Source organism: Rodentibacter heidelbergensis (assembly GCF_002000125.1).
GTDB lineage: Bacteria > Pseudomonadota > Gammaproteobacteria > Enterobacterales > Pasteurellaceae > Rodentibacter > Rodentibacter heidelbergensis.
In genome coordinates, this window is sequence record NZ_MLHH01000012.1 from 1 (window position 1) to 115,343 (window position 115,343).

Here is a 115,343-nt window from a genome sequence, read left to right on the forward strand (position 1 = left end):
GGGAAATTGCTTGGATAATGGTGCGATAGAGAGCTTTTTTGCTCGATTAAAAACGGAATGTTATTACGGCAAGCAATTTGAAACGTTTGAGCAACTTGAAAAAGCCATCCATGAATATATTCATTACTATAATCATGAACGGATTCAAGTTAAATTAAAAGGACTAAGCCCTGTGGAATACAGAACTCAGTCCTTGAATTAAATGAGTCTAACTTTTTGGGGTCAGATCAAAATTCCTGCTTTTCTCATTTTTAATGAGCGGATTATAAAGCTTCTATGGCTTTATACTGCTCACGGATTTTTTCTAATCCCGATTGGTATTCAGCCATTTTCTCACGTTCTTTGGCGATTACTGCTTCCGGTGCTTTGGCAACAAAGGCTTCGTTGCTAAGTTTACCTTCGATACGTTTGACTTCCTGTTGATATTTTTCCATCTCTTTGGTCAAACGGGCAAGCTCGGTTTCTTTGTTGATAAAACCCGCCATTGGCACAAGAAGTTCCGTATTGCCTACCAATTTAGCCACGGCAAGCGGGGCATTTTCCCCTTCCGTTAACACGCGTGCCTCACCCAATTTTGCCATTGCACATAAAAGTGCGGTCTGTTTTTCAAGAATTTTTTGTTCTGTCGCATCAATGTTACGGAACAATAAATCTAATCCTTTACTTGGGGCGATATTACATTCTGCCCGAATGTTACGCACAGCCACAATCACTTCTTTTAACCAATTAATTTCACGCTCGGCTTCATCATCAAAGGCAGTTTCATCCACCGTTGGGAACGGTTGCAACATAATGCTATCCGCTTCAATGCCGACAAAGCCTTTTACTTTTTGCCAAATTTCTTCCGTGATAAACGGAATTAACGGGTGTGCTAAACGCAATAATTGTTCTAACACACGCACAAGAGTTTGGCTTGCCGCACGAATTTGCGCCGGTGTACCCATTGCAAATACTGGTTTGGTTAACTCCAAATACCAGTCGCAGAATTGGTTCCAGGTAAATTCGTAAATCGCATTAGCTGCTAAGTCAAAACGATATTGGCTTAATGCTTCACGGAAATCCCCCACAGTGCGGTTAAAACAAGATTCAATCCAACGATCTGCCACGGAAAATTCAATTTCCCCTTCGCTTAAATCCAATTTTTCATTGGTTAACACAAAACGGCTGGCATTCCACAGTTTATTACAGAAATTGCGATACCCTTCAAGGCGTTTCATATCCCAGTTAATATCACGCCCATTGCTGGCAAGGGCTGCCAAGGTAAAACGTAACGCATCCGTACCATGTGCGCTAATGCCTTCGGCAAACTCTTTACGGGTTGCTTTGGCAATTTTTTCCGCAAGTTGTGGTTGCATCATATTACCGGTGCGTTTTTCCAGTAAATCTTCAAGGCTGATACCGTCAATCATATCAATCGGGTCAAGCACATTGCCTTTCGATTTGGACATTTTCTGTCCTTGCTCATCACGGATCAAGCCCGTAACGTAAACCGTTTTAAACGGTACTTGCGGTTTACCATTTTCATCTTTGATGAAGTGCATGGTGAACATAATCATCCGAGCCACCCAGAAGAAAATGATGTCAAATCCGGTGATTAATACATCTGTCGGGTGGAACATTTTGAGTTCTTTGGTTTGTTCCGGCCAACCCAGTGTAGAGAACGTCCACAAGCCGGATGAGAACCAAGTGTCTAACACATCTTCATCTTGTTTTAAGGCTAAATCCGCAGGCAAATTGTATTTTGTGCGAACCTCTTGCTCGTTGCGTGCAACGTAGATATTGCCCTCAGCATCATACCATGCCGGAATACGGTGTCCCCACCAAAGTTGGCGTGAAATACACCAATCTTGAATGTCCCGCATCCAAGAGAAATACAGGTTTTCATACTGTTTCGGTACAAATTGGATTTCACCGTCTTCTACCGCTTTCGTTGCCACTTCAGCGAGCGGTTTAACGCTCACATACCATTGATCTGTAAGCATTGGCTCAATCGGCACACCGCCACGGTCGCCATAAGGCACTTTGAGATCGTGCGGTTTAATCTCTTCCAACAGCCCCATTGCCTCAAAATCCGCAACGATTTTCTTACGGGCTACAAAACGCTCTAAGCCACGGTAATCTTCAGGAATAAGTGCGGTGTAATTTTCCAAAGGTTTATTGTTGTAGCCGATGACTTCCGCTTCGTCACGAATATCCGCATTGAGCGTCAACACATTCACCAACGGTAAATTATGGCGTTTCCCCACTTCATAGTCGTTAAAATCGTGAGCAGGGGTGATTTTTACCACACCGGTACCAAATTCACGATCCACATACTCATCCGCCACAATCGGAATTTCACGATTAGCGAGTGGGAGCATCACGGTTTTACCAATTAATGATTGGTAACGTTCATCTTCCGGATGAACTGCCACCGCCGTATCACCCAACATGGTTTCAGGACGGGTGGTCGCCACCACCAAATAATCTTTGCCATCTGCTGTTTTTACGCCATTGGCGAGTGGATAACGGAAATGCCAAAGCGATCCTTTGCTTTCTTTGTTTTCCACTTCCAGATCAGAAATCGCTGTATGCAATTTAGGATCCCAATTCACCAAGCGTTTACCACGATAAATCAAGCCTTCTTCGTGCAGACGAACGAACACTTCTTTTACTGCATTGGATAGCCCCTCGTCCATGGTGAAACGTTCACGTTCCCAGTCGATTGAGTTCCCCAAACGGCGCATTTGTTGGCTAATTGTGCCACCTGAATAAGCTTTCCAATCCCAAATTTTGTTGATAAAGGCTTCACGCCCATAATCGTGACGGTTTTTGCCCTCTTCCGCCGCAATTTTACGTTCCACCACCATTTGGGTGGCGATGCCTGCGTGATCGGTGCCCGCTTGCCATAGGGTGTTATGCCCTTCCATACGATGAAAACGAATCAGCGTATCCATCAGGGTTTGCTGGAACGCATGCCCCATATGCAAACTCCCCGTCACATTCGGTGGCGGAATGGCAATACAATAACTCGGTACATTCGGATTTTCACTCGGTTTAAAATACCCTTTCTCTTCCCAGTGTTGATAAAGGGCTTGTTCTACCGCAGACGGATTAAAACGGTCTGCCATTTGGAGGTTTTGTGTCATTGTTAATCTCTTTTTGTATAACGTGGACTTTCTTAGTCCACTATAATTACTTAATGATGAAGCTAGTTTTTCTCTACTCCATATAGGAATATCATTTAGATTTATAAAAGAAAAACACTCCTGTTAAAAGAATTAATAAGGCAAAAATTAAGGGACCAAACAATACTGCCTGTTCGCCACCTAACTGAAACAGAAATTTAGCTGTAAAAGTTAAAGAATCAAAATTCATTTCTCCGTCAGTATTTTGAACCTTGCTATAATCAAATATTCCTAGGAAAGCTATTAGAGGAAAGGCTAAAAAACAAATCTTAGCTTGTTTAGCATATTTTTCTTTTTTATCTTGATTTTTCATAAGATCCCCAGTCAATTTTTAGTAAATGCAATTAAATAGAACAACTCTTCATTCGGATAAATCTCTCTAATCACTTTTTTCAACTCAGCCAACGTCATATTTTCTTGCTCAGCATGTTGTTCCGTTAATTCATCTAAGGTAATAGGCGAAACACTTAATACTTCAATCGTGCAGAAATATTGATTATCCTCGAAGCGCCCAACACGCAAAACATCACCCGCTTTAAAATGACTTTCGGATTTATCCCGAATGGTGATGGTTTTCAGCCCTGCGAGAATATCGGCTTCAAAGCGTTGGTAGAAAGTAATATCGTTTGGTGGCATTTTGTTCCTTAAAAGAGCGGTTAAATTTTAGGGATTTTTTGTAACCCGTGAGTTAACCAATTTTTCTAAAACATTAGAAAACAGCTTTATTTCGCATAACCTACAATTTTTTCTTTTCCATCAGGATAATGTTCAACAATAGTCCCATTCCGCTTTTGAAAGGTCACGACTTCGTGTTTCATTTTCTCTTTCATCCATACTGAGAAAAGAAGTTTAAGCTGTCTCTGTTGCGCTAAAATTTCTTCTTTAGTCATCTGACTATTCCTTATTGATTAACCCGAATCTCCCCTTTCACACGTTTAATTTCGGATAATAAACGGCGTTCTTCTTGGCGGCAAAAACTATTCTCACCTAATTTAGCCGCCTCTGCAGTGCAACGGATCTGTTGATATTGGGATTCAAGCACTTTCAATAAGGCTTTTTGTTCTTTTAAGTAGCGATTTGTGGCCGTTTTACGCACTTTTTCTGAATGACGTACCACTTTTTTTTCTGCCATGTCATCTTTCTTACCATCAGAATCAGCGGTGGTTCCCATTTCTTCAACAGTTTTTCCCACAGCTTCAACCTTATCAGTCTTTTCCACCGCTTCACCTTTCGCTGCTGGGGATGGGATTTCCTCTTTAACAGCTTCTGACGTTACCGATACCGCTTCTGTTTTATTTTCAGAAAGTGCGGTCATTTTTTCAGGTGTTTTTGCCTCTTGGTTATCACAAGCCGCTAAAGTTAAAACACTGCTACCTATTAAAAGAGAGAAAGCAAATTTCATTGTCAATTTCATATTAGTTAGCTCCATAAGGTTTATCTTAAATTAGGTATTTTCCGTGGAAAGTTGCCAGCCTTGCATACGAAGTTGTTTATAACGTTCTCGTGCTTGCGCTTTAGGCGTTTCTTCCACCGGTACAAAATCAATCAGCTGAGTAAAACTATGGCTAAATTCCGGTACGGTTTGTTGCAAGTTAATCAGCAAATCCCGTTGTTGGGCATTGCGTTTTCCTTTCCATGAAATTTCAATCGGAGTGGGATATTGGGTCGCTTCACCAGATAAATTATGGGGTACAAATTCATCGGGTTCCCGTTGCCAAAGTGCTTCATCAATATCGAGGGCTTGCTGCTCTGTTTCACAAGCAATCAGCACTCGCTTACCCAAGCGCCAAGCGGAAGCCGCCAAGTTACACGCAAGCTGTTCAACACTCAGCGGGGTTTGTTCCGTTAAAATGTAAAACTGCGCATTTTTTACCATTTTCATCTCAATTTTACCAAGCTGTAAACTGGCGAATTTTACCGAAAAATCAGGGAAAAATAAATGGTTAAATCATGCTTTGAGCCAATAGAAAAAACGCTCATTAAACCGACCGCACTTTTTTATGATCTAAATCACAAAACTGATTTTTCGCTTTTTTGTTACATTCCATTCATACCTCTGAAGTGTTAAAATCAGGTCGTTTTTTCGTTTCATCTTATTGAATAGGAGTATCATAATGGCATTTCGCATTGAAAAAGACACCATGGGTGAAGTTCAAGTTCCTGCCGATAAATATTGGGCTGCACAAACTGAACGCTCACGCAATAATTTTAAAATTGGGCCTGAAGCCTCCATGCCGGCTGAAATTATTGAAGCCTTTGGTTATTTGAAAAAAGCCGCTGCCTTTGCCAACCATGATTTAGGTGTGTTGGCCGCTGAAAAACGTGATTTAATCGCCCAAGCCTGCGATGAAATTTTAGCGAATAAATTAGATGATCAGTTCCCGCTTGTGATTTGGCAAACCGGCTCCGGCACGCAATCTAATATGAATGTGAATGAAGTGGTGGCAAATCGTGCTCATGTGTTAAATGGCGGAAAATTAGGTGAAAAATCCATTATTCACCCAAACGATGATGTTAATAAATCCCAGTCTTCTAATGATACTTTCCCAACGGCAATGCACATTGCTGCCTATAAAAAAGTGGTGGAACACACTATTCCTTGTGTTGAACGCTTACAAAAAACCTTTGCCGCAAAATCTGAAGCGTTCAAAGATGTGGTGAAAATTGGTCGTACCCATTTAATGGATGCAACCCCCCTCACCTTAGGTCAAGAATTTTCAGCCTATGCCACACAATTGGATTTCGGCTTGCGTGCATTAAAAAATACCCTTCCTCATTTGAGCCAATTAGCCCTTGGCGGTACAGCAGTCGGAACAGGATTAAACACACCAAAAGGCTATGATGTGAAGGTAGCCGATTACATTGCCAAATTTACCGGACTTCCATTTGTTACCGCTGATAATAAATTTGAAGCATTAGCGGCGCATGATGCCATTGTGGAAACTCACGGTGCATTACGCCAACTTGCAATGAGTTTGTTCAAAATCGCAAACGACATTCGCTTATTAGCCTCCGGCCCTCGTTCCGGTATCGGTGAAATTTTAATTCCTGAAAATGAACCGGGTTCTTCCATTATGCCGGGTAAAGTGAACCCAACTCAATGTGAAGCCATGACAATGGTTTGTGCACAAGTGTTCGGTAACGATACCACCATTGCCTTTGTCGGCTCACAAGGTCATTTTCAATTAAATGTATTTAATCCGGTGATGATTGCCAATTTCCTCCAATCGGCACAATTATTAGGTGATGCTTGTGTTTCCTTTGATGAACATTGTGCGGTAGGCATTGAGCCGAATTACCCACGCATTAAACAACAGCTTGAAAATTCATTAATGTTAGTCACCGCACTGAATACGCATATCGGTTATGAAAATGCGGCGAAAATTGCCAAAACCGCCCATAAAAACGGCACAACCTTGCGTGAAGAGGCCATTAATCTTGGCTTAGTATCAGCGGAAGATTTTGACAAATGGGTGCGCCCTGAAGATATGGTGGGTAGTTTAAAATAAACTTAGCCATAAAATAACGGTCAAAGGCGGGGATACTCTCGCCTTTTTTTATCGTGAATTAAACGGGCAACGCGCTACATAGAGGATAAACCGTACAGCAAGATAGCTAACACCATATCATTGAAATTTTAATTCGCTCTATTTGAGATTTTAAAGAGGCTTTTGTTATAATCTGCGCCTTACTGAACCGTGAAAGAACAATATGAAAATGAAATCCCTTTTCGTGACAATTTTAGCTTTTTTTTCAACCGCACTTTCTGCCCATTGGCAACAGGTCGGTCATGCTGAATATACTTGGGGGCCTTTCCATGTATATAGTGTCGGACTTTTTTCCGAAAACGGTTCATACCAAGAAAATCAATCTCCATTGATGTTCTCTATCAAATATGAAAAACCTATTGAAGGCAAAAACTTTGCGATCACCCTCATCAAAGAAATGGAAGCCCAGCAACTCAGTGCCGATGACACCAATGCTTGGTTGAAAAAAATGCAGGAAATTTTTCCTGATTTTTCACCCAATGACATTTTAAATTTCGTGGCATTAGAAAATAAAGGCTATTTTATTGCCAACGATACCGTGCTAAATCATGAATTTGATGCCAAATTTACTCAAGCCTTTATTGATATTTGGCTTTCTCCAAAAAGCAGCTTTGTGAAATTACAGCCTCAATTATTGGGTAAAGAAAAGGGCGAGCAAAATCCTCAAGAATTTCAATATCAGCCGGCAAGCGAACCTTTTGATGAAGAAAATACCATGCCGGAGTTACCACCAAACTACGATCCACAAAATAATTTAAACGGATAAAACCAAAAGGCGAACAGATTGTCTGTTCGCCTTTCTCTTATGATTGCACCATTTTTTCCAAATAGAGCATGATCTGCAATGCAATATCCACTCCACTGGTTTTCTCGATCATTTCCAATCCCGGACTGGCATTAACTTCCAACACCAATAAACCGTCCTTAGAGCGAATAAGATCCACGCCCGAAACCACAAGCCCCAAGGCTTTTGTGGCGCTAACCGCCAACTGTTTTTCTTCCTCCGTTAAAAGAACAGGTTGTGCACTGCCACCACGATGAAAATTCGCCCTAAACTCCCCTGCTTGCCCGATACGCTGCATACTGGAGATAACCTTATCCCCCACCACAAAACACCGAATATCTTCGCCTGCGGCTTCTGCCACAAAATCTTGTAGCAATACCGACACATTCGCTTGTTTTAGCGTTTCCAAAATACTAACGGCACTTTGTGACTTTTCCGCCAACATCACGCCAATCCCCTGAGATCCCTTTAAGGTTTTGATAATTAAAGGACAATCCATCGCTTCCACCACGGCTTTAGACTCACTTTCGATGCCTGACAATCGGCTATTCGGTACGGCAATGCCATGACTTCGCAAAACTTGTAAACTTTCCCATTTATCCCGCGCCATTAAAAATGCCTTTTCCTTATTCAAGCAATAGACCCCTTTGGCTTGAAAGTGGCGTAACACCGCACAGCCCATTTTGGTGCTTGCTGTGCCGAAACGGGGTAATACGGCATCATAATCAGGCAAAAGATAAACCTCTCCTTCCTTTGGTTGATAATAAATCTCAAAGTGCGGTGTATTTTCTGTGAGTTTTAGAATACAACGATTTGGATCTAAAATATCCATTTCATGCCCACATTGTGTTGCAGCTTCTTTTAAACGTTGACAACTGTATAAACGAGGCTCACGGCAAAGCATCAATAATTTCATCGAAAATTTCCAATCAAAAACGGCAATGCATTATACCAATCATAGCAATCCTGAAAAACGGTTTATGGTCTATCAAAAAAAGAGTAGAATGGCGAAAATTTAACATAGAGGAGAAAATGATGTTTGTTGAGATTTTTGGCCGCTCCGGTTGCCCTTTTTGTATCCGTGCAAAAAACCTTGCTGAAAAATTAAAAGATGAATTGGCTGATTTTGATTATCGCTATGTGGATATCAATGAAGAAGGTATGACCAAAGACGATTTATCCAAACTAGTCGGAAAAGAGGTGAAAACCGTCCCACAAATTTTCATTGATAAAAAACCGATTGGCGGTTGCACAGATTTTGAAGCCTTAATGAAAGCACAATTCGGTATCACTTCTTAATTCCCAACCTAATTTAAACTGCCGTAAAGTGCGGTCAATTTTTGAAAAGTTTACAAAATTTAAAGGCTAAGCCCTGTACTCACAGTACTTGGCCTTTTTATTTTCACTTGAAGACGCAACATCACAACCGTTCTCTTTCGTTTAAAAACGCATTTCCATGAAATCGACCTTTCATCTTCGAAATCCTATTCAACCCTAAATTGTTTTTTCCTTATTATATTTTTGTAAAGATATTGTTATTTGTTGTGTATAAAGATTATACTAGCTCCCAGTTGAGGAAAATTTTTCTCAACCCATCCCTAACTCAAATCTGTGAGGTGAAACTATGCAACACAAAGTAGCAACAGCTAACGGTCAAGCAATTACACTCAATCACGATGGCTCCCTCAATGTCCCAAACAATCCTGTTATTCCCTTTATCGAAGGTGATGGTATCGGCGTAGATGTGACACCCGCAATGCGTTTGGTTATTGATGCTGCCGTATCGAAAGCCTATGGTACGACACGAAAAATTGATTGGTTAGAAATTTATGCCGGTGAAAAAGCCAATCAAATTTACGGTGAAAACACCTGGTTGCCGGCAGAAACATTAAAGGCAATCAAACAATATCATATTGCAATTAAAGGCCCATTGATGACACCGGTGGGCGGCGGCATTCGTTCATTAAATGTCACCATGCGACAAGAATTGGATTTGTATAACTGTTTACGTCCTATCCGTTATTATGATGGCACACCAAGCCCGGTCAAACACCCTGAATTCGTTGATATGGTTATTTTCCGTGAAAACTCGGAAGATATTTATGCCGGCGTGGAATGGCAAGCAGGATCAGCAGAAGCCGATAAAGTGATGGCATTTTTACGCCATGAAATGGGAGTGAAAAAAATTCGTTTCACCGAGCAATGCGGTATTGGCATTAAACCGGTCTCAAAAGAGGGGACACAACGCCTCGTACGTTCTGCATTGCAATATGTAATTGATAATGATCGCCGCTCACTCACTTTGGTACATAAAGGCAATATTATGAAATTTACCGAGGGGGCATTTAAAGAATGGGGTTATCAAGTTGCACAAGAATTGGGTGCTGAAATCATTGATAACGGCCCATGGCACAAATTGAAAAATCCCAAAACCGGACGGGAAATTATCATAAAAGACTGCATTGCTGATGCATTTTTACAAGAGGTACTGCTCCACCCTAAAGATTACGATGTGATTGCGACCTTAAATCTGAACGGTGACTACATCTCCGATGCCTTAGCAGCCCAAGTTGGCGGTATCGGTATTGCACCCGGTGCGAATATTGGGGTAGAAAGCGCTATTTTTGAAGCCACTCACGGCACCGCACCTAACATTGCAGGGCAAAATAAAGCCAATCCAAGCTCCATTATTTTGAGCGGTGAAATGATGCTACGTCATTTGGGCTGGACGGAAGCGGCCGATTTAGTGGTAAAAGGGGTGGCAAAAACCATTGCCAATAAAACCGTCACCTTGGATTTAGCCGAAACACTGGAGAATGCTAAATTGCGTTCTACTATGGAATTTGCCCAAGACATTGTGAGTAATATGTAAATCATTAACTTTTATCGCTGTATTCGTTTTCCATGATAAATTCACTGAGGCTTTACTCACGACTTTCTATCCTTTTTCATTCAGACGGAGATCGCCTATGTCATTTTTTACTGAATACCAAACCCATGTTAACCAACGGGCTGCTCAAGGTGTCGCCCCTCTTCCACTCAATGCCCAGCAAGTGGCAGAATTAGTCGAATTGCTAAAAAACCCACCACCTGAAAATCAAAATCTATTCGTTGAATTATTTGAAAGCCGCATTCCCACAGGCGTTGATGAAGCCGCCTATGTGAAAGCGGCTTTTTTAGCAGATTTAATTAAGGGAAACACACAATCACCCTTGATTTCACCACAAAAAGCCGTGCAATTATTAGGTACAATGCAAGGGGGGTACAATATCGCTCCTCTCATTGATACATTGGATATTGACGAGCTTGCACCATTAGCCGTGAAAGCTTTATCGCATACCTTATTAATGTTTGATAACTTTTATGATGTTGCGCAAAAAGCCAAACAAGGCAACGCCTATGCCCGGCAAGTTCTACAATCTTGGGCAGATGCCGAATGGTTTTTATCCCGCCCTCAATTAGCTGAAAAATTAACCTATACCGTTTTTAAAGTTTCCGGTGAAACCAATACAGATGATCTATCACCGGCACAAGATGCTTGGTCACGTCCTGATATCCCTTTACATGCATTAGCCATGTTAAAAAACCCGAGAGAAGGGATTGAACCGGACGAAGCCGGTGTCATTGGGCCGATGAAACAAATTGAAGCACTAAAACAAAAAGGTTTTCCATTAGTCTATGTGGGCGATGTTGTAGGAACAGGATCCTCACGCAAATCTGCCACGAATTCCGTGTTATGGCTAATGGGTGAAGATATGCCTTATATTCCCAACAAACGGACAGGTGGTGTGGTACTTGGTGGCAAAATTGCACCGATTTTCTTTAACACTATGGAAGATGCCGGCGCCCTCCCTATTGAGCTGGATGTCAGTCAATTCAATATGGGCGATGTCATTGATATTTACCTTTATGCAGGTAAAGTGTGTAAACATAATACCGATGAAGTTCTATCAACCTTTAAACTGAAAACAGATGTATTACTTGATGAAGTGAGAGCCGGTGGTCGTATTCCCTTGATCATCGGCCGAGGCTTAACGCACAAAGCACGAGTAGCACTAGGCCTACCGGAAAGCGATGTGTTTGCCAAACCGCAAATCGCCAATGAAAAGAATAAGGGCTTTACACTTGCTCAAAAAATCGTAGGGCGGGCCTGCGGAGTCACCGGAATTCGAGCTGGACAGTATTGCGAACCACGAATGACCAGTGTTGGCTCACAAGATACCACAGGGCCAATGACCCGTGATGAATTAAAAGATTTAGCCTGCTTGGGTTTCTCTGCTGACTTAGTGATGCAATCATTCTGCCATACCGCAGCCTATCCCAAACCGGTCGATGTCATCACTCACCATTCCTTACCGGATTTTATTATGAATCGAGGCGGCGTTTCATTACGTCCCGGCGATGGTGTTATCCATTCTTGGTTAAACCGTATGTTATTACCGGATACGGTCGGCACCGGCGGTGATTCCCACACTCGCTTTCCAATTGGTATCTCCTTTCCTGCCGGTTCCGGACTTGTGGCCTTTGCTGCCGCAACCGGCGTTATGCCGTTGGATATGCCTGAATCTGTCTTAATTCGCTTTAGCGGAGAAATGCAACCCGGCATTACACTACGGGATTTAGTCCATGCCATCCCTTATTATGCGATTCAACAAGGTCTTCTCACGGTAGAAAAAGCAGGCAAAAAGAATATTTTTTCCGGCAAAATCCTTGAGATTGAGGGGTTGGAACACCTAAAAGTAGAGCAAGCTTTTGAGATTTCCGATGCCTCGGCTGAACGTTCGGCGGCGGCTTGCAGCATTAAACTCAATAAAGAACCGATCATCGAATACCTTAATTCTAATATTGTGCTACTCAAGTGGATGATCGCTGAAGGTTATGGCGATAAAACCACACTTGAACGCCGCATTCAGGCTATGCAAGATTGGCTTGCCAATCCACAATTATTGGAGGCGGATAAGGATGCTGAATATGCGGCGGTTATTGATATTAATCTCAACGACATCAAAGAGCCTATTGTCTGTGCCCCAAATGATCCCGATGATGCCCGCCTATTATCGGAAGTACAAGGTGATAAAGTCGATGAAGTTTTTATTGGTTCTTGTATGACCAATATCGGCCATTTCCGTGCCGCCGGCAAATTACTCAACCAACATCAAGGCATGCTCCCAACCCGTCTGTGGATTGTGCCACCCACTAAAATGGATGCCCATCTCTTAAGTGATGAGGGATATTATAGTATTTACGGCAAGAGCGGAGCACGAATTGAAGTGCCGGGTTGTTCCCTTTGTATGGGCAATCAGGCACGAGTAGCAGATGGTGCGACCGTTGTTTCCACCTCAACCCGTAACTTCCCAAATCGAATGGGTAAAGGCGCTTTCGTTTATCTCGCCTCCGCAGAGCTTTCCGCTGTCTGTGCCTTACTAGGCCGTATTCCAACACCGGAAGAATATTTGCAATATGTGCAAAGTCTTGAAACAGACAAAGAGGATACCTATCGCTATATGAATTTCGACCAAATCAACAGCTATCTCAACAAAGCTGAGGGTTTGATTTTTCAAACAGCAGTATAACGAAAACACAAAAGGAGACTTAATATGCCAAACTTACATCCAACTTTAACTGCAGAACTTCATTTAAGTGATGGTCGTAAAATCGCCTTACCAGTTTACCAAGGTTCTTTAGGCTATGATGCAATTGGTGTAGAAAGCTTGCAAAAACAAGGTTTATTCACCTACGATCAGGGACTAACCTCCACCGCACTTTGTGAATCCAGTATTACTTACATTGACGGTGATCAAGGCACTTTATTACATCGAGGTTATCCCATCGACGAATTAGCCTTTAATAAAACCTATCTTGATACGGCATATTTATTGTTAGAGGGAGAAATACCGACAGAACAACAACTCTCTGATTTCAAAAAAGAAATTTGTTCACATTATATGGTAAACGATCAATTTACCCGCCTATTCCAAGGGTTTCGGCGAGATTCCCACCCTATGGCGGTGATGTGTGCGGCAAGTAGTGCGTTGGCCGCATTCTACAATGATGATTTCCAAGCAGACAAAGATATTGATCGCACAGCCATCCGCTTATTAGCCAAAATGCCAACCTTGGCAGCAATGTGCTACAAATATAGCATTGGCCGCCCATTTATGTATCCACAGTATCACCTCTCCTATGCGGGTAACTTCTTATATATGATGTTCGCCACCCCTTGTGAGCCTTATGTGGTAAATCCCGTGTTAGAACGAGCAATGGATAGAATTTTTACCCTGCATGCCGATCACGAACAAAATGCCTCTACCTCATCCGTGCGTAGTGTTGCCTCCTCAGGTTCAAATCCCTTTGCCTGTATTGCAGCAGGCATTGCCTCTTTATGGGGTGCTGCTCATGGCGGTGCAAACGAGGCTTGCATACGAATGTTAGAAGAAATCGGTACGGTGGACCGTATTGCGGAATTTATCGCCAAAGCGAAAGATAAAAACGATCCGTTCCGCTTAATGGGGTTCGGACACCGAGTGTATAAAAACTACGATCCTCGTGCCAAAGTGATGCGTGAAACCTGCCATGAAGTGTTACAAGAGCTGGGTATCACCACCCCATTATTAGAAGTTGCGATGGAGCTTGAACGCATTGCGCTAAGCGATCCTTATTTTATTGAACGAAAACTCTATCCAAATGTGGATTTCTATTCCGGTATTATTTTAAAAGCTATCGGTATTCCAGTGTCAATGTTCACCGTCATCTTTGCCCTAGGCAGAACTGTCGGTTGGATTGCGAACTGGAAAGAAATGAACGAAGAACACCTAAAAATTGTCCGTCCAAGACAAATTTATACCGGTCATCAAGCGCGCCATTTAAAATAGGCAAGAAATCTTGACTCATTCAAAGTGCGGTTAAAATCAACCGCACTTTTTTCCATTAAGCCTTCCTTAGCACGGTGAAAACTGCATTGCCCAATCCCACTGAGTTTCATTTAAACGGTATTTTTCTTTCAAACTTGGCCCACAAGAATTTGAGCCGATACCACTCATTTTATAGTCCACACATAATATGGTGCTGCCACTTTCTTCCAATTCATCATGATGTTTTTTCGATCCCAATTCTTCTTGCGTATAAGGGGAAAGATTAAAACTGAAAGGAGTATCACAATGGATGGAAAAACCTTCTTGTTCCCCTTTAATCTCAAAATATTGACACCCCATATGGCTGCCGTTCTCTTGCGGTTTTAAATAGGGAACATGATTGGCTTTTGGGGTGGTTTGATAGCAACCCAATTGCGTTGCCTGATGTTTATCAAGATAACTTTCCGTTTCCCCATAACCGATATATTTCGCTTGTTGAAAGGCTTCTTTTAAGAAAAAACGAACGCCAAAACGTGGTAAAAACGGCAAGTGCGGTGTTTTTTTAGCATGAACTTTTATGGATAAATTGCCTTGAGTATCCATTCGATAAATCACATCAAGGGTTAAAATACGTTCACGGGAAACGGCACTGATACCACATTGAGTTCGAATTTCCAGTGCATTTTCTTGCTTAATAATGGCAAAATCATAGGCTCGGGTGATGGCTTGATTGAAACCGGCTGCCAACCAATGAGTTTTTATTAAATTGTCATTATCCAGTGGCGCCCGCCAAATATTAAAATCCAAAGGGGCATTGAGCCAAGGGCGTCCCTCGCAAGAAATTTGAGTAATAATGCCTCGGTGTTTATCCCATTCGTAAGCCATTTTCCCTACGGAAACTAAAATTTGATGATCCTTTTCCTCCACAGCAATTGGCTTTTCCATTTTTTTCATTTGAGGAACAGACAACATTTTTTGGGAAGAAAAACAAAGCTTATCAAAACCTAAACAATGGTTTTTCGCCACTAAGCCACGAGCCACTTTTTGATAATAAGTCAGTGTGATATGCCAAACCCCTTTATCCGCTTTCGGTAAATCAACGGGGAAAAGTGCGGTCGTTTTTGGGGGAATTTTTATTCCATCCACATCACCTTCACTGATCACCTGCAAATTTTCGGTGATTTGATAGTGAATGGCGATCAATTCTTCCGTATCAGTGAAATCCAAATTATTTTTTAGCCACACTTTACCTTTATCTAAAAAAGCCCGAAGCGGACGTTGTACATTTTTTAGCTCCAGCAAATTGCTTTGCACTTGGCGATCAGCCGTTACTAAACCGTCTGCACAAAAATTGCCGTCATTGGGCGTATCACCAAAATCCCCGCCATAGCCCATCCGCTTGGAATGTGGCAAATAAGGGGAATGGTTACACCATTCCCACACAAAACCGCCTGCTGCCCCCGGGTAACCTTCCATGGCTTGGAAATAATCTTCTGCATCACCGCAAGAATTTCCCATTGCATGGAGGTATTCGCAAAATAAATAAGGCTTCGTATGATTCGCATTGGAAAAATAAGCCGCCAAATCTTCGGTACTGGTGTACATTTCACTGTGGAAATCAAGGTGGGTTAAATCATTTTGATGAGCGGAATGTTGAAAGATCGCATTTTCATAATGTACTAATCGGCTGGGATCACGGGCCTTCACCCAAGCGGCGGCTTGTTCAAAGTTCTCACCATAACCACTTTCATTACCAAGCGACCACACGACCACTGAAGTGCGATTTTTATCCCGCTCAATATTGGCATAAGTGCGGTCTAAAATGGCGGCATTAAATTCGGGGCTACGCGCCATATAGCAATAATTATCAATGGTTTGCTGGCGTATTGCCTCATAATTAACCTCTGTTTTCACCCCTAACAAGATACTGGTTTCCGGTGATTTCACATACACCGTATTCGTACCGTGGGATTCAATATCGCTTTCCGCCATCACATAAAAGCCATATTCATCACAAAGCTCGGTGAACCAAGGCGCATTAGGATAATGAGCGGTGCGAATGGCATTGAAATTATGTTCTTTCATTAACCGTAAATCTTGTAAGGCTTGCTCACAGCTGACGACATAACCGGTTTTCGGGTCACTATCATGACGGTTCACCCCTTTAAATTTAATTGCTTCTCCGTTAAACCGCATTACCCCATTTTTGACTTCAATCTTACGCAAACCGATTTTTTGGCAAATTACCTCGCTTCCATAACGAAAGAGCAATGTGTAAAGTTGAGGATTTTCCGCATTCCATAAAGTAATTTCATTTAGGGTGATATGAAACCCCTTTTCTGTCACTGCAGAAAGCAAAATTTCACCTTGCGGATCAGTCAGTTGCCACGCAATTTCACGACACTTTGCCGGTTTCCCCTTTTCTACAAAAGAAACGTCCACAGAAATGACCGCACTTTTGAGATCATCGGTAAGTTCCGTGCGAATAAAAAAATCCTGCAAATAATGGTTTTCCCGTTCCAGCAAATATAGATCACGAAAAATCCCCGACATACGGAATTTATCCTGATCTTCCAAATAGCTACCGTCACACCATTTTAATACCACAATATGAAGATGATTTTCGCCCTCTTTGAGGTAATCAGTCACGTCAAATTCACTGGTGCAATGACTAATTTGACTGTACCCCACAAACTGACGGTTCACATACACAAATAAGCAGCTGTCCACCCCTTCAAAATTCAGCAAATAACGTTTTTGGGCATTTGGAAATAACGTAAAAATACGATGATATAACCCACAGGGATTATCAATGGGAACATAGGGCGGATCAAAAGGAAAAGGATAATTCACATTCGTATAATGGTGATGATCATAACCGTGGTTTTGCCAGTTAGCGGGAACCGGGATTTTTTCTGAAAAAGAAAAATGAAGAAAATCTTCCGGCAAATCCACATAACGATCAAAATAGGCAAAATCCCATTCTCCATTCAGCAACGTGAAAAAGGCAGAAAATTCTCGTTGATTTTTGACCGCACTTTCCACGGAATCAAAAGGAATGAAATAAGCATGATGGGGTGTGGTATTAATATGAAGAATTTGGGGATCTTGGAAATAATTCGGTAATGGCATAACAACTCCGAAAAAGAAAAGATGCCTTTACTATAACTGAATTTGACTTTCCATTCAGAAAGGATATTGGATTTTGTGAGAGTGATCACAATATCCAATATCCTTTATGCTATTCGCTCATTAAGGCAGTTTGGCGATAACGGCATAGCCTTCTAATAATCCTTCAACTTCATAAGAAGAACCGGAGGTGATAAAGGCCGATTCGCCTTGTTTAAGGGAAAGTACGATGGTTTCCGAACGTAAATTAATTTGCCCTTTCATTACCATTAGAATACCTGCACTTTGGATTTTAAGGCGATGGGTTTCACCACATTCATATTGAATATTTTGTAAAGCGAAATCTTTTGCCGGCGTGGAATAAGTGAAGACACGCATATCATGAGGGGCAACAGGGATAATCTGTGGTTCAACCTCACGACAATCCACCACTTTCAATAATTCCGGAATATCCACATATTTTGGCGTCAAACCACCACGGATAACGTTATCGGAACAGGCCATCAATTCAATATTTTGCCCACGCAAATAAGCGTGTGGAATACCTGCTTCTTGATAAATGCCTTCGCCTTTTTTCAGATGAACAATATTGAAAAGATAAAAACAGACTAGCCCCGCATCTAATTTTTCCGGTGAAATCGCCATGGCTTCCATCGTATAAAGCAGCCAATAATCGGGATTATTCGGTGTAAGTTCATTTGCGTGATAGGCTTTACGATTTTGCTCAATAATCGGGACAAGCCATTGAGATAATTGGGTTTGATCCGCTTGCATCACTTCCGCATAAAAGGCATGGCTATCTTGTGTGTGTAATTTTTCGGCCAATGGTGCAAGAGAAGGACGTATAGCCAATGTTGCGAGGATTTTTTCTTTCTTTTTAAAACCATGCAACAACCAAAAATCAGATAAAGCAATCATCATTTCCGGTTTATGATTATCATCTTTATAAGTGCGTTTTGGATCTTTTAAATCAATGCCTTTGTCATTTTCTGCGGCATAGCCGATTTCCGCTTGTTGTTTGGTGGGGTGCAATTGGATAGAAAGCGGCTTTGCCACATCAAGAATCTTCAATAAATAAGGCAATGCCTCACCAAAGATTTCCCGACTTTTCTCACCCAGTGCCGTTGGATTTTGCTGTAAAAATGCTGTCAGCGGTAAATCTTTACCCTCAATCTCAATGATCGCAGGAGCAGAAGGATGCGCACCAAGCCACCATTCGGCATAATGTTGGTTTTCTTCTGCTTCAAAATTTAACAGTTGCGGAAGATAATGTGCTCCCCCCCAAACATAATGCTGCAAAGCACCGGTTAATTTATAAATCATTTTTCCCTCCAAATAAAAAATCCGCACAACGGCGGACTTTTCATCTTATATAAAATTATTTTTTAAGGCTTAGCACCACAGATTCGCCCGCAACGACTTCACCTGCTTTTTTCTCAATACTTGAGATTTCATCCATATTCGAAATCACCACCGGTGTTAATACAGATTTAGCTTTCGCTTCAAGCAACTCGAGATCGAATTCAATCACGGTATCACCCCGTTTTACCGATTGTCCTTCTTGTGCAATGCGGGTAAAACCTTCACCTTTTAATTCGACAGTATCAATACCGAAGTGAACGAATAATTCCACGCCTTCGTTTGATTCCATTGAAAATGCGTGATTAGTTTCAAAAATTTTACCAATAACGCCATCAACCGGGGCAACAATTTTATTTCCTGTCGGACGAATGGCGACACCATCCCCAACAATTTTCTCAGAAAATACCACATCAGGAACATCTTCAATATTTACAATTTCACCGGAAAGCGGTGCATAAATCTCAACGTTCACTGATTTGTTTTCTTTAGAGCCGAAGAGTTTGTCAAATAAGCCCATTTTAATCTCCTATCCATTAAAGATAACTGATATTTTAGCTTAAAATGCTAATTTTGTATCTAATTTAGTGATTTTTCCACCAAAAATTCTTCAATTAATTGTTCAATTTCCGCTGCGGTTGGTTTCTGCAATGCCTGGTCTGCAAGCCCTTTAACCTCTTGGAAACTCACACTACGAATCAGTTTTTTAATACGAGGTACAGAAATTGCACTCATACTAAATTCATCTAATCCCATTCCTAATAAGAGCAAGGTTGCACGCTCATCACCGGCCAATTCTCCGCACATCCCCGTCCATTTTCCTTCTGCATGGGAAGCATCAATAACCTGTTTAATTAAACCAAGTACCGAAGGTTGCATTGGATTGTAAAGATGGGAAATTAATTCATTACCACGATCCACCGCTAATGTATATTGTGTTAAATCATTCGTACCGATACTGAAGAAATCCACTTCTTTCGCTAAGAATTTCGCATTGACGGCCGCAGATGGGGTTTCCACCATCACACCAATTTGAATATTCTCATCAAAGGCTTTTCCTTCTGCTCGTAATTCAGCTTTCAGGGTTTCAATCACGGCTTTTAATTCACGAATTTCTTCCACCGAAATAATCATTGGGAACATAACGGCTAATTTACCAAAAGCAGAAGCACGCAACACGGCACGCAACTGGGCATGAAGAATTTCACGACGATCTAAAGCAATACGAATCGCACGCCAGCCTAAGAACGGGTTCATTTCTTTTGGAAGATCTAAATAGGGTAAATCTTTATCACCACCAATATCCATCGTACGAAGCACAACCAAACGCCCTGCCATGGCCTCGACCACTTCTTTATAAGCAATAAATTGTTCTTCTTCTGTTGGAAGCTGATCACGATCCATAAAGAGGAATTCGGTACGATATAAGCCCACACCTTCTGCACCATTACGGTTTGCTCCCTCGCAATCACGAATCGTCCCGATGTTGGCGACCACTTCCACTTTATGCCCATCTAATGTGACTGCCGGGAGATCTTTTAATTTCGCCAATTCCGCTTTTTCTTCCGCCAATTTGGCTTCTAAGGCTTTTAATTCATCAATTTGGGCTTGAGTTGGATTAACATAAACCTTGTTATTGACCGCATCAAGAATCAGGAAATCACCGGTATTGACTTGTTCTGTTACATTATTCGTGCCCACAATTGCCGGTAATTCCAAAGAACGGGCCATAATAGAGGTATGGGAAGTACGTCCGCCAATATCCGTAATAAAACCAAGAACTTTATCAAGATTTAACTGTGCGGTTTCCGATGGGGTTAAATCATAAGCAACAAGAATAGATTCTTCGTTAATATCACCTAAATCAACAATCGGCATACCAAGAATATTTTTAACTAAACGATTACCGATATCACGAATATCACCTGCACGCTCTTTCAAATATTCATCATCAATTTCGGACAACATCGCCACTTGTTGATCAATGATTTTGCTTGCAGCCACACCGGCATTCACTTTATGTGAACGTAAATAATTAATAATTTCTTCTTCAAGTTCTTCATCTTCAAGAATCATTAAATGACCTTCAAAGATGGCGGCTTTTTCTTCACCCAATGAAGCAAAAGCACGATCTCTAATAGAATTTAACTGCTCAACTGCCGCACTACGGCCTTCATAAAAACGTGCAATTTCAGCGTCAATTTGCTCATCGGTAATTTTTGTTGTATCCAGTACGATCTTTTCTTCTTTAAGCACTAATGCCTTACCAAAAACAATACCGGGGGATGCAGGGATACCTGAAATCATGTTTACCTTCCGAAATTTTAATAGGAGTTAAACAAAAAATAGCCACAAAACCCTGCATTTACCTAAGTAAATTTAAAACGGATTTTATGGCTATGCTCAAAATTATTCTAACGTTGGAATTAACGCCACTAAATGCTCAACAGCTTGTTGTTCGTCTTCTCCTTCCGCTGAGATAGTAATGACAGTTCCTTGTGTTAAACCTAAAGTTTGTAATTTAAACAAGCTTTTCGCACTCGCACTTTTCCCTGCAGATGTCACAGTAATATCAGAAGCGAAAGCTTTCGCCTCTTTGACAAATTGTGCTGCCGGACGAGTGTGTAAACCATTAGGGGCGGTGATTTCTACGTCTTTTGAAAACATAATGTTACCTCTATTTTCGTAATTGTTTAATTTAAAACCTGTCTTTCAAGCGGGGATAGTATCCTTGTTAAAGGCTAAATAATCAAGGAAAAAGGCAAAAAAACTTGAGTTACATCATAAAAAAATCACGGATTTTTTCATTTTAATTTAAACGGTTGAAAAATGCCGTTGGGATTTGGTTTCTTCTAAACTTGCAATCAATTTATGATAGTTTTCATAACGAACCGAAGAAATTAGACCACGATCAACCGCTTCCCGCAACGCACAACCGGGATCCTGTAAATGTTGGCAATCACGGAATTTACAGGTTCCTAACACATATTGAAACTCTCGGTATCCTTTGGTTATCTGATCTTTATCTAAATGCCATAAGCCAAATTCCCGAATCCCCGGTGAATCAATTAAGCTCCCACCTTGAGGCAAGTGATAAAGACGTGAGGATGTGGTCGTATGCTGACCTAATCCCGAAGTTTCACTCACCTCCCCTACTTGTGCCTTCACTGTTGGGAAAATATGATTAATCAGGCTTGATTTCCCCACACCGGATTGCCCAACAAAAATGGATGTTCCTTCACGGAAAAGTGCAGTCAATTTTTCCATATTTTTTCCATTTTGAGCGGAAACCATAAGGGTTTGATAGCCAATATCACGATAAATTTTTAACTGTTCCTCAACCTCTTTTTCTTGTGCCGAGGTCAAGAGATCTGCTTTATTCACCACAATAACAGGGTCAATCCCTGCGTTTTCACACACCACAAGATAGCGATCAATAATGTTGAGAGAAAGGGCGGGTAAAACAGCGGAAACGATAATAATGCGATCAATGTTTGCTGCAATGGGTTTCAAACCATCATAATAATCCGGCCGGCTCAGTTCATTTTTTCTTGGTTGAATGGCTTCAATTACCCCACTGACACCTTGTAATTGCTCGTTGCCTTTTCGCCAAATCACGCGATCGCCCACCACCAAACTTGAAAGAGTACGGCGTAAATTACAACGGCAAATTTCCCCTTGTGTATTCTCCACATCCGCATGCACGGAATAACGGGTCACCACAATCCCTTCTTGCGACTCCCCTAACATGTCATCTTGCCATTCAATGTCTTTTTTATGATGACGATGCAAAGTGCGGGCATGGTTGGATTCAATTCGGCGGGCTTGGTTTCGGGTCAGTTTTCGTTTAGCCATAAAAGTGCGGTCGTTTTTTATTGTGATTTTGATAGAATGGAAAAAATTTTTACATAGGATACCTTATATTATGCCATTAGATAAACAAAATCTGATTTGGATTGATCTGGAAATGACAGGGCTTGATCCAGAAAAAGAACGCATTATTGAAATCGCCACCATTGTCACCGATAAAAACTTAAATATTCTGGCTGAAGGCCCTGTGCTTGCCATTCATCAAAGCGATGAATTATTAGGAAAAATGTCAGAATGGTGTGTCAAAACCCACACAGAAAACGGTTTAGTGGATCGGGTAAAAGGCAGCAAACTCACCGAACGGGCCGCCGAATTACAAACTTTGGATTTTTTAAAACGCTGGGTGCCCAAAGGGGCATCGCCGATTTGTGGTAACAGTATCGCTCAGGACAAACGCTTTCTTTATCAATATATGCCGGAATTGGCTGATTATTTCCATTACCGTCATTTAGATGTCAGCACCTTAAAAGAGCTGGCAGCACGATGGAAACCTGAAATTTTAGAAGGTTTCAAAAAAGCAAATACCCATTTAGCACTAGATGATATTCGTGAATCCATCAAAGAACTTGCCTATTATCGAGATCATTTCATTCAATTAGATTGATGAAAACTTAATCAGGCAACGCATTTTGATCAATTTGCCCTTGCAAGGGATCAAAATATTCGTATAATGCCTCCCCATTCACTTAAGTGAACTGCGGGAATAGCTCAGTTGGTAGAGCACGACCTTGCCAAGGTCGGGGTCGCGAGTTCGAGCCTCGTTTCCCGCTCCAATCCTACATTCTCTGCGGGAATAGCTCAGTTGGTAGAGCACAACCTTGCCAAGGTTGGGGTCGCGAGTTCGAGCCTCGTTTCCCGCTCCAAATTCCAATCCATTGCCGAAAGGCGATGGATTTTTTGTTGAGAAAACGCTGAACATTTTTTATCAAATAAGCACTAATAGCAGGAAAATCCCCTTAGCGAAAAACACAAAAGTGCGGTAGAATTTCAGCCTGTTTTTGACTTCGATAATCATCAATCCATGAATGCGTTAACCCAGTATATTCCTGATGAAGCCACAATGTTGCGTTTTGGCAAAAAATTGGCCGAAACCATTTTAGGCTGTCATGCCAAACGTGCCGTTATATTATATTTAAACGGTGATTTAGGTGCGGGCAAAACCACACTCACACGAGGTATGGTGCAAGGTTTAGGTTTTCAAGGTAAGGTAAAAAGCCCTACTTACACCCTTGTGGAAGAATACAATATTACCGGGAAAATGATTTATCATTTTGATTTGTATCGTCTTGCCGACCCGGAAGAATTGGAATTTATGGGCATTCGGGATTATTTTGCCAAAGAGGCGATTTGCCTGATTGAGTGGGCTGAAAAAGGGGCGGGTATTCTTCCGCCGGCTGATTTATTGGTCAATATTGATTATTATGATGATGCAAGAAACATCACATTAATCGCCCAAAATGATTTAGGTGAGCAAATTCTTCAACAACGTTAATTTTTTATCTGTTTTACCATGAAAACAAAATTTTTATTTTTTTTAGGAATAATACTCTCCGTTTTTTCATCTCCCCTTTTGGCGGCACCATGGACCATCGCTATTGATCCCGGTCATGGCGGGAAAGACCCCGGTGCTATCGGGCGTAATCTTGGTATTTACGAAAAAAATGTCACCCTTTCTATTGCCCGTGAACTCAAAGCCTTATTAGATAAAGATCCTAATTTCCGTGGCGTTCTCACCCGCAACGGGGATTATTATATTTCCGTGCCGGAACGTTCGGAAATCGCCCGTAAATTTAAAGCCAATTATTTGGTTTCCATTCATGCCGACTCATCACTCAACCCAAGCCAACGGGGGGCATCGGTTTGGGTGCTTTCAAACCGCCGGGCCAATGATGAAATGGGGCAATGGTTGGAAGATGATGAAAAACGCTCTGAATTATTAGGCGGGGCGGGAAAGGTTCTCTCTCACAATAACGACAAATATTTAGATCAAACGGTGCTTGATCTGCAATTTGGCCATAGCCAACGTACCGGTTATGAAATCGGCAGAAATATTTTGCGCCGCTTTTCTAAAATTACGACATTAAGTCGCAACACGCCACAACATGCCAGCCTCGGTGTGTTGCGTTCACCGGATATTCCTTCTGTTTTAGTGGAAACGGGTTTTCTTTCCAATGCCGAAGAAGAACAAAAACTCAATTCCCCAGCCTATCGACGCCGTATCGCTTATATGATTTATGAGGGCCTTGTGGCTTATCGTAACGGTAATTTGAAATCTATTGTGGCGTTTGAAGAGAACGATAAAGAAAACAGCAACAAAACCAACCGCACTTTATCCTCAAAAGGGGAAATTAAAGACAGCTTAATTCGCCATAAAGTAAAAAATGGCGAAAGTTTAGGTAGTCTTGCCAATAAATATGACGTGAAAGTCACCGATATTGTGGCACTCAATAATTTGAAACGAAAAGAACTCTGGGTGGGTGAAACCATTAAAATTCCGGATAATGGGAAACAGAAAAAATCGGAAGAAACCGCCTCTAGCGATAAAAAAGCACAAGAAAAAAATACGGAAAAAACCGACCGCACTTTATCCCCGAAAGGGGAAATTAAAGACAGCGGTATTCGTCATAAAGTGAAAAATGGCGAAAGTATTGGCAGCCTTGCCAATAAATACGAGGTCAAAGTAGCGGATATTATTGCCCTTAATAAATTAAAACGTAAAGAACTCTGGATAGGTGAAACGATTAAAATTCCGGATAACGGTAAAAATCAAAAAATAGCGGAAGCCCCAAAAACGGAAAAAACAACAAAATCAGCAGAGAAAAAAGACAATAAAAAAACCGATAAAAAAGCGGAGAAGAAAAACAGTAAAACGGATGGAAAAAAAGCGGATATTCCTCGCTATCACACTATCCAAAAGGATCAGACAATTTATGCGGTTTCACGGGAGTATAATATTCCGGTAAACCAAATTTTAAAACTCAACCCGACATTAAAAAACGGTAAAGTCGTGACCGGTCAAAAAATTAAATTAAAGGAAAAATAATGGCGATTAAAATTCTTTCCCCCCAACTTGCCAACCAAATTGCCGCCGGTGAAGTGGTGGAACGGCCTGCTTCGGTGGTGAAAGAATTGGTTGAAAATAGCTTGGATGCCGGTGCGAATAAAATCCAAGTGGATATTGAAAATGGCGGTGCAACGCTTATCCGTATCCGTGACAATGGCAGCGGTATCCCGAAAGCAGAATTAAGCCTCGCTCTTGCCCGTCATGCCACCAGTAAAATTGCCGATTTAGAAGATCTCGAAACGATTTTAAGTTTAGGCTTTCGTGGCGAAGCTTTGGCGAGTATCAGTTCCGTTTCCCGTTTAACCCTCACCTCACGCACGGCTGAACAAAACGAAGCATGGCAAGTGTATGCCCAAGGGCGTGATATGGAAACGACCATCACGCCGGCCTCTCACCCGGTTGGCACCACAGTGGAAGTGGCAAATTTGTTTTTCAACACCCCGGCCCGCCGTAAATTTTTGCGAACCGATAAAACCGAATTTGCCCATATTGATGAAGTCATTCGCCGCATTGCACTGGCAAAATTTAATATCGCGTTCACCCTCACCCACAATGGCAAAGTGGTTCGTCAATATCGTCCGGCTGTCGAGCTTTCCCAACAACTCAAACGGGTGGCGGCCATTTGCGGGGAAGAATTTGTCAAACATGCACTGCGTATTGATTGGAAACACAATGATCTCCACCTTTCCGGCTGGATTGCTACCCCCAACTTTAGCCGCACACAAAATGATCTGAGTTATTGCTATATCAATGGACGAATGGTGCGTGATAAAGTCATTACTCATGCCATTCGCCAAGCCTATGCAGCGCATTTACCTAACGAAAACTACCCGGCTTTTGTGCTGTTTATTGATCTCAATCCTCATGAGGTGGATGTGAACGTACACCCCACCAAACACGAGGTACGTTTTCATCAACAACGCCTTATTCATGATTTCATTTATGAAGGGGTAAGCCACGCATTGGAGAGCCAACAGGCGATTCCACTTGTCTACCCGAAAGAAAGAGCGGTTGAAAATCGCTCAGAAAATGCGGTGCGTGAGCCTGCTGCGACTTATCACAAGGATTACTCTCCTAAGCCCAATCGTGCAGCAGCCGGGCAAAATATGTTCGCAGCGAATTTTTCCATGGAAAAAGATGCGCCAAAATCGGTACAAAATCTACCGCACTTTTCTGCCCACAATATCCCTTCATCACACCCAGGATATCGTGATTATCGGGGAAATTATCGTGCCGAACAGCCGAGCAAAACCGAGCAGAAACTCTATGGCGAACTATTGGGTGCGCCACAACATGATGAAAAAACGACAAAACCTACCCCGCCATCAATCATTGTGCCAACAGAGATGAGCGACAATCCGTCACATTTGCGTGCCTTATCGCTCATAGAAAACCGTGCATTGTTGCTCCAACAAAACCAAGATTATTTTTTACTTTCTTTGGAAAAATTACAACATTTGCAATGGAAACTGGCTTTACAGCAATCCCAAATTGAACAACAACCTTTGTTGATCCCTATCGTATTTCGTCTAACGGAAAAGCAATTTAACGAATGGGAAAAAAAAGCAGAAGATTTTGCACAAGTTGGTTTTGAATTTATCGGCAACAAAGCGCAACTACGCCTAACCCTCAATCGAGTACCGCTCATATTACGCACACAAAACTTACAAAAATGCGTGATGGGATTACTCAACGAAACTGAAAATTCAACCCCATTTTTGACCGCACTTTGCACACAATTAGAAAGTAAAATCTTCACCGTATTTGCCGATGCGGTTAAATTATTAAGCGATGTGGAACGCTTGCTCAATAACGACAATCGGGATGAATTTAACCCATTACTCAAGCCGATAAATTGGCAACCTTTATTAGACGAACTCTAAATGAAACCAACTGCAATTTTTTTAATGGGGCCCACCGCCTCCGGTAAAACAGATTTAGCCATTCAACTGCGTCAACAGTTGCCGGTGGAAGTCATTAGCGTGGATTCCGCCTTAATTTATAAAGGAATGGACATTGGCACGGCAAAACCCTCTAAAGAAGAATTGGCTTTAGCTCCCCACCGCCTCATTGATATTTTAGATCCGGCGGAAAGCTATTCCGCCATGAATTTTCGTGAAGATGCCTTACAGGAAATGGCAGACATTACCTCAAAGGGCAAAATCCCTCTGCTTGTGGGTGGCACTATGCTCTACTACAAAGCCCTACTTGAAGGGTTATCCCCTTTACCCTCAGCAGATGAAGCAATCCGTGCCGAGATTGAACAAAAAGCTTCACAGCAAGGTTGGGTGATGTTGCACCATGAACTGGCAAAAATTGATCCGATTGCTGCACAACGCATCAATCCTAATGATAGTCAACGCATCAATCGAGCCTTAGAAGTTTTCTATATTACGGGAAAATCCCTCACTGAGTTGACTGAACAAAAGGGCGAAACTCTACCCTATGAGATCATGCAATTTGCCATTGCCCCTGAAGATCGCCATATATTACATCACCGTATCGAACAACGTTTTCATAAAATGATTGAATTGGGTTTTCAACAAGAAGTGGAAAAACTCTATGCACGAGGTGATCTCACAGCAGATTTACCTTCCATCCGTTGCGTGGGCTATCGCCAAATGTGGGACTATTTGCAAGGCAAATATAACCACGATGAAATGGTATTTCGTGGTATTTGCGCCACCCGCCAACTCGCCAAACGCCAAATCACTTGGTTACGGGGCTGGAAAACACCGGTTCAATGGTTAGATAGTCTCAATCCTACCCAAGCCAAAGAAACGGTGTTACGCCAAATCGAAGCACAGATAAAGAGTTAGCAAAAATGACCGCACTTTCCTCGCTTATAGAACAAAAACTTACCGCACTTGGTTCGATTTTGTGCCAATCTTTTCCTGAAACGGATATCCATGTCATCACCCAACAAATTCAGCAATATCAACAAGAAAAAAGCCACCCAATTGGGCGATTAGGCTATGCTGTGGCGATGTCGGAGTTTGTAGAAAAAGTGCTGCAAAAACAACCGCACTTATTGGCACAATGGTGGGAAAAAAGCCCGACTTTTGCAGAGTGCGAACAATATTCGGCACGTTTAAACAATCAACTGGCGAATATTTCCGATGAAGCGGCGTTTTATAAGACCTTACGCATTTTCCGCAATATGGAAATGGCAAAACTCAGTTTTTGCCAAAGCCTCAACCTTGCCACGGTTGAAGAGATTTTTATCCGTCTTTCACAGTTGGCTGAAAACCTTATTATTGCTGCTCGGGATTGGCTTTATCGCCAAGCCTGTGAGGAAATGGGCACACCGTTGGACGAACAAGGCAAAGCCCAACCACTTTATATTTTAGGTATGGGAAAACTCGGCGGGTTTGAGCTTAATTTTTCTTCCGATATTGATTTAATCTTTACTTATCCCACTCAAGGAGAAACGAATATCGAAGGAAGCCGGGCTAGAAAACCGGTAGATAACGCCAAATTTTTCACTCGCCTAGGGCAACGCTTAATCAGTGCCTTAGATGATTTCACCGTAGATGGTTTTGTTTATCGTGTGGATATGCGCCTACGCCCTTTTGGTGAAAACGGGGCGTTAGCCCTAAGTTTTGCCGCCATGGAGCAATACTATCAAGACCAAGGACGGGATTGGGAACGCTATGCCATGATTAAAGGGCGTATTTTGGGCGCGCAAAGTGATGACCCGAATATCGCCTATTTGGAAAAAATGCTCCGCCCTTTTGTTTACCGCCGTTATATTGATTTCAGCGTAATTCAATCATTACGGGAGATGAAAGGAAAAATTGAACGGGAAGTTCGCCGCCGTGGGTTGAAAGAAAATATCAAACTGGGCGCAGGCGGGATCCGTGAAGTCGAATTTATCGCCCAAGTTTTTCAATTAATTCGTGGGGGACGGGAAATTGCCTTGCAACAGCAGGGGTTGCTTCATATTCTGCCTAAAATTACCCAATTGGGGCTTATTACCCCAACGCAATATCAGCATTTGCGGGAAAGTTATCTTTTCTTACGCCGGGTCGAAAATATTCTACAAGCTATCAATGATCAACAAACCCAAACCCTGCCCTCCCATGAAATAGACCAATGGCGATTAATTGAGGCCTGTCGGCATTTCATTTGCTTAGATGAGCAAAATCAGCAGATTGAACGCCACTATATAATAAAAAACTGGCAAGATTTTCACCGCACTTTACAACAGATGCAGGAAAAAGTGCGGGCGGTGTTCAATCAACTTATTGGTGAAGAAACTGAGGAAAACAGGGAAAAAGAAAACCAATGGCTGGATTTTTTAGAAGCGGATTTTGATGATATAGCGCAAATGCTACAAGAAAGCGACATTCTGCCCGAAGATATTGATGAAATATTAAACAAACTCGGGCAATTTAAGGAAAATTTACATCGCCGAGTGATTGGAAACCGTGGTCGGGAAGTGCTGGCACAATTAATGCCAACGGTGTTTTCACTGATTTTTAAACAAGAAAACTACCGCACATTATTACCACGAATTTTGCATCTCATTGAGAAAATTTCCAGCCGAACCACCTATTTAGAGCTGTTACTTGAAAATCCTCAGGCCTTACGTCAAGTGATCGAACTGAGTGCCCAATCTCAGCTGATTGCCGATCAACTTGCACAGCATCCGATTTTGCTTGATGAGCTTCTTAACACGGAAAGTTTGCGTCATCCCCTCCCCTTCACCCAATATGCTGATGAACTTCAACAATATTTATTGCGCTTACCCCAAGATGATGAAGAGCAATTTATCAATGCCCTACGCCAATTTAAACAAGCCACGTTGTTGAGGGTGGCGGCTGCGGATATTTTAGGCGCATTGCCGGTGATGAAAGTCAGTGATCATCTCACCTATTTGGCAGAAGCCATCATTCAATCCGTGGTGAATTTGGCGTGGAAACAGGTTTCTGCCCGCTTTGGTGTGCCTCAACATTTACAACATGGTGAAAAAAACTTCTTGGTGGTGGGCTATGGAAAGCTCGGAGGGATCGAATTGGGTTACAAATCCGATCTCGATTTGGTTTTTCTTTATGAGGCAGTGGAAGGTCAAACGGCAGGCGGAAGAAAAATCATCGATAATAATCAGTTTTACCTCAAACTTGCCCAAAAAATTGTGAGCATTTTTAGCTTAAATACCAGTGCGGGGGTACTTTATGACATTGATATGCGATTACGCCCCTCCGGTGAAGCCGGTTTACTGGGTTGTTCCCTCTCCGCCTTTGAAAATTATCAATTAAATGAAGCTTGGACTTGGGAAAAGCAAGCGTTAGTGCGGGCCCGCCCAGTTTTTGGTGAAACCTCCTTGCGGGAAAAATTTGAAATCATTCGTCAACGGGTTCTTTCCACCCCAAGAGACGGTGCTACGCTAAAACAAGAAGTGTCAGCCATGCGTGAGAAAATGTTTACCCACTTATCCCATTCTCAAGACAATGAATTTAACATTAAAACCGATCGTGGCGGCATCACGGATATTGAATTTATTGCCCAATATTTAATGTTGGCTTATGCCCCACAAAACCCTACATTAACCAAATGGTCGGACAATGTGAGAATTTTTGAATCTATGGCAAAAGCGGGCATTATTCATCAATCGGATGCCACCCAACTCAAACAGTGCTATGTGGATTTACGCAATAAAATTCATCACCTCAATTTGCTCGGTAAAAATGCCGTGGTGTCCAATGATGAATTAATACCTGAAAGGATATTTATCAAGCAATTTTGGGATAAACTGTTTCACTAACGCTGACCGTTATTTACCAATCCCATACTGCTTTAATTTATTGGCAATGGCGGTATGGGAAAGACCCAAACGTTGTGCCAGTTTTCTTGTGCTGGGGAACGCTTTATAAAAGGTACGCAGTACTTTTTCTTCGTATTGTCCGATAATCTCTTCGAGGGTTTGATGTTCAAATTCATTGATAGAAATGACCGCACTTTGTGGCATTGTCAAATCTAAACTGGCAATCGTTAAATGATTTTTTTCTGATAATGAACAGGCTCGATAGAGCGTATTATAGAGTTCTCGGACATTGCCCTGCCAATCATATTGGGCTAAATAAGTGAGAAAATCAGGCTCAAAGGTTGGCAATGGAATATTGAGTTGATCGCTAATTTCTTGCAAAAAACCTTGTACAAGAGAAGGAATATCCTCAAGCCGTTTACGCAATGGCGGCACATTAATTGTCAATACATTGAGGCGATGAAATAAATCCGCTCTCACCTTGCCCTGCTCAACCAACCGATTAAGTGGCACTTGTGAGGTACAAATCACCCGTACATTGGCATAATGCTCTTTCTCTTCGCCCACTCGGCGAAACGAACCATCTGTTAAAAAACGCAGCAATTTTGCTTGAAGATTAAGTGATAATTCAGCAATACCATCCAACAATACCGTGCCTTCATTAGCATATTCAAAAAAACCGATGGTTTCACTTTCCCCCACTTTTCGCCCAAACATTTCGCTTTCGGCATCTTCATCAGGCAAGCCAGCACAATTGACCGCAATAAATTTTTTATCTCGGCGTAAACTTTGAAAATGGCAGGCTTTTGCCAATAAATCTTTTCCCGTTCCTGTTTCACCTTGGATCAATAAAGGCACATCAAACATGGCAAAACGCTGTGCATTTTCTACCGCACTTTTCATGGTTTCGCTTTGGCTGACAAAGCAACTAAAAGGATGTTGAGGATCAAATTTGAAAGTCATCGAGCGTGGCTAAAATGAATTGAAAGTATCGCTATAATAAGGGGTTTACAAAAAGGTGTAAAGATTGTTTTACAGAAAAGCCAAAAGTGCGGTGAAAATCAACCGCACTTTGAGCTGAATTATAGTTTTAACATCCGTATCGCTTCTTTTGAGCTGATGAGGAATTGTTTGCGCTCTGCTGTTGCCATGCCGCTGCTACTTCCCGGTAATTTCACAGTAAGCGGATTAACCGCTCTGCCATTAATATGGAATTCATAATGTAAATGTGGCCCGGTGGAAATACCGGTATTACCGGAAAGGGCGATGCGTTCACCTTTTTTCACCGTTTGCCCTGCCCGCACCAATGGACGGCTTAAATGCATATAAACGGTTTGATATTCACGACCATGGCGTAACACCACATAACGCCCTGCCCCTCCGGCTTGGTAAGCCACTTTTTCAACCAATCCGTCTGCCGGTGCAATGATCGGTGTACCTGTTGGAACAGAGAAATCGACCCCTTTATGCGGACGAACCCGACCGGTCACCGGGTGGCGGCGACCTGGATTAAACGGCGAGGAAATTCGGGCCTGACGTTGCAATGGATAACGAGCAAAACCTTTGCCTAAGGTTTCACCTTGTTGGTTATAATAACGGCCATTTGAGGCTTGAATAGCATAATAACTTTTCCCCTCAGCAATAATGTGAATACCTTCCACATTGCCTTGACCGGTTAATTTATCCCCTAAATATTCCCGTGAAACCAACACGGCAAACTGCGTGCCTTTTTTGAGTTTTTGTAAGCTCACTTGCCACTGTAAGGCAGAGCTTAGTTGTGAGATCTGACGGGAGTCTAACCCCAATGCCCGTAAACTCGTTGCAAATGAACCCTTGACCTGACCTTTCAAGACTTCTTTTTTCCAAACACTTTGTTTTTCTAGAATTTGGCGTTTAAATTTGCCCTCTGCAATACGTTCATAGATTCGTTCCTCTTTTTCGGAAACGAGCCAATTTAAGTATTCTAGTTGATCGTTTTTATCTAAAATCCAGTAGAATTGTTGCCCTGCCCGCAGATTTTTTAATTCCGGATAAGCCGCAATGAGTGATTTTGCCGTTTCATCATCCAAACCTGAAAGCCCTAAGACATCACTTAATTTATCACCACGCACAACAGTATGGCTAAATTGATCGGTAATCCGCAACGCTTCGTCCGCTGCATCCAGTAAACTGGTTAGGGCATCTTGTGCATTTTGAGGAAGGGCATCTAGCTCATCGAACTCCGGTTTCACTTCCTCAACTTCATCATCTTGGGCTTGTAATTCGTCATCATAAGAGGTGGCGTCTTCCTCTGTGTGTTGAGGTGAAGTGGTATGATTGACCGTTTCTTCCGGTATGAGGGATTGATATTGCACATCATCAACCATTTCAGGTTCAAGATCACTTTGGACAGAAGGCGCCAATTCTGCGTTATCTTTTAACCCCAACATAATACCGCTAAAAATTAACGCCAATGAAACAAAAAAAATCACCGCTTTGATACGGGATTTTCTTTTTCTTCTATCTCGGGCTAATTTAACGTGTTGCAAAATGGGCTACCTAATGAAAACAATATCGCTTTTCAGACTACAAATTATAAAAGAGGTTCATTCTACCTTAAAACCCATAAAAAGAATGGCTAAATATTCAGCATAAAAACGGAATATCTTGAGAAAGCAATGAAAATAAGATAAGGTTAGCCACCAAATTTGGCACTGACAGGCATTAAACTGGGGCTATGCAAATCCACTCCATTCAACGTGATCCACGCTCTCCCTTAATCGAACTCAAAAATATCAATGTGGTGTTTGAACAAAAAACGGCGTTAAATAATATTAATTTAACTCTTTATCCAAACGCCATTATTACTATTGTCGGACCTAACGGTGGCGGAAAATCAACCCTATTAAAAACCTTGCTTAAATTACAACAGCCTACTTCAGGTGAGGTGATTTACGGTAAGGATGTGCGCATTGGTTATGTGCCACAAAAAATTCATTTAGACCACAGTTTACCGCTCACCGTAGAACGTTTTCTTGCCTTAAAAAAAGGGGTAAAAACACAAGAAATTTCCACCGCACTTGAGCAACTTTCCATTACGCATTTACGCCAAAATACCATGCAAAAACTCTCTGGCGGAGAGATGCAGCGGGTGCTTCTAGCCCGAGCGATATTAAACCGCCCAAATTTATTGGTATTAGATGAGCCAACCCAAGGGGTGGATATCACCGGTCAAGCGGAGCTATATCAACTTATCCGCCAAACACAACAAAAACTCAATTGTGCGGTGTTGATGGTTTCCCATGATTTACATATTGTGATGGCAGACAGCCACGAGGTGCTTTGTATTAACCAACACATTTGTTGTGCCGGTACGCCGGAAACGCTCTCAAACGATCCGGCTTTTATTCGTTTATGGGGTAATCAGCTTTCTCAAAATGTGGGATTTTATACACATCATCACAACCATCACCATAACTTACACGGCGATGTGTGCGACTGTAATGGCTCGTCAACCCATTGTCAAAATTAAGGATAATGAATGTTTGAAATTCTTTTTCCGGCGTTGTTAACCGGTGTCTTATTATCGCTTATCACTGCCCCACTTGGGGTTTTTGTGGTGTGGCGTAAAATGGCCTATTTTGGCGATACCCTTTCCCATTCCGCCTTACTTGGTGTGGCTTTAGGTCTTTTTCTCCAAATCAATCCCTACTTGGCGATTATTGTGCTGACTTTAATTATCGCGCTCTTAATGGTTTGGTTAGAAAACCACACCCCTTTTTCCATTGATACGCTATTAGGCATTATTGCACACAGTTGTTTATCTCTCGGTGTCGTCACCGTTGGATTGCTCAAAAATGTGCGGGTGGATTTAATGAACTATCTGTTTGGCGATTTATTGGCGATTAATTACTCAGATTTAGTGTATATCGGTATCGGTGTCATGATTGTCATATCAACCTTATTCTATTTCTGGAAAGACCTGCTTTCCACCACCGTTTCACCGGAACTTGCCCAAGTGGAAGGCATCAACATCAAAAAAATGCGTTTTATTGTGATGATTTTAACCGCATTAACCATTGCATTGAGCATGAAATTTGTCGGCGCATTAATCATCACCTCGCTTTTAATTATTCCTGCCGCCACCGCCCGCCGTTTTGCCAAAACACCGGAAGCGATGGTCGGCTTTTCGGTTATCATCAGTATTCTTTCGGTGGTAGGCGGCTTAATGCTTTCCGCATTTTACGATACTGCTGTCGGCCCTTCTGTTGTCATTTGCTCGACATTTTTATTTGCCTTATCGTTACTTAAAAGAACGAGTTTGTAGCCTCCCCCAACCAGTGAAAACTATTTGCGCCGCCTGTTAATTCTTGATAAAGTGCGGTAGATTTTTACGGTGTTTTTAGGATAAGAAAATGACCCAAGAATATTTAGATTTTGAATTACCTATTGCAGAGTTGGAAGCAAAAATCGAAGCATTACGCACCGCCTCTGACGATAAAGTCGATTTAACCGATGAAATTACCCGCTTACAAAAGAAAAGTGATGAATTAACCAAAAAAACCTTTGCCAATCTTGATGCATGGCAAGTTTCACGAATGGCTCGTCACCCAAACCGTCCTTATACCCTTGATTATATTGAACATATTTTTACTGAATTTGAAGAGCTTGCCGGCGATCGTGCCTTTGCCGATGATAAAGCCATTGTCGGCGGATTAGCCCGTTTGGACGGACGTCCAGTCATGGTGATTGGCCATCAAAAAGGCCGTACGGTGAAAGACAAAGTGAAACGTAACTTTGGTATGCCTGCACCGGAAGGGTATCGTAAAGCGCTACGTTTAATGGAAATGGCAGAGCGTTTTAAACTCCCGATTATCACCTTTATCGATACCCCCGGCGCTTACCCGGGCATTGGGGCAGAAGAACGGGGACAAGCAGAAGCCATTGCCCGCAATTTGCGTGAAATGTCGCAATTATCCGTGCCAGTCATCTGTACGGTTATCGGTGAGGGCGGCTCAGGCGGCGCCTTGGCAATTGGCGTAGGCGATAAAGTGAATATGTTGCAATACTCCACCTATTCTGTGATTTCTCCGGAAGGTTGTGCTTCTATCTTGTGGAAAAGTGCAGACAAAGCCTCAACGGCTGCTGAAGTGATGGGATTGACCGCTGCACGTTTAAAAGAACTCAATTTAATTGATAATATCGTGCCGGAACCGCTTGGTGGTGCACACCGCAATTATACGTTAATGGCAGAGAATTTGAAAAAGCGCTTAACTGAAGATTTAGCCGAACTTGACGGATTAAACCAAGAAGAATTATTAAACCGCCGTTATGAGCGTTTAATGTCTTATGGTTATTGCTAGCATAGATAAAAAGAGCGGAAAATGACCGCTCTTTTTCAATTTTACGACATGGTAGTGTAGGCGGAGAAAACCTTTTAAAACACCCTATTTTTAAACCATAACCCCATAGGGCGCACATAAACTCTCATACCAAATCCGCAATACAAAACAGAAAAAATGGCCTAATGGATTTATTTTCAACCTTTGAACAATCACTTAAACAAACTAACGCTCAACACTATCTTATCGCATTGAGCGGTGGTTTGGACTCTACCGTTCTGCTTGCCTTATTGGCAAAACACCGCCAAATTCAACCGCACTTTCATCTCCGTGCAATTCATATTCACCATGGTCTAAGCCCCAATGCCGATAATTGGGCTGAACATTGTCAGTCTTTGTGCAACCGATATGCCATTCCGTTTATCCTTGAAAAGGTAAAAATTGACCGCAAAAATGGCATCGAAGCCGGTGCGCGTGAGGCACGTTATCAGGCCATTTTACGACATATTCAACCTCATGAAACTCTCGTTACCGCCCACCATTTAAACGATCAAACGGAAACCTTTTTTCTCGCCCTAAAACGGGGAAGTGGTTTACAAGGTTTGGGGGCGATGCAACCTCAAAGCGAATTATGGGGTATGAAAATTTTTCGCCCCCTGCTTTCTTTTACCCGAGAGCAATTAGCCCGGTATGCACAAAGTGAAAATTTGACTTGGGTTGAGGATGAAAGTAACCAAGATAGCCGTTACGATCGCAACTTTTTACGCAATGAAATCCTGCCAACACTTCGTGAACGTTGGGCTTCTTTTGATCGCACGGTTCAACGCACGGCACAACATTGTTTTGAACAGCAACAGCTGATTCATGCACTTTTACAAGATACCTTTCTTGAGCATTGCCAAATACCAACGGAATTTCAACTTCACCATTTCAGTCAATATTCATCGGCAAAGCAGAGGGCCTTGTTGAGAATGTGGTTTTCCCACAATCAATGGGCAATACCGACCAAACGCCAATTGGAACAGCTCCTCAATGATGTGGTTTTCGCTAAAAAAGACGCCAATCCACAGTTTCATTTAGGAAAACAGATTGTCCGCCGTTATCAATCCTGTTTGTATCTCACCTCCGATTTTGCGGATTTAACGAATGTTTGCCTTGAGATGCGGGATACCTCGATTTTACTTCCTGATAATTTGGGTGAACTGGCGTTAAAACGAACCCTACAACAGTTTATTTTTTCTTGGCAACAGCATACTTCCACCTTGCCACCTACTGACTTGCCCATTCAAATCCGCTTCGGTTATTCGGGAAAAATCCAACATCATCCAAAACGTCCAAGAGAGGAAATCAAGAAAATTTGGCAAGAATTAGGTGTGCCGCCTTGGCAACGAGGGCGCATCCCACTGATTTTTTATGGCAATCAATTACAAAGTGCGGTCGGTTTCTTCAAAGTTTTTGACGATGCCGAAAAATAGCCAAAACTTACCGCACTTTATACGTTTAATCTGATAGAATAATTTCGAATTCTATTTTTTAACATAAAGGGAAATGCATGTTTGATTCTTTGGTTGTTCAGTTTGTTGTACTTTGGGCTGTCATTGATCCTATTGGTTCAATTCCTGTTTATCTCTCTAAAACCATTGGTTTTTCCCTTGAGGAACGCCGAAAAATTGCGCGTAATGCGGTGATTATTTCTGCCGGCATCCTCCTTTTCTTTTTAATCGGCGGACAAATTCTCTTTGAAGCCATGCAAGTGCCTCTCCCTGCGTTCCAAATTGCCGGGGGATTGGTGTTGTTCCTCTTTGCGTTAACCATGATCTTTGGTGAAAGTAAACCGGAACAAGAAATCAAAATGAGAGCCAATATGACCGAAATTGCCGTTTACCCTCTCGCTGTACCTTCAATTGCCTCACCGGGGGCAATGATGGCTATTGTGCTTTTAACCGATAACCACCGTTTTAATTTCACCGAACAATTTATCACTGCAGGAATTATGTTGGCGGTATTATTCATTACCTACATTTTATTGCTTGCTGCTAACCGAATTCAGCATTTTATCGGGAACTCAGGTGCGGCAATTATCAGCCGTGTAATGGGATTAATTTTGGCAACGGTCGCGGTGAATAATGTGTTAATCGGGCTGAAAGACTTTTTTACTCAGGTGGCGTAAAGGATTAAGGCTAAGTTTCTGTTATAGTAGAAATGTCTTATTTTCTCTCTTTCCCCTATTGAATCTCCCCCTATTTCTCTATTAAATCTCCCCCCTGCCCCCCTCTTTATAAAAGAGGGGGGGATCATGGCGTAAGTTGATATGTCATTGATATTGTTAGATTTAACAGGACAAATAATCACCATTGCCCGCAATATAAATTAGCCACCTAAAAAATCTTTCAATATTCCCGCCGTAAACTCTTTTCGCAAATAAAAACCTAAGGGTAAGGTGTCCACCACTTCGCCATGTTTTCCAATGCCTTTCGTGATGGCTTTACTGTTTGCGCCTTTGGGGCGTAATTGCATCACTTCCCCGATACGGGCGGTAATTTCATTTAGGCGACCTAGAGTGATATAGTCCATTAACTCTTCCCAATCCTGCTTTAATTGGCGTTCTTGCTCCGGGCTGGGCTGCCATAAAATCGGTGAACCAATATGGCGATCACGCAAAGCAATATGTCGGCTTCCTTCAATGGGTATCCAAAGCACACAAGATAATTTATGGCGAACGTGGGAATTCTCCCATTGCACACCGGAATTTTGTATCAAAGGTGCAAGGCTAACAAAGGTGGTTTCCAACGGGAAACCTTGTTCATTAATCGGTAAGGTTTTAAGCTCCACGCCTAAATGGGCAAAATCTTGCTCCGCTTTACTGCCCGCATTCGCACCTAATGCCCGTTCTAAAAGCATCCCTACCCAGCCTTTATCACGTTTCAAATCTGGGGGAACCGGTATCCCCAAAGTATCGGCAAGCTCACCAAAGGTTAAACCGGCGATAGATTGTGCCTGCTCAAGAAGTTGCGTTAAAGTTTGTGGGATCATTGACGATATTTCTTGAAAAAACGGGGTTTCGTGTCTTCCGTTCCTTTATCAATATAAGGAATTTTTTCTAATTGAAGTAAAAAGCATTTTGCGGCAAGTCCGCCACCAAAACCGGTTAAGGTTTTATCTTTGCCTAAAATACGGTGGCATGGAATGATAATACTAATCGGGTTACTTCCCACGGCCCCACCTGCGGCTCGCACCGCTTTCGGGTTACCTATCATTTTGGCTAATTCGCCATAGCTTGAGGTTTCTCCGTAGCCAATTTGTCGTAATGCCTGCCAAATGGCTTGCTGAAATGCCGTTCCCTCTGTTTTCAGAGGAATGTCCACAAATGTTTCCGCCTCACCGTTAAAATAACGATCAAATGCCAACCGCACTTTTTGAAAAACAGGCAGATGATCTTCTTCCCGCCATTTTGGGTTTGGCTCAAACTGCTCTTTTTCAAAATCAATGTGCGTGATCTGTTCACCATCAGATAGGATCAACAGTTTTCCCACCGGGGAAGAATAATAAGTGTAATAAAGTGCGGTCATTTTTAGCCTCATTTTCTATAAAAAAAGCGTACCGAAGTACGCTTTATTATGCAGAATTTTCTGCTGATTAGAAACTATAATTTAAATTTAAACCGTAGAGGTTTGCCGTGGCTTCAGAGGTGTAATCTGCTTTGATTGTTGCAATTCCACGCACATCTTGTGTTTCACTAAAGCGTAATTTTTTACCCCGTAAATGGGCAAAACCAGCATCAATTGAGAAATTTGGGGTGACTTTATAGGTTACCCCCACACTGTACCAAGTACGATCCGTATCAGGAATTGACGCACTGGCATAAATCCGTTCTGCTGCCGCCTCATCATAAGCAATACCGGCTCGAACCGTGAGTTTATCATTCACATCATAAGTTGCACCCAACGCAATACGGGAATTACTCCGGTAATTCTCATCTTTGTGGAAAGCCACTTCACCTGTGTTATAGGTGGCATGTAATGATTTCAATCGGCTCCAACGGGTATATTTATAGCTATAATGCATCGCAAAACGATCGGTCAATTGGTGGAAACCTGAAAATTCTAAATAATCCGGTAAATGTAATGTTAAGCCACCTTCTCCGGCTTCTTCACCCCTAATTGCTCGGGTTGCACTCACCGCATTACGATCTTTAAAATCAATATCGATTTTAGAATGGTAGGCTAAACCAATGCGGTTGCGTTCATTAAATTCATATAACAAACCCGCATTCCACCCAAAGCCCCAAGCACTTCTATCTTGCAAATGGGTCAATACGGTTTCTTTCTCTAGTCCTTGAAGTCGCCCTAATGATGCAGCAGCGGTTGGTGAAATACGCCCAGCAGCAACTAACCCCGGAACTAACGGTGCGGCATTTTGCACTGCCGTGCTTAAAATACCGGCACGACGCTGAATTTCAGCTTTTGCATAAACCGCATTTACCCCAAAACCGGCACTCAACCCCTGGCTAACACGATAAGATCCGCTTAAATTAAGATTAATCGCCGTCAAATCTGTTTTACCACCGAACACACCGGCATCATAGTCATTGCTGTATTCACTTTTTAAACCAAAATTGACATTCATTCCCCCACCCACAGCAAACTTATCGTTAATCGGTGAAACAAAGTACATATTTGGAATAAGCGAACCGGGTACAACACTTTTTTGAGAAGCAGAACCTTGTGCGATCGTACGCCCAAAAGCTGTCACGGTGACAGGGCCGCTCATGTTGATTTTAGAATCCACATAAACGCCACCAATGGAAAACTGATTGCTTTTAAACATACTCATCAATGCCGGGTTCGTTGCCACGACTGAGGCATTATCTGCTATCGCAGCTTCCCCCGCATAAGCACGACCTAAACCGGAAGTGGATACTTCTGCAAGTTGAAATGCTGCACCATGTGCACTGCTGACTCCAAACAACATAACAGTTGCTAATAAAGATAGATTAAATTTTTTCATTGAAAAACCTTTAGTTATTTATGGTTATTATTTGTGATTTATTCAAATAAATCACGGAATTCTAGAACTACATTTAATCTACTGCAAATCGATTTTATTTTCTCACATTGAGGTCAGACCAGTGGAGCCATCTTATTTGAAATGCTAAAATACGGTCAATTTTATTTCAAAATAAGGATGAATTATGAGCGTAAAATGCAAAGCAGAAGAATCATTAACTTGTAGCTGTGTCGATGTGGGCGCTATTATTGACGGCTCAGACCGCACTGTTAATGTTGAGCAAATTTATGCCACCCAAACAGAAGCAGAACAAGCTCTCGCCCGTTTAACGGAAAAGGCACGCAAAACAGAAAGTGACCCTTGTGAAATTGTGAGCGAAATATCACCTGTTGAAGGTGGGGCTCAATTAAAGGCAAGCTTTACCTTTAGTTGCCAAGCTGAAGCGATGATCTTTGAATTAGCCAATCGTTAAAAAACCTCTACTATCAGACCGCACTTTTACTTTTATAAAGTGCGGTCTTTTTTTCCTATAAAATCTATCGCAAACGTTTGCCTAACCTGATACAATCCACGCCGATTTTTCATTTAATTACTATGGGAAAAACATTGTGAGCAAACCATCATTAAGCTACAAAGATGCCGGCGTTGATATTAATGCAGGCAATGAACTTGTCGAACAAATCAAACCTCACGTTAAACGCACGACCCGTCCGGAAGTGATTGGGGGCTTGGGCGGCTTCGGTGCATTATGTGCTATTCCAAGCAAATATAAAGAGCCTATTTTGGTTTCGGGTACTGACGGTGTTGGAACAAAATTACGCTTAGCTATTGATTTGAAAAAACACGACACCATTGGCATCGATTTAGTGGCAATGTGCGTCAATGACTTAGTCGTACAAGGTGCCGAACCCTTGTTTTTCCTAGATTATTATGCCACCGGAAAATTAGAAGTCGATGTGGCAGCCGATGTGGTGAAAGGCATTGCAGAAGGTTGTGTACAATCAGGCTGTGCCTTGGTCGGCGGTGAAACAGCCGAAATGCCGGGAATGTATCACGAAGGCGATTATGATTTAGCCGGTTTTTGTGTCGGTGTCGTCGAGAAAGCCGACATCATTGACGGCAGCCAAGTGCGTAGCGGTGATGCGTTAATTGCGCTAGGCTCAAGTGGTCCTCATTCAAATGGTTATTCTTTAATCCGTAAAGTGATTGAGGTGTCAGGTGTGAATCCGGCAACCGAACAATTAGCCGGCAAACCGCTAAGCGAACAAGTGCTTGCACCCACTAAAATTTATGTGAAATCCGTTTTATCTCTGATTAAACAAACGGATGTGCACGCCATTGCTCACCTTACCGGTGGCGGTTTTTGGGAAAATATTCCACGAGTATTGCCGAAAAATACCAAAGCGGTAATTGATGAAAAAAGTTGGCAATGGCAGCCTATTTTCAAATGGTTACAGGAACAAGGTAATATTTCCACTTATGAAATGTATCGCACCTTTAACTGTGGTGTAGGTATGGTCATTGCTCTTCCTCAAAATCAGGTGGAAACCGCATTAGCCCTTTTAAAACAAGCCGGTGAAAATGCGTGGCTTATCGGGCATATTGAACAAGCGACTGATGGCGAAGCGCAGGTTGTCATTCAATAATTTCTGTTCAGGCGAATGAAAATTCGCCTTTCTTTTCTCTCTTTTTAGGATCTTTATGAAAAAAATTGCTGTTCTGATTTCAGGGCAAGGAAATAATCTCCAAGCGATCATCGATGCCTGCGAAAAAGGGTTTATCCCAGCCCAAATAGCCTGTGTCGTCAGTAATAAAGCAGAGGCTTTTGGGCTTGAACGGGCGAAAAGTGCGGTCATTCCTACGGGTGTTTTTTTACGTCAAAATTTCATGAGCAATCAAGAAATGGATCACCACATTGGGGATTATTTAGAAAGTGCGGGGGTTGATCTGATCGTGCTTGCCGGCTATATGAAAATTTTAACCTCAGATTTCGTCCAACGTTTTAATGGGAAAATTATTAATATTCATCCGTCCTTATTACCTAAATACCCGGGGCTAAACACTTATCAGCGTGCATTCGATGCAGGTGACCGAGAACATGGTACAACGGTGCATTTTGTCAATGAAGAAGTGGATGGCGGTGCGATTATTTTACAAGCCAAAGTGCCGATTTTCCCTGATGACAATGTAGAAGACATTGAATTACGCACGAGAGAGCAAGAATATCGTATTTACCCGATGGTCATTAAATGGTTTGTAGAAGATCGTTTAACCCTCAAAGAAGGTATTGCCTATTTAGATGAAAAGCCTCTACCCAAACAAGGTTATGCTTGTGAGTAAAAGAAAGGCGATGATATTATCATCGCCTTTTTGCTAAACAGAGGAAGATTCGTTATTAGAAACGATACGCAATACCTGCGAAGAACACAAATGGATCCAATTTAAGTTTCACTTCGTGTTCGTAACCTGCTGGTAAGTTAGCCAATGACTCTACAGCCGGCACTTTAAATTTCGCGGTGGTTTTAATGCGGGTGTACCACATTGCAGTGTTCAAATAAACATTATCAGTTAATTTAATATCAATACCCGCATTCACAACCGGTGCAAAAGAATGTTTTTTCACATTCACATCAGTAATTAACGGATTTGTTGATTTGGCATTAAAGAAACGTGTGTAGTTTAAACCCACACCAAGATATGGACGAGAACCTGCATCTTTATCCAAGAAATAATATTGTAAATAGAGGCTTGGAGGTAACTGTTTAACTTTTACTACATCACCTAAATTATCACCAACAGCACCACCTGTTAAAGTGTTTAATCCTGGTACATTTGCTTTCACTTTATGTGAGAATGGGGTTGCCGCTAATAATTCTAAACCGATATTATCAGTGAACATATAAGTACCGGTTAAACCTAATTGCGCATTATCACTCACTTCTAAATTAACTGGCACTGCTGTTTTTGTTGTTGATTCAGAATTTGCTGATACAAACACTCCACCGGCACGCAAAATCACATCGCCTGCTTGGTGAGCATTGGCCATACCTGTGAATAACGCAGCAGTTAAACCTAACGCAAGTGCTGTTTTTTTCATATTGAACTCCTTAAGTCTGATATTTGAATGATAACCATAAAAAGACTATGGCTATTTGCGATTCGTAATATACTCCATATTAAGTAGTAATTCTGTGATCTAGTTCAAGTTTTTACAAAATAATAGAATTATTTATCCACAATGACCGCACTTTTCTTTGAGAACCTAAAATCGCCAAATTTGTCTTATATCAAAAAACAGAATTTTTAGATAAGATAAATGGCACTGGCCTATAAACAAGGTATAATTGCGCCATTTTTAACAAGAGAAAATCGAATGAAAATTAACTTTACACAAGTTTTACAAGATAGTTGGAATTTTTTCCGTAATCAAAAAAAAATCATGTTTCAATTTGTCGCCATTCTCTTTATGGTACAAGTTTTTAGTGTGTTATTAAGCCCTTCAATCGTTTCAACAGAGGGCGGAGTGAGTGCCGATACCCTTCCCCAATTTATGGAAGAAAATGCCTCAAGCATTACCTTTTCTTTTTTAATCACGCAATTAGTGACCACCTTTATTGCCTCTTGGGGATTAATGACGATCTCTCAAATCAGCCAACAAAATCACCGCACTTTAGCCCAAAGTTTTCAAGCCACCCTGCCACGATTTTTTGGGGTGGTTATTTTAGATTTAATTGCGATTACGCCGATATTACTGGGTTTATTTGAAATCCTTGCAGCGGTGTTAACGAAAACCTCCCCCTCAATCATCTCACTGGCGGCAATTATCCTCGGGATAGGATTTTTTATCCGTTTAAATTTATCCACCACCCACTATTTAACGACGCAAGATAACATCGGGCAAAGCCTGAGAAAAATTTGGTTACAAGGAAAACATCAAAAAACCGCCTTATTGATTTATGCTTTACTTGTTTACTTTGTGACCCCTATTTTAATTTTTCAGCTCTCCGCTATTTTCAATCACCTCATTTTTAGTGTGTTAGTGAGTATTTTCGCCGCCGCATTAAATATCTTCATGCAGGTGGTCACTTATCGTTTTTACAGCTTGTTTATGAAAGAGGCATAAATGAAACAATTACTTGAATTCATTCCGCTGATCCTATTTTTCATCACCTACAAACTCAGCGGTGTGCGTGATGCCGCCATCGTTTTAGTGCTAGCAACCCTTGTGCAAATGCTCCTTCTGAAATGGAAATATGGCGGTATCGAAAAACAACAAAAAATCATGGCGGGCGCAGTGGTTTTTTTCGGCCTTTTAACCGCCTATTTCAATGAATTGCGTTATTTACAATGGAAAGTCACCATTGTGAATGCGCTTTTTGCCATGATATTGCTTGTGGCCCAATTTCAGTTCAAAACACCTTTAATCAAAAAATTATTGGGTAAAGAAATTAAACTGCCTGAAAAGGCTTGGAATCGCCTCAACCTCGGTTGGGCTATCTTCTTTATTATTTGTATGTTGGTGAATATTTATATTAGCCACAATATGTCGGAAGAAGCCTGGGTGGATTTTAAATCCTTCGGTTTAATTGGTATGACACTCATTGCCACCCTTATTTCCGGGGTTTATATTTATCAATATTTGCCCAAAGATGAACAAAACAACCATAAAGACAAGGGGAACTCATGACCTCAAATTTTATTGATAAAAACGGACGCCAATCAAAAGGCGTACTTTTGCTCCGCACGCTTGCTATGCCGTCGGACACCAATGCAAATGGCGATATTTTTGGTGGTTGGATTATGTCGCAAATGGATATGGGGGGGGCGATTTTAGCCAAAGAAATTGCCCATGGACGGGTGGTAACCGTAGCGGTAGAAAGCATGAATTTCATCAAACCCATTTCCGTGGGTGATGTGGTATGTTGCTACGGTCAGTGCTTAAAAATCGGCCGTTCATCCATTCAGATTAAAGTCGAAGTCTGGGTGAAAAAAGTCGCCAGTGAGCCTATTGGCGAACGCTATTGTGTAACCGATGCGGTATTCACCTTTGTTGCGGTGGATAACCAAGGCAAATCCCGTGCTATCCCACGAGAAAACAATGAGGAGCTGGAAAAAGCCCTCGCCTCTATTCAAGAATATGAAAACCAACAAACTCACAATATTTAAAGGAGAAAACCATGTATTACGTTATTTTTGCCCAAGATATTCCCGGCACCCTTGAAAAACGCCTTGCGGTGCGTGAACAGCATTTGGCCCGTTTAAAACAGTTACAAGCAGAAGATCGCTTACTGACCGCCGGTCCTAACCCTGCAGTTGATGATGAAAACCCGGGAGAGGCCGGCTTTACCGGTTCAACCGTCATTGCCCAATTTGACAGCCTCGCTGCCGCTAAAGATTGGGCTGCACAAGATCCCTATGTCGAAGCGGGGGTTTATGGTGAGGTCATCGTAAAACCCTTTAAAAAAGTCTTCTAAGGGAACTTATCGACAAAAAAGCGAATCTAAGGGTTCGCTTTTTTGTTAACTTATTGCCAATCGCCCCTAGCCCCTCTTTTCTAAAAAAGGGGATTATATTGTGAATGGACTTGATTAACTTTGTTATAAATAAACGTTATTTAAGGTTAAGATTAGTCCCCCTCTTTAGCAAAGAGGGGCGAGGGGAGATTTGATAAAAAATAAAGCATAAATTAGGAACAATAATGAAAAAACGCACTGTCATTTCTTTCATCATTCTCACCGCACTTTCTCTTCCGATCAACGCAAATACTAATAGGAATAATCCCCAAAATAGACCAACCATTAATCTTGTAGAAGAACAGTTGAAATGGCAAGCAAACCAACATGCAAAAGAATTAAAACACCTTGAACAGCGGGCAACCTTTTTGCAATTTGAGGCTTTAGTGAAAAGTGCGGTAAAAAATCAGCGTGTTTTTGAAAACCGTTCTGTCTTTTTATCATTACTGCATGCTTTGGCGGGTTATCCATTACAAACGGATGCTTGGTTTACCTATTTTGACAGCCAAATCAACTCGGTGACACAAAACACACCATTAACAGAAGTGATGGCATTAAAAAAAGAGATTGAGGATTATATTGCCCAACATCCTCGACATTTTTTCCGCTCCCGTTTAGAACAGCATATTCTGACGCTACTGAATAACAGTGGCGCCGAACAATTGGTGGACTATGCCAAAAAACTCCCCCCCGCAAGCTTAGAAATGCAACTGGCAGTATTAAATCGGGAATATCAGATTGTTCAACAATCCTCATCATCTCCCTCCCAAGAAGCGGAAATTTTGAACCGTTTTGAAGCCCTTTGGCTTAATCATGGTGAAGTTGCCCAACAGTCCGAGCTATGGCAAAAATGGTATGCGAAAGGAGGGCGAACCACAGATAAAATTTATCAAAAAGCAGAAAAGTTATTCAGTCAAAATGATGCCAAAGGCTTGGCTTTGCTGGCAGGCGAACTGGATCATCTCGATAATGTAAAAGAAGATCCGAGCATTTTAGCCAATTTACAACGCTACATAGATTTACTCAACAATCCGGCTAATTTCAATGCCTTTGCAGAAGCCTTGCCTGATAGGGATGAAGAGAAAATCCAACATCAATTTGCGATCATACAAGGCTTTTCCCGTTATTTACGCACCCTACCCGAAAATAAAGAAAATCCGGATTTTACCCCTTATCTACAATGGGCAAAAAATTGGCAACTGAATGAGGCTCAACTTCGTGATTGGAAAATCGCTTTTCTCAACCGTTTTTTCGATAACCCATCTTCCCAGTTTCAACAATGGCGTGATGCTGAACTCTTAACGTTAAAGGCCGATAATCTAATTGAGCGCCGTTTGAGAATGGCAATTTGGCAAAAAACCGATCTCATGCCTTGGCTCAATGCCCTTTCACCAGAGGGAAAAGCAAAACAAGAATGGCGTTATTGGCGGGCCAAAAGCGATCAACAAAAAACACAAGAAATATTAACCGCACTTTCCAAAGAACGTGGGTTTTATCCGATGTTAGCTCAAGCTATGCTCAATCCTCAACATCGTGGTGCGGATTATCGTGTTGAACGCAATCCCTCACTCATCAATGAAAGCCTTATTAAGTCCTATCAGCATGAGCTAGCGGAAATCGCCGAACTTCGCCAATTGGAGCGTTTTGGGGCGGCCAAACAACGTTGGCGTTTTTTACTCGACAATCTTCCTGATACAGAAAAACAAGCACAGCAAATTGCACTCAGCGAATATGCCAATCAACAAGGCTGGTTTGATTTAGGGGTGGACGGCTCGATTATGGCAAAAGCATGGGATCACATCGCCCTACGCTTACCTAATGCTTATCAAGATTATTTTGATATGGCATTAATGCCCTCTTCCATAAAAAGGGAACATGCCATAACCAAAACCTTTGCTATGGCAATTGCCCGTCAAGAAAGCGCTTGGAATCCAATGGCACAATCTTCTGCGAACGCACGAGGATTAATGCAACTTTTACCGAGCACAGCCAAAGCCACCGCCGATAACAATCAATTGCCTTATCAAACGGAAAGGGATTTGTTCAAACCATTGAATAATATTTTGCTTGGTACGGCACATTTGAATGAGCTTAATGAGAAATATCCGAATAATCGGATCCTTATTGCAGCAGCTTACAATGCCGGGGCAAGTCGGGTGGAAAAATGGTTGGCAAGAGCGGGGGGAAAATTGACGATGGATGAATTTATCGCCTCCATCCCTTTTTTTGAAACCCGTGGTTATGTACAAAATGTGTTGGCTTATGATTTTTATTACCAGCTCTTGCAACACAAAGAAAATCCACAAACCTTTAGCCAGGAAGAATTCGATCGGCTATACTAAGCGCACTAGTTTAATAGTATAGGATAATACTCATGTATATCAGTCGCAATTTAGATCAATGGCAGGCTTTCCTTGCCATGTTACAAACCGCTTTTGAACAAGGCAAAGCACAGGATTTATTAACCTTACTTCTCACCGCAGACGAACGTGATGCCGTGGGACTACGGTTACAAATTGTCTCCCAGCTATTAGACAAAAATTTATCTCAGCGTGAAATCCAACAAAATCTGAATACCAGTGCTGCCACCATTACGCGTGGCTCGAATATGATCAAAACCATGGATCCGAATTTTATGGAATGGGTAAAAGCACAACTTGATCGCCTTGAAAAAAACTAAGCAAATTTTAACCGCACTTTTACGGTTACTCAGCCTAAAATGGTGGAAGAAAAATTGGCAACCCATTGCACTGCGATTTTTCTTCGCCATTTTTGCCTTTATCCTTTTTTTCCGCTTTGTACCCGTGCCTTTTTCCTCTTATATGGTTCAGCAACAAGTGGGACATTGGCTTCAAGGCGATTTCCATTATCGGGCAAAATCCACTTGGGTCAGCCTTGAAAAAATTTCCCCCAATATGCAACTTGCGGTGATTAGCGCAGAAGATCAAAAATTCCCCTCTCACTTTGGTTTTGATTTCACGGCTATCCAAAAAGCCTTTAAATATAACGAAAAATCAACACGCCAAATTCGGGGCGGCTCGACCATTTCTCAGCAAACGGCTAAAAATTTAATGCTATGGCATGGACAAAGTTGGCTCCGTAAAGGATTAGAAGTGCCTGCCACGCTGTTATTGGAACTCGGCTGGTCTAAAAAGCGAATTTTAGAAGTCTATCTCAATATTGCGGAATTTGGCGAAGGGATTTTTGGTGTGGAAGCGGCAAGCCGTTTTTACTTTAATAAATCTGCAAAAAATTTAACTCAATCCGAAGCCGCATTGCTGGCCGCCGTTTTACCCAACCCCATCATTTACCAAGTCAACAAGCCCAGTGCCTGGGTACGCAAAAAACAGCAATGGATTATCAGACAAATGAGAAACCTAGGGATAAATTATTTAAAACGATTAGATTAAAAAAAGTGCGGTTCATCTTGATCTGACCGCACTTTTTATTAGAAATTAAGCTTTTAGGTTCGCACGTTTTACCATCACAAAAGATAGGCTAAATGCCACAATAAAAGAAATAGCCATACCAATGCTATACATTGCAAGACTATCCGGTTTGATTGATGGCACACCTAAAAAACCTGCCGCCCCTAAGGCAATGGCTTTAACATTAAAGAATGCGATGAACGCACTTGCCAAACCTGAACCAATCATTGCCGCAAAGAACGCTTGGCGATAACGTAGGTTCACACCAAACATGGCAGGCTCGGTAATCCCTAACAACGCAGAAATCCCGGAAGGCACGGCCAAACCACGCACTTTTGGATCTTTCAATGCTAATGCCACGCCTAAACAAGCGGCCCCTTGTGCAATGTTCGACATCGCCGCAATTGGGAAAATAAAGGTTCCGCCGGTGTGTGCCACATCCGCTAATAATTGGGTTTCTACCGCAATAAAGGTTTGGTGCATACCGGTGATCACAATCGGCGCATAGAATGTCCCGAAAATCGCGCCGCCTACAAAACCAAGGGTGTCATACAACCAAGTTAAACCGGCTGAAATGAGTGAACCTGCCTCACGACCGAACGGCCCGATCACGGTAAATGCCAAGAAACCGGCAATAAAGAGCGAACATAACGGCGTGATAAGATTATCTAAATAAGAAGGCACAAATTTACGGAAGTTTTTTTCTAATGTGGCTAACACCCAAGCAGAAATAATGGTTGGGATCACCGTTCCTTGATACCCGACTTTCTCAATTTCAAGCCCGAATACATTCCAATATTGAATATTGCCTTCCATTAAGGTTTTCGCATAGTTCCAGCCATCAGCCAAAGCAGGGTGAACTAAAAGCATCCCCAAAGCCGCCCCTAAGAATGGGTTTCCTCCAAATTTACGGGTTGCGGAAAATCCGAGCAAGACGGGTAAAAAGACAAAAGGTGCATTGGCAATCGTATTGATGAAATCCACTAAATCGGACACTTCAGGGTATTTACTAACAACAGAATGACCTTCCCAAAAGAAGCCAACCGAAGTGAGCATGGAATGAATACCCATCAACAAACCGCCTGCTACAATCGCCGGAATAATCGGTACGAAAATATCCGCCAAGCCTTTTACCAAGCGTTGTAATAAACCTTGGTTACCGGCAGCAGCCTCCGCCACCTCGGCTTTGCTTACATCCCCAATTCCCAGTTGCTTGGTTAATTGTTCGTGAACTTTATTCACCGTACCGGAACCGAAGATAATTTGATATTGACCGGCAACAGAAAACTGTCCTTTCACGCCCTCAATATTATCAATTCCCTCTTTATCCACTTTGCTTTCATCGTTTAAAACGATACGCAAACGTGTTGCACAATGTGCCGCTGTGGCAATATTACTTTTACCGCCCAGTTTTTCGATCACTTGTTCAGCAATTTTGGGAAAGTTCATTGATTTCTCCTGCTATAAATGGTTAAAAAATAAAACGGGGTGGATTGTACCCAAATACCTCAATAATCACTAGTCTAAAGAACAAAAAAACCCGCTTTAGAGCAGGTTTTATAAGCAATATATTCCATGTAGCATATTATGTTATGCATGAAAAGATGATGAAATGTTCTTAGAGAAAGAAGCCCCTTTTTTGTTGATACTCAGGCCGGCTAAAATGCAAATGTCCTTGATTGCTTAAAAACTCAGGACGAATTTCCACATCGCTTTTTTCTTTCAACATCTTCTGCGTTTGTTTCAGATAATCTTGAAAATGGGGCTGTTTCTCGATGATGTTGATAGGCCTACAATCCATGATCTAATATTTCCCCTAAATGACTATGGTGATGAGATTCCGAGGAGGGCAACAATTGAACCATTTCGGCATACCGTTTAATCGGTTTTTTATAGGGTTCGTTATACATATCCTACGTCATAGAAACCTGTTGCCAAATTACATTTAAGTATTTTTGGCGTAAATCGGTACAAGTAATTCTGACACAGGAAAGGCGTTATCCAGCCATCACTATCAACTTTTGACATTGAAAGATTTTGATTTTCTAAATTTGAAATAACCTCAAGGGAATCCTGTTTTTTCCCTTTTAATCTATTGAAAATTGATGAAAACATAAATCAATATCCCGTTACATTTTTTTAAAAAGAGTATTGATTTACGTGGTAATCTCAATGAATAAATCACTTTAAATTGAAGAGAAATATTAATCTGTTTTAAGACTTTTAGATAAAATTTTTTAGCTTTTCACAACAATCTTTTTGAGAAAAGCGACTCAATCCTCTTGTCATTATCCTTCTTTAATAAAAGTGATTTCTTGTAAATAGATTTCATATTGCTGAAGAATATCTGCAATAAGTTCATCCTGTTCCAAAGTTTGGATGCTATAGGGGATTTCCGTATTAGTATGCGACGCCATTAGTGTATGTTGCATTTTGTCAGTTTCTGAGTCTAATTGTTCTTTTATTTCAATTTGATAATAAAAATCCTCTGATAAATGGTTACCAATGGTAAAAATTAATTTTTTATGATCTTCTTTAAATTGTTGCTGTAATGTGACAGTTAAATCATAAGTGCCAATTAATAATTGACGCAATTCACGCATGGCTAAAAGTGCGGTCGTTTTTAGCTGTAAAATGGCTTCTTTTTGTTTGGGTTGTTTGAGCAATGATTTTAAACGGGCACGCCAATTTTCACCGGTCCATAGTTCAGAAGATTCTGTTCCATAATACAGCTGATCTAACCGTAATCCTTTTAATAAACTCCATGCCATAATAAACATTAATAAGGCAAAAGGTAGGGAGAAAAAAAGCATACTGGATTGTAGCACTTCAATGCCACCAAAAAGATAAAGCACAAGCGTGACAATCGACATTAAGCCCCCCCAGAAAATTGATTGCCAACGAGGGGAAATTTGACTTTTATCTTTAATAGCGATGTTGTTTAGCGTATAAATCCCAAAATTAATCGTGACAATAAAAAACAACGAAATAATAAAAAGTGCTAATGATTTGGTAAATATGGAATAAGGTAAATAATTCAAAAAATCAAATAATAATGAGCCGATATCATTGATAGATTCTCCTAGTGAACCTTGAGCCTGATGTTGGTTTACCCAAATCGCCCCATTCCCAAAAACGGTGAACCATAAAACAAAAAATAAACTGGGGACGCTTAATACACCGAAGATAAATTCCCGCAATGTTCTGCCACGAGAAATACGGGCAATAAAAATACCGAAACCCGGGGCCCAAGAAAACCACCATGCCCAGTAAAAAATGGTCCAATTGACAAACCAATCTAAATTCTCTGTATCGTAAGCATAGGTTTTAAAACCAGCACTGATTAATCCACTGAGATAAGTGCCAATATTTTCGGTGAAGGCGGAGATCAAATAAACGGTCGGTCCAAGTAATAACACCAATAACATAAAGGATAACGTCACACCAAGGTTCACTTCACTCATAATACGAAGTCCATTAGCAATTCCTTGTCGTGAAATCAAAATGGCAATAATAAACACCCCCAATAAAATTAATGGAACAGCATAAGGTGAGTCGCCCATTAGGTGCATAGAATGAAAGGCAGAGGCTAAACGAATCGCACTGTACCCAAGCGTTGCAACCACGCCAAATAAGGTCGCACAAATGCCGAGTATATCAATGAGATCGCCGGCTTTCCCATTGATTTTTTCTTTCAAGAAAGGATAAAAACAAGCTCGTAAAGACAAAGGCAATTTATATCGAAAGCCAAAATAAGCTATCGCTAATGCAATTAAACCATAAATGGCCCAAGCATTAAGACTCCAGTGGAAAATACTAAAAAATAAAGCGGAATGCACCTCTTCATATTCGCCAATCGGCGATAGAAAATGTGAAAGTGGCTCTGCAACACCAAGGAAAACAATACCTATTCCAATGCCTGATGTGAACAACAAAGCAAACCATGAAGGCAAACTAAACTCTGCTTCTTCTTCATTTGCCCCTAATTTGATATCACCATATCGCCCGAGTGCTAAAAAAAGCAAGAAAAAGAGAAAAAATGCACTCAGTAAAATATAAAACCAACTAAATTGACGAAAAATAAAATCTTTTGCGGCATTTAAATGTTCAATGGCTTGCTGCGTGTCAAACAAAATGGCGGCTATGATGGCAAGGCTCAATAATAAACTTCCGCCAATCACATTCGGGTTAAAGGTGCTTTTTATTTTCATCGTAGTATTTTCAATTCAAAAAAGTGCGGCCAAAAAAAACGATATTTTTGACCGCACTGACAAAAGTGAAAAATTATTCTGCCAATTCTGTTTGTTCGTGTGCCATTAACTCCTGACCTACGTCATCAAGTAGGCTTAAATAGCGTTCATATTGTTTCAACATATCGGCGATCAATTCGTCTTGATCCATATATTGCACATCGTAACCAACACGCCCGTCAAAGAAATAGGTGTAAGGCTCGTAAGTAGTGCTATGCTGAATATGCGGTAGATTTTCATCATTGATGAGCTGTTCAGACACTTCACGCCCCACTGATTTAATCCCATACATAAAATCACGCATCGATTCTTTTTGAATCACTAACTCTACAGCAGGTTCTTCTTGATCAAACAAGGTGATAACTTGCACGCTGAGATTATATTTGCCGATAAGCTCTTGACGTAATTCACGCATTGCCGGTAGTGCAGTGTGTTTTAAGAATCGTAAAATATCTTTTTCCTGTGTTTGGTTCATCATTTGTTCCAAACGTTCTTTCCATTTATCACCCGTCCAGAAAATACTGGTTGGATTTACTTTCGTATCAAAGTATTTTTTATCAGCATTTAATCCTTTCCATAGGCTAAAACACATAATTAACATCAGCACGGCAAAGGGTAAGGCGACCATTAATGTCATTGTCTGCAAATTGGCTAAACCGCCCGATTGCATTAATACTATCGCAACTATCGACATTAATAGCCCCCACATCACCGTCTGCCAGTTAGGTGAGGTAAGGCTTTTATCACGAGAGGCGATATTGTTTAGAACATAAATTCCCGAATCTGCCGAAGTGATAAAAAATAAGGAAATAATAATCAAGCTCACCAAACCACTCACAGTAGATAGAGGTAAATAATCCAAAAATTTAAACAATAGGGTTTCTGGTGATGAAATCATTTGTCCGAGTGCGCCGGCCGCTTTCCCTTCATTTAACCAAATCGCCGTGTTACCAAATACGGTAAACCAAAGGATGCCAAATACACTTGGAATAACCAATACACCAAAAATAAATTCACGGATAGTACGGCCTTTGGAAATACGGGCAATAAACAATCCAACAAAGGGCGCCCATGAACACCACCATGCCCAGTAAAGCACCGTCCAACTACTAAACCAAGTTGTGTGTTCTTGCTCATAGACATAGGTTTTGAAACTCAGTTGAACCAAATTACTAAGGTAAGTACCAATGTTGTCGCTAAATGCAGAAAGCAAATAAAGCGTAGGGCCAACACTCAATACGAAGAGAAGCAATAAAAATGCAAGACCTAAATTTAATTCACTGAGTATTTTTACCCCTTTACCCACACCTGAAATGGCGGAGAAGACCGCCAAGCTCATCACCACAGTAATGACGATCACTTGTAAGCCAAAACTATTTTCACTCACCCAGCCCATTTGGTGTAAACCCGCTCCTAACTGAGAAGCCCCAAAACCGAGCGTGGTGATAATACCGAATAAGGTCGCAAGTAATGCCATAATATCAATGGCATCCCCCATTTTTCCATTGATACGATCTTTTAATAATGGATAAAAACAAGAGCGTAGTGCTAGCGGTAATTTATAACGAAAACCAAAATAAGCGAGAGCTAAGGCAATGGTGCCATAGACCGCCCAAGCATGAATTCCCCAATGGAATAAGGTATGTAACAATGCCTCTTGTTGTCGATGTTCGGTAGATCCACTTGTTATCTCTGAAAGATAATGGGTTAGAGGTTCTGCCACGCCAAAGAACATTAATCCCACCCCCATACCGGCAGCAAACAGCATGGAAAGCCAAGAAAGAAAACCAAATTCCGGTTCTTCCTCATCATTACCCAGTTTGATATTACCCAAGCTACTCACTGATAAAATCAGTAAAAAGCCTAAAAAAATTGAAAATGCTAAGATATAAAACCAGCTAAAATTGGCAAAAATGCCAGCTTTCGCTTGATTTAATAATGCTTGAGTCTGCTCCGGTGCGATTAAAATCATCGCTACCAACAATAAAACAAAAAATAGCGTCAATCCAATCACAAAAGGATTAAATGATGTTCGCTTTTCCATAAATTGAGATAAAGGCAAACTTTTCCCCTTAGACATAACGTCAATAAAATAAAAAAACCTGATTTATTAAAATATTGCCATAAGGCAAAAAAGAACTCTTGGAACCATTCTGTAGAGAGCACATAAAAGTAGGATTTTGACGGAAACATTCAATAAAAATTAAAGTCTGTTTCCCCAAAAAAGAAAGTGGATTCTATCAAAAAATGAACAATGCCTCAAATTAACAGCCTTATATAAACAACGTCTTACGAGTGTCTTTTTGTGCTTGTAATAGGTGAACATATATTGTATCTAGGGGGAAAATAAGGGGGAGAGAGTTAAAACTCCCTCACATTGAAATCTTAATGTGAGGAAACTTTTACCAGTGGGTTTAATCTATCCTGTTTGAAAATCCTTTTTGAGAAAGTCAACCAACAATTCAACTAAAACAGGATAAAACCTTGTTTTTAGCTGTGGTTTTCTTGTTTTTTCTGCAAACTGAGGAAGCCAACTTAATAATACGTTTTGTGCAAACTGTTGTTGATCTTGGTAAGAGCGACTTTCAATCAATTTGATTAAAATGCTTATAAGAATACTGATATGATCGCTTGGTTCATTATAATGCGACCGATTAACTGTTAAACGGTAATGCTCCATCCAGTCATCGACTTCTTTCAAGGCATTCTCTAATGCTTTCCCTTCCAAATAAGCGGATAAATAAGGAATCGCACTTAATGCCCCTTCCAATAAAAAACAATGAGCAAAATCTGCCGCCAGTTCTAGCCTCAAATGAGGTTGTGGACGAAGTGCGGTTTTCATTTCATCAATTTGCCGATGAAAGCCTAATTCCGCTAAAAACTGAAAAAGACTGTCAAAATCTCCCGCTTGGTAATGGGCGATTTGTTCATCGGTCAGCTCACTACTGAGTAGTGAGCCGAACCATTGATAAATAAATTGTCTTTCTTCCTTGCTTAAATCAAGCACTTTCAATTGCTCCGGTGAAGCCATTCGGTTTTGGCGCCTCTCCATGGAATTTTTCGACATTCACTAAGCAAGTATTGGCTGAAACCGCTTGAGCCAGCATTGAACTACCAATATCCAATGTCATGGTATTTGGGTCACCATAAGTATCTATCGCTCCAATTTCTGCACTTTCCGGTGAATACCATGCACCTTCTTGCAAACGAACTACACCACTTGGGAAGTTTTCAGATAAGCAAGCCCCCACTAAAGCCTGACCACGATCATTGAAAACGCGAACCAAATCCCCATGTTGAATACCGAGTCTTTGTGCATCCAGTGGATTCATAAAGAGTGGCTCACGTCCTTGAATACTGTAGGTTTCACGCAAATCTTTCGATTCGCAAAGCTGTGAATGTAAACGTTTATCCGGGTGAGCAGACTGTAACCAAAATGCAAACTGATTTGATTTTGGCCCACCGTGTGAACGCTCTGCTTTTTCAAACCACATTGGATGCCCTTTACAATCTTCATAACCAAAAGAGGCAATTTTATTACTGTAAATTTCGATAAAGCCGGATGGTGTGCCCAGTGCATGAAGTTCCGGATCTTCCCTAAAATCAGCATGACGAACCCAAGGTTTACCTTCTGGGAAAAGCACATAACCTTTTTTCCAAAACTCATCAAATGCCGGCATATCAAATTTACCTTGATTCTCTTTCCGGCAATCTTCATAGAGGCTACGAACCCATTCCATTTCATCCATATTGCGACAATATTCTTTTTCTTTGCCAAAACGGCGACAAAGTTCTTTGAAAATTTCAAAATCAGGACGAGATTGATAAAGGGGATCCACTAATTTCTGCATCGCAATCACCCCTCGATTGCTGTATGAGCCGTAAGCATCGATATCATTCCGCTCAAATGGGGTACAAGCCGGTAATACAATATCTGAGAAACGACAGGTTGCTGTCCAACTATAGTTGATAGATACGATCGTTTCTAATTCACGGAAAGCTTTTTTCATTTTGTTGCGATCGGAGTGTCGATGCCAGTGGTTACAACCGGTGAAAATAGCCATTTTATAGGGGGCGTACACTACTTTATTACCATTATAATTAATGGTTTCACCCGGTTGTAATAAAGAATCCGTCACACGAGCACAAGGTAACACTGAGCTATACCCTTTGTAATCAGTATTATCATATTTCGGTTTTTGATCTTCATCTAAATTTAATGGGAACGCCCCAGGCATGGCCGCCCCTGATTCAGGTACACCGATTGAGCTATAATGGTGAGCATAACTGATCCCCCCACCCGGTAAACCGATTTGCCCGAGCATCGAGGCAAGCACGGCGCCCATCCAGTAAGGTTGTTCGCCATGTTGCTGACGTTGAATAGCCCAACCAAAGATGAGCTGTGTACGCTTACCAGCGAGCATTTTAGCAAATTCACGAATACGCGCTGCACTAACGCCACAAATTTCTGCCGCCCATTCAGGCGTTTTCGCCACTTTATCTTCCGTTTCTCCTAAAAGGTAAGGGAGAAATTTTTCAAAGCCAATCGTGTAAGTATCAATAAATTTTTTATCGTATAAGTTTTGTGTGTAAAGCTCATACGCCAATGCCAACATAAACGGCACATCGGTTTGAGGGTTAATATATTGGCTTTCGCAATTTAAATAATTTTGCGTTTTACTTTTAACCGGATCAATGCTGATAACATTGATTTGCTTATTCGCCACTTTTTCCTTAAGCTGTTCCAAATAGGCGTAGGCTTCGTGGGTTTCACAGTTCCAACCCACTTGTAGGTTTTTCACCGGATCACTTGCCCAAAAGATGATATTTTCACTTTCTTTTAAGATGATTTCCCAAGACGTACCTTGAGAATACACTTCAGTAGAGCCTAACACATAAGGCAAAATAGTTTGCCCTGCTCCGGTTGAATAATCACCTGCGGTACTGACACTATTCCCATGCATACTTACAGCACGAATCATGTGATTTCCACAACTATGGAATTGCCCCGTGGAACGCCAACCGACATTCCCCGTGTGCAATGCCCACGGCCCATAGTTTTGTTGAATACGCTCAAGTTCTTCATAGAAGAAATCCAACGCTTCATCCCATGTAACACGAACAAAACGATTATCACCTCGAGAAGTGCGGTCACTTTTTTCTCGGTTTTTCAGCCAATCTAAGCGCACCATTGGATAGCGGATACGGGCTTCACTGTAAATTAACCCTTTGATACCTTTGATCATTTCAGTAGGGTATTTATCTAATTCAAAAGGCTTAACATCCACTACTCGACCATTTTCCACTTTGGCACGAATCGCCCCCCAGTGAGAGCCGGTGATTTTCCATTGAGTGATATCTTCATTTTCTGCTGTTTTCGCCACAAGCCAGTTTGGCATGGCACAGACTGCACCCATAAGCGACATATTTTTTAAAAATTGACGACGAGTTTGCATACTAAAATCTCCTATTTCGCATCGTGGTGTTGGGTGTCAAAATCTGAAGAATGCAATTGTAAATAACGCAATACTTCTTTACCGGTTTGCTCATCAATATTAGTAAATCCTACCATTCCTTTAAACAAACCAATCCAGGTATTCGAATCAAAATGTGAAACTTGAGGCTGTCTATGACAAGTACTACATTGTGTTTTATAGGTATTCTCAGCACTTTCCCAAACCGCATTAATATTGCTAATTAACTGATTTGGCGCAATCCACACCGCCAATTTCACTTTTTGCCATTCTAAGCCTGTAAGCGGATCTTCTTTCGTTTCTAACACCTCAAAGTGCGGTTCGGATTGCATAAATTCTTTAGTTAACACGGCATCAGTAATATTTTTCGCAAATTGGTTATACCAAATACGGCCAAAACCTTTATTTTTACGCCACATAGCCAATTCGACTTGATCGCCTTTTGCAGTGGATTTTAGTACATTCACCGGGACAGCCGTTTCAAGATAACCAATTTCTTGGCTTAATGCTTCATCACTAAATAACGGAACATTGCCTTTCGCATAATAGGTTTGTGCCGGCGTCAGTTTATTAATAACTAGGGAATCAAATTTCGAGCTTTTCTCTCCGCTTTCTTTTTTCGCTGGAAGATGATGAGCGATCCCTTTGTGACAATCTAAACAGCTTTGATTACGCTCTGCTGCTGGTCTCATGGCTTTTTGAGCGGCTTTCGACATTTTATCGAAATCCATCTTTTCATAACTATGGCAAGCTTTACATTCCTTAGAACCATTTGCTGCAAAGCGTGCCCATTCACGCTCAGCCATTTCTAAACGGTGTTGTTCAAATGCCCCTTCATCTTTGTATTTGCCGGTTAGCTCAGCAAAGACTTCTCGACTTGCTTGCATTTTTCGTGCAAATTTGTCCGTTTTATCATGGGGAAGGTGGCAATCAGAGCAAGTAGCTTTCACACCACTATTGTTTTTCCAATGGACGGTTTGCTTTAATTCTTCAAGAGGTGCCTGCATAGAATGACAACTTACACAAAATTCCTCTGTGCTTGTGGCATCCATCACATTATTAAACTGTTGCCAACTGATGGCACCGGCGATAAATCCGAGCGTTACCAATACGCCCATCCCAATACGATTAGCCGGCTTTAGAAAAAAAGCCTTGAGTTTATTCTTCATTATTTTCTCTCCAAATAAAATTAAAACTTACACCCCAGGTAAACCGATAACAAACATTTGTAGAAGCCAGACTACAAAGCCATAAGCCCCAATAAAAATTGTCATCCCCAAAGGTAAAATAACAAAAAGTAACAAAAGTAATTTTCCGATTTCTGAAGAGAGGGAAGTCGTGTTTAGATGTTCCATAAAACCCCACATGCATAAAAAATAAACCGTGTAATAATAAATGAAATTAACTATTCATGCTTAGATATAGATCAATTTATATGTAATTTATGTTTATAACATATTAATGATCATGAAAAAATTCACCAGATAGAATAATATTTTCAAGAGCTTCCCTCCCCTCAATGAAGCTATACAGGCGCCTCCCTTTATTTATATAACATTCCACTATTCCTAAATTTACATATTGTTTAAAACCTTTTAGAAAAAGCCTTTTGGCCTTTTCAGATAAGACCTTTCCCTTGGGAAAGGTTACCTTTATAGCATTACCCTTAATCCCGTTAGGGATTCCCTTAACCTTTTGGCTTTCTGGGTGTGTCATTTAGAAAAATGATCATAACCTATAAAAAGTATTGAATGAGCAACTATCTACATTAATCGATCTAATAATTAAAAACGAGCTGCAAAGAACTCCAGCACATGAATTTATTGTTGAACTAGGAAATACGCCAGATTCATTGATTCAATTTGCTAGATTTCCAGAACTTCAACTTGCTATTGTCAATTAAAACACAAGAATCGGGTCAATTTAGTCAATAAAAATTTCTATACTCCGATAACATTGTTTTTAATAGACTCATAACTCTTATGATTAAAGAACAACAATATCAACGAATTCAAATAGCTATTGAATATTTATATGATGATGCTAAACAACAACCGAACTTAGAATAGGTTGCTCGTCAAGCACATCTTAGCCCTGAGTATTTTCAAAAAATATTTACACAATATACAGGGTTAAGTCCAAAACAAATGCTTTCATACTTAAATGTGGAGCTAGCCAAAAAACACTTATTTAATCAAAAAAATCTTCAACAAACAGCACTGGAAACCGGTTTAAGCGGTACGGGACGATTACATGATTTATTTATAAAAATCGAAGGGATGACACCTTTTGAATACAAAAACGGTGGAGAAAACCTAACAATTTATTATTCATTTTTTGATAGTCCTTTGGGTGAGTTTTTAGTCGCAAATACAGAAAAAGGAGTTTGTTCAATGAGTTTTGTCGACGAACGAGAAAAAAGTCTTGGTGAATTAAAAGCCATTTATCCTAATGCTCGATTTGTGGCACAAATTCATCCATTACAACAAAAAGCAATGGTATTTTTCTCTGATACACCTCAAGGTCTTAAATTACACATTAAAGGTTCACCATTTCAGTTGAAGGTATGGCAAGCATTATTACGTATTCCTGTTGGAGAATTTAGTTCTTATCGTCATATTGCCGAACAAATCCAACATAATAACGCTCAACGTGCGGTAGGAAGTGCAGTCGGGAAAAATCCCATTGCAGTGCTGATCCCATCTCATCGAGTCATTCGTGAAAACGGTATAATTGGAGAGTATCGTTGGGGGCGAGGAAGAAAAATAATGTTATTAGCCAAAGAACAAACAGATCAAGAGGGATATCATGAATAATTTGAATCTATTTGAACTTGAACCCAATGCCAACTTACTACCTTATGACGGTATCGTCAATAATTACGGCATTATTTTTGAGCGCAAAACTGCCGAAATCTATTATCAAAAATTGCTACATAACATTGAATGGAGGAATGATGTCGCTATTATTTTTAGAAAAAAATAACCACAGCAAGACAAATGGCTTTTAGGAAGAAAATTTATATGGATTTGGCCACATTACAAGCTGATTTGGATGAATGGTTTTGCACCATAACCATCACCGAACTCATCAAGGAAAAATGTGCTGTGGAAGAACGCCAAGCCGTTGTCAATTTTCTTGATTTACTCAGTGCAAGTTATCAAAAACAACAAGGCAAATAACCAAAAGTGCGGTCAAAAAAAGCAACTTTTTTGAACCTTAGGTTTGCTCCCCCTAAGAGGTAAACAAATCTGCAAGTGAATTTGCAAACAGTTTTGCCCTTTTCTTACCCTGCCTTGTTGGCTTGATGTGGCGCATTATACCGATTAGATTTGAATTGATTAGTCGGCAAATCGCAAATTGAGTATTAGGAAAAACCAAATAATCGCGGCATTAAAAAGAGATAAGCGAAAGAAAGTTGAAATCTAAAAACATTGGCAATGTTTTGGGATTGGCATACCCATTATTTGGGTCGTCATGGGATTGCCCACTGTTTTTAATCCCATGTTTAATGAAGAAAAAATCATGACTTTTGCGCTGAACAAAAGAAAGAGATAAGTTTTTTAAAAAAGAAGACAAGTCCATAATCCCCCCTAACGATAAAAGTTAAAACGCTAAGGAGTATTAGTATTAGGCTTTTGTTACCGGATTGAGATTAAAATGAGAGTGATGGTGGGTCGTGAAGGATTCGAACCTTCGACCAACGGATTAAAAGTCCGCTGCTCTACCGACTGAGCTAACGACCCAAATATAGGATTTTTAAAGGAGTTTTTATAAAATTAAGATTTTATAAAATGGTGCCCGAAGCCAGACTTGAACTGGCACGCCTCGAAAGGCGAGGGATTTTAAATCCCTTGTGTCTACCGATTCCACCACTCGGGCAAAACACTAACTGACAACGTATTATGGAGGCGTGTCCCGGAGTCGAACCGAGCTACATGGATTTGCAATCCAGTGCATAACCGCTTTGCTAACACGCCGTGAATTGGAGCGGGAAACGAGGCTCGAACTCGCGACCCCGACCTTGGCAAGGTCGTGCTCTACCAACTGAGCTATTCCCGCATTCGTTGTTAGTGGTGCGCATTTTATATAAATTTGAAAATCTGTCAATTGCCGATTTAAAAAAAAATCTCAAGCGTTTAAAAAAAATGCATTTCCTTTAAATTCTTCGTCTCAAAATAATGAGAATAAAAAGTGAATTTAGGGGTTATTTTTCAATTTCTTCTTTTATCACTTTAGGCTTTGTGCCAAAATGCTTTGGTGATTTTTTAAGAAAAAGTGCGGTCACTTTTTTCATTATTTTCGAGGATATTATGACAACACCACAATATGCAATTGATACCCTACTCGCTCAAGCGGGAAATCGCAGTGACGAGCGCACGGGTGCGGTTTCCACCCCAATTTTTCTTTCCACAGCCTATGGTCACCATGGTATTGGTGAAAGCACCGGTTTTGATTATACCCGCACCAAAAACCCTACTCGTAGCGTATTAGAAGAAACGATCGCACAATTAGAAAACGGCGATCAGGGCTTTGCATTTTCATCCGGTATGGCGGCGATTCAAGTATTAATGACACTTTTCAGCGCACCGGATGAGTGGATTGTTTCCAGTGATGTCTATGGTGGAACCTATCGTCTTTTAGATTTTGCTTATAAAAACAATAACAGTGTTAAACCGGTTTATGTTAACACCGCTTCAATAAAAGAAATCGAAGCAGCCATTACCCCTCATACTAAAGCTATTTTTATTGAAACCCCCTCTAACCCACTTATGGAAGAATGTGATGTGGCGGAAATTGCCAAACTCGCCAAAAAACATCAGCTAATGTTGATTGTGGATAACACCTTTTTAACACCGGTGCTCTCACGTCCATTAGATTTAGGGGCTGATATTGTGATCCACAGTGGAACAAAATACATTGCAGGCCATAATGATGCCTTGGTGGGATTGATTGTGGCAAAAGGACAAGCGCTTTGTGAACGTATTGCTTATATTCAAAACGGTGCCGGTGCGGTGCTTTCTCCTTTTGATTCGTGGCTAACGATTCGTGGAATGAAAACCCTTTCTCTGCGAATGAAACGTCATCAAGACAATGCAAAAGCGATTGCGGAATTTTTACAAGCTCAGCCACAAGTGGACTCAGTGCTTTATCCAAACAAAGGAGGAATGCTCTCTTTCCGCCTGAAGGATGAAACGTGGGTTAACACCTTTTTGAAATCTATTAAACTCATCACCTTTGCCGAAAGTTTGGGCGGAACCGAAAGTTTTATCACTTATCCGGCAACACAAACCCATATGGATATTCCGGAAACCGAACGTATTGCACGCGGTATTACCAATACCTTACTTCGTTTTTCTGTGGGGATTGAAGATGTGGAAGATATCAAAGCAGACTTGCTCCAAGCCTTTGCCCATTTAAAATAATTCTCGGAGAAAATATGAAAATTGCCGTTTACAGCACAAAAAGTTATGACCGTAAGTACTTTGAATTAATTAATGCCAAATACGGTTTTGACCTTGAATTTTTTGATTTTATGCTAAATGAGAGTACTGCACGGTTAGCCGAACATTGTGAGGCTGTTTGTATTTTCGTCAATGATGACGGCAGCCGAAAAGTCTTAGAAAAATTAGCGGCTCTCGGGGTGAAAATTGTCGCTTTACGCTGTGCCGGTTTCAATAATGTTGATTTAAAAGCCGCACAATCCCTGGGTATTCAAGTGGTTCGTGTACCCGCTTATTCACCAGAGGCGGTGGCTGAACATACAGTGGGCTTAATGATGACGCTTAATCGCCGTATTCATCGTGCTTATCAACGTACTCGTGAGGCCAATTTTTCCTTAGAAGGCTTAATCGGCTTTAATATGCATGGCCGTACGGTGGGTGTGGTTGGAACAGGAAAAATCGGCCTTGCTACGATGCGTATTTTAAAAGGATTTGGTATGAATATTCTTGCCTATGATCCTTTTAAAACCCCTGTTGCTGAGGAACTTGGAGCGAAATATGTAGAGCTTGATGAGCTTTACGCCAAAAGCCATGTTATCACGCTCCATTGCCCGGCGACCCCGGAAAACTATCACTTACTCAACCGAGAAGCCTTTGCGAAGATGAAAGATGGCGTGATGATCATCAACACAAGCCGAGGATCTCTCATTGATACGCTGGCCGCCATTGATGCGCTCAAACAACGTAAAATTGGCGCATTGGGTATGGATGTTTATGAAAATGAACGAGATTTATTTTTCGAAGACAAATCAAATGAAGTGATTTTAGACGATGTATTCCGCCGTCTTTCTTCGTGCCATAATGTACTCCTTACCGGGCATCAAGCCTTTTTAACCGAGGAAGCATTAACCAATATTGCCGATATCACTCTTGCCAATGTGTACCATCTACAATCCGGTAAGCCTTGTGCCAATTTGGTTTTGCCCTCTTAGCTTTTGATAATTAAATTAATAACTGTAATTTAAAAAAACTCGTGCTATTCTGACCGCACTTGTAATTTAACAAAATGCCCTCACATAAGGGCATTATTCACACACAAAGGAAATAAAAAATGAGCCAAGTATTACACACAACCGACGCAACATTTGAAGCAGATGTACTCCGTTCTGATATCCCTGTCTTAGTGGATTTTTGGGCACCTTGGTGCGGTCCTTGCAAAATGATTGCACCGGTATTGGATGAACTTGCACCGGAATTTGCAGGCAAAGCCAAAATTGTCAAAATTAATGTGGATGACAATCAACTTGTTGCCGGTCAATTCGGTGTACGCAGTATCCCTACCCTACTTTTAGTAAAAAATGGTGAAGTGGTGGCCACCCAAGTGGGGGCATTGCCAAAAGGTCAATTAGCTAACTTCATTAATCAATATCTTTAATCTTCATCAAATCCTCTTATTTACGCCAAATAAGAGGATTTTTCTTTCCTCCGCTTTCTCATTTTCTTCTCTGTTTTGTGATATGACTCACAAATCCAAAAAAATCTCGTTTACTTTTTACACAAATAGACTTACCTTCCTTAACAATCTCGTAACAAAAAAGAGGTGGTTAATGTCTATTTCACTTTCAAAAACCTATAGCCCAAAACGCCGAGCAATTACTAAACACACACGCCTTGATGAAAAAACTGCCGTTGACCGATTAATGGCAACCCTTGATTTCACCGCAGAGCAAGAAAAACGTATTACCGACAATGCCACCACACTCATCAATAAGCTGCGTCATATCAAACAAAAACAATATGGCGCCGATGCGTTAATGGAAGAATTTTCTTTAAGCTCTGAAGAAGGCGTTGCCTTGATGTGTTTGGCTGAAGCCCTGTTACGAATTCCTGATGCGAAAACCCGTGATGAGCTGATTTACGAAAAATTAAAAGACGGCAATTGGCAATCTCATCTTGGCAATGCCAAATCCTTCTTTATCAATGCGGCCAGTTATGGTTTGCTGTTTGGTAAAAAAATCAGTGAAAACCTCACTGAAGAACAACTCACCCATCGTTTAAATCATTTATTCTCCCGTTTTGCAGCCCCGGTTATACGCCAAGTGATGGTGAAATCCATGCAAGTGATGGGCAAACAATTCGTTGCCGGCGTGAATATGCCGGAAGCCCTGAAACATACCCAACCCCGCTATAACAAAGGCTTTACCTTTTCCTTTGATATGCTCGGTGAAGCCGCAATGACTGCCTCTGATGCCGAGCGTTATTTCAACGATTATCTCCATGCAATTGAAGAAGTGGGCAAAAATGCCAAGGGTCGTACAATCTATAACGGCAACAGTGTTTCAGTGAAACTTTCCGCTATTCACCCCAAATATCATCGTGCCAAATATGACCGCACAATGAATGAGCTTTATCCACGCATCAAACAGCTTTTTTTACTCGCTCAAAAATACAATATCAGTGTGAATATTGATGCGGAGGAATCCAATCGCTTAGAACTCTCCTTAGATTTGGTGGAAAAATTATTGGATGAACCTGAACTCAAAGGCTACAAAGGGATTGGTTTTGTGGTACAAGCCTATTCCAAGCGTTGCCCTTATGTGCTGGATTATTTAATCGATCTCGCCCGTGAAAAACAGGGGTATTTAATGATCCGCTTAGTCAAAGGGGCTTATTGGGACAGTGAAATCAAATGGGCACAAACCGACGGTTTAGCCGATTTCCCGCTTTATACCCGTAAAAATCATACCGACATTGCCTATGTGGCTTGTGCGAAAAAATTATTAGCCGCACAGGATGTGATCTATCCTCAATTTGCCACGCATAATGTGCTGACAATGTGTACCATTTATGAAATGGGACAAGGCAAGGAATTTGAATTCCAATGCTTACATGGTATGGGTGAAAGCCTTTACGATAATATTATCGGTAAAGACAATTTCGACCGCCAAGTGCGTGTCTATGCCCCAGTCGGTACTCACGAAACCTTGTTGGCTTACCTTGTTCGCCGCCTACTTGAAAACGGCGCAAATTCTTCCTTTGTGCACCAATTAGTGGATGAAAATATCCCTGTTTCTGAATTGGTTCAGTTACCTTGGAAACGGTATTTGCAATCTAATGGCGAACCCAATAAATTAATACGCAATCCGCTTGCGCTTTTTCACGATCGCCGTAATTCTGCCGGCTTTGATTTAACCAATGAATTGGAATTAGAAAAACTGGAGCAGGCATTAAATGAAGCGCAAATAGAAAATGCGACTTCATTGACCGCATTACCTCATCTTGCCCAACAAATGCCTCATCAAGTACACAATCCTGCAAAATTAAATGAAGTGGTGGCAGAGGTTCAATTCTTAGATATAACGCAGTCACAAGAAGTGTTTAATGTGGCAAGCAATCAACATTGGCATAGCCAAAGTGCGGTCAAAAAAGCCGATATTTTACGCCGTGCCGCCGATCTTTATGAAGAAAACCATGGATTATTAATGAAACTGGCGATGATGGAGGCAGGAAAAACCTTGCCAAATGCCATTGCAGAACTCCGTGAAGCCGTTGATTTTCTCCGCTATTATGCCAACCAACTCGAACATCTCGCTGCGCATCATCAACTTGGCGAAGCTCGTGGTAAGATACTTTGTATTTCCCCTTGGAATTTCCCACTGGCTATTTTCACCGGACAAATTGCCGCCTCTTTGGCAGCTGGCAATGCGGTGATTGCCAAACCTGCCGAACAAACCTCGCTTATCGCTTATGCTGCAATAAAGCTTATGCACCAAGCAGGTGTGCCGAAAGATACCTTACAGCTTGTCTTGGGCGCAGGCGATCTGGGGGCAGCGCTCGTCCAACAGCCTTTTGATGGGGTGGTCTTTACCGGTTCGACGGAAGTAGCGAAATTGATTGAAAAACGCTTAGCCCTTGCGGATAACGATCCGATTTTAATTGCAGAAACAGGCGGACAAAATGTGTTAGTGGTGGATACCTCCGCCCTTCCGGAACAAGTGGCAGCCGATGTTTTAAGTTCAGCCTTTGACTCTGCCGGTCAGCGTTGCTCCGCCCTTCGTATTTTACTCTTACAAGAGGAAATCGCAGATCAATACTACCGAATGATTACTGAGGCAATGAAAGAATTAACCGTGGGCGATCCTCGACTACTGGAAACCGATATTGGCCCTGTTATTGATGAAGAGGCTAAACAAAATTTACGCTATCACCAAGCCAATATGCGTAAAATTGCACGCGCCTATACTGAATTGAGCATACCGGAAAACGGACATTTCGTCGCCCCGTCTGTTTATCTGTTGGATAACCTTGAACAAATCCAACGGGAAGTTTTCGGCCCAATTCTTCATATTATTCGCTATCGCAAAGAGGATTTAGTGGAAACCTTAAACCATATCAATGAAAAAGGTTATGCACTGACCGGGGGTTGCCATACCCGTATTCGCAAACAAATGAACTTGGTTGAAAAACACCTTAACTGCGGTAACTTCTACATTAACCGCAATATTGTCGGTGCAGTGGTAGGGGTTCAACCATTTGGAGGGCATGGCTTATCCGGTACCGGGCCAAAAGCCGGCGGTGAATTCTATCTCCAACGTTTAACCCGCACACCTCGCTATTACAGCCAATTCGGTGATGAACACAGCCTGGCACAAACCAAACCGGTATTAGAAAGTATTACCGGAGAGCATAACAGCCTCGCTTATCTACCTTGTGAAGTGGCGATTCTCAATGGGGATTTCAGCTCCGCTCAAGCGGCGGCAGATAAATTATTAGCGGCCGGTTTCAGCGTTTTAGTTGAACCAAGCCACCCACTGGCGAAAGCGCAAAAACCAGGTCTTCGTGTTGATAGCAAACTAGGACATTGCCAAAAAGGCATCTATTTGGCGGCCCTTGAGCCCGCCCGTCGCCTGTGGCTTGCCGAAAATAGCCAAGGGATTTTTAAATGTTTTGACTGGCGTACAGAACAGGATATCTTAATGCTCTATAATGAGTTTTCTCGTAGTTATAACACCACAGCTGCGGGAGGCAATACCTCATTAATGGCTTCAGAAGAACATTAAAAATAAAAAGATAGGAAGGCTGAGGAAATCTTCGCCTCAGCTTCCGACCTATAAACATACACAACACAGACAAACCCTTTTTATTCATTCTAAAAAAACAAGGAGGCAATCTTCTTATTCTTGCATGAGGAAATTCATTCCTATATGCAACATTTTTCAATTTAGCAAGCCTTCCCACCGTCAATGATGCGGGAAAAGAAGGCTGAATATTTAAGGAGTAAAGTTATGCAAATTTACATTACGTTTGGCTTATATTTATTGATTATTTTGGGCATTGGGCTATATGCCTATCGTTCCACCCAAAATTTTGACGACTATATTCTCGGTGGTCGTAAAATGGGCAGTTTTGTCACGGCCATGTCTGCGGGGGCTTCCGATATGTCGGGCTGGCTTTTAATGGGCTTACCCGGGGCGATTTTCCTTTCCGGTCTTTCTGAAGCTTGGATCGCCGTAGGATTGACTGTCGGCGCTTTTCTGAACTATAAAATCGTGGCAGGTCGTTTGCGCATTTTCACGGAAAAATACAGTAATGCCCTTACCTTACCTGAATTTTTTGCCCAACGCTTTCCTCGCCAGAAAAAAGCCTTAAAAATTATCTCGTCCTCAATTATTTTATTCTTCTTCACCATTTACTGTGCTTCAGGTGTCGTGGCTGGGGCAAAACTCTTCCAAAGTTTATTAGGGCTAGATTATTCCACATCTCTTTGGCTGGGAGCATTAGCCACCATCGCCTACACCTTTATCGGTGGCTATTTGGCGGTGTCTTGGAGTGATACCATTCAGGCGACCTTAATGATTTTTGCTCTCCTCCTTGCACCGGTCATGGTATTAGTCAATATCAGTTGGGAAGAGATCAATATGGCATTAGCCATAAAATCGGAAACCACCCATATTCCTTATAACAACTGGCTCCATAATGTTTCAGGCATTGGTGTCATTTCTGCCCTCGCCTGGGGATTAGGCTACTTCGGGCAACCTCATATCTTAGCCCGTTTCATGGCGGCAGATTCGGTTCAAGCACTCAATAAAGCCCGCACTATCGGGATCAGCTGGATGCTACTTTGTTTAGGTGGCGCAGTCGCTGTAGGTTATTTCGGTTTAGCCTATTTTACCCACCAAGCAATGCCGCTTGACAATGCAGAAGCAGTCTTTATTGAGCTTTCAAAAGTGATGTTCAATCCATGGATTGTGGGCATTGTGTTATCGGCAATTTTAGCCGCAGTGATGAGTACCCTTTCTGCTCAATTATTAATGTGTTCTGCTGCGATCACCGAAGATTTCTATAAAGGCTTCTTCCGTAAAAATGCCTCCAGTAAAGAGCTTGTCTGGGTTGGACGTTTAATGGTATTGGTGATTTCCGTTGTCGCTATTGTGATCGCCCAAGATCCTAACTCAAAAGTGATGGGGTTAGTTTCCTATGCTTGGGCAGGTTTTGGTGCGGCATTCGGGCCGGTTGTCATTCTCTCACTTTTTAACCGAAATATCAGTTCTAAAGCCGCTTTGTGGGGAATGTTATCCGGAGCGATTACAGTCGTCATCTGGAGCCCATTAATGACATTCTTAGGTTGGGAAGATTTATCTAAACTCTATGAGATTATCCCCGGTTTCTTAGTCTGTTCATTTATTACGCTCACCTCGTCAATCTTTGCCCCGGTTCACCCTCTGGTGGCAGAGCAATTTGATGAAGCACTGGCGGAGTTTGAAGCAAGAAAATAGCTCAAGAAAAAAGTGCGGTGAGTTTTGACCGCACTTTTCCCTTTCTACTTCTTCAAAGGTCTGCGGTTTTCTTCTGTTTCCGGTTCAAGATCAAGTTTTGCCATAAGGCGTTGATCACCATCTTCTTCAGGATTATCCGTGACCAATAATTTGTCACCATAAAAAATAGAATTGGCGCCTGCCATAAAGCACAGGGCTTGCATTTCTTCGCTCATTCCTTGGCGACCTGCCGACAAACGCACATAACTTTTTGGCATGGTAATACGGGCAACGGCAATCGTACGCACAAATTCCGTCCAATCAAGATCAAGAGCCTGTTCAAGCGGTGTGCCTTCCACTTTCACCAATTGGTTTATCGGCACCGATTCAGGTTGAGGATCTAAATTTGCAAGGCTTGCAATTAATCCCGCCCGTTCTTTGCGTGTTTCATTCATACCGACAATGCCACCACAACACACTTTTAACCCCGACTTTCGCACTTTTCCTAGGGTGCTTAATCGATCATCAAAACGGCGTGTTCCAATGACCTGTTGGTAATGTTCCGGAGCCGTATCAAGATTATGATTGTAATAATCTAATCCTGCTTCTTTAAGCGCTTCTGCCATGCCCTCTTGCAATAGTCCAAAAGTACCGCAAGTTTCCAGCCCCAGTGCTTTCACCGCTTTAATGATAGCTGTCACTTTTTCCATATCTTTCGGTTTCGGCCCCCGCCATGCTGCCCCCATACAAAAACGAGCCGCACCGCGGGATTTTGCAATTTTGGCTTTTTCAACAATTTCCTCAATCTCTAATAATTGTTGGTTTTGCACACCGGTTTGATAGCGGGCTGATTGTGGACAATAACCACAATCCTCCGGACACCCGCCGGTTTTTATCGACATTAATGTCGAAAGTTGAATGGCTTGCGGATTAAAATGCTCACGATGAACTTGTGCTGCCCGGTAAATTAAGTCCAAAAATGGCATGTCAAATAATGCCTCAACCCGACAAACCGACCAATATTCCACACTAGGATGTGGGGTGGGCTGATTTAATTGAATGAATTGCGTGTTTGTCATACTTTTTCCTATATATTTCTTCCTTGGTGAACTCTGATAGTGCGATCAATATGCCCCTCTAACTCTTGGGGTTGATGGGTAACAAGTAGCATGGTTAGCTGCTTTTCATCACATAATCTGTCAATCAACTTCAACATTTCCATGCGTAATTGCGGATCAAGGGCGGAGAAAGGTTCATCTAATAATAAAATGGGTTTATCACGCAATAAACAACGTGCCAATGCCACACGCTGTTTTTGCCCGCCGGAAAGTGCGGTGGGTTTTCTTGCCAAAAAATCCTGTAAATTCACAGCAATCGCTACTTGCTCTACACGGGATTTTTCCTCAGCCGATAAAGATAAATTCGGTTTTAATCCCAATGCAAGATTTTCTTCTACTGTCAAATGGGTAAATAAATTATTTTCTTGAAATAACATCGAAACCGGTCGCTTATCAGGGGCGCTATGGGTATGATTTTTACCATTTAAATAAATTTCACCACCATTGGCATAATCAAAGCCAGCAATAAGATTTAATAATGTGCTTTTACCTGCACCACTTTCGCCGACAATGGCAATTTTTTCCTGCGCATGAATATGTAAATCAAACCTCATGGGCATGGATTGATAATTAAATATAACCTGTTTTAATTTAATCATCTTTCACCTTATTACGTTCAATCAATAAGAAAAGTCCAATGCATAAACTCAGTAAAATCAATGCGGTAACAGCCGCCTCTTGGCTTCGATATTGTCCGATTTGTTGATAAAGCAAATGCGGTAAAGAAGTAAAATCAGGCCGCCCAAATAATGCAATCGCGGTAAAATCCCCAAGGGAAAGTGTCGTTGCTAAAGCAAAAGCATATTTTAGCGGGGCTTTAAGCAAAGGATATTCGATGAGTTTAAAACGTTGCCAACCTTTTATTCCAAGGGATAAACATAATTTCTCATAATATTGCAGTGTGTGTGTCATAGGGATATTTAAAATACGCATCACAAAGGGCATTGCACTCAGTGCATTACATAACACGACCATCCCAAATAAATGTAGCGGTGTCAAATCCGTATTTTGTAAAAATAAAAATAACCCTACGGTGAGAATTAAGGTCGGAATGGCGAGTATCATCATTCCTCCGGTTTGAATGAGTGTGGCAAGCATAGGAAAATGAAGCCACTGGAGTTGGCGGGAAAGCAAAAGTAAGAAGAAAGAAAAAACGATGGCAAATACTCCGGAGGTGGGTGCCATAGAAAGGGAATAAACCAACGCTTTCCATAATTGCGGATCTTGCCAAACACTTAGCCATTCAGAGGCGGTTAGCCCCTCCACCACAATATGAATTAAGGGCATAAAAATAAATAAACAAACGAAAATCAAAATAAAAATATGGAAAATTTTGACCGCACTTGAGGGTGGCGTAAACCAGATCGTTTGTTGGGTAACCAAGGTTTCTGGTGTTTTAGCGAAAAATTGAGAAAGAGCAAATAAGACAAAACAGCATACAAATTGAATTAAAGCAAATAACGCCGCTTTGGGTAAATCAAACTCAAAGAAAATCGCTTGGTAAATAGCCACTTCCAACGTGCTATTTTGTGGCCCGCCCCCAAGAGCAAGCACAATAGCGAAACTGGTGAAACACAACATAAAAATTAACACCAAGGCAGGCAATAGTTGGCTTTTCAAATAAGGGAGTTCAATTAAGCGAAAAAATTGCCAACCCCGAATATTTAATTGTGCCGCAAGACGATGTTGTTCTGAGGGGATAGCCTGTAATCCTTGCTGCGTCATTCTTGCGGCAAGAGGGATATTAAAAAAGAGATGCGCAATAAGGATACCTGTTAAACCATAAATGGTAGGGTTCCAATCTATTCCCAACCAATGAATAAAACGACTGAACCAACCTGCCGTGCCATAAATCCCGAGTAAGCCAAAAATAACAAGTAATGAGGGTAATACAAAGGTTAGAGAAAATAAACGTTGAATAAAAGCTTTCCCGGGAAAGCGTTGATAAAAAAAGGCTCGCCCAAATAACAAGCCGATAAAAAGGGAAAGCACTGCTGATAAAAAAGCCTGCCCGAAACTAAAGGCAATAACCTGATGTAAATAGTCGTCTTGTTTGAAATCTTCCCATGAATACTCACTGCCGACCGAAAAAATTTCATAAAGAGAGGTGGCATAAAGTAAAACAATAAAAAAAATGACCGCACTTCCGCCCAAAGCATGATGAAGACGAAAATGCGGATGAGAAAATAGCGACATCATTTCAAAAACTATTTAGCCAGTGCCTTTTGCCACTGGTTGATCCAAAGTTTTAGTTGAGCACTACTCACTGCGGAGGTATCCAACACAACCGTATTCAAGGTATGTTGTTTTAAGGCATCAATATGCGTTTCAACCGGGCTATTAATTACCGGCAACATCACATTATTTTTGGCGATATTCGCTTGTGCTTCAGGTGAAAGTAAATAATCTAAGAAAAGATCCGCACAAGCATGATGACGATTGGCCACTTTCGCAGCCACTTCCACTTGTAGTACCCCACCTTCGGTGAAATCCGTTGCCATGTAATGATCTTTTTGTTCGGAAAGTAGATGATAAATTGGCGAGGTATTGGTACTTAACACGAGATCCCCCTCTCCTTTCAAAAATGCGCCATAGGCTTCCGTCCAACCTTTCGTCACTGTGACGGTATGCTCAGAGAGCGTTTGCCAAGCGTTGGCTATTTCAGCCTGTGGGTAAACCGCATTCATCCAAAGTAATAAACCTCGTCCGATACTGCTGGTGCGAGGGTCTTGATAAAGGATTTTTAGCTCTTTACGCGCCACTAACTCTTTAAGGCTTTTTGGAGGATGCGTTAACTTATTTTTATCATAAATAAAGGCATATTGGGCGAAATCGAAAGGCAAGAAAGTGCGGTCATCCCATTGGATAGGTAATGCTAATTTATTAAGATCCACTTGGTGGGGTTCAAATATTGCCAACTTTTTGGCTTCATCAATTTGATGTTGATCTAAGCCTAATACAATGTCTGCTTTAATTTTTTTCCCATCTAAGCGAACACGGTTAAATAATGTCCCGTTATTATCAAAGGCCACATAATTGAGTTGGCATTGGGGAAATTGTTTTTCAAAACCCGCTTTTACTTTTGGCCCTGCGCTCCAATCGGCACTGAAAGAGTCATAAGTATAAACCGTTAAGGGTGGTTGGGTTTGAGCGGAAACATTCGAGGCAATAAAAAGTGCGGTTGAAATGAGGAAAGTTTTTTTCATTGTGCTGTCCTTATAAAAAATGCGAAACAGCCTAATGAAAAAGAATTAGTTTCCTACGCCAGCATTATCTGTTTCAGGTTCACGGGTATCTCTCAGCCAATGATAGGCACCCCGACTAATGGGCGAAAGTCTATATAAACTTGTGATAATGTACAAGCACTTTAAATCAAAAATGCCAATCTGATCACAAAATTTAGACAAAATAAAACCCGCACAAGCGGGTTTTAACAAATGGGATTAAGCTTGATGTTTTGCGGCGACTTCACTTAATAAGGTTTGTAACTCACCAGATTGATACATTTCTAGCATAATATCGCATCCACCGATAAGTTCTCCTTCAACCCATAATTGTGGGAAAGTCGGCCAATTTGCATAAGCCGGTAATTCAGCACGGATATCCGGATGTTGAAGGATATCCACATAACCAAAAGGCACTTTACAGTTGATTAATGCCTCTGCGGCACGCGCAGAAAAACCACAAGAAGGCAGTTTAGGCGAACCTTTCATATAAATTAAAATTGGGTTCTCGCTAATTTGTTTTTTGATTTTATCTAAGGTTTCCATAATGTTCCCCATAACAATAGAAAGGCACATTCTAGCATAAGTTCTCAGTATCACCAATGAGAAGCTGAGTTATTATGTCGGATTTACCAGCTCCCGCCAGCACCACCGCCACCAAATCCGCCACCGCCAAAACCGCCACCCGATGAGCCATCACCGAATCCCCCGCCAAATCCTCCACCAAAACCGGAGCCGCCTCTACGACGACGGGATAATGTCGATTGACGCACAATGCGATTTAATTGATCACGCTGATTTGGGCTAATGTAAATTTCATCTTTGTGGAATTGATATTCACCAAACACGACAAAGGCGATAAAGACCAATGCCATAAGGAAAGGAATATATTGGTCAAATTCACTTTCTTCCGTTTGATAAGCGCCATATTCCCCTTGGCTTGCAGCAATAATATCATTTAACCCATCGTTAATCCCTTGTGCATACTGACCCTGTTTAAATTGCGGTAAAATGGCATGACGGATAACTTGGGATAAAAAAGCATCAGGTAAGACCCCTTCTAATCCCTGCCCGGTGGCAATAAATACCTTACGATCATTTTTGGCAATCAGCATTAATACGCCATTATTCAATTGCTTACGTCCAATTCCCCATTTATCGCCTAAAGCAAAGGTGTAATCTGCAATTTCATATTCAGCCGTAGTAGGAATAATAACAACAGCGATTTGTGAGCTGGTTGCTTTACCATAAGCCACCAATTTATTTTCAAGAACTTGCTGCTGTTGTGGCGAGAGCGTATTGGTGTAATCATTCACATAACGAAAAGGATTGGGTGTCGGTGGGAACTGTGCGGCAAAAACCAACGATCCCCAAAAAACGAGCCCAAAAACAACCGCACTTTTCAAGTGTTGCAACAGTTTAGCCATGAATGATCACCTCATTAGGTAATTCATTTTTATCATTGGGTTGAATCGGAAAATGGATTCTCAACGTATCGGTAATTCGCTCAATAGCCTCTACAATCCCTTTTGTATAGGCTTTTTCTTTGAATTGCTCAATCATAAGATCACATTGCTTCTGCCAATAAGCTTCATCAACAAATTGATGTATACCTTTATCACCGATGACCGCACAAAGATGATCTTTATATCCAATATAAATCAGCACTGCGTTTTGTGCAGAAGTTTTATCCATTTCAAGTTCGTTAAACACCTGTAAAGCACGTTCTATAGCAGACATCCCTGCCGAAGATTTCGGCAGTTTTCGTTCAATATAAACTCGCAACTCTGCCGAACTTTCATTTTCAAGGCGGCTAATCGCCGCCTCTATTTGTTTTTTATCCACAGGAATTCTTGAAAAGAATCTCATCATGGCGACCTTAATTAAAATTCACAGTAGGGGCATTTTCAGCACCGGATGCCGATTTAAAGTAAGGTTTTTCTTTAAACCCGAAGATTAATGCGGCAAATTTTGTCGGGAATTGGCGCACTTTTTGGTTATAAATACGAGCCGCATCGTTAAACTTATTACGAGCAACGTTGATACGGTTTTCAGTTCCCTCTAATTGTGCTTGTAAATTCATAAAGCCTTCATGCGCTTTTAATTGAGGATATTGTTCAACGGTAACAAGCAATCTAGATAATGCCGATCCCACTTGGTTTTGATCCTGTTGAAATTGTGCAAGCTGTTCTTCCGTCATATTGGCGGGATCAATTTTGGTTTGGGTTGCTTTTGCACGGGCTTCGATCACATTGGTTAAGGTCTGTTGTTCAAAGTTTGCCTGACCTTTCACCGTATTCACTAAGTTAGGGATAAGATCAGCACGGCGTTGATAAGAAGATTCCACATTTGCCCATACTGAATCAATTTCTTCTTCCGCTTTAACCAATCCGTTATAACTCGACATTAAAGTAAACCCTGCTACAACAGCAACAAGGATGATAACAAGCCATTTTTTCATAATAATGTTCCTACTAATTTAAAAATGAGAGAGCCTTCTCTATTTAGATAAAAGAAAAGACCTAAACCGAGGCTTAGGTCTTTCCATTTAATCCGCTAATGGATAACTAAATAAGATTATTTAGTACCGTTAACTGCGATTTCAACACGACGGTCTGGTGCTAAACAAGCGATAAGCGCTTTACGACCTTTAACCGCATCACAGGTTGCACCTGTAACTGGGTTTGCTTCACCGTAACCAGTCGCAGTGATATCTTGTGCACCAACACCTTTAGACACTAAGTAGTTAGCTACTGAGTCTGCACGACGTTGTGATAATTTTAAGTTTGCTGCATCTTTACCGATACGGTCTGTGTAACCAGCAACCGCAACTTTCGCACTATTTACTTGTGCGATTTCACCGTAGATACCATCTAAGGTTGCTTTTGCTTCAGGTTTTAAGTTTGCTTTACCGAAAGCGAAAGTTACATCAGAGTTTAAGTTGAAAGTTTTGCTTACAACTTCAGGTGCAACAACCGGTGCGCCTTGACCGAAACGGTAAGATAAACCAGCGTTGATAGAACCGATCCATGGTGTGTAGTCTGCATTTTCTGCTAATTTGTTGTCTTTACCTACAGAAGTTAACCATTGGTATTCAAGACGGAATGCTAACTCAGGTAATGAAGGTAATGCATACTCGAAACCTGCAGCAAACATTGGAGACACTTTTAAGCTGTGTGCACCTTTAGCATGATTACGGTTACCGTTGTTGTAGAATTTGTAGTCAGAACGAACTAATGCAGCACCTGCACGACCATAGAAGTCTAAGCCTTCTAAAGCAGACACTAAACCGCCTAAACCATAGCTACCTTTAAGGCTTAAGTGAGCACCATGGTTAGTGTGTTTAACAGTAGTTTGAGCATCAGTACGGAATTTAGCACGACCGAAATCATCGTAACCTAATTCAACCGCTAAACCTAAGTTGTCACGGTTTAAGATTTGGTAACCACCAAATACACCATAGGTGAAAGAGTTACGTTTGTAGCCATCACCGTAACGGTCAGCTTTATTGTGGTCAGAGTTTGCTCTTAAACCATCGTGGAAAGATGCTTGACCTGCTTTAACACCCACATAGAAAGTGTTTTCTTGTGGCGCTGCTTGAGCGACAGAAGCTGCTGCAAAACCAGCTACAACTAATGCAATTGCAGTTTTTTTCATTTTGATGTCCTCTATTTAGTCATCGTTAATAATAAAAGTTTCCTTACTTGAAAATTATTTGAACTTTTTATTCAAACCGTTTTCCAAGGATTGCTTAACTAGGGTTTTGAATTTGCCCCAACTTTACCAACTTTTGACAAATTCAATTCCTTTGTGTCGCCAAAGGAACGTTCAAAAGTTCGCCTATTATCCTATAAAAAAATCAAATATCAAATATTTTTTACGGTTTTTGGTCAATAAATAAACAATCAAGCACCATAATGAACACTCATTCATAGTTGTTAATTTTCATTCTCATTTCAACAAACTCAATCACAAGTTATTAAGTTTCATTGCTTAAAAATCGACATTTTTATCCGCATCATATATCATCTTTCCATTCTTTTTACCCTTTAATATAAAGACGAAACTATGCTACCCCGCCTTTCTCGAGTACCGCAAGTTGATGAAATTGTTCAACACTATCTCACCGAGCTTCAAAAACAACATTTCGAAGGTGATATCGCCACCAATTATGCTGATCGCTTAAGCCTTGCTACAGACAACAGTGTCTATCAGCAACTGCCTCAGGCGATTTTATTCCCAAAAAGCGTGGCAGATGTTGTAAGGCTTACGAAACTGGCAAATCAGCCTACATATCAATCTCTCACATTTACTCCTCGTGGTGGTGGCACCGGAACAAACGGCCAATCTCTTAATCACAATATTATTGTAGATATGTCCCGCCATATGACAGCCATTTTAGAACTGAATGTTGAAGAACGCTGGGTTCGGGTACAAGCGGGAGTTGTAAAAGATCAACTCAATCAATTTTTAAAGCCTCATGGGTTATTCTTTGCCCCTGAGCTTTCCACCAGCAATCGTGCCACGTTAGGCGGGATGATTAACACTGATGCCTCAGGGCAAGGCTCACTGCAATACGGTAAAACCTCCAACCATGTGCTTGCATTACGCAGTGTGTTGATAAATGGGGAAATATTGGATACCAATGCAGTCAACTCTCAAACTATTTTCGATAATATTGATTCCCTTGGGTTGAGCGAAACCGCTAAAATCCTACATCAAACCATTGCACAACGTTGTAAAGAAAAACGTGAAAGTATTATTAACGATTTACCACAACTCAATCGTTTTTTAACCGGTTATGATTTAAAAAATGTGTTCAATGAAGATGAAAGTGAATTTAATCTCACCCGTTTGCTCACCGGTTCTGAAGGCTCTCTTGCCTTTATTTGCGAAGCCAAGCTCAATCTCTTGCCTATTCCGCAATACCGCACCCTCATTAATATAAAGTATCGTTCTTTTGATGCGGCACTACGCAATGCCCCTTTTATGGTGAAAGCCAACGCCCTTTCAGTGGAAACCATTGATTCCAAAGTTTTAGACCTCGCAAAACAAGATATTATCTGGCATTCGGTTAGCGAACTGCTAACCGAGGAAGAACACAACCCAATTTTGGGCTTAAATATTGTGGAATATGCCGGCCATCATCAAGAAAAAATCCATCGCCAAGTGACCGCACTTTGTCAGGCATTGGATGAAAAAATCGCCCAACAGCAGGATCAGATCATTGGCTATCAAATCTGCCATGATCTTCCTTCTATCGAACGCATTTATGCCATGCGTAAAAAAGCCGTCGGGTTACTCGGCAATGCCAAAGGACCGGCCAAACCCCTTCCTTTTGTGGAAGATACCTGCGTGCCACCGGAACATCTTGCCGATTACATCAGCGAATTTCGTGCGTTATTAGATCGCCACCATTTACAATATGGTATGTTCGGGCATGTGGATGCCGGTGTGCTACACGTTCGTCCTGCGTTGGATTTGTGTGATAAAGAACAAGTTAAACTTTTCCAACAGATTTCCGATGAAGTCGCTGAACTGACAGTGAAATACGGTGGTTTACTATGGGGGGAACATGGCAAAGGCGTGCGTTCTCATTACGGCGAAAAATTCTTCACACCGGAATTATGGAACGAACTCCGTTACATCAAATTCTTATTTGATCCTCACAATCGCCTAAACCCGGGGAAAATCTGCACGCCGTTAGGTTCTGAAGATGAGCTGTATTCCATTTTATCGCCAATGCGGGCCGACTATGATCGCCAAATTCCGGTTCAAATACGGGATGAATTTAAAGGTGCAATGAATTGCAACGGCAATGGGCTTTGTTTTAATTTTGATGAACACAGCATTATGTGCCCATCAATGAAAGTGAGTAAAAACCGTGTATTTTCCCCGAAAGGGCGTGCCGCAATGGTGAGAGAATGGCTGCGTTTATTAGCTAATGAAAACATCTCGCCGGAACAACTTGATTTTCAAAAAAATGACGTAAAATTGACCGCACTTGTCGCCAAAATCCGTCATAGCCTGCAAAAATGGCGGGGAGAATATGATTTTTCCCACGAAGTCAAAGCCGCAATGGAAACCTGTCTTGCCTGCAAAGCCTGTGCCAGTCAGTGTCCGATCAAAATTGATGTGCCAAGTTTCCGAGCAAAATTTTTCCATTTTTACCACCGCCGTTATTTGCGTCCGGTAAAAGATCATATTGTGGCGAATTTAGAACTGGCCGCCCCTTATATGGCGAAACAAGCCAAATTTTTTAATTATTTTACTCGGTTACAAGCCACCCAAAAGCTAGTAGAAAAAACCATTGGCATGACAGATTTACCGCTCCTTTCCACCCCGAATTTACAACAACAACTTGTGGAAATTGGCTATCAGGGCAAACCGTTGGAAGCCTTAGAACAGTTAAACACCGTGGAAAAAGCGAAAATGTTATTGATCGTCCAAGATCCTTACACTTCTTATTACGATGCAAAAGTGGTGCGGGATTTCGTGGCACTCACACAAAAACTGGGCTTTAACCCAATTCTTCTTCCTTTCAAACCCAACGGCAAAGCCATGCATGTCAAAGGGTTCTTGAAACGTTTTGCGAAAACCGCAAAAAACCAAGCGGAATTGCTTAATCGGGTTGCCCAATTGGGTGTGCCGTTGGTGGGGGTCGATCCCGCCATTGTGCTTTCCTATCGTGATGAATATAAAGAGGTATTACAAGCACAACGGGGCGATTTCCATGTTCTGACCGCCCATGAATGGCTCAAAAACCAGCTTGATTTAGGCACATTAGAAAACATGCCAAAAGCTGACTGCACTTTTGATTGGCATCTCTTTCCACATTGTACGGAATCCACCTTTATGCCAAACAGCCCAAAAGAATGGCAACAAATTTTTGCAAAATTCGGGCAAAAATTAACCGTTGAAAAAGTGGGCTGTTGCGGCATGGCGGGCGTATTTGGCCACGAAGTACAAAACCAAACCATGAGCCGTGACATTTACGCTATTTCATGGGGTAAAAAGCTTCACGGAAAAGATCCGAACTTTTGTTTAGCCACCGGTTATTCCTGCCGTAGCCAAGTGAAGCGTTATGAACAAAGGTCGCTAAAACATCCTCTTCAAGCGTTGTTGGAAGTGTTAGAGTAAGAAAAAATTAACCTGTACAACCCAAACATCATTTACATATTTCCCTAAGGACATAGTTTACATTTTGCTGGGTTGTTGGTGCCACTGTGTGGCGGGTTTTATTTTCTTTTCTCGTTCGTCCATTTGACCGAGAAAATGAAAACGGTAAAAAATGTTCCAAATGCCATCGGCATAAGGCACAAACGCCACGGGCTCTTTGGCAAGTACTTGGCTGAGGTAATAATTTTGACCTTGCCATTTGATTTCGCCGTTTTGTCGAACCCGGCGAATTTCCGCCTGTCCGCTGTATTCATACGGCGCTATTTTGCCCGTATAAGTCCGAAGAGAAGGCGTATAACATTCGGCTGGTGTTTTTCGTTCAATGCCTTCGTGTGAACGCTCGTGATTATATTCATCACGAAACGCATCCAGCACGACTTGTTGGGCATTGAAGTCATATTCCAGCTTACTTAAACGGGCATTTAAGCTCGCTTTTAAACTGCGATGCATCCGCTCGTGTCGCCCATTTTGTTCCGGGTGTCCAGGCTGAATACGTTCAGGGCGAATGCCTAAGTCAATCCACCATTTGGAGAGTCGACTAAGCCGCCCAATGCGATTGAGGCAAAAGGTGAACCGTTATCGGAACGAATGGTGCAAGGTAAACCGAACTCGTTAAACAGCTGTTCAAACAAGCGGATAACCGCATCAGCTTTGGTGTTAGGTAAGCCTTCGCACAACAATAAATAGCGACTGAAATTATCGCTCACCGTCAGCGGATAACATAGCTGTTTATTGGCAAGCGGAAACTGTCCTTTGAAATCAACACACCAAGTCGTATTCGGTGCATCACAGGTTTCAAAAGGCAATGTGTCGGCTGCTGTATAACGACGACGTTTTCTCGGTTTCACCAAGCCCGCTCGTTGAAGGATTAAATCACCAGTGCTATCCGCCGGACGTGGTGCATCGGGATAACAGCGAGCAAACATATCGAGTAGCTTTTTAGCTCCCCAATCGGGACGCTTAATCCGCTCGGTAATCAACCAATCACAAATCCATTGCGGTGTCGCATTGGGGCTGTGATGTGGCTTGCGAGAAAGCGCTTTCAAGCCATTAAATCCCACCTGTTCGTGGCGTTTAATCCACTTATCAGCCGTTGGACGACTAATGCCAAACTGCTGACACAGGTCGGTTTTTGTATAATGTCGGGACAACCAGGCTTTAATAAATAACACTCTTTGTTCCATTGTATTCGTTTCTTTCCAGGGCATCTTACTTCTCCACGAGAATTTTGATGCAAGTTTACAAGATTGGAATGTAAACGATGTCTTTGGGTTATGATGTAAAGGATGTTATCAGGTTGTACCACCTTGCCTTCCCCTGCTAGCGGGGGAAGGTGCCCGAAGGGCGGAAGGGGGAAAATGAGAAATCCAAACAAACTCAAAGAAAGAAGAACGATATGGAAGAAAAAATGATGATTTGGAAAAAAAACTTTACCCTCACACAGCTCAATGAAATGGGAAAAAACTGTGCTGTGGGTCATCTTGGCATTGAAATTTCTGCTTTTGGTGAAAATTGGCTTGAGGCGACAATGCCGGTGGATCATCGCACCACACAGCCTTTCGGGTTATTACACGGTGGGGTTTCGGTGGCATTGGCAGAAACAGTAGGCTCTCTTGCCGGCTTTCTTTGTGTTGAAGAAGGAAAAACCGTGGTAGGGTTAGATATTAATGCCAATCATCTTCGCCCGGTACGAGAAGGGAAAGTAACGGCGAAGGCGACACCTATTAATTTAAGTCGAAATACCCATGTTTGGCAAATTGACATCCGCAATGAGCAAGATAAACTTTGCTGCGTTTCACGATTAACACTTTCTATTATCGATTTATGACAATGACAAAAAAAATTGGGGTTATTTTAGCCAATTTAGGCACCCCTGATGCCCCAACACCTACCGCCGTTTCTCGTTATTTATGGCCATTTTTAACCGACCCTCGTGTTGTTGATGTGCCCCGCTGGAAGTGGTGGCCTTTACTTAAGTTTCTCATTCTTCCTCCTCGTTCTAAACGAGTAGCTAAAAATTATCAGGCAATTTGGACAGAACAAGGCTCGCCATTACTTGCCATCACTATACAACAACAAAAAGCTTTACAAGCCTATTTATCTGCTCAAAATATTAATGCGCAGGTTGAAATTGCGATGACATACGGCAATCCTTCAATGCAAAGTGCAGTGGACACACTCGTGGAAAATCAGGTGGATAAAATCATCGTCTTACCCCTTTATCCACAATATTCCAGCACCACAACCGGTGCATTGTTTGATGTTTTTGCCAATGCCCTGAAACACAGTCGAAATATCCCGCCTTTTGAATTTATCCATTCCTATCATTTGGATAAACACTATATTGATGCCCTCACGCAATCTATCAAAGTGCGGTTAAAACCCGATGAGTTTTTACTTTTCTCTTATCACGGTATTCCATTGCGCTATGAAAACCAAGGGGATTATTATCGCCAACATTGCAAAGAAACCACCATTGCCGTTGTCGATAAGCTCGGGTTAACCGAAAATCAGTGGGGAATGACCTTTCAATCCCGCTTTGGCCGTGAAGAATGGTTGCAACCTTACACCGATGAATTTTTAATTTCTGCAAGTGAACAAGGTATCCGTAAAATCGCCGTGGTTTGCCCCGGTTTTTCGGTGGATTGTTTGGAAACCATTGAAGAAATTGATGAAGAAAACCGTGAGAATTTTCTCCATAACGGGGGAGAAACTTATCAATATATCCCTGCACTGAATGCCGAGCCAACACATATTGAAATGATGGGAAATTTAATTCTACAAAAACTGGCATAAAAAAAGCGTGGATTTTATCCACGCTTATTTCTAATCAAGCACCTCAACAAAAATGCCCTTTTCTTTATCCCTTGCTTTCAGTACGCCGATTTCATAAACATCAACGCCTGCAGCTTGAGCGATCGCCAAGAGTTCCGCCTCGCTTTTCGGTTCAACCGCCACCAACAACCCACCTGAAGTTTGTGGATCACATAACACCGCTTTTTGATAATCGGTCAATATGCCCACTTTATGTCCGTAACTGTCGTAATTGCGTGTTGTTCCTCCCGGTACGCAACCTTCCGAGATATAGTCCGATACGCCCTCAAGGGTTGGGATTTGCTCAAAATACAGCTCAGCATTGAGATTTGATCCTTCACAGATTTCAAGTAAATGACCAAGCAAACCAAAGCCTGTCACATCCGTCATGGCGCTCACCCCTTCGACTTCTGAAAATTGGCTGCCAATCTTATTTAATTGACACATTGCCGCCGTGGCCAGTCCTTGATGTTCCGGTTTTAATTTGCCTTTTTTCTCCGCTGTAGTCAGCACGCCAATGCCCAAAGGTTTGGTTAAATAGAGTTTACTACCTACCTTAGCTGAAGCATTTCGTTTTACTTTTTCAGTATTTATCACCCCGGTGACGGCCAAACCAAAGATCGGTTCCGGTGCATCAATAGAATGACCACCGGCGAGAGAAATCCCTGCTTGATGACAGGCAAATCGTCCGCCATCCACAATTTTTTGTGCCACCTCTGCCGGTAATTTATTGATTGGAAAACCTAAAATCGCGATCGCCATAATGGGCTTCCCCCCCATGGCAAAAATATCGCTAATCGCATTCGTAGCGGCAATACGTCCAAAATCAAAAGGATCATCCACAATAGGCATGAAAAAATCCGTGGTACTGATAATGGCAGTTCCATTTCCTAAATCATACACCGCCGCATCATCTGCAGTATCGTTGCCCACCAACAAATGAGGATCGACAAAATTTTCAAGCTGTGTTTGTAAAATTGTCCCTAACACCTTAGGCGAAATTTTACAGCCTCAACCCGCACCATGGCTGTATTGTGTTAAACGAATGTCATCCACCATACGCTATCCCCTGTCATAAATTTGAGCCAAATTATACCTTTTTTCAACGAAAAGTGCGGTCAAAAAATCAAATGTTTTTGTTATACTGCCAACACGCATGATTTAATTTGAATTTCAATGAAACATAAACGCCCCACCTTGCAGGACATCGCCAATCACCTCGGTATCACCAAAATGACAGTAAGTCGCTATTTGCGTAATCCGAATTCCGTTGCCCAAGAAACGCAAATCCGCATTGCGGCAGCCATTGAGCAATTTGGCTATATTCCTAACCGTGCGCCGGAAATTCTTTCCAATGCCAAGAGTAAAGCCATTGGTGTACTGCTCCCCTCATTAACCAATCATGTTTTTGCCGATGTGTTAAAAGGCATTGAGCTTATTCTTGACAACGCCGGCTACCAAACCATGCTGGCGCACTACGGTTATAGTGTTAAAAAGGAAGAAGAACGAATTGAAAGTTTACTTTCTTATCATGTGGACGGGCTGATTTTATCGGAAAATTACCATTCCCTACGCACCCTTAAAATGATCGAAGTGGCGAATATTCCTGTGATTGAAATTATGGAAAGTACACAAACGGGCATTCAACAAGCCATCGGTTTCGATAACGTGGCGGCCGCTCAAACCATGGTGGAAACCATGATCGCCCGAGGATACAAAAATATTGTGTATTTCACCGCCCGAATGGACAGGCGAACCCAACTGAAAATGCAAGGCTATGAACAAGCCATGAAAAAATATGGGTTTGAACCCTATAGTTTGATCACCGAAGAACCCTCTTCCTTTACCCTAGGCGGAAAGCAGCTTCGTGAAATTCTAAAAAAACGCCCCAAAACTGACGGTATTTTCTGCACCAATGACGACTTGGCCATTGGTGCACTCTTTGAATGTCAACGTTTGGGAATTGATGTACCTAAACAAATCGCCATTGCAGGATTTCATGGGCATGATGTGGGCTTTTCTGTCAATCCTCAATTGGCAACCGTCATCACACCACGGTTAGAAATCGGTAAAGTAGCGGCTCAAGCGCTCTTAGCACGACTAAATGGCGATCCGCTCAGAGAAAAAACCATTGATCTCGGATTTAAAATCCATCTAGGGGAAAGCCTGTAAAAATGCGGTTGAAAATAACCGCACTTTTATCATTAGAGCAAGGGTTTTAAAGCCTGAATACAACGCTCGACCACAGTTTCAAAGCTTCCGTCAATATCAATATGAATGACATCAGGCTCATCCTCTTGTGGCACTTCAAGGGTATCAAATTGGCTTTTTAACATATCCGTTTTCATATAATGCCCTTTGCGTTGCTTCATCCGCTCAAGTACCAAATCAAAAGAGCCCTCTAAGAAAAGAAATTTTACATTGTCATTGCCTGCCCGAATGATATCACGGTATTGCTTCTTCAATGCCGAACAAACAATGATCCCCACTTCGCTTTTACGTTCAAGGCTAAAAGCAGCATCACGAATACGCTCAAGCCAAGGCGCTCTATCTTCATCATTTAACGGTTGCCCTTCTCCCATTTTGATAATATTGGCTCGGGGATGAAGATCATCACCGTCAATTAATTTAATGCCTAAGCGCTGTGCAACAGCTGTCCCCACCGAGGTTTTTCCTGTGCTGGAAACCCCCATCAGAATAAAACTTTTTCCTTTACTCATTATTTTTTACCTCACAAAACTTTTTTTCATCATATAAGAATTTTTATCAATTGTTACTGGTAACATTCATTTTTGTGATCAAGATCACGAAATAAATTAAGAAGAAAAAAGGAAATCCGCCTTTTAACAAAAAAATAATGTGAGAACGATCACAATTTTAAATAGTGATCATTTACTAAACGTAGAATACTCGGTATGTTACGGGTAACAATCCATTTGGAGGAAAACTATGCTTATTGTGATTATGGTTGCTGCAATTTTATTGCTGCTTTTGCTTATTATAAAATTCAAAGTCCACGCATTCGTGGCATTAATTATTGTGAGTTTACTGACTGCACTGGCTTCCGGTATTCCGGTAGAAAAAATTTTGCCAACTTTGCTTACCGGATTTGGTAATACCTTAGCCTCTGTGGCACTGCTTGTCGGATTAGGCGCAATGATCGGCCGCCTATTAGAAATCACCGGCGGGGCGAAGGTGCTGGCAGATACATTAATTAATCAATTTGGTGAGAAAAAAGCGCCCTTTGCATTAGGGGTGGCTTCACTGTTATTCGGTTTCCCGATTTTCTTCGATGCCGGTTTAGTGGTAATGTTGCCTATCGTGTTTAGCGTGGCAAAACGTTTTGGCGGTTCTGTATTACGCTATGCCTTTCCGGCAGCCGGTGCATTTGCAGTGATGCATGCTTTCCTTCCTCCTCACCCGGGTCCGGTGGCCTCCGGTGATTTACTGGGTGTTAACATTGGATTACTCGTCATCGTTGGGTTAGTTTGCGCTATTCCAACTTGGTATATCGGAACATATTTATTTAGTATGTTTATCAGCAAAAAAATCCATGTAGATTTACCTAAAGCCTTCCTCAATGCTGCCGCAATTAGCGATACTTCCGTGCAAAATCCACCGAGTTTTGCCCGCGTGATGACGGTTTTATTACTCCCAATTATTCTTATTTTGTTTGATACCGGGTTAAACACATTAAGTGTAGCAAAAGTGATTGATGGATCACAAACTTGGGTACAATCGCTACGATTAATCGGTAAAACCCCTATTGCATTATTAATCACGTTGATCGTGGCAATCCTATTGCTGAAAGATCAACGTAGTTATGAACAAATCGAAAAAATCTGCGACAACGCACTCGGCCCTATCTGCTCAATTGTTTTAGTAACCGGTGCAGGCGGTATGTTTGGTGGTGTACTCCGTGCCAGTGGAATTGGCGATGTCCTATCCGCTATGCTATCGGATACAGGAATGCCGATCATCGTTGCCGCTTTCGTTATCGCCATGGTGATGCGTGTCGCACAAGGCTCTGCCACGGTGGCCTTAACCACTGCAGCAGCACTGATTTCACCGACAGTGGCGGCCGCAACCGATTTAAGCCAATTCGATCTCTGCTTTATCGTAATTGCCATTGCTTCCGGGGCAACCGTTCTCTCTCATGTCAATGACTCCGGTTTCTGGCTGATGAGCCGTTTCTTGGAAATGGATACCAAAACTACCTTAAAAACTTGGACCTTACTTGAAACTTCCATTGGGGTAGTCGGCTTTGTTATCGCCCTTATCGGTAGCATTATTCTCTAATCTTAAAGTGCGGTCGATTTGTAAAACATTTCTAAAATTGACCGCACTTTGTTAAAATCAGCCATTATTTTTTCCGAACAAGGATAAACAATGGCTGATTTTCCGTTTATTGTTGAGGTGAATGAACAAAATCTCACCGAACTTCTTCAGCAATCTCTTGAAAAACCGCTAGTGGTAAACTTTTATGCACCAAGCCATAAAGAATCGGCGGATTTTTTAACGTTATTGGAGAGGCTTGCAGAACAATATCAAGGGCAATTTATATTGGCAAAAGTGAATTGTGAAACAGAGCAAATGATTGCCGCACAATTTCGTATTCAAGCTTTGCCAACCACTTATTTGTTCAAAGAAGCACAAGCATTGGATGCTTTTCCCGGTGCATTGGATCAAGCCTCACTTTTACAACGTTTAAGTGTGATTTTGCCCAAAGAGGAAGAGCTTAAATTTCATCAAGCCTTGGATTTTTTACAAGTAGAAAATTATGATGCCGCATTACCGCTATTAAAAGAGGCATGGGAACTTTCTGATAAGAAAAACAGCGATATCGCCCTACTCTATGCGGAAACCTATATTGCGATGAAAAAAACCGAACTGGCACAAGCCATTTTAGATCAAATTCCATTGCAAGATCGGGATAGTCGCTGGCAAGGTTTACAAGCCCAGATTGAATTATTCATTCAAGCGGCTGATACGCCGGAAATTCAACAATTAAGTGCTGATTATGCAAAAAATCCTACCCCTGAAATTGCCATTAAACTTGCCGTGCAATTACATCAGGCGGGGAGAAATGAAGAAGCGCTCAGCCTGCTTTTTGATATTTTAAAAACAGATTTAAACGCCCATAATGGGGAAATTAAACAGCAATTTTTATCGATATTAAGTGCAATGGGTAATGCGGATCCGCTCACCAATAAATTCCGCCGATTGCTTTACTCTTTGCTCTATTAAATAGGGTATTATATCGCCGTTACCAACCCTTAATTTTAGGTTGACTTATCGGGACACATTGCCTGTACCCGTTATAAAATCACAGTATTTCAATATGTTAAGAAGGATACTTTATGTCTGATGTGAAACAAGCCAAACTGTTAATTTTAGGTTCTGGCCCTGCCGGTTATACTGCGGCAATTTACGCTGCTCGTGCCAATTTAAACCCGGTGTTAGTGACCGGTTTACAGCAAGGCGGACAGCTCACCACCACGGATGAGATCGAAAACTGGCCGGGGGATTTTGGTGAAACCACAGGCTCAGGTCTTATGCAACGAATGTTACAACACGCCGAAAAGTTCAATACAGAAATTGTATTCGATCATATCAACCGTGTGGATTTATCCTCTCGTCCATTTAAACTCTATGGTGATGTGCAACATTTCACCTGCGATGCTTTAATCATTGCCACAGGGGCATCAGCCCGCTATTTAGGTCTGCCTTCTGAAGAACATTACAAAGGCCGTGGTGTTTCTGCTTGTGCCACTTGTGATGGTTTTTTCTACCGTAATAAACCTGTTGCGGTGATTGGGGGCGGCAATACCGCTGTGGAAGAAGCACTCTACTTGGCGAATATTTCAAGTTGCGTGCATTTAATCCACCGCCGTCAGAGTTTCCGTGCAGAAAAAATCTTAATCGACCGCTTATATAAAAAAGTGGAAGAAGGAAAGATTGTCCTTCATACCGACCGCACTTTGGACGAAGTGTTAGGGGATAATATGGGGGTAACCGGATTACGCTTACAAAATACCAAAGACGGTACAAAAGAAGATCTCAATATTGATGGTTTATTTGTAGCAATCGGCCATTCACCGAACACCGAAATCTTCCAAGGTCAGCTTGAATTGAACAATGGCTACATTGTGGTGAAATCCGGCCTTGAAGGGAATGCAACGGCAACCTCGGTAGAAGGGGTATTTGCTGCCGGTGATGTGATGGATCATAACTATCGCCAAGCCATCACCTCTGCCGGCACCGGTTGTATGGCTGCATTGGATGCCGAACGCTACCTCGATGCACAAAAATAAAATACCAGACGTGCCAACTCTCCTTGGCACGCCAATCTTTTATCATCGTGCGTGGCTTGCTCAATGCCACGCACGCCAGCCCTCCCCAATTTGGGAAGAATGAAAATTTATGAATAAACTCCGCCAAAAATATCTACAAAAATGGCTACAAACCCAACAAGCACCTATCAAGAAATTGATGTGGGCCAATATTGCCCTTGCAACGGTTTCATCGCTTATTTTAGTAATACAAACTTATTGTCTTGCTCTCCTACTTGATAAACTCATTATGCAAAATGTGCCGTCAGGCGAGCTTATTCCTTATTTTATTGGCTTAGTTCTCTGCTTTATGCTACGGGCAATCATTTTATGGGCGAGGGAAAAAGTCGGTTTTGAAAGTGGCCGCCAATTACGTCGTCATATTCGTCAAAAAATTCTGGATAAAATCCACCTTGTAGGCCCGGCCACCATTAATCAAAAACCGGCTGGCAGTTGGGCAAGTATCATGTTGGAACAAGTGGAAAATTTACACAATTTCTACGCCCGTTTTCTTCCTCAAGAGCGGCTTTCTGTCATTGTGCCTATTGTCATTTTAATTGCAGTCTTCCCGTTAAACTGGGCGGCAGGGTTAATTTTAATGCTCACCGCACCGCTTGTTCCTCTATTTATGATTTTGGTGGGGATCGCCGCAGCAGACAGCAACCAAAAAAATATGGCGACTCTTTCCCGATTAAGCGCACAATTTTTAGATCGCCTACGAGGGCTTGAAACCTTACGCCTTTTTAACCGCACTTTAGAACAAACCCAGCACATCAAAAAAACCACGGAAGATTTTCGTGAAACGACCATGGATGTGCTTAAAATCGCCTTTCTTTCCTCCGCCGTATTGGAATTTTTTACCTCTATCTCTATTGCACTGATGGCGGTTTATTTTGGTTTTAGTTATCTCGGGCAAATTGAATTTGGCACTTATCATACCTCGCTCACTCTCTTTACCGGTTTTTTCTGTTTAATTCTTGCGCCAGAGTTTTATCAACCCCTTCGTGATCTCGGCACCTATTATCACGACCGGGCTGCCGGTATTGGGGCAGCTGATGCCATTGTGGATTTTTTAGAAACAGACTACCTCACCACGCATCAACAGGATAAATCTATTCCTACTGAAAGTGCGGTGGAAATTAGGGCTAAAAATCTCGTGGTACTTTCAACGCAAGGCATCCCGTTAACGAAACCACTTAGCTTTCATATTCCGGCAAATCATAATGTCGCCTTAGTCGGTCAAAGCGGAGCTGGCAAAACCTCTTTAATGAATGTACTCCTTGGTTTCCTCCCTTATGAAGGTTCATTGAAAATCAACGGGCAAGAACTTCGTGAAAGCAATTTAACACAATGGCGTAAAAACATTGCTTGGGTGGGGCAAAACCCCTTGTTACTACAAGGAACAATCAAAGAAAATCTGTTGCTTGGCAATATTCAAGCCAATGATGAAGAAATTGACCATGCTTTGCAGCTAGCACAAGCCAAAACCTTCACGGACAAACTCGGGTTAAACTACGAAATCAAAGACGGGGGGTTAGGCATTTCAGTGGGGCAAGCACAACGCCTTGCCATTACTCGAGCATTATTACGCAAAGGCAAATTGCTTCTCCTTGATGAACCCACTGCAAGCCTTGATGCCCAATCGGAAAATTTAGTTTTACAGGCATTAAACGATATCAGTTGCTATCAAACCACATTGATGATCACCCATCGTATTGAAGATCTTAAACAATGCGATCAAATTTTTGTCATGCAAAAAGGGGAAATTCTTCAGCAAGGCGAGTTTTCACAACTCAAAAACCATGGCTTTTTTGCCGAATTACTCGCTCAACGACAAGAGGATATTCAATAATGCGTGCATTGCTACCTTTTATCCGTTTATTTAGCTTCTCCAAATGGCCCTTAATTTTAGGCTTAATTCTGATGATTTTAGGGCTAGCCTCCAGTATGGGATTACTCACGCTGTCCGGCTGGTTTTTAGCGGCAACCGCCATTGCAGGACTCGGCTCATTATTTAACTTTTTCTACCCTTCCGCCAGCGTGCGGGGATTAGCCATTGGACGCACCGTTGCCCGTTATTTTGAAAAATGGGTAACCCACGATGCCACTTTCCGGGTGTTGGCGAATTTACGGGTGAAAGTCTTTGAAAAAATGATCCCTTTAAGTCCTGCGGTGCTAAACCGTTACCGCAATAGCGAATTATTAAATCGCTTAGTATCGGATGTAGACACCTTAGATAGCCTTTATTTACGCCTACTTGCTCCGTTTTTCAGTGCGATATTGGTGATTATTGCCATGACGATTGGCCTGAGCTTTATTCATGCCCCTCTCGCATTCGGGCTTGGTATGGTTTTGCTCGTATTATTAGTGATTATTCCGACCATTTTCTATCGCTTAGGTCAACAATTTGGCAAACCTTTAGTGCAAGCCCGTGCCACCTACCGCACACAATTTTTAGAATTTATTCAAGCCCAAGCAGAGCTTTTACTGTTTAACGCCGAAAATCAACTTAAGGCGAAAATGGAAAATACAGAAAAGCATTGGCAAGCCACCCAAGAAAAAGAAGCAAAATTAGGCGGATTTTCCACTGCATTGGCACTCTTTATCAATGGCTTACTTATTGTCGCCATGCTCTGGTTTAGCAGCCAAGCCGATTTTGGTAACGATGAATATCGTGCCGCCTTTATTGCCCTCTTTACCTTTGCTGCCCTTGCCGCCTTTGAAATTATCATGCCTTTAGGTACAGCCTTTTTGCATATCGGACAGGTGATAGCAGCCGCTGAGCGGGTAACGGAAATTATTGAACAAAAACCGCTTGTTGAATTTCACGATGAGGCTCAATTTGAACCACAAGTGCGGTTAATTTCCGCCCAGAATTTAAGCTTTCACTATCCGGAAAGCGAAAATCTTGCCTTAGATAATCTCACACTGGATTTCGAACAAGGGCAAAAAATTGCCATTCTTGGCAAAACCGGCAGTGGTAAATCCACACTACTCCAATTATTGGTGCGCAACTATGATCCCGACCAAGGGGAACTCTTACTGGCAAACAAACCGATTTCCAGTTACGCCGAGCAAACCCTGCGTAAGCAATTTTGTTTTCTCACCCAACGGGTACATGTCTTCAGCGATACTTTGCGACAAAATTTACAATTTGCCAGCTCGGAAAAAATCGCTGATGAGAAAATGATCGATGTCCTCAACCAAGTGGGGTTAGGCAAATTATTAACTCAACCTGAAGGGTTGAACCTTTGGTTAGGCGATGGGGGACGCCCCCTTTCCGGTGGAGAACAACGCCGTTTAGGTATTGCCCGTATTTTATTAAATGACGCCCCGATTTTATTGCTCGATGAACCGACAGAAGGGCTTGATCGTGAAACCGAACGCCAAGTTCTACGCTTAATTTTACAGCATACGAAACAGAAAACCCTGATTATGGTGACCCACCGTTTAACCGCCCTCGAGCAATTTGACCGCATTTGTGTGATTGATGAAGGAAAACTCATTGAACAGGGAAATTACGAGACCTTAATCAAAAAAGAACAGGGATTTTTTAAGCGATTAATCGAACGTGTTTAGAAAGGATTAAAAAGAAGTTGGGCGGAAACCTTCCCAGCTGCTTCTCGGCACACAGCACTTCCGACTTTGGCTGCTTTCTTCCGAACCTGACCGGGTAAACCGGACACCGTTGCGAGAGACCGAAAAGGTTTCCATTGACATCGCAATGCGATAGGGCGCTATTATGCAAGAATTAAAAGCCCATTGCAAAGATTAATTACACCGAATAATAAATTTAACAAGAATTTCAACCGCACTTTTCAGGAATTAACAAAATGAACTATTTACAATATTACCCCGTTGATGTGGTGAATGGTGAAGGGACACGTTGTACTCTTTTTGTGAGCGGTTGTACCCATGGTTGCAAAGGTTGTTATAACCAAAAAAGCTGGTCATTTAGTGCCGGCAGACGCTTTGATGAAGCGATGGAACAACAAATTATCAATGATTTAAAAGATACCCGTATCAAACGCCAAGGGCTCACGTTATCCGGTGGCGACCCGCTCCACCCCCTTAATGTAGCAACCCTTTTGCCCTTTATCCAACGGGTAAAACAGGAATGCCCCGATAAAGATATTTGGGTATGGACCGGTTATAAATTAGCGGAACTTGATGAAACCCAGCGTGCCATGCTCCCTTATATTGATGTTCTCATTGACGGAAAATTTGAACAAGAAAAAGCCGATCCAAGCCTACTCTGGCGGGGATCGGCAAATCAGATTATTCATCGTTTTAAGAATTTATAATTTCACCTCAAAAGACAACCATTTTTTCATTAATTCTAATACTTCATCAGTGAAATAATGGCGGATTTCTGCTTTCAATTCCGGTGAATACTTTAAATATTGATAACGATAAGCTATGCTAAAGTTAATCGCTCTAATTCTTTCTAAATTGATAAACATCCGTTTGGTTTTGTTATTGATATCTTTAATATCACTTTGGCGTTGTTGGTAAAGTTTTATTAGGTATTTATCAAGTTCAAATAAATGAACCAACTTTGATATATCATTTTTTGTGGTGGTGAGGCTGTTTGCTCTTAAACGATAGTGATAAAAGACTCGTCCCACTTCAATTACGGTAACGCCTGGGAGAGAAAGAATTTCTGTAATAAATAGTACATCTTCCCCAACCTTTAAGGCTTCATTAAGCCAAAGATTGTTTTTGCGTAAAAAATCAGTTCTAAAAAAACCAAAACAGCAACTTGGATGCCAATCCCATTTGAGCATATCATTCAGATGTTGATAACTACTCATGACCTCATATTGATTTGATTTTATTCGAGGGGACTCAAACCTGCGTGAACAAGGTCCCCCAAATGAATCACATTCATAACTATTTTCTATGGTACCTTTTATCACATCAGCTTGATGTCTATCGGCAATCTCAACCATAGTATCGAGTTGAGTTTCAACAAGCCAATCATCGGGATCGACAAAATAGATATAACGCCCTTTTGCTTGCCTTAGCCCGGCATTACGAGCGGAAGCAACCCCTTGATTATGCTGATTAATGAGAGTGATAAAAGGATAACGTGAGAAATACTGTTCCGCCACAGCTAGACTACCATCCGTTGAACCATCATTAACAATGATGATTTCTTTATTAACAGATTGGGAGATAAGACTATCTAAACACTGAGCGAGATATTTTTCAACATTATAAACAGGAACAACAAAAGTGAGACTGACTGACAAATTGTACCTCCTCTTTGGAATTTATTATCCAAAGACTCCTACGATTTTTATCTACTATGCCCTAATTATTAACAAACCGGCTAATCTAATAAAACGAGGGTAAAAACACAAAATTTTCCACCGCACTTTTTCTTTATTTCTCACTGAACGGGGAAAAATAGGCTTAAAGGTCTTTGTTTTATAATCTCCCCGACTTCACGCCAAATGGCCCACCAGCTATCAATTTCTGTATTTAATGAACGTAATGCAACCCAAAGGGTTAAGGAAAAGCTGACGATCAAATTCACCAAACCAATCAATAAAACGAAACAGAGGCATTGTAACACCAAGGCAGCCGTAAAATGCCCACTCACTGCAATATAGCCTACATTGGCCGAAGAAAAGGCAACATGGCGAATATCAAGCGGTAAACCGGTTAAATAGCCCACCACGCCGGTTAACCCCAACAATAATCCAAAGCAAAGATTTCCCATAATAGAACCATAGTTGTCGTGCAAATAATCGGCTAATTTTGCTCGATATTGGGAAGGCAGCACTTTTTTCAAACAAGGGTGCTGACGCAAACGCATTCTTAAATTCAAATAATGACTTCGGTTATCGAAATAGCCTGAAATGATCCCTGAAAAAAACAACCATACCCCGGCAATTGCGGCAAACCATAATGTGCCGGCGAAAGGATCAATACTGTGTAGCTGATAATCAATCTGCCCTTGATTGAGCAAAGCCTCACCACTTTGCTGCTGATAGATAAATGCAATCAACGCCGCTAAACTCATTGCCACAAGCACATTCCCCACCACCGCAATACTTTGTGAACGAAATACATCCACGAGCAATTGAGCGAGTTTCATATTCAAGGCTTTTCCGTTAGGATGACGCTCCACTGCCTCAGCAAAACGGGCTGCCGTCATGGCCGGTTGCTTCGTTGCCACCGTAAAATGCAACATAAAAATGAGGGTGAACCCTAAGCCATAGTTAAGCCCTTCAGCAATGCCTTTCCAAACTTTATCATCAATGACACTTCCCAAATACATTTTAAACAGTGCCATCAGCGCAATTAACACCCCACCTCCGGCTGCGGAATAAAACATCAAGAAGTACTCTTTTTTATCCCTTGTAATGTAATGTTCACCATGATCGCCTGAATTTTGTGTGATACTCCGTGCAATGAGCTTTGAACTCTGTTTCCATAAACGGGAAATACTGTGTTGTTCCGCCGCAGCGCGAGCAAAACAACCGGTTAACAATAAAATACGACGAGGTAAGTAACGATTTGATACAAAAATCGCCATCAGTTTTTCCAATCGTTCTAAGGTTTGTGAAAGTCGTTCTAGAAGATAAGCCACATTAAGGGATGAACCGACCTGTGCACCTCTTTTTTGTAGGCGTTCAATAAGCCGATTACATTGTTCAAACATCACTTGAAAGTGACTATCATCAAACATATTCCCTTGACGACGAGCCTCTAACCAATCAATCACTTCACGGTGTAATGCAACAAAAGGCGAATCGGCATTCAATAATGAAGGTTCCATACGCATCAGTTCCGGCTCCATTTCTTCTGCAGCAATCCAAATCGACAGCATCTCTATGGCAAATAACCCTTCATGTTGAAAGTGAGCATGCAAACGCTCTCGATCTTTTTCTTCCGTTTGACGGGCTAAAACGCCTAAAAGCCCCCGCCATTCTTTTAACGGAATAGCATCGATCCAACGCACATCATTTTTATCATTAAATAACAGATAAAAAATATCACGCAGATCGTTGATATCTTTAAAAGCAGGATTAAAACGCTCATAAAGGCGACTTTTCATTTCACGCCCAAACCCCTCACGAGCCAAAATACCACTGCTAATCAATAGGGGATAAAGACGTAAACTACACACCCAGTCACACAATAGCTCAGCAACCGAACTAGCCAATTCTTTATCTTGTTTCAAAATACGCCGGATTAAACGAATATGAGGCACAATTTGATAAACACGACTTTCCCGAAAAAGCTGACACCACCCTTCCACCAAGCCAAAAGCATCATTTTCAGCCACTTTTTGACGAATAAACTGCGGTAATGTTTCAGGTTTAACCATGATTGATTTCAAATTATCCTCCGTTTGCTTATAAAAACGGCACATTATACCGATTCGTGAGGAAAGGGGAAGTAGGCGGAATAATCTAATCAATAGGAGGCATTCATTACAAAAGTGCGATTAAAATTTCCCATTTTTTCGACATTATGTAGAAAATGCACAAAACAGAAATTTTAACCAAAACGCAGTGTGTCCCTACAAGATAACAAAAAACAACGTTGCGCAACTGCTACATAATACCGCATTTTTTAACATAACGCTTTATTCTTTCTTCAAGAGAAAAATGCCTTGTTCTGAGAGGTTAACGTAGGCTTGTTTGAGATCGGCATTAAAATCTTCCGGTTTGCAATTCACGAGGAGATCTTTACCCTGCCAGCTTGCCACCACTTCCCAATGGTTGCCCATATAGACAGCACTTTTTATTTCGCAACGTTGTGCATCAATACCTTCCGGCGACAGATAAATAGCCTCTGGGCGGATGCCCACTAAACATTCACCATCTGGCAAGCCAAATTGTTCACTGTGAGAAAGGGTCATTTGATAACCATTAATTTCCACTCGGTCTTTTTGCAATATCCCCTCGAAAATACTGGATTCCCCCATAAAGTTCGCTAAAAATAAGGAATTTGGACGACGATAAAGTTCTTTTGCCGGGGCTTTTTGCATAATTTTACCTTTATGCATCACAATCACTTCATCCGATACGGCAAAGGCTTCGGTTTGATCATGGGTAACATATAAAGAAGTAATGCCTAAGCGTTGTTGCAATTCACGAATTTTTTCACGCATAGAACGGCGCAGGTTCGCATCTAAGTTACTTAAGGGTTCATCAAATAATAAGACTTTAGGTTTTAGCACTAAGGCTCGTGCTAAGGCCACACGTTGCTGTTGTCCACCGGAAATTTGATCCACATAGCGGTCTTCAAATCCACTTAAATCCACCAACTCTAAGGCTTCTTTTACACGTTGGCGGCGTTCTTCTTTCCCTACCCCCTGCATTTTCAAGCCGTAGCCCACGTTATCGCCAATAGACATATGAGGAAACAGTGCATAGGACTGAAATACAATACAAATATCCCGATTTTGGATGGAAGATTTCGTCACATCTTCACCATCAATAAAAATTTGACCGGAAGTAGGGGTTTCCAGTCCGGCAACCAAACGTAAGACAGTGGTTTTTCCACAACCTGAGGGGCCAAGTAAGGTGACCATTGTGCCTCGTTTGATGGTTAAATCTAAATTGTCGATAACCACCGCTTTACCAAATGCTTTGGTGATATTTTTCAATACTAAAAAATCATTATTCATCTTAACTACCTTTTAAAACTTTTCATTTTTATACCGCACTTTTATGGATTTCAGCGGGACTTAATTCATTTTTTTCGCTTTTGAGCGACTAATACGGGTTTCTCCCACGATCCAATCGAAGAAGAGAATAATTGCCATCATGACGACAATTAAAATAGAGCCGTAGGCAATCGCCACACCGTATTCCCCATCTTCCACACGGTTTAAAATATAGGAAGTGGCAACACGAGTGTCAGCCGTAACGAGGAAAACGATCGCACTGACCGTTGTCATAGAGCGTACAAAACTGGTAACCAATGCCGACAGCAATGCCGGTTTAAGCAACGGCAACACGATAAATACAATGGTTTTGAAAGAACTGCCTTTCAGTGAAAGTGAGGCTTCATCAAGGGATTTATCTAATTGCCCCAACCCCGCAATAGCAGCACGCATACCCACCGGCATATTCCGCATCACCATAGAAAGAATGATGATTAACCCTGTTCCGGTGAGGTAAATAGGGGCATTATTAAAAGCAAGAATATAAGACACCCCGGCAACCGTGCCGGGTACGGCAAAGCAAAGTAAGGTTAAAAATTCTAAGGTTTTCTTGCCTTTGAAATCACGGCGTACCGTAATATAAGCGATGAGTAAACCAAAGAGCGCCGTAATCGGTGCAGCAGCGGCAGAAAATAATACGGTTTGGATAAGCGATGGCCATGCCCCATCGTTGAAGCCTTGACCAAATAATGTTTGGTAATGTTTTAGGGTTAATGTGTAATCCACGCCCCAGTTGGCGGTAAAACTACCATAGAAAATACTGCCGTAAAGCACCACATTGAAAAGCACCCAAACGCCTAAAATCAACATCACGGCATATTTCATTAAATGAGGCAAATCCTGCACATCACCACGGTAGGATTTTCCCGAAACCGTCACATAAGAACGGTTACCAATCCAAAGATATTGGATCACAAAAATAGAGAGTGAGAAAATCAATAATAGGCTTCCCAAGGTGCTGGCAGAGGCGTAATCAAGCTGTGATCCGGCAATAAAGAAATAAATTTGCGAGGAAATCACATCAAAACTGCCCCCTAATACCAATGGCGTACTAAAATCCGCTAGGGATTGAATAGCAACAACCAAGAATGAATTGCCTAATGCGGGTTTTAACAATGGAAAAATAATATTAAAGAAAGTTTGATAACGGTTCGCCCGCAAGGTGTATGAGGCTTCTTCAATAGAGGGGTGAACGGATTTAAGCGCACCTTCTAAGATCATAAAAGACATTGGGGTCAAAGCAAGCGTGTGAGCAATCACAATCCCAGTGAAACCGTATAACCAGTTATTATTAAAACCAAGATATTCCACCAAAAATTGGGTCACATAGCCTGAACGCCCAAGCATGAGCGTAACCCCTAATCCCACCACAAAGGGTGGCGTGACAATGGGTAAAATGGAGAAAATTTTGCCGATAAATGCCGTTCTTTTGGCAATACGCGTTGTATAAAGCGCAAAAATCAACCCAAATAGCGTGGCTAAAACACCAATAGTGGCAGCCACACTTAATGAATTAAAAATAATGCGAACAATATAAGGCTGTTTAATGATGGTTAAGAACTGTGTTGGCACAAATTCCGAACCGTCGTAAAACATAGAAATAAAAATAGCGAATGTCGGATAAACAATAAAAAAGAAAATCATCAACACAATGCTGATAAGCGAAGCAATGATAAATTTATCGCCTTGCATTATTTTCATTTTTGCTAAGGCATTCGTTGCCATGGCAATCAACGCGATCACCAAAACAAAAATCGAATAACCCAAACTGATTTTTGCGATTGTCGCAGAGATAAAAATAAACGCAAAAATCGCACAAATCAGTAGAAATTCAGTTAACCCTTGTCGGTATGCAGTTTGGTTGGAAAAACGAGAAGCCAACGGAATCAACAATAGTGCCCCAAACCAAAGCCAACTTACATTAGGGGTCGTCCACCCCATCGCCTCCAACACTTCTTCCGAGGTGGCTTCTGCAAGCCCATAATAAAGTGCCGTAGAAGGCAAACAAATAAATCCAATAACAGCAATGGCAATCCAAAACCCATTGTTGCTAAAAAGCGCCTGCTTTCTCATTAATACCTCCGAAAGACTATTTGGCGTTTTTTTATTAGTATGAACGAAATACCCACGCCACAATTCATACCTGTATTTATAATATGTACGATAAACAAAATCAAAGTGCGGTCAAAATTTGGTAATTTCAAACCGCACTTTAAGCATATTATTTCGCTAATTTAATTTCTTGAACCCATTTTTCAATCAGGCGTTTACGCTCTTCGGTAGCGCCGTATTTTTCAAAATCGTAATTGATTAAATTGAGTTTGGTCGGATCAAAGGCGACCGGAGATTGCTCAGCAGTGGTATTGGTTAGAATTTGTAGTGATTCCCCCTGTTTCCACGCTAGCTCTTGCCCTTCTTTAGAAAGCGCCCAATCTACAAATAATTTGGCGTTATCAAGGTTACGAGCGCCTTTAAGGATACTCACCCCACCTAATTCATAGCCGGTACCTTCACAAGGCACAATTAATTCTAATGGTGCACCCTGTTGTTTTTCTAAGGCATAATCATGTAAGAAACCAATTCCAATGGCGGTTTCCCCCCGTGCGGCATTGCGTGATGGTGCGATACCGGATTTGGTGTATTGGGAAACGTTTGGATGAAGTTGTTTGAAGAAATCAAAGGCTTTGCCCTCGTCCCAAAGTTGAACAAAGGTGGCAATCGCCGTATAAGCCGTGCCTGAACTTTGAGGATCTGCAATTTGAATTTCCCCTTTTAACTTAGGATCTGTTAAATCTTTCCAACATTTCGGCACTTCTTTAATGCCTAATTTGGCAAGACGCTCGGTATTCACCCCAAACCCTAAAATGCCCATATAAATGGCGGAAACATAATGCCCTTTTGTTTTTGCCGGATCACGGAAAGCTTCAACAATTTCGTCAATATGTTGAGATTGATAAGGTTCAATTAATCCTAATTCTGCTGCTTGTGCCTGAGGATCAAAGGTGCCACCAAACCAAACATCGGCTTGCGGATTATTTTTTTCCGCTTCTACTTTGGCAAAAGTACTCCCCGAACCATTGCGGATAAAAGAGGTTTTCACATCATATTTTTCACCAAAGGCTTTTGTGGTGGTTTCACATAACACATTCGTGGCACTGCAATAGACCACCAAACGACCTTTCGCATTGGCGGCAGAAGAGAACATCAAACTTCCCGCTAAAAGTGCGGTTGAAATAGAAAGCGAAATTTTATTGATTTTCATAGTTAAGACTCCGTTGAAGAACAACGTTACAATATTAGAGGAAAATAAAAAATAATACCGTGATAGCTCTCACAATTTTGTAAATTGATGCCGAAAAATAAAGTGAAATTGACCGCACTTTTCTTTATAATTCAGGCAATTTTCTCAGCCCTCAGGTTATATTCATGCCAGACTCATCTTGTATTATCATCGCCATTACCGGCGCTTCCGCTTCAGGGAAAAGCTCCATTGCCTCCACCGTTCATAAAGAACTCTGTAACGAGCTAGGCTGTCAGCAAATCGGCATTATTGCAGAAGATAGCTATTACAAAGATCAAAGCCACTTAGAAATGAGTGAACGGGTTAAAACCAATTATGACCATCCTAACTCAATGGATCGTGATTTACTCATTGCCCATTTAAAAGATTTAAAAGCCAATAAGGCAGTGGATATTCCTGTTTATAGCTATGTAGAACACACCCGAACTGCGGAAACCACGCATTTCACCCCTAAACGTATCGTGATTTTAGAGGGCATTTTACTCCTCACCGATGAACGGGTGCGCCAATTAGCAGATATTTCCGTGTTTGTAGATACACCACTTGATATTTGTTTTATTCGCCGCTTGCAACGTGATATGGAAGAACGGGGCCGTTCATTACAATCGGTGATCGACCAATATCGCTCAACAGTTCGCCCAATGTTTTTACAATTTATTGAGCCGTCTAAACAATATGCTGATATTGTCATTCCTCGTGGTGGTAAAAACCGTATTGCAATCAATATGTTAAAAGCCCAAATCCTTCATTTACTCAATCACAAGTAGGAGAAATTATGCGTCTTTGCGATACCGATATTGAACGCTATCTTGATGATGGCATTATTGCTTTAACCCCTCGTCCGGATAACAGTAAAATTAACGGTGCAACCATTGATGTGCGTTTGGGGAATTCTTTCCGGGTATTTCGTGAACATTCCGCACCTTATATTGATTTAAGCGGCCCTAAAGAAGAGGTTTCTGCCCAATTGGAATCCGTGATGAGTGATGAAATCATCATTCCCGATAACGAGGCTTTTTTTCTCCACCCCGGTGTACTGGCTTTGGCAACAACCTTAGAATCCGTCAAATTACCGGCCAATATTATCGGTTGGCTAGACGGGCGCTCTTCTCTCGCCCGTTTAGGCTTAATGGTGCATGTTACCGCCCACCGTATCGATCCGGGTTGGGAAGGCAAAATCGTTCTTGAGTTTTATAATTCAGGTAAATTACCTTTAGCCTTACGCCCGAATATGGTCATCGGTGCACTCAGTTTTGAAGTGCTAAGTGGGGATGCCGCCCGCCCTTATAACCGCCGTAAAGATGCGAAATATCGAAACCAACAAAATGCGGTGGCAAGTCGTATCGATGAGGATAAATAAATGAAAAAGATCGCAATAAGCCTGCTGATCGTGCTTGTGGCGATCTTTGCGTTTTTTTATATTCAACTCCAGCAAGCGAAGAGCCAGCTCACCGAACAATTCGCCCAACACAATATTCAAGTAAAATCCCTTGAGTTCGGCCTCCTTCCTCAACCTTATTTCGCTATTGAGCAACTAAACTATCACGCTCTATCGCTTAAACAAATTGAGGGGAAACTTGCCTTTTTACCCTTAATGTTCGGCAATCCAAAACTTGAACAACTTACCATAAATCAAATCAAATTCAGTGAAAATGCCCTCAATTCAGCGAAAATCACCCTGTCTTTTTCAGATTTTTTACTGAAAAAATTATTGGCAAAAAATATTGCTTTTGATGGTGAAAATCGCATTGCAATTGAACTTGAAAAACCCATTTATGGAAAAAACACCCACTTCAATTTCACCTTTAATAAAGCCCATATTGCCCTTCGCCAAGATCAAGAAACCTTAATCCAAATTGATAAGGCAAAACTCAATGATCAAACGCTCGGCTATATTGAAATACACGCGGATTTTTTCAAACCTCAAAAAGCGCTGATTGCTTATATCAAACCTACTTGTAGTACCGATTGTCTTGCAGTGTTGAAATTCAATGGTTTAGAACAAAAAAGTGCGGTCAAATTTTCCGGTAAAAATTTCCCAATGGCACGTTTACTCACCTTACTGAGCTTTCCAGATACCATGACAGGGACCACGGATTTCACCATTCAACTCACCTTTTTCAATTCAGAATTAATGCAAGGAAAATTTGATTTTAATGCACGGGACGGTGAGCTTTTAGGGCTAAATTTACTTGATCTCGCTACACAGTATTTTCCAATTAACTACAATGATGATCTTTTAGCGGGAAAAAGTATGAATACGCCTTATCAAACCTTTAGCTCATCATTAAATTTTGAAAATAACTTATTAAGTGTCGATAAAATCCATCTCAAAACCCCCGTGCTTTTAGGCGAAGGCAGTGGGGCGATTGATTTACACACGATGCAATGTGATATTAATCTCAACCTCTCTGCAACAAATGAAAAATATCAAGGTCTTAAACTCCCTATTCGCTTTTTCGACAGTTGCTATTCCCCTCAATATAAACTGGAAATGAATAAAGATTTTCGGAAAAAAGTAAAAGATCTCATTAAAGAGAAATTGAAGTAATGTCGTTTTACCAACAAGCTGAAAAAATCCAAACTTGGCGGGTCATCCTCATGGCTTGTACCGCCTTTATTTTCAATACTACAGAATTTGTGCCCGTTGCATTACTTACGGATATTGCACAAAGTTTTAACATGCAAACCGCTGAAACCGGTCTGATGATGACCGCCTATGCCTGGACTGTGTTAGTGATGTCTTTACCCGCTATGTTGGCAACAGGCAAAATGGAGCGAAAAAGTTTACTCGTTAAACTTTTTGTGATTTTCATTATCGGCCATCTCCTCTCCGTGATGGCATGGAATTTTTGGGTGTTACTCATTGCCCGCATGTGTATTGCCTTATCCCATGCGGTTTTTTGGTCTATCACCGCCTCCCTTGTAATGCGCATTGCGCCTAAAAATAAAAAGACACAAGCACTGGGTATGCTGGCGATAGGTTCATCCCTTGCCACCATTTTAGGCTTGCCTATTGGACGTTTAATCGGTCAACTGGTCGGATGGCGGGTCACTTTCGGCATCATTGCCGTTTTGGCATTCGCCGCTATGTTCCTCATTATCCAACTGTTACCCCGACTTCCAAGCAAAAACGCCGGCTCACTTGCCAGCTTGCCTATGCTCGCTAAACGCCCATTGTTAATCGGGCTTTATCTCACCACGGCACTGATTATTTCTGCGCATTTTACCGCCTATACCTATATTGAACCTTTTATGATCCAAATCGGGCAATTGCCCCCGAGTCTTACAACCCTCATTCTTCTCGTATTTGGCTTATCAGGGATTAGTGCCAGTTTACTCTTCAACCGGTTATATCGCTTTAACCCAAGAAAATTTATTCTCACCGCAATGGGGTTATTCATCACCTCACTCACTCTTTTACTCAGCTCAACCCATTATACCTCCACCATATTTTCCCTTGCCTTTCTTTGGGGGATCGGCATTTCCTGCATTGGGCTTGCCTTACAAATGCAGGTATTAAAACTCGCCCCCGATGCCACCGATGTCGCCACCGCCATTTATTCAGGTATATTTAATGCAGGAATTGGCGCCGGCGCATTATTCGGCGGTCAAATTATGAAGTATGTAGGATTAGAATATATCGGATGGATAGGGGCAATGTTAGGGTTTGTTGGGTTAGTGATGTTTAGCTTTTTTCAATATCGTTACCTGCCCAAAATCAGTGAAAAATAGAGGCGGGAGCAAACAGCCTTTCTGCTACCTACCTCTAAATTAGCTTTTCTCTAGAGTAAATAATAACCGCTATTCTGATTTTGTTTTAGAAAATTTTTCTTTTCCTAATAACCATAGGTATTGATCAAGCTCTTTTATTGTAAATTCATTGAGTTTAAAATAATTTTTAAAGTCGACTAGTACTCTTTTAAATTCAATGTAATTTTTTAAATCTGTTCTTTTAAATTTCGAAAATGAATGTTCTTTATTAAATTCCCAAAGTACCTTATCAACATAACTATCATAAATTGGAAACATTTCAGGGTTATGGTGACTACAGTATTTCGTTGCAAAAGAATAAAAATGCTTTTCCACCCCAGAAATAGTCACATTTTGTAGCTCATTCACTAAAGACAAATCACCATTTTTCAATCTCAAATCAAATTTTTGAATCGTTAAAATATGTTTTGCCACGGAATAAACACTAAAGATATTTGTACTGTAGAAATCATTGAGTGTCGAACATTTTAGCAATACTTCGCTCACATCATGATTATTTGGCATTAAATCAAATAATTTATTCAATGCTTTTTCTTGTTGAACATAGTTATCTAAACTTTTCCCTTTCTCTATATAATAATTAACTTGCTGACTGGTTGGCTTAGGTAATTTAACATTCATAAAAGGCAATCCTTTTCACTAATTTATTTTAGAAAATAATCTATAATTGCTTATATAAAACCCGCAAGCTATTCTAGCGCTTTTCCTTTTCTAGTGGTATCTACACCATTGATAAAATTAATAAGCCTGTGACCAAAATACTGAGTATTCCACTCCTGCTCATATTCCATCCCAATTTCCTTTGCAATATCTCGCAAAGCCTGCCTTGTATTATCACAAATAATAGAAATACTATTATTTTCGCCTTGTTGAATAACAAAATTACCGTGTTTTGCGGATTTTTTAATATCTGACATAATTTTTCCTTATTAAAATATAGCTTTAATTTTTATAAAAATAAGGCAGTCCTTTTTGAATAGGAACTGCTTTTAAACTAAACAATTTTGACTGGTCTGAGTTTCTCATCATAAACCTTTACTCTATTAGTATTATCAAGTAACTTTACATGTAAACTCGTTGCAGTATAGCTTTGTAAAATCCCACTTATCCCCGTAGGGTATCTCTCCCCCTCTAGTAAAACCCAAACTGTATTACCTTTTTGAATAGCTTCTTTGATTGCCATAAAAAACTCCTATATTTTGTTTTATCAGAAAGATTTAGTTGTTATGTCAATAACAACTAAAAGCAGTATACTGCTTTCAAAATTTGAATAAAAAACAATCAGATGATTTTTATAGAAAGAGAATAAATTGTAAAAGACATGACATCTATTTTTTAAATAGGCTGTTTAGGATATGTTAAAGTTACACATAGAGTACAACTATAATAAGAAAATATTATCATCTACTCTCTGAATATCGCCCACCTTTTTCAATCAAAAGGATTAATGAGATCCAGTCTAAGTTTTTCAAAATCTTTGATATTGCGTGTAACCAATACGAGTTTATGCTGTTTAGCCGTAGCTGCAATATAAGCGTCATTAATATTCATTTTATTTGGAATATGAAATTGAGCCCCTAATAAAGCAATGTTGGCAGTAATGGGTAAGGTTCTCTCACGATAAATTGGGATCAACTTTTGCTCAAACCAATGTGTTAAATATTGTGCTTGAATTTTATCTTTGCGGGCTTTAAGTAAAATGCCTGTTTGAATTTCAGATAAACTGACTGCGCTGATCATCGTTTCACTTGGATTAACCGTTGCTAACCATGCACGAACATTCTGGTTAATTTGATTGTTAGTCAGTTTATAAAACTCCAATAAAATATTAGTATCAAGCAAATACATTATGCCTCCATTAATCGAAATCGACATCCCGTAATTGATTTGAATGACGAATATCCGATAAGGATTGCTCAAATTCAGCAAAGAAATCATCATCAACCTGAGCTGTCTTATGATTGGCAAAAAGCTGTTCAAAGGTAGGCTCCGGTGACTTGTGTTGTTGATAATCTTCATAACTGGAAAGCACGCTAACCACTTTTCCCCACTTAGTAATAAAAACAGGTTGCTCTGCTGACATTTTTAATACGGCACTTGCTTTTTGGTTAAATTCTTTTGAGCTAATTGTAATTGGCATAACCCCTCCAAACTTGGGAAAATTGTCACTACATTACTACCTTGTTGTTGAGCGAACAAATTTGAAGATAAAGTGCGGTCAAATTCCATCCCATTTTTGCAGAAAAATAAGGATAGAGCAGTTTGTTTCCTCTCAAAAGCATTTGACCCTCTCACCTTATTTTGTTAAAAGCTTAGTTCTAAAAAATAAAAAGGAGGGACTTTATGAACACTCACACCCGTTTTTTCTCAACCTATAAAAGTGCAATTATTCTCGTCTTAGACTTTATTTTGATGCTGTTTTTAATTCATTCACTTCCTTTCTCGCCCACTGAAAATCGTGGATTAGCTTTGCTCATTTTCATTGGTATTCTCTGGTTAACGGAAGCCTTTGACATTACTGTCACCTCTTTGATTGTGCCAGTGTTAGCCATTGGGTTAGGGCTTATCAATACTCAAAAAGCACTGGCGCCTTTTTCGACCCCCATTATTTATATGTTCTTTGGTGGCTTTGTGATGGCAGCCGTATTGCAAATTCAATCCTTAGATAAACTCATTGCGGGTTATATTATCCGCTTGGCGAAAGGTAATTTGAAATTGGCGATTGCCTATTTATTTGGCGTAACCACTTTTCTTTCCATGTGGATTAATAACACGGCGGTTGCGGCGATGATGTTGCCATTAACACTGGGTATGCTAAAAGGCATTAATGCAGGAAATAATTATCGTCTTTATGCTTTTGTGCTACTCGGCATGGCATTTAGCGCTAATATCGGAGGAATTGGCACTTTAGTTGGGAGCGCACCTAATGCGATTCTTGCCTCCCAAATTCCAGTTACCTTTACAGAATGGTTGGGTTATGGTTTTCCGGTGATGTTGCTCTTGCTCCCCTCTATGTTATTTTCTTTGTGGATTATCCTACGTCCGGACTTCAACGTGCCTTTCAACCCAACGATTGAGCGAATTCAGTTTACTTCAAAAAATCGTATCACCTTGGTGATTTTTATTGTTATGGCTGCGTTACTGCTCTTTGGTTCATTAATCAATCCTTGGCTATCCAATGCCCTTGGTTTAGCGAATAAAATTGAAAACTTTGATACCGTTGTGGCACTCTGCGCAGTCATTTTAATTTGCGTATCCAACGCCGCAAAATGGAAAGACATTCAAAAAAGGGTGGAATGGGGCGTGTTAATGTTATTTGGCGGCGGATTAACTCTTAGCGTGGTAATGAAAGATTCCGGTGCAAGTAAAATTATGGCAGACAGTATTGTACAATTTGTGCAAACCAAACCTCTTTGGGTACTTTGTGTTACCCTCACCGCCTTTATTATTTTCCTGACGGAATTTACCTCAAATACAGCCAGTGCGGCATTGATTATGCCGATTGTGATTTCCGTTGCTCAATCCATGGGCTTACCGCCTATTTCTCTTGCGGCGATTATCGCCTGTGGAGCAAGTTGTGCCTTTATGCTGCCTATTGCCACACCACCCAATGCGATTGTCTTTAGTAGCGGTCATATCAAACAAACGGATATGGCAAAAGTCGGGTTGGTATTAAACCTCTTCTGTATTGTAGTTATTAGTGGATTAACCTACTTTTTCTGGATGAACTAATTCCAAGGTTCACATAAGAAATTCAGGAAAAATTCCATTAGGGATATTTCAGAATATTAAGGGGAAAAGTTCAAATTTCCCCTTTTATTATAATTGAATCACCTCATCAGCCAGCTTTTCAATAAACCCTGAGTGATGTGAAGAGATGAGCATTGGAAGCCCTAACTCACACAAAAGTGCGGTCAGTTTTTCGATATTTTTACGATCTAACCCATTAGTGGGTTCGTCCAAAAATAGCATTTGGGGCTGCATAGCAAGCACTCCGGCGAGTGCAGTAAAATTTTTCTCGCCACCAGAAAGCGTATGCACTGTGCGATCTTTTAAGTGCTGAATACCCAAACGTTCAAGTTGTTGTTCCGCGAGTTGATAGGCATATTCTCGAGGATATTGCTGGTTTAACGGCCCAAAGGCAACATCATCTAATACAGTCGGCCCAAAAAGTTGATCATCGGCATGTTGGAAACAAATGCCAACCCTTCCTCGAAATGGGGCAAAATCTTTTTCTTTTCGACAAATCTGGCCAAACAGCCTGATCTCCCCTTTTGAAATGGGAACAAAACCCAATAAGGCAAGCAATAATGTGGTTTTCCCTGCCCCAATATCGCCTTGCAGAAATAACCGTTTTTGTCCTTCAAGATGAAAGCTTAACCCTTCTATGATAGAGCGGTGGTGACGTTCAATCGTCAATTCATTCACGGTGAGCATTTTTGTTCTTCCTTTCACCCGGCTGAAAACTACGACATTTCAGTGCAATCTGTGCCATTTCAGCTTTTAATAAAGCATGAATTAATAATAAGGCAACACTTTGTGCAGTGACATAAAGGGTTCTAACATTCAATTTCGGTTGATACCCTCTGGCACGCATTGCTCTGTCCATTTTTTGTCGCAATTCCCCAAAAAGGGCAATATAACGCACAGTGAGTACAGCTAATTGGATGAGTTTTTCAGGGAGAGGCAATTTCCCTAATGCCTGTATCAAAAGGGTTTCATTCATATTCCATAAAAAAAGCCAAACAGAAAAGAGCAACAAATTTGTCCGAAGACTGAGTATTTGGGCAAGTTGAATTCCTTGAGGATTTAATGCCACACCGGCATCAACAAGATGCCAGCTTAGTGTCGCCCACATTAAGGCAAGAAATACCAAAAGATGAATCCAACGCTTAACATAATAAAAAAGCCGCTTTTTTTCGATAAAAAGCATAACAACAAAAACCAACATCACGGTGATATTCAGTGTGATAAGACGAGGAATATCTTCTAAACCGCCAACCACCAACCCCCAAATAAAGAGATAAATAAGGCGAAAGTGCGGTTGAAAAAGCGAAGCTATTTTCATTAAGAAAACCGTGCTTTAGGGGTGAAAGCATCAGGATACATTTTGCCGAGTAAGGAAATCACACCAACACTAATGATGCTATCTAAAATAAAGACGGGAAGATGTGAAATAAGGAGTAAGCCAATAAGATCATAATAATTTTTCCCCCCATCGAGTATTAATGCCAACGCAGCTAACGCCCCGGCGCCCCCCACACCAATCACCCCGGCACCTATGCCGGTTAAAAGACAGGCCTTTGAGGTCATACGCGGTTTGAGAGATGAACGGAAAAGATAATGCACCCCAATAGCCGGTATCGCCATAATACAAAGATTTACTCCGAGAACAGCAAATCCGCCAAAAGAAAAGAACAGGATCTGCAACAGCAAAGCAATAAGAAATGCAGGAAACACCGCCCAGCCTAAAAATAAGCCTGCCATACCGTTTAAAATTAAATGTACACTGCCAATTCCTACCGGTATATGAATGGTGCTTGCCACAAAAAAAGCCGCCGAAAATAATGCGGTGAGCGGCAATCTTTCATAATCTAACTTTTTTAGCCCCACCGTCATCCCGGCAATCGCAATGACTGCACCTAACAATAAAATAGGGGGTGTTAACACCCCTTCCGATAAATGCATTATTTCAATTCCTGTTTACTTTTTGCCCGCCACCAAGCGATCGCCCCGAGAATACCGACAATGTAGCCAATGCCGCCTAAAATATCCCGCCAATAAATTTTATCTCTTAAATGGGCAATATCTTCACGCAGTAACATAAAACTCTCGCTTTGATGAGGGCTGTTGGTCGCCACAATGCGATCGGCCACCACAGCCACTTTATGCCCTTCTTCACCCTCTACGACCACTTTTAATGTGCTATTCGCCACATCCTGCACCGCAAGATTAAATGCCCCTAACGCATCGGTTTTACCCGTTAAAATCGGTTCTTCAATGCCGGAACGAAAGACTTCCAAATAAGTGGAAGCCGCCGGTGTCATATCGGAATAATAGGATTTACCTGAGAGTGTTTTCCCATCATATTGGGCAAATAAATAAAGGGCATGGGCCTTCGCATTCGGCAAATAAAATGCCATAAAAAATAGCGTTAAAAGTGCGGTGAAAAAAGACTTCA

Annotated in this window: 106 protein-coding genes, 6 tRNA genes, 1 other RNA gene, 1 pseudogene and 1 riboswitch (1 of these 115 running past the window's edge); of the genes and pseudogenes, 54 read left to right on the forward strand and 60 right to left on the reverse strand. The window is 41.4% G+C overall.

All coding sequences use genetic code 11. From position 1 onward, the window contains the following. Positions 1-202 (forward strand): IS3 family transposase (locus BKK48_RS05985; protein ID WP_143538812.1); only part of this gene is annotated, 202 nt, incomplete at its 5' end. Between the two features lie 61 nt (positions 203-263). Here BKK48_RS05985 and BKK48_RS05990 read toward each other — a convergent pair. From BKK48_RS05990 to BKK48_RS06010, 6 genes are all read right to left on the reverse strand, one after another. Beyond that, positions 264-3,128 (reverse strand): valine--tRNA ligase, encoded by a 2,865-nt coding sequence (locus tag BKK48_RS05990; protein ID WP_077427241.1) that lies wholly within the window; start codon positions 3,126-3,128, stop codon positions 264-266. Positions 3,129-3,219: 91 nt separating this feature from the next. Beyond that, a complete protein-coding gene (locus BKK48_RS05995) occupies positions 3,220-3,480 on the reverse strand; it encodes a hypothetical protein (RefSeq protein WP_077427242.1) in 261 nt (86 codons plus the stop codon). 11 nt (positions 3,481-3,491) lie between these two features. Further along, positions 3,492-3,803 carry a N(4)-acetylcytidine aminohydrolase gene (gene yqfB / locus BKK48_RS06000; protein WP_077427243.1) on the reverse strand — a complete coding sequence of 104 codons (312 nt, stop codon included), beginning with the start codon at positions 3,801-3,803 and terminating at the stop codon, positions 3,492-3,494. Between the two features lie 86 nt (positions 3,804-3,889). Continuing rightward, entirely contained in the window at positions 3,890-4,057 is a 168-nt protein-coding gene (locus BKK48_RS09965; protein ID WP_167366160.1) for a hypothetical protein, read from the reverse strand. A gap of 11 nt (positions 4,058-4,068) precedes the next feature. Then, the gene (locus tag BKK48_RS06005; protein ID WP_077427244.1) at positions 4,069-4,581 is read right to left on the reverse strand and encodes a hypothetical protein; all 513 of its coding nucleotides are present in this window, start codon (positions 4,579-4,581) and stop codon (positions 4,069-4,071) included. A gap of 30 nt (positions 4,582-4,611) precedes the next feature. Beyond that, positions 4,612-5,043, reverse strand: a complete 432-nt coding sequence (locus tag BKK48_RS06010; protein WP_077427356.1) for a DNA polymerase III subunit chi — start codon at positions 5,041-5,043, stop codon at positions 4,612-4,614. A gap of 238 nt (positions 5,044-5,281) precedes the next feature. On the opposite strand from BKK48_RS06010, the gene fumC reads away from it, so the two are divergent. Together fumC and BKK48_RS06020 are read left to right on the forward strand one after the other, a co-directional pair. Further along, complete coding sequence (gene fumC / locus BKK48_RS06015) at positions 5,282-6,676, forward strand: class II fumarate hydratase (RefSeq protein WP_077427245.1); 1,395 nt, start codon at positions 5,282-5,284, stop codon at positions 6,674-6,676. A gap of 202 nt (positions 6,677-6,878) precedes the next feature. Further along, the gene (locus BKK48_RS06020) at positions 6,879-7,481 is read left to right on the forward strand and encodes a chalcone isomerase family protein (RefSeq protein WP_077427246.1); all 603 of its coding nucleotides are present in this window, start codon (positions 6,879-6,881) and stop codon (positions 7,479-7,481) included. Positions 7,482-7,518: 37 nt separating this feature from the next. On the opposite strand, the gene BKK48_RS06025 is transcribed toward BKK48_RS06020, so the two are convergent. Then, entirely contained in the window at positions 7,519-8,415 is an 897-nt protein-coding gene (locus BKK48_RS06025) for an ATP-grasp domain-containing protein (RefSeq protein ID WP_077427247.1), read from the reverse strand. A 119-nt stretch (positions 8,416-8,534) separates the two neighbouring features. Between BKK48_RS06025 and BKK48_RS06030 the strand changes: the two genes are divergently transcribed. The 4 genes from BKK48_RS06030 to BKK48_RS06045 all read left to right on the forward strand — a co-directional run bounded on the left by BKK48_RS06030 (position 8,535) and on the right by BKK48_RS06045 (position 14,371). Beyond that, complete coding sequence (locus BKK48_RS06030) at positions 8,535-8,798, forward strand: GrxA family glutaredoxin (protein ID WP_077427248.1); 264 nt, start codon at positions 8,535-8,537, stop codon at positions 8,796-8,798. A 325-nt stretch (positions 8,799-9,123) separates the two neighbouring features. Beyond that, the gene (gene icd, locus BKK48_RS06035; protein WP_077427249.1) at positions 9,124-10,371 is read left to right on the forward strand and encodes an NADP-dependent isocitrate dehydrogenase; all 1,248 of its coding nucleotides are present in this window, start codon (positions 9,124-9,126) and stop codon (positions 10,369-10,371) included. Between the two features lie 97 nt (positions 10,372-10,468). Then, the gene (gene acnB, locus BKK48_RS06040) at positions 10,469-13,072 is read left to right on the forward strand and encodes a bifunctional aconitate hydratase 2/2-methylisocitrate dehydratase (RefSeq protein ID WP_077427250.1); all 2,604 of its coding nucleotides are present in this window, start codon (positions 10,469-10,471) and stop codon (positions 13,070-13,072) included. A 24-nt stretch (positions 13,073-13,096) separates the two neighbouring features. Then, positions 13,097-14,371, forward strand: coding sequence for a citrate synthase (locus tag BKK48_RS06045; protein ID WP_077427251.1), 1,275 nt, complete (start codon positions 13,097-13,099; stop codon positions 14,369-14,371). Positions 14,372-14,437: 66 nt separating this feature from the next. Here BKK48_RS06045 and BKK48_RS06050 read toward each other — a convergent pair whose 3' ends face one another. From BKK48_RS06050 to rsgA, 6 genes are all read right to left on the reverse strand, one after another. Continuing rightward, complete coding sequence (locus BKK48_RS06050; protein ID WP_077427252.1) at positions 14,438-17,482, reverse strand: glycoside hydrolase family 2 TIM barrel-domain containing protein; 3,045 nt, start codon at positions 17,480-17,482, stop codon at positions 14,438-14,440. Between the two features lie 120 nt (positions 17,483-17,602). After that, a complete protein-coding gene (gene manA, locus BKK48_RS06055; protein WP_077427253.1) occupies positions 17,603-18,802 on the reverse strand; it encodes a mannose-6-phosphate isomerase, class I in 1,200 nt (399 codons plus the stop codon). A 55-nt stretch (positions 18,803-18,857) separates the two neighbouring features. Then, on the reverse strand, positions 18,858-19,358 hold the full coding sequence (gene crr / locus BKK48_RS06060; RefSeq protein WP_077427254.1) for a PTS glucose transporter subunit IIA: 501 nt from the start codon (positions 19,356-19,358) through the stop codon (positions 18,858-18,860). 59 nt (positions 19,359-19,417) lie between these two features. Then, positions 19,418-21,145 (reverse strand): phosphoenolpyruvate-protein phosphotransferase PtsI, encoded by a 1,728-nt coding sequence (gene ptsI / locus BKK48_RS06065; protein WP_077427255.1) that lies wholly within the window; start codon positions 21,143-21,145, stop codon positions 19,418-19,420. 102 nt (positions 21,146-21,247) lie between these two features. Next, positions 21,248-21,505 (reverse strand): phosphocarrier protein Hpr, encoded by a 258-nt coding sequence (ptsH, locus tag BKK48_RS06070; protein WP_077414172.1) that lies wholly within the window; start codon positions 21,503-21,505, stop codon positions 21,248-21,250. 147 nt (positions 21,506-21,652) lie between these two features. Continuing rightward, on the reverse strand, positions 21,653-22,693 hold the full coding sequence (gene rsgA / locus BKK48_RS06075) for a small ribosomal subunit biogenesis GTPase RsgA (protein WP_077427256.1): 1,041 nt from the start codon (positions 22,691-22,693) through the stop codon (positions 21,653-21,655). A gap of 70 nt (positions 22,694-22,763) precedes the next feature. On the opposite strand from rsgA, the gene orn reads away from it, so the two are divergent. The 8 genes from orn (at position 22,764) to glnE (ending at position 31,539) form a co-directional block, all read left to right on the forward strand. Further along, complete coding sequence (gene orn, locus BKK48_RS06080; protein WP_077427257.1) at positions 22,764-23,312, forward strand: oligoribonuclease; 549 nt, start codon at positions 22,764-22,766, stop codon at positions 23,310-23,312. 93 nt (positions 23,313-23,405) lie between these two features. After that, positions 23,406-23,481 (forward strand) — tRNA-Gly (locus BKK48_RS06085). 14 nt (positions 23,482-23,495) lie between these two features. Continuing rightward, positions 23,496-23,571, forward strand: a tRNA-Gly gene (locus BKK48_RS06090). Positions 23,572-23,729: 158 nt separating this feature from the next. Then, positions 23,730-24,200 carry a tRNA (adenosine(37)-N6)-threonylcarbamoyltransferase complex ATPase subunit type 1 TsaE gene (gene tsaE, locus BKK48_RS06095; RefSeq protein WP_077427258.1) on the forward strand — a complete coding sequence of 157 codons (471 nt, stop codon included), beginning with the start codon at positions 23,730-23,732 and terminating at the stop codon, positions 24,198-24,200. 18 nt (positions 24,201-24,218) lie between these two features. Further along, a complete protein-coding gene (locus tag BKK48_RS06100) occupies positions 24,219-25,751 on the forward strand; it encodes an N-acetylmuramoyl-L-alanine amidase (protein WP_077427259.1) in 1,533 nt (510 codons plus the stop codon). Beyond that, the gene (mutL, locus tag BKK48_RS06105) at positions 25,751-27,655 is read left to right on the forward strand and encodes a DNA mismatch repair endonuclease MutL (RefSeq protein ID WP_077427260.1); all 1,905 of its coding nucleotides are present in this window, start codon (positions 25,751-25,753) and stop codon (positions 27,653-27,655) included. Before BKK48_RS06100 ends, mutL begins: the two co-directional genes overlap by 1 nt. Then, positions 27,656-28,591 (forward strand): tRNA (adenosine(37)-N6)-dimethylallyltransferase MiaA, encoded by a 936-nt coding sequence (gene miaA, locus BKK48_RS06110; protein ID WP_077427261.1) that lies wholly within the window; start codon positions 27,656-27,658, stop codon positions 28,589-28,591. Positions 28,592-28,596: 5 nt separating this feature from the next. Continuing rightward, positions 28,597-31,539 (forward strand): bifunctional [glutamate--ammonia ligase]-adenylyl-L-tyrosine phosphorylase/[glutamate--ammonia-ligase] adenylyltransferase, encoded by a 2,943-nt coding sequence (gene glnE, locus BKK48_RS06115; RefSeq protein ID WP_077427262.1) that lies wholly within the window; start codon positions 28,597-28,599, stop codon positions 31,537-31,539. A gap of 9 nt (positions 31,540-31,548) precedes the next feature. Here the strand turns inward: glnE and BKK48_RS06120 are convergent, their stop codons facing one another. Next, entirely contained in the window at positions 31,549-32,502 is a 954-nt protein-coding gene (locus tag BKK48_RS06120) for a sigma 54-interacting transcriptional regulator (protein ID WP_077427263.1), read from the reverse strand. 119 nt (positions 32,503-32,621) lie between these two features. Further along, positions 32,622-34,067 (reverse strand): murein DD-endopeptidase MepM, encoded by a 1,446-nt coding sequence (gene mepM, locus BKK48_RS06125; RefSeq protein ID WP_077427264.1) that lies wholly within the window; start codon positions 34,065-34,067, stop codon positions 32,622-32,624. Positions 34,068-34,255: 188 nt separating this feature from the next. On the opposite strand from mepM, the gene znuC reads away from it, so the two are divergent. The 5 genes from znuC (at position 34,256) to BKK48_RS06150 (ending at position 39,030) form a co-directional block, all read left to right on the forward strand. After that, positions 34,256-35,050 carry a zinc ABC transporter ATP-binding protein ZnuC gene (znuC, locus tag BKK48_RS06130; protein WP_077427265.1) on the forward strand — a complete coding sequence of 265 codons (795 nt, stop codon included), beginning with the start codon at positions 34,256-34,258 and terminating at the stop codon, positions 35,048-35,050. 9 nt (positions 35,051-35,059) lie between these two features. After that, entirely contained in the window at positions 35,060-35,845 is a 786-nt protein-coding gene (gene znuB / locus BKK48_RS06135) for a zinc ABC transporter permease subunit ZnuB (RefSeq protein WP_077427266.1), read from the forward strand. Between the two features lie 88 nt (positions 35,846-35,933). Further along, positions 35,934-36,881: an acetyl-CoA carboxylase carboxyl transferase subunit alpha gene (gene accA / locus BKK48_RS06140; RefSeq protein WP_077414142.1), complete on the forward strand. Its 948-nt coding sequence runs from the start codon at positions 35,934-35,936 to the stop codon at positions 36,879-36,881. A gap of 164 nt (positions 36,882-37,045) precedes the next feature. Then, a complete protein-coding gene (gene tilS, locus BKK48_RS06145; RefSeq protein WP_077427267.1) occupies positions 37,046-38,335 on the forward strand; it encodes a tRNA lysidine(34) synthetase TilS in 1,290 nt (429 codons plus the stop codon). 77 nt (positions 38,336-38,412) lie between these two features. Then, the gene (locus tag BKK48_RS06150) at positions 38,413-39,030 is read left to right on the forward strand and encodes a MarC family protein (protein ID WP_077427268.1); all 618 of its coding nucleotides are present in this window, start codon (positions 38,413-38,415) and stop codon (positions 39,028-39,030) included. 200 nt (positions 39,031-39,230) lie between these two features. On the opposite strand, the gene mutH is transcribed toward BKK48_RS06150, so the two are convergent. The 3 genes from mutH to BKK48_RS06165 all read right to left on the reverse strand — a co-directional run bounded on the left by mutH (position 39,231) and on the right by BKK48_RS06165 (position 41,867). After that, positions 39,231-39,893: a DNA mismatch repair endonuclease MutH gene (mutH, locus tag BKK48_RS06155; protein ID WP_077427269.1), complete on the reverse strand. Its 663-nt coding sequence runs from the start codon at positions 39,891-39,893 to the stop codon at positions 39,231-39,233. After that, positions 39,890-40,429 (reverse strand): methylated-DNA--[protein]-cysteine S-methyltransferase, encoded by a 540-nt coding sequence (locus BKK48_RS06160; protein WP_077427270.1) that lies wholly within the window; start codon positions 40,427-40,429, stop codon positions 39,890-39,892. The genes mutH and BKK48_RS06160 overlap by 4 nt, the downstream gene beginning before the upstream one ends. Before the next feature lie 67 nt (positions 40,430-40,496). Next, positions 40,497-41,867 carry a porin gene (locus BKK48_RS06165; RefSeq protein ID WP_077427271.1) on the reverse strand — a complete coding sequence of 457 codons (1,371 nt, stop codon included), beginning with the start codon at positions 41,865-41,867 and terminating at the stop codon, positions 40,497-40,499. 184 nt (positions 41,868-42,051) lie between these two features. Here BKK48_RS06165 and BKK48_RS06170 point away from each other — a divergent pair, with 184 nt between their 5' ends. The 3 genes from BKK48_RS06170 (at position 42,052) to purN (ending at position 44,207) form a co-directional block, all read left to right on the forward strand. Then, positions 42,052-42,339 (forward strand): YfcZ/YiiS family protein, encoded by a 288-nt coding sequence (locus BKK48_RS06170; protein ID WP_077427272.1) that lies wholly within the window; start codon positions 42,052-42,054, stop codon positions 42,337-42,339. Positions 42,340-42,475: 136 nt separating this feature from the next. Then, positions 42,476-43,513, forward strand: coding sequence for a phosphoribosylformylglycinamidine cyclo-ligase (purM, locus tag BKK48_RS06175; RefSeq protein ID WP_077427273.1), 1,038 nt, complete (start codon positions 42,476-42,478; stop codon positions 43,511-43,513). A 55-nt stretch (positions 43,514-43,568) separates the two neighbouring features. After that, positions 43,569-44,207, forward strand: a complete 639-nt coding sequence (gene purN, locus BKK48_RS06180; RefSeq protein WP_077427274.1) for a phosphoribosylglycinamide formyltransferase — start codon at positions 43,569-43,571, stop codon at positions 44,205-44,207. Between the two features lie 55 nt (positions 44,208-44,262). Here purN and BKK48_RS06185 read toward each other — a convergent pair whose 3' ends face one another. Beyond that, on the reverse strand, positions 44,263-44,964 hold the full coding sequence (locus tag BKK48_RS06185) for an OmpW/AlkL family protein (protein ID WP_077427275.1): 702 nt from the start codon (positions 44,962-44,964) through the stop codon (positions 44,263-44,265). A gap of 276 nt (positions 44,965-45,240) precedes the next feature. Here BKK48_RS06185 and BKK48_RS06190 point away from each other — a divergent pair, with 276 nt between their 5' ends. The 7 genes from BKK48_RS06190 to mtgA all read left to right on the forward strand — a co-directional run bounded on the left by BKK48_RS06190 (position 45,241) and on the right by mtgA (position 50,790). Continuing rightward, on the forward strand, positions 45,241-45,990 hold the full coding sequence (locus BKK48_RS06190) for a hypothetical protein (protein ID WP_077427357.1): 750 nt from the start codon (positions 45,241-45,243) through the stop codon (positions 45,988-45,990). Beyond that, positions 45,991-46,554, forward strand: a complete 564-nt coding sequence (locus tag BKK48_RS06195) for a septation protein A (protein WP_077427276.1) — start codon at positions 45,991-45,993, stop codon at positions 46,552-46,554. Then, positions 46,551-47,033, forward strand: a complete 483-nt coding sequence (gene yciA / locus BKK48_RS06200) for an acyl-CoA thioester hydrolase YciA (RefSeq protein WP_077427277.1) — start codon at positions 46,551-46,553, stop codon at positions 47,031-47,033. Before BKK48_RS06195 ends, yciA begins: the two co-directional genes overlap by 4 nt. Positions 47,034-47,044: 11 nt before the next feature. Continuing rightward, the gene (locus BKK48_RS06205) at positions 47,045-47,341 is read left to right on the forward strand and encodes a YciI family protein (protein ID WP_077427278.1); all 297 of its coding nucleotides are present in this window, start codon (positions 47,045-47,047) and stop codon (positions 47,339-47,341) included. A gap of 224 nt (positions 47,342-47,565) precedes the next feature. After that, entirely contained in the window at positions 47,566-49,722 is a 2,157-nt protein-coding gene (locus BKK48_RS06210; RefSeq protein WP_077427279.1) for a transglycosylase SLT domain-containing protein, read from the forward strand. A 32-nt stretch (positions 49,723-49,754) separates the two neighbouring features. Continuing rightward, positions 49,755-50,060: a trp operon repressor gene (trpR, locus tag BKK48_RS06215; protein ID WP_077427280.1), complete on the forward strand. Its 306-nt coding sequence runs from the start codon at positions 49,755-49,757 to the stop codon at positions 50,058-50,060. After that, on the forward strand, positions 50,047-50,790 hold the full coding sequence (gene mtgA, locus BKK48_RS06220) for a monofunctional biosynthetic peptidoglycan transglycosylase (RefSeq protein WP_077427281.1): 744 nt from the start codon (positions 50,047-50,049) through the stop codon (positions 50,788-50,790). Before trpR ends, mtgA begins: the two co-directional genes overlap by 14 nt. A 45-nt stretch (positions 50,791-50,835) precedes the next feature. Here the strand turns inward: mtgA and BKK48_RS06225 are convergent, their stop codons facing one another. The 9 genes from BKK48_RS06225 to BKK48_RS10025 form a co-directional block, all read right to left on the reverse strand. Next, the gene (locus BKK48_RS06225) at positions 50,836-52,257 is read right to left on the reverse strand and encodes a sucrose-specific PTS transporter subunit IIBC (protein ID WP_077427282.1); all 1,422 of its coding nucleotides are present in this window, start codon (positions 52,255-52,257) and stop codon (positions 50,836-50,838) included. Positions 52,258-52,598: 341 nt separating this feature from the next. Beyond that, complete coding sequence (locus tag BKK48_RS10145) at positions 52,599-52,718, reverse strand: TraI domain-containing protein (RefSeq protein ID WP_341860656.1); 120 nt, start codon at positions 52,716-52,718, stop codon at positions 52,599-52,601. A gap of 378 nt (positions 52,719-53,096) precedes the next feature. After that, the gene (locus tag BKK48_RS06240) at positions 53,097-55,019 is read right to left on the reverse strand and encodes a BCCT family transporter (protein WP_077427284.1); all 1,923 of its coding nucleotides are present in this window, start codon (positions 55,017-55,019) and stop codon (positions 53,097-53,099) included. A gap of 73 nt (positions 55,020-55,092) precedes the next feature. After that, positions 55,093-57,120 carry a BCCT family transporter gene (locus BKK48_RS06245; protein WP_077427285.1) on the reverse strand — a complete coding sequence of 676 codons (2,028 nt, stop codon included), beginning with the start codon at positions 57,118-57,120 and terminating at the stop codon, positions 55,093-55,095. A 357-nt stretch (positions 57,121-57,477) separates the two neighbouring features. Beyond that, positions 57,478-58,110 carry a molecular chaperone TorD gene (torD, locus tag BKK48_RS06250; protein WP_244154876.1) on the reverse strand — a complete coding sequence of 211 codons (633 nt, stop codon included), beginning with the start codon at positions 58,108-58,110 and terminating at the stop codon, positions 57,478-57,480. Beyond that, positions 58,058-60,514, reverse strand: a complete 2,457-nt coding sequence (gene torA, locus BKK48_RS06255) for a trimethylamine-N-oxide reductase TorA (RefSeq protein ID WP_077427287.1) — start codon at positions 60,512-60,514, stop codon at positions 58,058-58,060. Before torA ends, torD begins: the two co-directional genes overlap by 53 nt. An 11-nt stretch (positions 60,515-60,525) precedes the next feature. Further along, positions 60,526-61,701, reverse strand: coding sequence for a pentaheme c-type cytochrome TorC (gene torC, locus BKK48_RS06260; RefSeq protein ID WP_077427288.1), 1,176 nt, complete (start codon positions 61,699-61,701; stop codon positions 60,526-60,528). 27 nt (positions 61,702-61,728) lie between these two features. Next, complete coding sequence (locus BKK48_RS06265) at positions 61,729-61,887, reverse strand: nitrate/trimethylamine N-oxide reductase NapE/TorE (protein ID WP_077427358.1); 159 nt, start codon at positions 61,885-61,887, stop codon at positions 61,729-61,731. Between the two features lie 103 nt (positions 61,888-61,990). Beyond that, on the reverse strand, positions 61,991-62,248 hold the full coding sequence (locus BKK48_RS10025) for a hypothetical protein (protein WP_077427289.1): 258 nt from the start codon (positions 62,246-62,248) through the stop codon (positions 61,991-61,993). A gap of 365 nt (positions 62,249-62,613) precedes the next feature. Between BKK48_RS10025 and BKK48_RS10150 the strand changes: the two are divergent. The 4 genes and pseudogenes from BKK48_RS10150 to BKK48_RS09890 form a co-directional block, all read left to right on the forward strand. Beyond that, positions 62,614-62,823, forward strand: a pseudogene (locus BKK48_RS10150) (helix-turn-helix domain-containing protein); the annotation flags it as partial. Further along, positions 62,812-63,348: a methylated-DNA--[protein]-cysteine S-methyltransferase gene (locus BKK48_RS10155; protein WP_341860657.1), complete on the forward strand. Its 537-nt coding sequence runs from the start codon at positions 62,812-62,814 to the stop codon at positions 63,346-63,348. The pseudogene BKK48_RS10150 and the gene BKK48_RS10155, both read left to right, overlap by 12 nt. Further along, a complete protein-coding gene (locus BKK48_RS09940; RefSeq protein ID WP_158074352.1) occupies positions 63,341-63,517 on the forward strand; it encodes a hypothetical protein in 177 nt (58 codons plus the stop codon). The genes BKK48_RS10155 and BKK48_RS09940 overlap by 8 nt, the downstream gene beginning before the upstream one ends. A 38-nt stretch (positions 63,518-63,555) precedes the next feature. Continuing rightward, positions 63,556-63,714: a hypothetical protein gene (locus BKK48_RS09890; RefSeq protein WP_208604181.1), complete on the forward strand. Its 159-nt coding sequence runs from the start codon at positions 63,556-63,558 to the stop codon at positions 63,712-63,714. A gap of 488 nt (positions 63,715-64,202) precedes the next feature. Here BKK48_RS09890 and BKK48_RS06285 read toward each other — a convergent pair. The 4 genes from BKK48_RS06285 to BKK48_RS06300 all read right to left on the reverse strand — a co-directional run bounded on the left by BKK48_RS06285 (position 64,203) and on the right by BKK48_RS06300 (position 64,594). Beyond that, positions 64,203-64,278, reverse strand: a tRNA-Lys gene (locus BKK48_RS06285). Positions 64,279-64,327: 49 nt separating this feature from the next. Further along, positions 64,328-64,414 (reverse strand) — tRNA-Leu (locus BKK48_RS06290). Positions 64,415-64,438: 24 nt separating this feature from the next. After that, positions 64,439-64,512 (reverse strand) — tRNA-Cys (locus BKK48_RS06295). A 6-nt stretch (positions 64,513-64,518) separates the two neighbouring features. After that, positions 64,519-64,594, reverse strand: a tRNA-Gly gene (locus tag BKK48_RS06300). Between the two features lie 251 nt (positions 64,595-64,845). Here BKK48_RS06300 and BKK48_RS06305 point away from each other — a divergent pair. The 5 genes from BKK48_RS06305 to putP all read left to right on the forward strand — a co-directional run bounded on the left by BKK48_RS06305 (position 64,846) and on the right by putP (position 72,752). Further along, a complete protein-coding gene (locus BKK48_RS06305; protein WP_077427359.1) occupies positions 64,846-65,958 on the forward strand; it encodes a methionine biosynthesis PLP-dependent protein in 1,113 nt (370 codons plus the stop codon). A gap of 14 nt (positions 65,959-65,972) precedes the next feature. Next, on the forward strand, positions 65,973-66,968 hold the full coding sequence (locus tag BKK48_RS06310) for a 2-hydroxyacid dehydrogenase (protein WP_077427291.1): 996 nt from the start codon (positions 65,973-65,975) through the stop codon (positions 66,966-66,968). A 119-nt stretch (positions 66,969-67,087) separates the two neighbouring features. Further along, complete coding sequence (gene trxA / locus BKK48_RS06315) at positions 67,088-67,411, forward strand: thioredoxin TrxA (RefSeq protein ID WP_077427292.1); 324 nt, start codon at positions 67,088-67,090, stop codon at positions 67,409-67,411. A gap of 172 nt (positions 67,412-67,583) precedes the next feature. Beyond that, on the forward strand, positions 67,584-71,036 hold the full coding sequence (gene putA / locus BKK48_RS06320) for a bifunctional proline dehydrogenase/L-glutamate gamma-semialdehyde dehydrogenase PutA (protein ID WP_077427293.1): 3,453 nt from the start codon (positions 67,584-67,586) through the stop codon (positions 71,034-71,036). Positions 71,037-71,261: 225 nt separating this feature from the next. Next, positions 71,262-72,752, forward strand: a complete 1,491-nt coding sequence (gene putP, locus BKK48_RS06325; protein ID WP_077427294.1) for a sodium/proline symporter PutP — start codon at positions 71,262-71,264, stop codon at positions 72,750-72,752. Between the two features lie 44 nt (positions 72,753-72,796). Here putP and bioB read toward each other — a convergent pair whose 3' ends face one another. From bioB to ompA, 9 genes are all read right to left on the reverse strand, one after another. Then, positions 72,797-73,810, reverse strand: coding sequence for a biotin synthase BioB (gene bioB, locus BKK48_RS06330; RefSeq protein WP_077427295.1), 1,014 nt, complete (start codon positions 73,808-73,810; stop codon positions 72,797-72,799). 8 nt (positions 73,811-73,818) lie between these two features. Then, positions 73,819-74,448 carry a thiamine ABC transporter ATP-binding protein gene (gene thiQ / locus BKK48_RS06335; RefSeq protein WP_077427296.1) on the reverse strand — a complete coding sequence of 210 codons (630 nt, stop codon included), beginning with the start codon at positions 74,446-74,448 and terminating at the stop codon, positions 73,819-73,821. Then, entirely contained in the window at positions 74,441-76,045 is a 1,605-nt protein-coding gene (thiP, locus tag BKK48_RS06340) for a thiamine/thiamine pyrophosphate ABC transporter permease ThiP (RefSeq protein WP_077427297.1), read from the reverse strand. The genes thiQ and thiP overlap by 8 nt, the downstream gene beginning before the upstream one ends. An 11-nt stretch (positions 76,046-76,056) precedes the next feature. Then, positions 76,057-77,055 carry a thiamine ABC transporter substrate binding subunit gene (thiB, locus tag BKK48_RS06345; RefSeq protein ID WP_077427298.1) on the reverse strand — a complete coding sequence of 333 codons (999 nt, stop codon included), beginning with the start codon at positions 77,053-77,055 and terminating at the stop codon, positions 76,057-76,059. Between the two features lie 33 nt (positions 77,056-77,088). Beyond that, positions 77,089-77,179: riboswitch (TPP riboswitch) on the reverse strand. 113 nt (positions 77,180-77,292) lie between these two features. Continuing rightward, complete coding sequence (gene grxD, locus BKK48_RS06350) at positions 77,293-77,619, reverse strand: Grx4 family monothiol glutaredoxin (protein ID WP_077427299.1); 327 nt, start codon at positions 77,617-77,619, stop codon at positions 77,293-77,295. Between the two features lie 83 nt (positions 77,620-77,702). Next, entirely contained in the window at positions 77,703-78,500 is a 798-nt protein-coding gene (locus tag BKK48_RS06355) for a TPM domain-containing protein (protein WP_077427300.1), read from the reverse strand. Then, entirely contained in the window at positions 78,493-78,942 is a 450-nt protein-coding gene (locus BKK48_RS06360; RefSeq protein ID WP_077427301.1) for a TPM domain-containing protein, read from the reverse strand. The genes BKK48_RS06355 and BKK48_RS06360 overlap by 8 nt, the downstream gene beginning before the upstream one ends. Before the next feature lie 10 nt (positions 78,943-78,952). Next, a complete protein-coding gene (locus BKK48_RS06365) occupies positions 78,953-79,534 on the reverse strand; it encodes a LemA family protein (RefSeq protein ID WP_077427302.1) in 582 nt (193 codons plus the stop codon). Between the two features lie 116 nt (positions 79,535-79,650). Next, positions 79,651-80,730 (reverse strand): porin OmpA, encoded by a 1,080-nt coding sequence (gene ompA / locus BKK48_RS06370; protein ID WP_077427303.1) that lies wholly within the window; start codon positions 80,728-80,730, stop codon positions 79,651-79,653. A 411-nt stretch (positions 80,731-81,141) separates the two neighbouring features. Between ompA and ydiJ the strand changes: the two genes are divergently transcribed. Then, a complete protein-coding gene (ydiJ, locus tag BKK48_RS06375; RefSeq protein WP_077427304.1) occupies positions 81,142-84,213 on the forward strand; it encodes a D-2-hydroxyglutarate dehydrogenase YdiJ in 3,072 nt (1,023 codons plus the stop codon). 57 nt (positions 84,214-84,270) lie between these two features. Here ydiJ and BKK48_RS10030 read toward each other — a convergent pair whose 3' ends face one another. Both BKK48_RS10030 and BKK48_RS10035 read right to left on the reverse strand, forming a co-directional pair. Then, positions 84,271-84,702 (reverse strand): hypothetical protein, encoded by a 432-nt coding sequence (locus BKK48_RS10030; protein ID WP_244154877.1) that lies wholly within the window; start codon positions 84,700-84,702, stop codon positions 84,271-84,273. Positions 84,703-84,761: 59 nt separating this feature from the next. Next, entirely contained in the window at positions 84,762-85,460 is a 699-nt protein-coding gene (locus tag BKK48_RS10035) for a DDE-type integrase/transposase/recombinase (protein WP_208604182.1), read from the reverse strand. A 203-nt stretch (positions 85,461-85,663) separates the two neighbouring features. On the opposite strand from BKK48_RS10035, the gene BKK48_RS06385 reads away from it, so the two are divergent. Next, positions 85,664-86,080, forward strand: a complete 417-nt coding sequence (locus tag BKK48_RS06385) for a hotdog fold thioesterase (RefSeq protein WP_077427360.1) — start codon at positions 85,664-85,666, stop codon at positions 86,078-86,080. After that, on the forward strand, positions 86,077-87,048 hold the full coding sequence (hemH, locus tag BKK48_RS06390; RefSeq protein ID WP_077427305.1) for a ferrochelatase: 972 nt from the start codon (positions 86,077-86,079) through the stop codon (positions 87,046-87,048). The genes BKK48_RS06385 and hemH overlap by 4 nt, the downstream gene beginning before the upstream one ends. A gap of 30 nt (positions 87,049-87,078) precedes the next feature. Here the strand turns inward: hemH and selD are convergent, their stop codons facing one another. Continuing rightward, on the reverse strand, positions 87,079-88,125 hold the full coding sequence (selD, locus tag BKK48_RS06395) for a selenide, water dikinase SelD (protein ID WP_083714742.1): 1,047 nt from the start codon (positions 88,123-88,125) through the stop codon (positions 87,079-87,081). Between the two features lie 117 nt (positions 88,126-88,242). Here selD and gntR point away from each other — a divergent pair, with 117 nt between their 5' ends. Beyond that, on the forward strand, positions 88,243-89,238 hold the full coding sequence (gene gntR, locus BKK48_RS06400) for a gluconate operon transcriptional repressor GntR (protein WP_077427307.1): 996 nt from the start codon (positions 88,243-88,245) through the stop codon (positions 89,236-89,238). Positions 89,239-89,270: 32 nt separating this feature from the next. Here gntR and BKK48_RS06405 read toward each other — a convergent pair whose 3' ends face one another. After that, positions 89,271-89,786, reverse strand: a complete 516-nt coding sequence (locus tag BKK48_RS06405; protein ID WP_077427308.1) for a gluconokinase — start codon at positions 89,784-89,786, stop codon at positions 89,271-89,273. 229 nt (positions 89,787-90,015) lie between these two features. Here BKK48_RS06405 and BKK48_RS06410 point away from each other — a divergent pair, with 229 nt between their 5' ends. The 5 genes from BKK48_RS06410 (at position 90,016) to cydC (ending at position 96,977) form a co-directional block, all read left to right on the forward strand. Next, complete coding sequence (locus BKK48_RS06410; protein WP_077427309.1) at positions 90,016-91,365, forward strand: GntP family permease; 1,350 nt, start codon at positions 90,016-90,018, stop codon at positions 91,363-91,365. Positions 91,366-91,455: 90 nt separating this feature from the next. Continuing rightward, on the forward strand, positions 91,456-92,313 hold the full coding sequence (locus tag BKK48_RS06415) for a co-chaperone YbbN (RefSeq protein WP_077427310.1): 858 nt from the start codon (positions 91,456-91,458) through the stop codon (positions 92,311-92,313). A gap of 113 nt (positions 92,314-92,426) precedes the next feature. Then, on the forward strand, positions 92,427-93,380 hold the full coding sequence (gene trxB / locus BKK48_RS06420; RefSeq protein ID WP_077427311.1) for a thioredoxin-disulfide reductase: 954 nt from the start codon (positions 92,427-92,429) through the stop codon (positions 93,378-93,380). A 109-nt stretch (positions 93,381-93,489) separates the two neighbouring features. Then, positions 93,490-95,250, forward strand: a complete 1,761-nt coding sequence (gene cydD / locus BKK48_RS06425) for a heme ABC transporter permease/ATP-binding protein CydD (RefSeq protein ID WP_077427312.1) — start codon at positions 93,490-93,492, stop codon at positions 95,248-95,250. Continuing rightward, positions 95,250-96,977 carry a heme ABC transporter ATP-binding protein/permease CydC gene (gene cydC / locus BKK48_RS06430; RefSeq protein WP_077427313.1) on the forward strand — a complete coding sequence of 576 codons (1,728 nt, stop codon included), beginning with the start codon at positions 95,250-95,252 and terminating at the stop codon, positions 96,975-96,977. Before cydD ends, cydC begins: the two co-directional genes overlap by 1 nt. A gap of 27 nt (positions 96,978-97,004) precedes the next feature. Here cydC and ffs read toward each other — a convergent pair. Next, positions 97,005-97,103, reverse strand: an RNA gene (gene ffs / locus BKK48_RS06435) — signal recognition particle sRNA small type. Positions 97,104-97,231: 128 nt separating this feature from the next. Here ffs and nrdG point away from each other — a divergent pair. After that, positions 97,232-97,702: an anaerobic ribonucleoside-triphosphate reductase-activating protein gene (gene nrdG / locus BKK48_RS06440; RefSeq protein WP_077427314.1), complete on the forward strand. Its 471-nt coding sequence runs from the start codon at positions 97,232-97,234 to the stop codon at positions 97,700-97,702. Here the strand turns inward: nrdG and BKK48_RS06445 are convergent. From BKK48_RS06445 to BKK48_RS06465, 5 genes are all read right to left on the reverse strand, one after another. Further along, positions 97,697-98,653, reverse strand: coding sequence for a glycosyltransferase (locus BKK48_RS06445; RefSeq protein WP_158074353.1), 957 nt, complete (start codon positions 98,651-98,653; stop codon positions 97,697-97,699). The genes nrdG and BKK48_RS06445 overlap by 6 nt on opposite strands. 140 nt (positions 98,654-98,793) lie before the next feature. Continuing rightward, a complete protein-coding gene (locus BKK48_RS06450) occupies positions 98,794-100,740 on the reverse strand; it encodes a site-specific recombinase (protein WP_077427361.1) in 1,947 nt (648 codons plus the stop codon). 261 nt (positions 100,741-101,001) lie between these two features. Then, on the reverse strand, positions 101,002-102,048 hold the full coding sequence (fbpC, locus tag BKK48_RS06455; protein ID WP_077427316.1) for a ferric ABC transporter ATP-binding protein: 1,047 nt from the start codon (positions 102,046-102,048) through the stop codon (positions 101,002-101,004). Between the two features lie 60 nt (positions 102,049-102,108). Further along, positions 102,109-104,160, reverse strand: a complete 2,052-nt coding sequence (locus BKK48_RS06460; RefSeq protein ID WP_077427317.1) for an ABC transporter permease — start codon at positions 104,158-104,160, stop codon at positions 102,109-102,111. Between the two features lie 148 nt (positions 104,161-104,308). Next, positions 104,309-105,349 carry an ABC transporter substrate-binding protein gene (locus BKK48_RS06465; protein WP_077427318.1) on the reverse strand — a complete coding sequence of 347 codons (1,041 nt, stop codon included), beginning with the start codon at positions 105,347-105,349 and terminating at the stop codon, positions 104,309-104,311. A 164-nt stretch (positions 105,350-105,513) separates the two neighbouring features. Between BKK48_RS06465 and udk the strand changes: the two genes are divergently transcribed. The 4 genes from udk to BKK48_RS06485 are packed head-to-tail and all read left to right on the forward strand — an operon-like array spanning position 105,514 to position 109,123. Further along, complete coding sequence (gene udk / locus BKK48_RS06470) at positions 105,514-106,155, forward strand: uridine kinase (RefSeq protein WP_077427319.1); 642 nt, start codon at positions 105,514-105,516, stop codon at positions 106,153-106,155. Positions 106,156-106,163: 8 nt separating this feature from the next. After that, a complete protein-coding gene (gene dcd, locus BKK48_RS06475) occupies positions 106,164-106,748 on the forward strand; it encodes a dCTP deaminase (RefSeq protein WP_077418076.1) in 585 nt (194 codons plus the stop codon). Further along, positions 106,749-107,939: an AsmA-like C-terminal region-containing protein gene (locus BKK48_RS06480; RefSeq protein WP_077427320.1), complete on the forward strand. Its 1,191-nt coding sequence runs from the start codon at positions 106,749-106,751 to the stop codon at positions 107,937-107,939. Further along, on the forward strand, positions 107,939-109,123 hold the full coding sequence (locus BKK48_RS06485; RefSeq protein WP_077427321.1) for a sugar transporter: 1,185 nt from the start codon (positions 107,939-107,941) through the stop codon (positions 109,121-109,123). Before BKK48_RS06480 ends, BKK48_RS06485 begins: the two co-directional genes overlap by 1 nt. Positions 109,124-109,192: 69 nt before the next feature. On the opposite strand, the gene BKK48_RS06490 is transcribed toward BKK48_RS06485, so the two are convergent. The 5 genes from BKK48_RS06490 to BKK48_RS06510 form a co-directional block, all read right to left on the reverse strand. Further along, entirely contained in the window at positions 109,193-109,783 is a 591-nt protein-coding gene (locus BKK48_RS06490; RefSeq protein WP_077427322.1) for a hypothetical protein, read from the reverse strand. Positions 109,784-109,851: 68 nt separating this feature from the next. Then, positions 109,852-110,079 (reverse strand): hypothetical protein, encoded by a 228-nt coding sequence (locus BKK48_RS06495; RefSeq protein ID WP_077427323.1) that lies wholly within the window; start codon positions 110,077-110,079, stop codon positions 109,852-109,854. A gap of 77 nt (positions 110,080-110,156) precedes the next feature. Further along, entirely contained in the window at positions 110,157-110,345 is a 189-nt protein-coding gene (locus BKK48_RS06500) for a hypothetical protein (RefSeq protein WP_077427325.1), read from the reverse strand. 248 nt (positions 110,346-110,593) lie between these two features. Further along, entirely contained in the window at positions 110,594-111,010 is a 417-nt protein-coding gene (locus BKK48_RS06505) for a type II toxin-antitoxin system VapC family toxin (RefSeq protein WP_077427326.1), read from the reverse strand. Positions 111,011-111,020: 10 nt separating this feature from the next. After that, positions 111,021-111,302 carry a type II toxin-antitoxin system Phd/YefM family antitoxin gene (locus tag BKK48_RS06510; protein WP_077427327.1) on the reverse strand — a complete coding sequence of 94 codons (282 nt, stop codon included), beginning with the start codon at positions 111,300-111,302 and terminating at the stop codon, positions 111,021-111,023. Between the two features lie 203 nt (positions 111,303-111,505). Here BKK48_RS06510 and BKK48_RS06515 point away from each other — a divergent pair, with 203 nt between their 5' ends. Next, positions 111,506-112,894, forward strand: coding sequence for an SLC13 family permease (locus tag BKK48_RS06515; RefSeq protein ID WP_077427328.1), 1,389 nt, complete (start codon positions 111,506-111,508; stop codon positions 112,892-112,894). An 87-nt stretch (positions 112,895-112,981) separates the two neighbouring features. On the opposite strand, the gene BKK48_RS06520 is transcribed toward BKK48_RS06515, so the two are convergent. The 4 genes in view from BKK48_RS06520 to BKK48_RS06535 are tightly spaced (each overlapping or abutting the next) and all read right to left on the reverse strand, a layout consistent with a single transcriptional unit that may run on beyond the window. Then, positions 112,982-113,599, reverse strand: coding sequence for an energy-coupling factor ABC transporter ATP-binding protein (locus tag BKK48_RS06520; protein WP_077427329.1), 618 nt, complete (start codon positions 113,597-113,599; stop codon positions 112,982-112,984). After that, positions 113,583-114,230: an energy-coupling factor transporter transmembrane component T family protein gene (locus BKK48_RS06525; RefSeq protein ID WP_077427330.1), complete on the reverse strand. Its 648-nt coding sequence runs from the start codon at positions 114,228-114,230 to the stop codon at positions 113,583-113,585. The genes BKK48_RS06520 and BKK48_RS06525 overlap by 17 nt, the downstream gene beginning before the upstream one ends. Continuing rightward, positions 114,230-114,850 carry a cobalt transporter CbiM gene (gene cbiM, locus BKK48_RS06530; protein WP_077427331.1) on the reverse strand — a complete coding sequence of 207 codons (621 nt, stop codon included), beginning with the start codon at positions 114,848-114,850 and terminating at the stop codon, positions 114,230-114,232. The genes BKK48_RS06525 and cbiM overlap by 1 nt, the downstream gene beginning before the upstream one ends. Continuing rightward, positions 114,850-115,343 carry the 3' portion of a carboxypeptidase regulatory-like domain-containing protein gene (locus BKK48_RS06535; RefSeq protein ID WP_425271813.1) on the reverse strand. It continues 1 nt past the right edge of the window, so only the last 494 of its 495 coding nucleotides appear in the window; only part of the start codon is in view: it crosses the right edge, with 2 bases visible at positions 115,342-115,343; its stop codon occupies positions 114,850-114,852. The genes cbiM and BKK48_RS06535 overlap by 1 nt, the downstream gene beginning before the upstream one ends.

Excerpts from the sequence above, each read along its gene's own strand:
- BKK48_RS05990 (WP_077427241.1), bottom strand. The coding sequence starts at position 3,128 with ATGACACAAAACCTCCAAATGGCAGACCGTTTTAATCCGTCTGCGGTA.
- BKK48_RS05995 (WP_077427242.1), bottom strand. The coding sequence starts at position 3,480 with ATGAAAAATCAAGATAAAAAAGAAAAATATGCTAAACAAGCTAAGATT.
- yqfB (WP_077427243.1), bottom strand. The coding sequence starts at position 3,803 with ATGCCACCAAACGATATTACTTTCTACCAACGCTTTGAAGCCGATATT.
- BKK48_RS09965 (WP_167366160.1), bottom strand. The coding sequence starts at position 4,057 with ATGACTAAAGAAGAAATTTTAGCGCAACAGAGACAGCTTAAACTTCTT.
- BKK48_RS06005 (WP_077427244.1), bottom strand. The coding sequence starts at position 4,581 with ATGAAATTGACAATGAAATTTGCTTTCTCTCTTTTAATAGGTAGCAGT.
- BKK48_RS06010 (WP_077427356.1), bottom strand. The coding sequence starts at position 5,043 with ATGGTAAAAAATGCGCAGTTTTACATTTTAACGGAACAAACCCCGCTG.
- fumC (WP_077427245.1), top strand. The coding sequence starts at position 5,282 with ATGGCATTTCGCATTGAAAAAGACACCATGGGTGAAGTTCAAGTTCCT.
- BKK48_RS06020 (WP_077427246.1), top strand. The coding sequence starts at position 6,879 with ATGAAAATGAAATCCCTTTTCGTGACAATTTTAGCTTTTTTTTCAACC.
- BKK48_RS06025 (WP_077427247.1), bottom strand. The coding sequence starts at position 8,415 with ATGAAATTATTGATGCTTTGCCGTGAGCCTCGTTTATACAGTTGTCAA.
- BKK48_RS06030 (WP_077427248.1), top strand. The coding sequence starts at position 8,535 with ATGTTTGTTGAGATTTTTGGCCGCTCCGGTTGCCCTTTTTGTATCCGT.
- icd (WP_077427249.1), top strand. The coding sequence starts at position 9,124 with ATGCAACACAAAGTAGCAACAGCTAACGGTCAAGCAATTACACTCAAT.
- acnB (WP_077427250.1), top strand. The coding sequence starts at position 10,469 with ATGTCATTTTTTACTGAATACCAAACCCATGTTAACCAACGGGCTGCT.
- BKK48_RS06045 (WP_077427251.1), top strand. The coding sequence starts at position 13,097 with ATGCCAAACTTACATCCAACTTTAACTGCAGAACTTCATTTAAGTGAT.
- BKK48_RS06050 (WP_077427252.1), bottom strand. The coding sequence starts at position 17,482 with ATGCCATTACCGAATTATTTCCAAGATCCCCAAATTCTTCATATTAAT.
- manA (WP_077427253.1), bottom strand. The coding sequence starts at position 18,802 with ATGATTTATAAATTAACCGGTGCTTTGCAGCATTATGTTTGGGGGGGA.
- crr (WP_077427254.1), bottom strand. The coding sequence starts at position 19,358 with ATGGGCTTATTTGACAAACTCTTCGGCTCTAAAGAAAACAAATCAGTG.
- ptsI (WP_077427255.1), bottom strand. The coding sequence starts at position 21,145 with ATGATTTCAGGTATCCCTGCATCCCCCGGTATTGTTTTTGGTAAGGCA.
- ptsH (WP_077414172.1), bottom strand. The coding sequence starts at position 21,505 with ATGTTTTCAAAAGACGTAGAAATCACCGCCCCTAATGGTTTACACACT.
- rsgA (WP_077427256.1), bottom strand. The coding sequence starts at position 22,693 with ATGGCTAAACGAAAACTGACCCGAAACCAAGCCCGCCGAATTGAATCC.
- orn (WP_077427257.1), top strand. The coding sequence starts at position 22,764 with ATGCCATTAGATAAACAAAATCTGATTTGGATTGATCTGGAAATGACA.
- tsaE (WP_077427258.1), top strand. The coding sequence starts at position 23,730 with ATGAATGCGTTAACCCAGTATATTCCTGATGAAGCCACAATGTTGCGT.
- BKK48_RS06100 (WP_077427259.1), top strand. The coding sequence starts at position 24,219 with ATGAAAACAAAATTTTTATTTTTTTTAGGAATAATACTCTCCGTTTTT.
- mutL (WP_077427260.1), top strand. The coding sequence starts at position 25,751 with ATGGCGATTAAAATTCTTTCCCCCCAACTTGCCAACCAAATTGCCGCC.
- miaA (WP_077427261.1), top strand. The coding sequence starts at position 27,656 with ATGAAACCAACTGCAATTTTTTTAATGGGGCCCACCGCCTCCGGTAAA.
- glnE (WP_077427262.1), top strand. The coding sequence starts at position 28,597 with ATGACCGCACTTTCCTCGCTTATAGAACAAAAACTTACCGCACTTGGT.
- BKK48_RS06120 (WP_077427263.1), bottom strand. The coding sequence starts at position 32,502 with ATGACTTTCAAATTTGATCCTCAACATCCTTTTAGTTGCTTTGTCAGC.
- znuC (WP_077427265.1), top strand. The coding sequence starts at position 34,256 with ATGCAAATCCACTCCATTCAACGTGATCCACGCTCTCCCTTAATCGAA.
- znuB (WP_077427266.1), top strand. The coding sequence starts at position 35,060 with ATGTTTGAAATTCTTTTTCCGGCGTTGTTAACCGGTGTCTTATTATCG.
- accA (WP_077414142.1), top strand. The coding sequence starts at position 35,934 with ATGACCCAAGAATATTTAGATTTTGAATTACCTATTGCAGAGTTGGAA.
- tilS (WP_077427267.1), top strand. The coding sequence starts at position 37,046 with ATGGATTTATTTTCAACCTTTGAACAATCACTTAAACAAACTAACGCT.
- BKK48_RS06150 (WP_077427268.1), top strand. The coding sequence starts at position 38,413 with ATGTTTGATTCTTTGGTTGTTCAGTTTGTTGTACTTTGGGCTGTCATT.
- mutH (WP_077427269.1), bottom strand. The coding sequence starts at position 39,893 with ATGATCCCACAAACTTTAACGCAACTTCTTGAGCAGGCACAATCTATC.
- BKK48_RS06160 (WP_077427270.1), bottom strand. The coding sequence starts at position 40,429 with ATGACCGCACTTTATTACACTTATTATTCTTCCCCGGTGGGAAAACTG.
- BKK48_RS06165 (WP_077427271.1), bottom strand. The coding sequence starts at position 41,867 with ATGAAAAAATTTAATCTATCTTTATTAGCAACTGTTATGTTGTTTGGA.
- BKK48_RS06170 (WP_077427272.1), top strand. The coding sequence starts at position 42,052 with ATGAGCGTAAAATGCAAAGCAGAAGAATCATTAACTTGTAGCTGTGTC.
- purN (WP_077427274.1), top strand. The coding sequence starts at position 43,569 with ATGAAAAAAATTGCTGTTCTGATTTCAGGGCAAGGAAATAATCTCCAA.
- BKK48_RS06185 (WP_077427275.1), bottom strand. The coding sequence starts at position 44,964 with ATGAAAAAAACAGCACTTGCGTTAGGTTTAACTGCTGCGTTATTCACA.
- BKK48_RS06190 (WP_077427357.1), top strand. The coding sequence starts at position 45,241 with ATGAAAATTAACTTTACACAAGTTTTACAAGATAGTTGGAATTTTTTC.
- BKK48_RS06195 (WP_077427276.1), top strand. The coding sequence starts at position 45,991 with ATGAAACAATTACTTGAATTCATTCCGCTGATCCTATTTTTCATCACC.
- yciA (WP_077427277.1), top strand. The coding sequence starts at position 46,551 with ATGACCTCAAATTTTATTGATAAAAACGGACGCCAATCAAAAGGCGTA.
- BKK48_RS06205 (WP_077427278.1), top strand. The coding sequence starts at position 47,045 with ATGTATTACGTTATTTTTGCCCAAGATATTCCCGGCACCCTTGAAAAA.
- BKK48_RS06210 (WP_077427279.1), top strand. The coding sequence starts at position 47,566 with ATGAAAAAACGCACTGTCATTTCTTTCATCATTCTCACCGCACTTTCT.
- trpR (WP_077427280.1), top strand. The coding sequence starts at position 49,755 with ATGTATATCAGTCGCAATTTAGATCAATGGCAGGCTTTCCTTGCCATG.
- BKK48_RS06225 (WP_077427282.1), bottom strand. The coding sequence starts at position 52,257 with ATGAACTTTCCCAAAATTGCTGAACAAGTGATCGAAAAACTGGGCGGT.
- BKK48_RS10145 (WP_341860656.1), bottom strand. The coding sequence starts at position 52,718 with ATGTATAACGAACCCTATAAAAAACCGATTAAACGGTATGCCGAAATG.
- BKK48_RS06240 (WP_077427284.1), bottom strand. The coding sequence starts at position 55,019 with ATGAAAATAAAAAGCACCTTTAACCCGAATGTGATTGGCGGAAGTTTA.
- torD (WP_244154876.1), bottom strand. The coding sequence starts at position 58,110 with ATGGAGAGGCGCCAAAACCGAATGGCTTCACCGGAGCAATTGAAAGTG.
- torA (WP_077427287.1), bottom strand. The coding sequence starts at position 60,514 with ATGCAAACTCGTCGTCAATTTTTAAAAAATATGTCGCTTATGGGTGCA.
- torC (WP_077427288.1), bottom strand. The coding sequence starts at position 61,701 with ATGAAGAATAAACTCAAGGCTTTTTTTCTAAAGCCGGCTAATCGTATT.
- BKK48_RS06265 (WP_077427358.1), bottom strand. The coding sequence starts at position 61,887 with ATGGAACATCTAAACACGACTTCCCTCTCTTCAGAAATCGGAAAATTA.
- BKK48_RS10025 (WP_077427289.1), bottom strand. The coding sequence starts at position 62,248 with ATGACACACCCAGAAAGCCAAAAGGTTAAGGGAATCCCTAACGGGATT.
- BKK48_RS10155 (WP_341860657.1), top strand. The coding sequence starts at position 62,812 with ATGACACCTTTTGAATACAAAAACGGTGGAGAAAACCTAACAATTTAT.
- BKK48_RS09940 (WP_158074352.1), top strand. The coding sequence starts at position 63,341 with ATGAATAATTTGAATCTATTTGAACTTGAACCCAATGCCAACTTACTA.
- BKK48_RS09890 (WP_208604181.1), top strand. The coding sequence starts at position 63,556 with ATGGATTTGGCCACATTACAAGCTGATTTGGATGAATGGTTTTGCACC.
- BKK48_RS06305 (WP_077427359.1), top strand. The coding sequence starts at position 64,846 with ATGACAACACCACAATATGCAATTGATACCCTACTCGCTCAAGCGGGA.
- BKK48_RS06310 (WP_077427291.1), top strand. The coding sequence starts at position 65,973 with ATGAAAATTGCCGTTTACAGCACAAAAAGTTATGACCGTAAGTACTTT.
- trxA (WP_077427292.1), top strand. The coding sequence starts at position 67,088 with ATGAGCCAAGTATTACACACAACCGACGCAACATTTGAAGCAGATGTA.
- putA (WP_077427293.1), top strand. The coding sequence starts at position 67,584 with ATGTCTATTTCACTTTCAAAAACCTATAGCCCAAAACGCCGAGCAATT.
- putP (WP_077427294.1), top strand. The coding sequence starts at position 71,262 with ATGCAAATTTACATTACGTTTGGCTTATATTTATTGATTATTTTGGGC.
- bioB (WP_077427295.1), bottom strand. The coding sequence starts at position 73,810 with ATGACAAACACGCAATTCATTCAATTAAATCAGCCCACCCCACATCCT.
- thiQ (WP_077427296.1), bottom strand. The coding sequence starts at position 74,448 with ATGATTAAATTAAAACAGGTTATATTTAATTATCAATCCATGCCCATG.
- thiP (WP_077427297.1), bottom strand. The coding sequence starts at position 76,045 with ATGTCGCTATTTTCTCATCCGCATTTTCGTCTTCATCATGCTTTGGGC.
- thiB (WP_077427298.1), bottom strand. The coding sequence starts at position 77,055 with ATGAAAAAAACTTTCCTCATTTCAACCGCACTTTTTATTGCCTCGAAT.
- grxD (WP_077427299.1), bottom strand. The coding sequence starts at position 77,619 with ATGGAAACCTTAGATAAAATCAAAAAACAAATTAGCGAGAACCCAATT.
- BKK48_RS06355 (WP_077427300.1), bottom strand. The coding sequence starts at position 78,500 with ATGGCTAAACTGTTGCAACACTTGAAAAGTGCGGTTGTTTTTGGGCTC.
- BKK48_RS06360 (WP_077427301.1), bottom strand. The coding sequence starts at position 78,942 with ATGAGATTCTTTTCAAGAATTCCTGTGGATAAAAAACAAATAGAGGCG.
- BKK48_RS06365 (WP_077427302.1), bottom strand. The coding sequence starts at position 79,534 with ATGAAAAAATGGCTTGTTATCATCCTTGTTGCTGTTGTAGCAGGGTTT.
- ompA (WP_077427303.1), bottom strand. The coding sequence starts at position 80,730 with ATGAAAAAAACTGCAATTGCATTAGTTGTAGCTGGTTTTGCAGCAGCT.
- ydiJ (WP_077427304.1), top strand. The coding sequence starts at position 81,142 with ATGCTACCCCGCCTTTCTCGAGTACCGCAAGTTGATGAAATTGTTCAA.
- BKK48_RS10030 (WP_244154877.1), bottom strand. The coding sequence starts at position 84,702 with ATGCATCGCAGTTTAAAAGCGAGCTTAAATGCCCGTTTAAGTAAGCTG.
- BKK48_RS10035 (WP_208604182.1), bottom strand. The coding sequence starts at position 85,460 with ATGCCCTGGAAAGAAACGAATACAATGGAACAAAGAGTGTTATTTATT.
- BKK48_RS06385 (WP_077427360.1), top strand. The coding sequence starts at position 85,664 with ATGATTTGGAAAAAAAACTTTACCCTCACACAGCTCAATGAAATGGGA.
- hemH (WP_077427305.1), top strand. The coding sequence starts at position 86,077 with ATGACAATGACAAAAAAAATTGGGGTTATTTTAGCCAATTTAGGCACC.
- gntR (WP_077427307.1), top strand. The coding sequence starts at position 88,243 with ATGAAACATAAACGCCCCACCTTGCAGGACATCGCCAATCACCTCGGT.
- BKK48_RS06405 (WP_077427308.1), bottom strand. The coding sequence starts at position 89,786 with ATGAGTAAAGGAAAAAGTTTTATTCTGATGGGGGTTTCCAGCACAGGA.
- BKK48_RS06410 (WP_077427309.1), top strand. The coding sequence starts at position 90,016 with ATGCTTATTGTGATTATGGTTGCTGCAATTTTATTGCTGCTTTTGCTT.
- BKK48_RS06415 (WP_077427310.1), top strand. The coding sequence starts at position 91,456 with ATGGCTGATTTTCCGTTTATTGTTGAGGTGAATGAACAAAATCTCACC.
- trxB (WP_077427311.1), top strand. The coding sequence starts at position 92,427 with ATGTCTGATGTGAAACAAGCCAAACTGTTAATTTTAGGTTCTGGCCCT.
- cydD (WP_077427312.1), top strand. The coding sequence starts at position 93,490 with ATGAATAAACTCCGCCAAAAATATCTACAAAAATGGCTACAAACCCAA.
- cydC (WP_077427313.1), top strand. The coding sequence starts at position 95,250 with ATGCGTGCATTGCTACCTTTTATCCGTTTATTTAGCTTCTCCAAATGG.
- nrdG (WP_077427314.1), top strand. The coding sequence starts at position 97,232 with ATGAACTATTTACAATATTACCCCGTTGATGTGGTGAATGGTGAAGGG.
- BKK48_RS06450 (WP_077427361.1), bottom strand. The coding sequence starts at position 100,740 with ATGGTTAAACCTGAAACATTACCGCAGTTTATTCGTCAAAAAGTGGCT.
- fbpC (WP_077427316.1), bottom strand. The coding sequence starts at position 102,048 with ATGAATAATGATTTTTTAGTATTGAAAAATATCACCAAAGCATTTGGT.
- BKK48_RS06460 (WP_077427317.1), bottom strand. The coding sequence starts at position 104,160 with ATGAGAAAGCAGGCGCTTTTTAGCAACAATGGGTTTTGGATTGCCATT.
- BKK48_RS06465 (WP_077427318.1), bottom strand. The coding sequence starts at position 105,349 with ATGAAAATCAATAAAATTTCGCTTTCTATTTCAACCGCACTTTTAGCG.
- udk (WP_077427319.1), top strand. The coding sequence starts at position 105,514 with ATGCCAGACTCATCTTGTATTATCATCGCCATTACCGGCGCTTCCGCT.
- dcd (WP_077418076.1), top strand. The coding sequence starts at position 106,164 with ATGCGTCTTTGCGATACCGATATTGAACGCTATCTTGATGATGGCATT.
- BKK48_RS06480 (WP_077427320.1), top strand. The coding sequence starts at position 106,749 with ATGAAAAAGATCGCAATAAGCCTGCTGATCGTGCTTGTGGCGATCTTT.
- BKK48_RS06485 (WP_077427321.1), top strand. The coding sequence starts at position 107,939 with ATGTCGTTTTACCAACAAGCTGAAAAAATCCAAACTTGGCGGGTCATC.
- BKK48_RS06490 (WP_077427322.1), bottom strand. The coding sequence starts at position 109,783 with ATGAATGTTAAATTACCTAAGCCAACCAGTCAGCAAGTTAATTATTAT.
- BKK48_RS06495 (WP_077427323.1), bottom strand. The coding sequence starts at position 110,079 with ATGTCAGATATTAAAAAATCCGCAAAACACGGTAATTTTGTTATTCAA.
- BKK48_RS06500 (WP_077427325.1), bottom strand. The coding sequence starts at position 110,345 with ATGGCAATCAAAGAAGCTATTCAAAAAGGTAATACAGTTTGGGTTTTA.
- BKK48_RS06505 (WP_077427326.1), bottom strand. The coding sequence starts at position 111,010 with ATGTATTTGCTTGATACTAATATTTTATTGGAGTTTTATAAACTGACT.
- BKK48_RS06510 (WP_077427327.1), bottom strand. The coding sequence starts at position 111,302 with ATGCCAATTACAATTAGCTCAAAAGAATTTAACCAAAAAGCAAGTGCC.
- BKK48_RS06515 (WP_077427328.1), top strand. The coding sequence starts at position 111,506 with ATGAACACTCACACCCGTTTTTTCTCAACCTATAAAAGTGCAATTATT.
- BKK48_RS06520 (WP_077427329.1), bottom strand. The coding sequence starts at position 113,599 with ATGCTCACCGTGAATGAATTGACGATTGAACGTCACCACCGCTCTATC.
- BKK48_RS06525 (WP_077427330.1), bottom strand. The coding sequence starts at position 114,230 with ATGAAAATAGCTTCGCTTTTTCAACCGCACTTTCGCCTTATTTATCTC.
- cbiM (WP_077427331.1), bottom strand. The coding sequence starts at position 114,850 with ATGCATTTATCGGAAGGGGTGTTAACACCCCCTATTTTATTGTTAGGT.